We start from the raw sequence: 86,760 nt of genomic DNA on the forward strand, positions 1-86,760 counted from the left end.
TTGCATGTATTAGGCACGCCGCCAGCGTTCATCCTGAGCCAGGATCAAACTCTCCAATAAAGTTAGTTTGTCTAGCATCTAAAATAAAAATTGACGTTTCACGTTGTTTGTTTCGTTCAGTTTTCAAAGAACTAAAAGCGGGTGAAGAGAATCGAACTCTCGACCAGAGCTTGGAAGGCTCTTGTTTTACCACTAAACTACACCCGCGTGGTCGGGAAGACAGGATTTGAACCTGCGACCCCCTGGTCCCAAACCAGGTGCTCTACCAAGCTGAGCCACTTCCCGTAATTGGCGCGCCCGAGAGGAGTCGAACCCCTAACCTCTTGATCCGTAGTCAAACGCTCTATCCAATTGAGCTACGGGCGCTTATTCATGATGTTTTTTCGTCGTTGTAATTTGGCGACTCAATTATCTTATCATACTACATTTTCAAATGCAAGTACTTTTTTAAGATTTTTTTGATGCGGCCGAGAGGACTTGAACCTCCACGGGGTTTCCCCCACTAGGCCCTCAACCTAGCGCGTCTGCCGTTCCGCCACGACCGCGCGGAAAAAACAAAAGTGAGCCATGAAGGACTCGAACCTTCGACCCTCTGATTAAAAGTCAGATGCTCTACCAACTGAGCTAATGGCTCGTAAATGGCTGGGCTAGCTGGATTCGAACCAGCGCATGACGGAGTCAAAGTCCGTTGCCTTACCGCTTGGCTATAGCCCATCGAAATAATTATCTTCTTTTCAAAGACAAATGTTATTGTACCATAATGTCCAATAAAAAACAACTGCTATATAGCAGAAGTTAAAATGGCGGTCCCGACCGGGGTCGAACCGGCGATCTCCTGCGTGACAGGCAGGCATGTTAACCACTACACCACGGGACCATTTGGTTGCGGGGACAGGATTTGAACCTGCGACCTTCGGGTTATGAGCCCGACGAGCTACCGTGCTGCTCCACCCCGCGACAATACTATTCATATAAAATTATATGGTGGAGGATGACGGGATCGAACCGCCGACCCCCTGCTTGTAAGGCAGGTGCTCTCCCAGCTGAGCTAATCCTCCAAAAGTGGTGACCCGTACGGGATTCGAACCCGTGTTACCGCCGTGAAAGGGCGGTGTCTTAACCACTTGACCAACGGGCCAATATGTATGGCAGAGAAGAAGGGATTCGAACCCTCGCACCGCGTTAGCGATCTACTCCCTTAGCAGGGGAGCCCCTTGAGCCACTTGGGTACTTCTCTGTATGGCTCCGCAGGTAGGACTCGAACCTACGACCGATCGGTTAACAGCCGATAGCTCTACCACTGAGCTACTGCGGAATAATGAAGACAATTTGTATCTTATAAAATTTCTCTCTGTAAGTCAAGAAGTTTTTAACAACATCTTGTTCAAACGTGACATGTTTATAATATACTGGATTGCGTTTTTACTGTCAAGATGTTTTCGATATCGGTTTGAGTTTCCCTTTACACTTTCCACAGACATATCTTTTTGTATTTATTTGACGCCTTCTTACATATTGAAGTGAACACTCCATACATTCATACTTATAAATCTTTTTTTCCTTCTCTTCATTAATCATTTGTTTACAAAAACGTGGTGCATCAACTTTCTTTAACAACTCACGAAAATCCCTGTCCCTGTGCTTATACCCTCTTCCTGCAATATGTAAGTGATAATGACAAAGCTCATGTTTAATAATCCCGACTAACTCTTCTTCACCATACACTTCGTAATATCGATAATTCAGTTCGATATTATGACTCTTCAATAAATAACGCCCACCAGTTGTACGTAATCTATTATTAAACACTGCTTTATGTAAGAACGGTACCTCAAAGTATTGTAGTGACACTTCTTCCACTAGTCGCTGAATTTCTTGCTCATCCACTCTCATTCCTCCTAAACAAAAAAATATTTTTACACTTTTCTCCCTTCTTATACATATATTAAATAGTACATATACCCATCCTCATGTAAGAAGCGTGGTTTCTAAAAACAAAACATGAATAGAAATCCACTCACCAACCTCTCATCAATAGCATTTTAGATTTTTGAGAGCAGGATTAAACAAGGAGGGATTCCTATGCCTACGTGGCTAAAAAAACAAATGCAACGTGCATATTTCGAAAAAAACCGGTATCAAATTAAATTATTAAATGAATGCTGGTTTTATTATAGCAAAATACATCAAAGCTCATAATCCATTACACTTTTTATTCCATAAAAAAAGAGCAGTTTCATCTGCTCTCTTCTCTTACTATTCAATCGGCAACATAGATAGTGCAACGCGTCCTTTTTTTGTATCAATATCATCTACCCATACTTTTACAATTTGCCCTACTGATACAACATCTAACGGATGCTTTACAAACTGTTTGCTAAGTTTAGAAATATGTACTAAACCATCTTGCTTTACGCCAACATCAACAAAAGCACCAAAATCAACAACGTTACGAACTGTTCCTTCTAATTCCATACCACGTTTTAAATCTTCTAATTTCAAAATCCCTTTTTTCAGAAGTGGTTTAGGCAACTCATCCCTCATATCTCTTTCTGGACTAATAAGTGCATCTATAATATCAACTAACGTCGGCTCCCCAACTCCTGTTTCTTGAGATAACTTAGAAATCTCTACTTCTTCCAATCTCTTTTGTAATTGCGGTTGTCCTACGTCATCTATCGATAACCCTAGACTCTTCAATAACAATTCAACATTCTTATATTGCTCTGGATGAATACCTGTTCGATCTAATGGATTCGCTCCTTCTAGTATACGTAAGAAACCTATACATTGTTCATACGTCTTTGCACCTAAACGCGGGATTTTCTTTAATTCCGTGCGCTTCGTGAATTTCCCATCTTCTTCTCTCTTTGCCACAATATTTTTCGCAACAGTTTTCGATAAACCTGAAACATATTGTAACAATGCAACCGAAGCCGTATTTACATTAACCCCAACTTGGTTAACAGCTGTTTCTACTACAAATGTTAATGACTCATTCAGTCTCTTTTGAGATACATCATGTTGGTATTGTCCAACCCCAACTGATTTAGGATCAATTTTCACAAGTTCAGCAAGTGGATCTTGCAGACGTCTTCCAATAGAAACGGCACTTCTCTCTTCAACTTGTAAATTTGGGAATTCCTCACGAGCTAAATCAGAAGCTGAATATACACTAGCACCCGCTTCATTTACAATAATATAAAAGACATCTCGGTTCACACTTTGTAATACATCTACTATAAACTCTTCTGTTTCTCTAGATGCTGTCCCATTACCAATTGCAATCATTTCAACTTGATATTTATCTATAATAGAAAGAACTTTCGTTTTTGCATCATCATATTTACGAACAGGTGGATGCGGATAAATAACATCGATATGTAGTACTTTCCCCGTATCATCTACTACAGACAATTTACAACCAGTTCTATATGCCGGATCTACCGCTAGCACGACTTTCCCTTTCATCGGAGGTTGTAATAATAAGTTACGTAAGTTCTCAGAGAAAATATGTATCGCTTGTTCTTCAGCTGTTTCTGTTAATTCTTTACGAATTTCTCTTTCGATTGAAGATTGAATTAATCGTTTATAACCATCTTCAATCGCTAATTGTACATAATGTGCACTTTTCGAATCGTTATCACGAATTACTTTCTTATTTAAAAAAGTTACTATCTCATCTACTGGCGGAACAACAGCAACTCTCAATATATCTTCTTTCTCGCCACGATTCATTGCTAATACACGATGTGGCACTACTTTTTGCAATGGTTCTTCATAACTGTAATACATTTCATATATATTCTTTTCATCTTTTTCTTCATCTTTCACGGACGAAGACATAACACCTTTTCTAAAAGTAACATTTCGAATCCAACTACGATACGCAGCTTCATCTGAAACCATTTCTGCAATAATGTCTTGTGCACCTTGTAAAGCTTCTTCTGCAGATTGCACTTCTTTCTCTACATTAATAAATTCCACTGCCTTTTTAGCCGGATCTTCTTTCTTATATAACAATAACCATTCAGCTAATGGTTCTAATCCTTTTTCTTTAGCAATTGTCGCTTTCGTTCTTCTTTTCTCTTTATATGGACGATATAGATCTTCTACTTCTTGCAACTTTGTAGCTTTAACAATTTGCTGTCGTAGCTCTTCTGTCAGTTTCCCCTTCTCATCAATAAGACGAAGAACTTCTTCCTTCCTATCTTCAAGTTGCATCATATATTGCCATCTCTCTAAAATCGTACGAATTTGCACCTCATCTAAAGAGCCTGTCCATTCTTTTCGGTAACGAGCAATAAATGGAACTGTGTTACCTTCTTCTGTTAATTGAATAACATGACGAACTTGCTTTTCGGTAAAGCCTAATTCTTTCACTAACATTTTCATTAACGCTTGTCGATTATCTACCATTTCCATATACAACCGTAACCTCCTCTATAATAAAAAAAGTTGCCCTTCAAAGAGAGCAACTTAAACTGCCGATTTAAAAATCTATTAGTCCTAAACTAATTTGTAACGCTTCATCTACACGACTCATCATCACTTCATCCAAATGAGTGATTTTGTCCGTTAAGCGTTGCTTATCGATTGTTCGAATCTGCTCAAGTAAAATAACAGAATCTCTCTCAAAACCATACTTTTTCGCATCAATTTCCACATGAGTGGGTAATTTCGCTTTTTGAATCTGTGCAGTAATAGCCGCTACAATCACCGTTGGACTAAAACGATTTCCGATGTCATTTTGAATGACAAGAACCGGACGAACGCCTCCTTGCTCAGAACCAACAACTGGGGAAAGGTCTGCAAAATACACGTCGCCGCGTTTTACAATCAAAATATTACCCCCCGCTAACTAAGCGTTCTACTGTATGAGCTGCTTCATACTCTGCTAAGAAAGCTTCAGATGCAATACCAAGATTAATTTTTCCCATTTCAATGTACCCACGTCGCATTGATTCATGTTGGTAGCGTTTCTTCGTCTTATGTTGACGCAATAACAATTGTGTTGCCTGGCAAATTAGTTCATGGCGATTCTTATTCTCTTGTTTTCCAATTCCGTCCAATTCCGTTACCATTTGCTTTGGCAACCGAACCACGATTTCAGTAGTTACACTTGATTCGGACACAAAAATACACCTCCACCGTCAACTACACACCCAAATATATATATGACACCTATTGTAATAATACCATTGTATGGAGCCTGTTGCAAAGACTTCCTTATTCCTTGCTTATGTTTTCCAATTCACAAACAAAACATTCATCTTCTTAAATTTTTTATCTCATAACTAACTAAAAACAATAGAACTCCTCTTCAAAACTTACGTGCAACTTATATAAAAAATGATTATAAGTAAAAAGCTTCTCATCAAAAAGAGCTTATTATCCAGCAATGAACAGTCACTCCAATGACAAGAAGCAATCATACTACCTTCTATATATTGTTCAAGTAATTAATTATCTCTACAACCTTACCATTCCGTATAAATATTCTTGGCACACGGAAACTGATCGTTGCAATAATTTCATAATTAATAGTCCCTGAGTATTCCGCAACCTCTGTAGCGCTAATATACTCATCTCCTTGCCTTCCAATAAGCGTAACTTTCGTACCAAGTGGCACTTCACAAGGAAGATGAATCATGAACTGATCCATTGTTACTCGCCCTACAATCGGTACCCTTTTACCATTTATAAGCACTTCAAATCCTTGTAACCTTCTAAGCCACCCATCTGCATAGCCAATCGCTACAGTCGCAATCCATTCTTCAGTTTTCGTTCGATAGGTGACGTTATAACTAATTCCATCACCTTTAATTACCTGTTTAATATGAGCAACTTTCGTATGAAGTGATAGCGCCGGTTCTAATTCAAATGGTAAAAAAGGACGTATTTCTACAGAAGGAGATAATCCATACATTGCAATCCCAATTCGCACTGCATTAAATGTAATCCCTTGAAAACGTAACGTCGCAGCACTATTAGCTGTATGAACAAACTTAGGATCCACTCCGAATTCTTTCAACCAACTTAACTGCTCCAAGAACGTGTTATATTGCTTATCAAAATACGAAGTCTCAACCTCATCTGCCGTTGCAAAATGCGTGTATACTCCTTCTAACTCTAAAAACGGTGCACCCTCTAAACTCTTTAAAAATTCTTTTAGCTCTTTTCTTTCACGTATTCCAATTCTCCCCATACCACTATCAAAGTTAATATGGAATTTCATTACAGATGAACCATCCCAAAGTTTAATTGCTTCTTCCACCCATTCTTTTTGAAAAACAGTTAGCGCTACATCATTTTCAGCAGCTACATTTACATCACGCGGCGGCGAGGGACCTAACACTAAAATCGGTTCAGTAATACCAGCCCTCCGAAGCACTAAAGCTTCATCTAAAAAAGCAACAGCTAACCTTGTTGCACCTGCTTCTAATGCCGTTTTAGCCACCGGTACATAATCGTGCCCATATGCGTTTGCTTTAACTACAGCAAAAATCTCTACATTACTTGGGATGAACTCTTTAATATGTGTAACGTTGTTATAAATGGCATCTAAATCCACTTCCACCCAAGTGTCACGGTAAAATGGTGCTTCTTCCATAAATACACTTCCTTATACACGATATGCGAAGCTTATTCTTTTATATGCTTCTTTTATGAAATCCACCTTCAAACTAAGAAAAGACGTGGTGCACATATATCACCACGTCTAAGAAGTTTACTTCACCTGCTTCGCTGTAACTGAACGAGCAACCATTAACAGCTCCTTCGGCTCTAAACCTTTAGACACGAGCATATATTCTACTCCGTTATGCGACCACGTTACAGAGTCTTTCGTCAATGCACCAATCGTAAACCCAAGATCAACTGGTTCTCCACTTACACTTACCGCTGATGATGCCTCTGCAACTTTTGCCTTTTCTTGTATTAAAGTAAAGGATTTCTTATTTCCAGTGTATGTGAGTATCGCACGCTTGCCACTGTCTGTCTTCAACTCTTTTTCATCTTTCAGAGTCATACCTTGTGGTGTATCAAGTGGATACAAAATAGCAAACGGTTTGTCTTCTTTCGCTGTTGTTTGAACATCTACCTGTGCTCTAGACATATTTTGTTTCGTATCAAATGCACCTTTATCAAATTTCGCATCGAATTTCACTTTAGAGAAATCTACTTTCACAAGAACATTTTGATCATTATCCATTAACTTCACTGAAACTGGAGTCAAGTCGCTCTTATTCAATGTAATCTCTTGTCTCGGCAACATATTTTGATGTTGATAGTTTGTTTTTGTTTTAAAAATATAATACTTATCTGTTTTCTCAAAAGTAAGGTTTTTCTTGTCCTGCAAAATATCTCTTACAAGTGATTCATATAAATAAGCCTGGCTACTATTTTGCGGCCAATCACTTTGAAAACGGAAGCTCTTATTAAGTGCTGGCGTTAATACAAATACACCTTCTTCATTTCTCAAAATAATTTGGCTCTGATCTTTTTTTGCATTCTTTAAATTCACACGATAAAAAGACGGTTCCTTATGCCAAATCTCTACGTTATACTCTTGAGGCTCATTGCCTGTTTTAATAGATAATTTTGCCTCAGCTTGATAACTTTTCATCCCTTTTACTTTTGATTCTAAATCTCTCACGACATCATCTTGCTTCTTTTCCACACAACCCGCCAACACAAAAACGGTCAACAAACCGACAAGAACTAAAAACAGACGCCTTTTCATCAATTCAGCCCCTTTGCCCCTATAAATGAATGGAAGATGTACCTTCCTTATCGCTACCTCAAATATATGAGACAAAGATATAAAATATGCAGACTAGCGTGACGAGCTTTCTAAAACAACTTGAGCAACAGCAAATTCCTTACTATGACTAATTGATAAATGAACAATATACTCTGTACTTGTAATCAGAATTGGCTTACCTCTTTCATCATTTTTCACTTCAATATCTAAAAAACTCACTTCTTTTCCGATACCAGTACCTACAGCTTTTGAATACGCCTCTTTCGCTGCAAACCTTCCAGCTACAAACTCTGTAAGACGACTTCCTTTCAGCTCCATAGCAACATTACGTTCATTTTCCGTTAAAATACGTTCCATAAATTTAAGCTTTCCATCTAGCATTTTTTCAATACGATTTAATTCAATAATATCGATACCAATCCCTATAATCATTTCGAAATCCCCTTCTTCTATTTAACTTTCTTCTTTCATATTGATAAGAATAACAGAGAATCTTTCTGATGCAAAAGGGGTGAAAGTAACCGTATGCTAATAAGATCCACTCATATTTCTTTACAACCGACTATTCTTACCTTACTTCTTATTCATTTAGTCATGATGATATTAGGCGACTTTTTTCTCTTACCACTGGCAGCCTCTAATGAATATATCGCTAAAGGAGAATGGTGGCGTGTCATAACTTCTCTTCTCGTACACGTAGACTTACAACATTTTCTTTCTAATAGTATTTTTTTGTTTGCTCTTGGTTCTTCTATCGAAAAGCAACTCGGACACTTTTCTTTTTTTATTCTATTTTTTCTCTCTGGAATTTCTGGAAATATTTCTTCTTATATTATTATGCCGCTTGAATATATTCACGCAGGTGCATCAGGTGGTATTTTCGGACTATTAGGTGCACAGTTATTTTTATTGTACAATCGATACCGCTCTTCAAAACCAAAAGAAATTGCCATTTTCTCAATTATGATTCTTCTATTACTACTATTTACTTTCTTTAACCCTTCTGCCAATCCGATCAGTCATTTAACAGGTTTAATAACCGGTGGCATTTTAACCCCTTTTTTAACCCAAAAAAACGATGGTGCAAAGCTTATTTAATATAAAAGCTTGCACCATCGATAATTTCTACATCTACTTGTTCACTTAAATCTCTCATTAATTGAAATAAAGACTCATCCTTCATCTTCGCCTCAATCATACAATCAATTTGCGGAACACTTCCCTTTATCCTTCTTAAAAAAGATAAAAATGTCTCTACATTAATATAATCTGCATGAGCTCTTGGATCTTTTCCCTCTCTAGGGCTAGAGATATGCATTTTAACTGGCAACAAAGACGTTTCCCACGTATGAACGACACGTGCCCAATCTTCATACCAATCTTCTTGCTCATTATTCATCATATGGTGATGCAAGTCAAATACGACGGGAATATCTAATTTTTCTCCTAAATATAATGTTTCCTCTAACGTAAAGGTTGTATCATCATTTTCTAATATAATCATTTCTTGAATACCCCTTGGGACATTCGACCAATTCTCTATAAAGCGCTCTAATGCAAGTTCTTTATCTTTATATCCTCCTCCAACATGCAGTACACATCGTTGCTTATGTTCAATCCCCATGCCTTTTAATAATTTTTTGTGCATCTGCAATGTTTTTACAGATTGTTTAAAAACACTCTCCTCAGGTGAATTTAGTACAACAAAATGATCTGGATGGAAATCAATTCTCATATTCATATGAACTGCATATTCACCTAGTTTTTTTAAATTTTCTTTTAAAGGACGAATATAGTTCCACTCTAGCAATTCCTCATGATTCGCTAAAGGAATGAGCTTTGAACTGAGCCGAAAGAAAGATATGTCATGCCCTTTATTATGCTTTAATAAACGTAAACAATTTTCTAAATTGGAATTGGCAATTCTTTCAAGTTTACGAATTGCAGCAGCACGATCATCTAATTTCTGAAACTGTGCATACGTCATCGTTTGAGATGGAGATGCATTCTTCAAATGTACACTCATCGCAACGTAACCAAGCCTTACAAGCATATAACAGCCCCTTTTCTATCATAACTATTATGTAGTATGCACAATTATAGAAATAAAAAAAGAGAATGCCCGCAAAGGGCATTCTCTTTTTTTATTAAGCTTGTGGACGGCTATGATGTTTTCTTTCGCCGCGTCCATTTGAAGAACCAGGGCGACCTTGGCCTTCACCTCTACGACCACGACTACCACCATCACGATTACGATCGCGGTTACCATCACGATTGCGATCACGGTTTCCGTCACGATTACGTCCATCACGGTTACGGTCACGATTACGTCCATCGCCACCGCCGCGTGCATCACGACTACGATTACGGTTACCATCACGGTATCCGCCTCCGTTACCGCCGCGTTTTTTAGAACCGCCGCCTCTTGAAACAACAGGTGGTTCTGATGTTAAAGCGATCGGAGTTGTATCCGGCTCTTTAGTCATCATTTTTAAAGCAGCAGCTACTACTGTTACAGAGTCATTTTCTTCTAACATTTCTTCTGCAATACGCTTGTAGTATGCTAAGTTTTCATTTTCAATTGTGCTTTGAAGCTTTTCAGCGATTAAACGTTGTTGACCTTCTAATGCCTCGTCAAGTGTCGGTGCATCCATACGGTCCATTTTACGTTTTGTTGTACGCTCGATATTTTTTAATTGTCCTGATTCACGTGGTGTTACAAATAGCATTGCAATACCTTTTTTACCTGCACGACCAGTACGACCGATACGGTGAACGTATGATTCTGGATCTTGTGGAATATCGAAGTTATATACGTGCGTTACGCCTGAAATATCAAGACCACGTGCAGCAACGTCTGTTGCAACAAGAACTTCAATAGAACCTTCTTTAAATTTACGTAATACAGACATACGTTTCGCCTGAGTTAAATCACCATGAATACCTTCTGCAGCATAACCACGTAAGTTTAATGCTTCTGATAATTCATCAACACGGCGCTTTGTACGACCGAATACGATTGCAAGCTCTGGAGATTGAATATCTAATAAGCGTGTTAACACGTCAAACTTTTTCTTTTCTTGCACTTCTAAATAGAACTGCTGAATGTTTGGCATTGTTACTTCTTTTGCTTTTACTTTAATGTGTTGAGGCTCAGTCATGAAACGCTCAGCAATACGGCGGATTGGATCCGGCATTGTCGCTGAGAATAGTAATGTTTGATGTGTTTCTGGCACATCTGTTAAAATTGCTTCAATGTCTTCAATGAAGCCCATGTTTAACATTTCATCCGCTTCGTCAAGAACAACTGTCTCTACGTTTTGCAGGCGAAGTGTTTTACGGTTAATATGATCTAAAATACGACCCGGCGTACCAACAATAATGTGTGGGTGTTTTTTTAGAGCACGAATTTGGCGGTTAATATCTTGACCACCATAAATTGGTAAAATACGAACACGTTTATGCTTACCAATTTTGTATAATTCTTCTCCAACTTGAATTGCTAATTCACGCGTTGGCGCGATAACAATACCTTGAACCGATTCTTTATGTGTATCCACTTTATCTAATAGTGGTAATCCGAATGCTGCTGTTTTCCCTGTACCTGTTTGCGCTTGCCCAATAATATCTTTACCTTGCAATGCATGTGGAATTGTTTCAGCTTGAATTGGTGTAGCCTCTTCAAAGCCCATACTTTCAACAGATTGCAGTAAAGAATCACTTAATCCTAATTCTCGAAATGTTGTCAATGTTACTTCTCCTTTTCTATCCTATACTTATCATTTAAAAAAAGGCGTTTTCCGAATTTGCGGAAAAGCCCTTTTCCTGAATGCTCACGTATATAAACGGGCGTATATTCTTCACGAAAATACTTCTAAACGTTATTACACTTTATCAATTATAAGTTTTGTATGTGTAAAAAGCAAACCCAACTGTTACCTTATTTTCATATTCAGAGTTTTTTTCTTCACTTTTATTTTTTTATATTTACTGTAAGCGCTTATTATAAGTTTCTTCTATTTTCGTAACTATCATCCCTATTTATATACACCAATTATTTCAACATCGTAATTACTTCTTCTAATTTCATACCGCGAGATGCTTTTATTAATACAACATCTTTCACATCGACTACTGCTTGTAAATCTTTTACTAACTCTTCTTTATTATCATACGCCTTTACACGTTCATTAGGGAAATTAATTTTCGCTCCTTCAGCAATTTGAGCCCCTAATCTACCGTATGTGAATACATGCGAGATTTTTGCTGGATCGATTAATTTTCCTACCTCATAATGGAACTGTACTTCTTGATCTCCAAGTTCTAACATATCACCGAGCACAACGATTTTTTTAGCAAAACCATCTAAACCATTCATTAAATGGAATGCTGCTTCCATAGCCGTCGGACTTGCATTATAAGCATCGTTGATAATTGTTAAACCACTATTTGTTTTCACAATTTCCATACGCATGCCCGTCATTTGAAGTGTTACTAAACCTTCTTTCATCTCTTCCCACGTTACACCAAAATGTTTCGCAATTGCCATTGAAGCAAGTGTATTATACACATTATGTTTTCCTAACACAGGTAAGTAGAATGAAATATTTTCATCTCTATTCATTTTGAAATGTGTCCCAGTTGCTTGTAATGTTACAGTCGTTGGATAATAATCGTTTGCTCTTGCATCACCAAACGTAACCGTTTCTGCTGCTAAATTCATTTCAGGAACACGATTCGTTAATAAAGGCTCATCTCCGTTATATACGAACACGCCACCTTCTTGTAACCCTGTAACAATTTCTAATTTCGCTTCAGCAATTGCCTCACGGGACCCTAAATCCATTAAATGTGCCTCACCAATATTCGTAATGATAGCTGCATTAGGACGAGCTAACTTAGATAAGAATTCAATTTCGCCTCGGCTTGACATACCCATCTCTAATACTGCTACTTCTGTATTTTCTTCTAAGTTTAAAATGGTAAGAGGTAATCCAATATGGTTATTGAAGTTCCCTTCTGTTTTTTGCACTTTGAATTTAGTCGCAAGAAGACTTGTTACAATATCTTTCGTAGATGTTTTACCATTACTACCCGTTACACCTACAACTTTAACATCCAATTGATCGCGATAGTTTTTCGCTAACATTTGCAATGCGGATAGCGTGTCTTCCACAAAAATAACCGGAAGATTCTCAGGTGGATTCGCTACATCTTTCATCCATAATGTAGCCACAGCTCCATTTTCAACAGCTTTATCTACAAAAGCATGTCCATCGAAGCGCTCCCCTTGAATCGGAACATACAAGTTTCCTTTTTCAATTTTTCTTGTATCAATAGACACGCCTTGAATAGTAATTCCCTCATATTGCTCTGCTAATCCAGTACCATTTACCATCTGTTCCACTTGCTTTAACATTCGCTTTATCATATAGAAACGCTCCTTACATAGAGGAAGCACTATTCCTACGAATAGTGCTTCCTCCTTTTTTGTTAGATTGTATATTTAATTTTTTGTTTTTCTTCGTGACGTTCAATCGCTAAACGAATTAGCTCTTCGATTAATTCTGGATACGGTAACCCAGTATGTTGCCATAATAGAGGGAACATACTGAACGGTGTAAATCCTGGCATTGTGTTTACTTCGTTAATATACACTTCTCCATCTTTCGTTAAGAAGAAATCAGCTCGCGTTAAACCTGCACCGTCTAATGATTGGAATGCAATAATTGCATCACGCTTAATTACATTAGATTCTTCTTCTGTCATTTCAGCTGGAATAATTAGCGCCGTATCACCATCGATATATTTCGACTTATAATCATAGAAGTCCTTTTTCGGAACGATTTCACCTACAACTGAACATTTCGGCTCATCATTACCTAGTACCCCAACTTCTACTTCACGACCTACAATATTTTCTTCTACAATAATTTTGCGATCAAATTGGAATGCCTCTACAAATGCATCCTCAAGTTCTTCACGATTTTTACACTTATTAATACCAACACTTGAACCAAGGTTCGCTGGTTTTACGAAGCAAGGATATCCTAACTTATCTTCTACTGTAGAATAAGCTTCCTCACGATTTTTTTCCCATGCACTACGAATGAAGGATGCATATTTTGCTTGTTTTAAACCAGCCTCTGCAAAGATGTTTTTCATAACAACTTTATCCATACCAGCAGATGATGCTAGAACACCATTTCCTACATAAGGGATATTCATTAATTCTAATAGTCCTTGAACCGTTCCATCTTCACCGTTTGGTCCATGTAGTAATGGAAAAATAACGTCAATAGCATTCTCCTCAGAAGCTGCAGATGGGATAATTTCTGTACTTAATGATAACGGAGAAATCGCATTTTCTGCACCGCTCATTTTTAAAGCTTCAACATCTGTTACTTCGCCTTCAATACGCTCACCGCGTACCCATTGACCTTGTTCTGTAATATAAATTGGATGAATCTCGAATTTATCTTGATTTAACGCTTTAATAGCAGCAAGAGCCGTCTGTAGCGAAACTTGATGCTCAGCTGATTTTCCACCATATAATAAACCTAATTTAATTTTCGTCAATGAAATCACCCTAACCAATTGTTTTCATTTTTCTATTTTAGCACTTTTTATAAAAATAGGTAGTTCCTATTTGAAATAAAATGTAACTTCCATAAATAATTAAATAACATCACTTATTGGTTTTTCATTTCATTTTCTATATAGCTACACAAAATAAAATGGCAATCTAATCTAGTTATGTACCTAAAATATGTAGAAATCCCCTTTTTTGTGTATGTCACCTATTCACTAAGAAGATTGTTTGGTTAGTGTGTCTTTTTGCCTTTGCTCAACAAGGCGATCTAAAGAAACATATACAATACCTGCAACTACACATCCTACAGCTAAAATTGTAAATAGAAGGTGACCAAGTAACCGATCTAATAAAAAACCTCCCAAAAGTGGGCCAAATGCGCTTCCTGTAATCCACTGCAAACTTGCAGCTCCCATATAAGTCCCTCTCAAATGCTCAGGGGCCAAATTTGCTACAAATGTCATCTGTACAGGCGACATAATCATTTCACCTAACGTATATATAGCATAAACGAACAGTAGTGTTATTAAAATAATTGTAGCATTTGTATTAAATTCTCCAAACCACTTCGGTAACCACCCTATAAAAAATAATCCAATCCCGAATAAACATGCACCATATAACATCGTCTTCCCAACTGGTTTATCCGTAGCCCATTTTGAAATTTGAAACTGGAATAAAACAACTAATAGTCCGTTTAACGCCATTAAATATGGATATGGATTATTCGTTCCAAAAATACGCTTCATTTCATTATCAAAATGTAGTGGCAGCATGCCTTCCGTTTGAGAAAACCCCATCGAAATGATAATACCTGCTAATAAGTAAATTATTAATGCCTTATCTCGCATTACAATTTTCCAAACTGCCCCAGATTCCTTTTCTTTATGTTCTTCCTTATCTATACTCTTTGGCATCGTCTCTTGAATAAGAAGTAATACAAGTAACGCATAAAATAGCATTGTAGAAGAGGCAATAATAAACACAAGGTTCTTTGACAACACAACTACTGATGCTCCCATTATCGGACCAATCGCAGCACCTATATTGTGTCCCATTCGTAATAAACCATATGCCTCTGTTCTTTTTTCTGGTGCCGTTACATCCGCGACCATAGCTGATGCAGCTGGATGAAATAAAGAATTACTCAACCCTAAAAAAATAGATAAAATTGCATATGGAATAAATCCTTCTATAAATAGAAAACCGAGCATTAATAATGCATTATTTGCCATAGAAAATATCATAATAGGCTTTCTTCCATATATGTCAGCAATTCTCCCTCCTATAAGTGATCCAAAGCTTGCAGCAATTGGAGAAAGCGCCATAATAACCCCAACTCCCAACAACGAATCTACCTTATCTTTTAAATATAATGCAAAAAAAGGCATTAACATCATCATTGCAATTCCATTTAACGTCTCTCCAATAAATCGAATCCATACGTTACGGTCCATCTCCCTTAACTCACGCCACGTATTTTTCATCATTCCACCCCTTTAGTTAGCCAACAATTATCTTATAACAAGTTCAGAAAAATGTAAATTTTCAAATAAAAAAATCCATTCTAACAGAATTAGAATGGATTTTTTCGCTTATAAATTTGCAACATCTTCTTCTTTTTTACTATTATTTAAAGCACTATGTTTTCGGCTATATAAGAAGTAAACCGCTATACCAATAACCATCCATATCCCAAAACTAATCCACGCTGTCCCTGATAACTGAAGCATTAAGTATAAACAGAAAATCACTGTTAATGCTGGTAAAAATGGTACAAGCGGAGCCTTAAATGCCCTTGGTAAGTCTGGATGAGTTCTTCTCATTACGATTACTGCAACAGCTACAAGTGCAAATGCTGACAATGTCCCCATATTTACAAGATGTGCTAAAACATTTAAATCTATTAATCCTGAAATCAGTGCCGCAATAATCCCCGTTGTCCATGTATTTAAAAATGGCGTTTTAAATTTCGGATGAACTTTAGCAAGACGCTTCGGCAGTAAACCATCTCGGCTCATCGCATAAGAAACACGAACTTGCCCATACATCATAACTAGCATTACTGTTGTAATTCCTGTAATTGCTCCTACTGAAATTACCCCCGCTAAACCATCTTGTCCAATAAATTGAAGTGCAAAAGCAACTGGATCTGATATATTTAGCTGGCCGTATGGAACAATCCCTGTCAAAATAAGCGAAACAACGATATAAAGAACTGTACAAATTAATAACGATGCAATAATACCAATTGGTAAATCACGTTGCGGACGTTTCACTTCTTCTGCCGCTGTTGAAACTGCATCAAATCCTATAAATGCGAAGAATACTGTAGCCGCTCCAGCCATTACACCATCTAAACCAAATGGCATAAAGGGCGTCCAGTTTTCAGGTTTCACATAATTAAAACCAGCAAAGATAAAAATAAGAACAACTGCTATTTTAATAAATACCATAATGTTATTTACTCGTGCACTTTCACGAACACCCCTAGATAAAAGAACTGTCATCACTAAAATAATTAGAACTGCAGGTAGATCAATTATTCCACCCTTTCCTGTACCAGGAGCCGAGGAGAGAATAGTCGGAATGTGAATTCCAAACCCCTTTAATAAAGATTGAAAATATGCAGACCAACCGTTTGCTACAGCAGATGTAGCAAGTAAATATTCAAGCATTAAGTCCCAGCCAATTAAAAATGCGAACACTTCCCCCATCGTCGCGTATGTATACGTATACACACTGCCCGAGACAGGAACTGAAGAAGCAAATTCAGCATAACAAAATGCAGCAAAGGCACAAGCTAACGCGGCAATCGCAAATGATAATATAATAGCTGGCCCAGAATGTTTCGCTGCCACAACACCCGTTAGAACAAAAATACCAGTTCCAACAATTGCTCCGATTCCAAGCATAGTTAAATCTAGCGCACCCAATGTTCTTGCTAACGTTTTTTGCTTACTTTCATGCATTAACTTTGCAATTGGCTTCTTTTGAAAAATTTGCTTCATCTTTCACTCCTCCAAGTTTTAAATTTTCTGAAAATTTTTAATTCGCTTTTTTATTTTACTCATTACGCTTTTCCTAGTCAATACTTTTGTCGAAACAAGTAGAAATTCTTCTGAATATGCACGATCCTTATTATTCTTTCTATATATCTTTCCATTATTTTTTTGGTATTATTATACATGTCGATTCCGTGAAAAAGGCATGCCCCCTTATTGAGAGCATGCCTTTTTTACTTATTTCACAGTATATGAACCTTGTTCAATCCAACTATACATATACTTTTCATCTTCTGTTTCATGTGCTTGTTTTACAATACGAAGCGGACGGAATGTGTCTATCATAACAGCTAATTCAAGCGTCTCTTTCTTCCCTATACTTGCCTCTGTTTTCCCCGGATGCGGTCCATGGGGAATCCCGCTCGGATGAAGTGTAATAGAACCTTCTTCCACACCTTTGCGACTCATAAAGTTTCCTTCTACATAGTAAAGAACTTCATCACTATTAACATTACTATGATAATATGGTGCTGGAATTGACTCTGGATGATAATCGTATAAACGTGGTACGAAAGAGCAAATAACAAAATTATGCCCTTCAAATGTTTGATGTACTGGCGGTGGCTGATGAATGCGCCCTGTAATTGGTTCAAAATCCTCTACATTAAATACCCACGGATATAAATAGCCATCCCATCCAACAACATCTAACGGGTGGTGTCCTAAAACATGTTTATGCATATAGCCTCTTGATTTTGTCATTACGACAAACTCGCCTTTTTCATCATATGTCTCTAATTTTTCTGGACCACGAAGATCTCTTTCACAAAACGGACTATGCTCTAACAATTGTCCGTATTCATTTCGATAACGACGCGGCGTTGTAATTTGGCTATTTGCCTCTACAACAAGAAACTTAGTCTCTCCTTCATCTGGAATAACACGATAAATCGTTCCAATTGGAATCGTTACATAGTCGCCTTTTCTATAGTGAATCGTTCCAAACATCGTTTCAATTTTCCCTGTTCCATAATGAACAAATAACATTTCATCGCCATCACCATTACGATAGAAATAATCCATTTTTTCTGTTGGACTCACTACTCCAATTAACAAATCTTCATTTCCAAGTATGAAATTACGTCCACTTATTGCATCACCACTTTTTTTACTTTCTTTCGTTCGAAAGTGGCGATGAGAAAGAGCAACATCCTCTTCATACTGCAACTGACAAGAATGCGATAATGCAGAATGACCTACTTCTGTTGGCATATAATGATGATACAAAATAGACTGCGTACCAGAAAAACCTTTTGTTCCCATTACCTGTTCACGATAAAGCGACCCATCTTTTTTACGAAATTGTACATGTCGTTTATGAGGTAGTTCTCCCATGTGACGATAAAACATGCCCATCACCCGCTTCCTTTTCTTTTTTGATCGTATTACGTAGTGTACCTAAACCAGTAATCGACAGTTCTACAACATCTCCATCTTGTAGCCACTCTTCTGTACCCAGTTCTAAAATACATCCTGTTCCTACTGTCCCAGAACCAATCACATCTCCTGGATATAACGTAACGTCCTCTGAAGCACGTTCAATCATTTCAGCAAATGTATAGTAAATATCTTGGAAGTTTCCTTTTGATAATAGTTTTCCATTTACATGAGCAGTCATTTCTAAATTATATCGATCACCATTACGATAAACGTCTAATTCCTCTTTCGTAACGAGATGTGCTCCTAAAGAAGTTGCAAAGTCTTTTCCTTTCGCTGGACCGAGACCTACTTTCATTTCTGTTGCTTGTAAGTCTCTCGCACTCCAGTCGTTCATAATACAATAACCAAAAATATATTCCTCTGCTTGCTCACGAGAAATATTTCGCCCTTCTTTTCCTATTACGCAAGCAATCTCCAACTCATAATCAAGCTTTTTAGACTTTTTCGGACCAATTACAAAATCACCGGAACCAATTACAGCACGATGATTAGTAAAATAAAAAACCGGAATATCATACCATTCAGGCACAACATCTAATCCTCTTCGTCCACGAGCTGTTTTTACATGTTGTTCAAATGCGTAAAAATCTCGAATACTACTCGGATTAGGAAGAGCAGCTGTCAATTGTACTTCTTCTAAAGCATATATACCCTTATTTGGATTCTTAATATTCCGCACTACTTCTACATACTCATCCGCTTTCTCTAAAAAATCTATCATAGAAGAAGGGATTTTCCCTTCACTAGCAAGATTCATATCTATTACTTTGTCACCTTCAAGCCATCCAGCCCGTAGTTCTTTTGAAGGGAGACGAAATGTAACAAATTTCATCCTGATTCCTCCTTATAAAAATGAAATTTCCACCAGCAAAGGGACTTTTGCTGGTGGATACAAATCTTATAAGTTTCCGCGACGCTCTTGTTCTCTTTCAATTGATTCGAATAACGCTTTAAAGTTTCCTTCACCAAATCCACGAGAACCTTTACGTTGAATGATTTCAATAAATAAAGTCGGACGATCTACAATTGGTTTCGTAAAGATTTGTAGTAAGTAACCTTCATCATCACGATCTACTAAGATCTTTAATTCTTTTAACTTATCAATTTCTTCATCGATTTTTCCAACTCGTGCAGTTAGCTCATCGTAATAAGTATCAGGTGTATCTAAAAACTCCACCCCATTTGCACGAAGCGCTTCAACTGTTTTAACAATATCACTTGTTAATAAAGCAAGATGTTGTACACCAGCTCCATTATAGAATTCTAGATACTCTTGAATTTGTGACTTTCTCTTTCCGTCTGCTGGTTCGTTAATAGGAAACTTAATACGACTTCCATTCGTCATAACTTTTGACATTAACGCCGAATACTCTGTACTAATATCGTCATCATCAAAATGAATCATTTGTTTAAAGCCCATAACATTCTCGTAATAACTAACCCACTCTTCCATTTTTTCAACATTACCAACTACATGATCAACAGCAATTAAACCAGACTCCTCAAATGGAATATTAAATTCTACCTTTTGGAATCCTGGCATAAATGCCCCTTTATAATTTTTACGCTCTACCAGCGTATGAATTGTATCACCATACGTACCAATAACTGCTTTTTTCAATGTACCGTCCTCATCTGTTAATTCCTGCGGTGGAGCAATTGCGACGGCACCACGTTTCACTGCTTCTGAGTATGCTTTATCAACATCATCAACAAGTAGTGCCACATCCTTCACGCCATCACCATGAGTCTTTACAAACTCTGCAATACGATTTTCACTACTTAAAGCTCCAGACACAACGAAACGCATATTTTTTTGCACAAGAACATAAGATACCTTTTCACGGTTTCCAGTTTCTAATCCAGAGTAAGCTACAATTTTGAATCCGAACGCTCTCGCAAGATAATAACTCGATTGCTTTGCATTCCCTACGTAAAATTCCAAATGATCTACATCACGTACTGGAAAAAAGTCCTCCATTTGTGCAGCTAGCGTATCCATAGATTTTTGTTTCATAATATCTTCATCCCCCTGTAAATAGATTAAATGGTCCATACTTAAAACCAACCGAAAACGCTTCCAACATTAATTAATAGAAATTAGTTAGCAAGCTAACAAATTCTGACCTTTAAAATTTTCTATCTTTTCTGTCAAATTCCTCTTTTTTTCTTACATATAAAATTCGACTTTTTTCTCTTTGAAATAAAGCGGGATTTTATTCAGTGGCTTTTTGATTATTCGTTGAATCAAGTTTCAACCGCAGCGTTTAATTAGCCATGAATGCTGGATAATGAGGTAACTTTAATACTTGAGGGTATATAAGAAGAATATAAAAAAGACTCCAACATATTAACTACTTACTAATACGTTAGAGTCTTTATTTTTTTTGAATGATTGTATTTATATATCTCATACTAATACATTTGCAAGGAATAGAATAAATGATGTTAATATTACCGCTCCACCTAAGGATCCTAATAAATCTGTTTTTGTTACTTGAAACACTTGTTCACTGTTCATATCCCTCATTCTCCTTCCTTTTTTGTTTAATTTAAAACTTCTATTATACTAATACGCTTGATAGAAATACGATTAACGCTGTTAATACTACCGCTCCACTTGCTGATCCTACGAAGTCACCTTTTGTTACTTGTAATACTTGCTCTTTCATATCTTTCATTCTCCTCTCTTTTTCTTTTGTTACAAAGCTTCTATTATACTAATACGCTTGATAGAAATACGATTAACACTGTTAATACTACTGCTCCACTTGCTGATCCTACGAAGTCACCTTTTGTTACTTGTAATACTTGCTCTTTCATATCTTTCATTCTCCTCTCTTTTTCTTTTATTACAAAACTTCTATTATACTAATACGCTTGATAAAAATACGATTAATGCTGTTAATACTACCGCTCCACTTGCTGATCCTACGAAGTCACCTTTTGTTACTTGTAATACCTGCTCTTTCATATCTTTCATTCTCCCTTCTTTTTCTTTTGTTACAAAACTTCTATTATACTAATACGCTTGATAGAAATACGATTAACGCTGTTAATACTACTGCTCCACTTGCTGATCCTACAAAGTCACCTTTTGTTACTTGTAATACTTGCTCTTTCATATCATTTATCCTCCCTTTTTATAAGTTATCTATATGTAATTTCTAAGAAATGTTTATTTCATAGTTTTTATGTTAACGTTACATTAAATTCGATAACGTAACGTTTGTAACATTAATGTAACATAACTATTATTACGTTGCAATATAATTACGTAAAATTTATTACACTTTTTTTACATTTTTTTATAATAACCCTCAAAAACCTTTATTTAATGCATTTTTCACTAAGTTCACGTTTGTAACATTCGTGTAACATTACAGTCATAAAGTGAAATATAGTCATATTCCTCTCTATTTTTGTTACAAATTGTTTATTTAGTGCCACTAAACCTATCTAATCTTTACTTACTTTTAATATGAGATAAAATACCGTCTTTCCAAGATAAGTTTATATGTTTCCTCTATATAACTATGTATAATAAAAACAAAGAGGTGGTCATTTTGAAATTAATCGCATTAGATATGGATGGTACACTACTATCATCTAATCTTGAAATCTCCAAAGAAAACCTACAAGCAATCCAAACTGCACAAGAAGCCGGTCATATTGTAATGATCTGTTCTGGTCGTGCGAAAGAGGATGCTTTAAAGCTATTGGAAGAATATAAATTATCTCTTCCAGTCGGAGCAAGCAATGGGGCTATTGTTTATGTGGATGGAAAAGTAATTAACTCGCGTTGTATACAAAACGACAAAGTGTACAAACTTGCAAAATTACTAGAATCTGAAGGTTTCCCATATAAGCTATATACAAATAAAGGGGTTTATTCTCCATATACATGGCAAGATCAAGTGATGCAAGCATTCGAAGAAAATAAGCATGCGCTTGATGTTACATTAGAGGAACTTGAACGAATTACAGAAAAGCAAAAGAAATCGAACCTAATTACTGATTTCAAAAAAATAGAAGATGTTGTAAATAACCAAGAACTAGAAATATCTAAATTCTTCATTTTAACGTTTAATGCAGCGCATCGCGCACAGCTATTAAGTATATTACAAGAGGATGCTGATATTATGGTTACAGCATCGGCTCCTACTAACTTAGAAATTATGGATAAGAATGGACATAAAGGAAACGGGATACAGCAGATGGCAGCTCATTTTAATATCCCTATTGAAGATACAGTTGCTATTGGTGATAATTTTAATGATGTACCGATGTTAGAAGTAGCGGGCTTATCTGTTGCAATGGGCAACGCTGAAGAAGATGTAAAAAAGCTATGTGATGTTGTAACACTAACAAACAATGAACATGGTGTTGCTCACGCAATCGAACAATTTGTATTGAAACAAACTTCATCTAGTAAATAAAAAAAGGACTCTTTCAATTTGAAAGAGTCCTTTTTTATACGTGATGACAAGCAACAAAATGCTCTACACCAACATTACGGAATTCTGGTACTGTTTTTTTACAAACATCCGTTGCAAATGGGCAACGTGTATGAAAACGACAGCCCGAAGGTGGATTTGCTGGACTTGGAATATCCCCTTCTAGTATAATTCGTTCTCGCTTCACTGTTGGATCTGGTATTGGAACAGCTGATAACAATGCTTTCGTATAAGGATGTAGCGGATTGGTAAATAACTCATCACGCGGTGCTGTCTCCACAATCGTACCTAAATACATAATTCCGATTTTCGTACATAAATGTTCTACTACACTTAAATCATGCGAAATGAATAAATAAGATAATCCCTTTTTCTCCTGTAACTCACTAAATAAATTAATAATTTGTGCTTGGATAGATACATCTAGTGCCGCTACAGGTTCATCAGCTACAATGAATTCTGGATTTAATACCATAGCTCTTGCGATTACGATACGCTGACGTTGTCCACCAGAAAACTCATGGGGATACCGGTCAATATGATAAGGAGCTAATCCACATAACTCCAATACTTCAATTACCTTTTCACGCACATTTTCTTTCGTTGCTAATCCGTGGGCCAACATTGGCTCTCCAAGCGCTTCTCCAATTCTCATTCTCGGATTTAATGAGCTAAATGGATCTTGGAAAACGAGCTGCATATTAGGGCGATGTTTTCTTAATTCATCCTTGGATAAAGAATGAACATCTTTTCCTTTAAACTTCACTTCTCCCTCCGTTTTTTGAACGAGGCGTAAAATTGTTTTTCCTATTGTTGTTTTCCCGCTCCCTGATTCACCAACGAGACCAAACACTTCACCTTTATTAATAGTAAAACTTACTCCATCAACTGCTTTTACATGCCCAATTGTTCTACTAAATACGCCACCCTTAATTGGAAAATATGCCTTTAGGTTTTTCACCTCTAATAATGGTTCACTCATTGTTCCGCACGCTCCTCATATAACCAGCAAGCTACTTTATGATTTTCATCATTTACATTTAGATTTGGGGCTTCTTTTTCACATATTTCCATACAATGCTCACAACGCCCACTAAAGTAACAAAACTCACCTAAACCAACTAAATTCGGAACTTGCCCTGGAATAGAATATAGTTTATCTATTCGTTTTCCCATTACTGGTTTTGATTTCAATAATCCTTTCGTATAAGGATGTTTTGGATTTTGGAATATCTCTAGTACTGGGGCTTCTTCAATAACTTTCCCGCCATACATAACGACAACATAATCAGCCATTTCCGCTACGACACCTAAGTCATGTGTAATTAATAAAATCGACGTTTTAAATTCTTCTTTCACTTGTCTTAGTAGATCCAATATTTGAGCCTGAATGGTAACATCAAGAGCTGTTGTTGGTTCATCTGCAATTAATAACTTAGGATTACAACTAAGCGCAACAGCAATCATAATACGTTGTAACATCCCACCGCTCAGTTCATGCGGATAAGAATGGACGATTTCATCAGCGCGGGCTATGCCAACTTTACGAATTAACTCAATTGCCTTCTTATATGCTTCATTTTTACTAAGTAATTCATGCTCTCTTAACGTTTCTACAATTTGCTCCCCTACAGTGAAGACGGGGTTTAGCGATGTCATCGGTTCTTGGAAAATCATTGCAATATCATTGCCTCGTAAACTACGAAGTTCTTTCTCTTTCATTCCTAAAAGACTTTTTCCTTCATATAAAATGTCTCCACCCACTACACTACCAGATTCAGCAATAAGCCCCATAATAGATAAAGCTGTTACACTCTTTCCGCAACCTGATTCTCCTACTACACAAACTGTTTCCCCTTCTCGAACCGCAAAGCTAACATGGTTCACAGCCTTTACTGTCCCCTCGTCAGTTTGAAAATGTGTTTGTAAGTCTTTCAGCTCTACTACCGCTTTACTCATATCTTCTCACCTACCGTCTCATCTTTGGATCTAACGCATCACGAAGTGCATCACCAAGTAAATTAATTGATACAACTGTTATAAAGATTGCAAAACCGGGCGGAATCCATAACCATGGGCGCTTTTGGAAATCGATTAATGAGTTAGCTGCGCTAATCATGTTCCCCCATGATGGTGTAGGTGGAACGACTCCGAGGCCTAAGTAACTTAGTGCGGATTCTCCCAAAATAGAACCTGCAACACCTAATGTGGATACAACAATTAAAATGGGTAAAACATTAGGTATTAAGTGATATATAATTTTCCGGTAATCTTTTATTCCTAACACATCCGTAGCTTGCATAAATGCTTGCTCCCTAAGTGATAAAATTTGCCCTCTTACAAGGCGTGCAAGCCCTGGCCAACCTACTAGACTTAAAATAATCATAATGACATACAAACGATAATCAGACGGTACTTTCCACTCTGATAAAATCGCACCCATTATAATAAGTAGCGGTAATCCTGGCATTGACATTAAAATATCTGCAAGCCGCATAATAATATTGTCCACAATACCACGATAAAAACCTGCAATCGCTCCTAATAAAGCTCCAAGTATAACCGATAAAACCATTGAAGCTAAACCAATGGTTAATGAAATACGTCCCGCTTGCATAAGCCTTGTTAAAATATCTCTTCCTAATTGATCTGTACCAAGCCAATGAGAAACACTAGGTGGTTTGTTAATGAGCGCAACTTGTATTTTCCCTGATGCATATGGAGAAAAGAACGGACCGATAAAACAAAATAAAAACATAAAAATTAATGCATAAAACCCTACAAGTGCCATCTTATTTTTCTTTATCTTTTTAAAAGCTTGTCGCCATGGTGATGATTCGCTTCTGCTCTTTTTTTCTTTTTTTTCTGTAATTACTGTAACAGTCTCCATTTCTTTCCCCCCTTACTTCAACCGAATTCTTGGATCAACAACTGCATATACGATATCTGCTAAAAAGTTTGAAACGATTGTTAAACAAGAAAGAAACATCGTAAATGCCATCAATACTGTATAGTCACGGAAATTTAATGCTTCTAATTGAATATTACCAATCCCTGGCCAGTTAAAAATTTGTTCAATAATAATTGCCCCAGAAAACAATCCCGGTAATTCAAATGCTAATAACGTAATTGCTGGTAATATTGCATTTTTTAATGCATGCTTATAAATAACCGTCTTCTCCTTCAAACCTTTCGCTCTTGCTGTTCGTATGTAATCTTGTCTTACAACCTCTAACATACTTGTTCTAAAATACCGAGTTAGCGAGCCGACCCCAAGAAGTGTCAAAATAAATACTGGTAAAATCATATGTTTTGCAACTTCTATCACGTAAGCAAATCCTGTTGAATTACTGCCAACATCAATCATTCCACCTATCGGTAATAACTTAAAGTCAACCGCAAACACCTTAATTAAAAACAAGCCGATAAAGAATGAAGGAAATGACATTGCTGCAAAAACACCGATTGTTACAAGTTTATCGAATAAAGAATGTTGCTTCGTCGCCGAGAATACACCGATAATAAGTGCAATTAGCCAAATAAAAAACAATGCAATAATTGCTACACTAAAAGAATTCCAAATAAATTTATTTAATAATGACGTTACAGGCTCTTGATATTGAAGCGAGAAGCCAAAGTCCCCTTGCAATGCATTACCTAACCAATGAAAATAACGCTCAACAATCGGTTTGTTCAACCCATATAATTCCCTCAGTTCAGCTGCTCTTTCCGGTGTAATTTTCGGGTTTGAATCAATATAATCCCCAGGAAGAAGTGCGAACAGGACGAAGATAATAATTGATGTACCAAGCAGTGTAGGAATCATTTGTAACAACCTACGAACAATATATGTTTTCACCCTTTTTCTCTCCAATCTTATGCTTAAAATAGAAGAACATTTTTTCAAAGCGGCACATTACTAACCGAATGAAAAAATGTCTTCTACTTATACATTCTTATCGTTATTTTTCAAATGATAATACTGGTAAGTTTGCACTAATACTGTTGTACTTTTCAGGATCAATTCCTTTTATATTCCCGTTATAACCAGTAATTGTTCTACGGTAGTTTAATAGAATTACTGGTGGATCATCACTTAATTCTTTATACAATTCTTTATAAATAGGTTTACGCTTTTCGATATCTACAGTTTCAATACCTTTTTGAATTAGCTCATCTACTTTTGCATTCTTATAACCAAGACTAGTTTCATTTGCAGTAGACAAATATTCACCAGCTGTTTCACTCGGGTCACTTGTAATCGGTGTCGAAACAGAAGCTAAATCATAATCTCCTTTGTTTACCTTAGAAAGCATCGTATTAAAGTCCATAAATTCAGGATTAAACTCTACACCTATTTCTTTATAATTCTCTTTCGCAATCGGAATTAATAAATCACTATCTTTAGCCGAACTTGGACCGAAATAAGAAAGTTTTAATTTTTGACCATCTTTTTCACGAATTCCATCCGAACCAACTTTCCACCCTGCTTCATCTAATAATTTTTTCGCTTTTTCTTTATCGTATTCGTATTTATTAACTCCTTCTTCCGTATAAGCCCAAGAAGTTGGATGAATTGGTACATTGGCTACTGTACCGTATCCTTTTAACGCTGTATCAACATATTTTTTGCGGTCTAATCCGTAAATAAGTGCTTGGCGAACCTTTTTATCCTTTAAGTAAGGCTTATTATTATTCATATAAATATAACTAAATGACGGCGCTGTTTCGATTTGGATATTTGCGAATTCTAAAGCCTTAGCCTGTTCAAGAACCTCATCACCGGTACCTAAGCCAGTATGGTCAACTTCTCCTGTTTGGAATAACTGAAGCTTCGTATCACCAGAAGTAATTTTATAAATAAAGTTTTGAATTTTTGGTTTACCCGCATAATAATTTTCGTTAGCAACAAAACGAACTTCTTGACCTGGAATATACTTTTCAAATTTATATGGACCCGCAGCTAATGGCTTTCCATATAAATCTTTTAAGTAATCTAAGCTTGTATTTTGCTTATAATCTTTTCCATAATAAGCTTTTGATAGTACTGTACCTCCTAAAACAAATATAGCTTGTGAATTCACTTTTTCAGTTGTAATTTTAATTGTTTGTGGATCAACAACTTGAATACCTTCAATTGAAGTTGCTTTTCCTTCTTTATATTCTTTACCACCTTTAACGGCATATTGAGAGATATCTACTTCACCTTCATATGCCTTATCATGTAAAAGCGTCAATGTGAAAGCTACATCATCCGCCGTTAATGGCGATCCATCACTAAATTTCAAATTTTTACGTAAATGGAATGTATATGTTAACTGATCAGAAGAAACGTCCCACTTCTCAGCTAATTCTGGAATTGGTTTCCCTTGTTTATCGGTTGATACGAGAGATGCAAAAATAACTGAAGTTACGTTTCCATCCCAACCATTTTGTTGAAAGTATGGTAAAAATACGCCGCCTGGCTTACTAATACCAACTACTAACGTATCTTTTCTATTCTTCGCTTTGTCTGGCACTTTCGTTTTATCTGTCGCAGCAATCTTTTCAATTTTCACATTTTTTAAATCCTGCTGCTTAACCGGCTCTGTAGAAGCCGTATCCTCCTGTCCCCCACAAGCAGATAACACAAGCGAACTACTCAGTAATACTGAAAATACACCAGCCCATTTTTTTGTCTTTTTCTTCATTGTCCCCACCCTAACTGTTTAATAGTTATACCCTTTGAACTTATTAGCTTATGTATGCCTCCCACAGCACATTTATAGCCAATCGGAAAAGTCGGTTTTAATCAGAAAAAAATAGATGTTTTTGAGGGGTAACAATCTTATTCCGACCTTTCCGGTAGACTTTATGGTTATTAGCTTATATCGTTCATTATGTTTTGTCAATTCTTTCTAAATAAATATTTTTAGAATTTTTCCAAAATTATTACTCTACATTTATACTTTAAGAAAACTCAGCTATAATTCGTATTAAAACTTAAAAATCTACTTCTATTCCTTCAGCATGAAACATAGAATACTAATAACCAATTACCAAAAAGGGGGCGAAAATATGGACAACCTATTCCAATACGTCCTGCACTACGTATTATTAACAATTATGATAGTCGGAGCGCTATTACTATTCCCGTTCTTCCCAAAGTTCGTCCTCTTTTTAGCTTTTTTTATCATGCTCGGGATTGCTATTATAATTTCAACGAGAGAAGATGCCACGCAAAAAGAGAGCAGAGTTCAGCGCATAAAGCTGTAACTTTGCTCTCTTTTTGTTTTCATTCACTAGTCTCTGTTACACATATTTATCCCGCTATTTGCCGTGCAGTAAGACCCCCACCTCAAAATTCAGCGAAAGCAAAAGAAGTTAGGTCAGGGTCGGGGTGCCCGTAAAAGCCCTCACTTTATCTCTCGGGAAATAATTAGCCTTTGTTTTTGTAATTACTCCTATCGAAAAACCACTAATGACATTTATTTTTCACCTTATCATTTTCATATGTTTCACAAACTATGCAAATTGAGAAAAATGGATTTATCTAAGTTACTGTTTCACGTGAAACACATCGCTTCATTTAACCTTTAAAGCAAAATATCATTATGAAAAAAGCCACTTCCTCCAGCAAAACTGAAAGGAAGTGGCTTTCTACTCATTACTCCACCATATTCTCTAATTCATTATATAAATCTGCTCGTAACAACTCTTTCTTCGTTTTTTCCTCATATAATTTTTCAAGTTTTTCAACATCAGCTACATATTCCATTTCACTTTCTAATGCATATATATCTTCTTCTATATGCATTAACTCGTTTTCAATCTCCGCAAAACTTCTAGAATCTTTCTTTTTTATAGAGATTGCTTCAACACTTTTTCTTCCATGGTGCTTATGCTTTATTACTTCCTCCTCAAGCTTTTCTTCCCACTTTTGACGAGCCCATGCATAGTTTCCTGCAAACTCAAATAATTTGCATCTATCAATCCAGTACGTCTTTTCAAATAACTTATTTAAAAAATATCGATCGTGTGAAACAGCTAAAATCGTCCCGTTATATTGCTCAAGGGCTTCCTCTAAAACTTCCCTTGATTCAATATCAAGATGGTTTGTCGGCTCATCTAAAATTAGAAAATTGATGTCTTGATACATAAGTTGCGCAAGTCTTAATCTCATTTTTTCTCCACCACTAAGTTGCGTTACTTTCTTAAATACTGCTGGACCATAAAACAAAAACTTAGCTAATATATGTCTTGCTTCTCCTTCTGTTACAGCCACATTCTCTCTGAATGCTTCCAATACATTACTCTTCATATTTTCATATGCATGTTGTGATAAATAACCAATTTTGACACTACTACCAATTCGAATTTCACCAACGTCTGGATTTATTTCTTCTAATAGTAGTTTTAATAATGTAGTCTTCCCTGTACCATTACGACCAACGATAGCAGCACGCTCTTGAAAACGAACATGTAAATTCGCTTGTTCAAATAAAGATCGGCCAGCAAAACCTTTACTCACTTCTTTCATTACAACAACATCTTTTCCGCTTCTCTCTTGCCCTTCAAACTGAAGACCCATCTGTTTTCTTTCTAAAATTGGCCTCTTTAATTTCTCTATACGCTCTAACGCACGTTCCATATTCCTCGCTCTTTTATGCAATCCTTCATTCGGAGGATTCGCTTGATTTGCCCATTCACGTAGGCGCTTAATTGCTTCTTTCATTTTCTTTATTTTCTTTTGCTGCTCTTGATAAGCTTGAAACTCTTGAAGTAACCTTTCTTCCTTCTCCTCAACGAACTGAGAATAATTCGTATGGTACACGTGAATCTCTCCATCTTCCAAATCCAAAATTTTCGTTACAACTTCATCAAGGAAATAGCGATCGTGTGAAATAACCATAACTGTTCCATTATATTCTTTTAAAAATTTCTCTAACCATTCAACTGCAAACAAATCTAAATGATTTGTTGGTTCATCTAATAGAAGTAAATCTGGTTTCTGCAATAGCATATATGCAAGGCTTATTTTCGTCTGTTCTCCTCCACTTAATTCCGTAAATACTCTTGGAAATAAGTTTGTGACTTGTAAGCCATTTGCTACCTTCATTATATTTGCCTCTATTTCATAACCACCGAGAAATGCAAATTTTTCTTGAATTACTCCGTACCTCTCCATTAGCTTTTGCAAAGCAGATTGTTCCTGCTCCTCCGCCATATTTTTTTCTAGAGCATGCATTTCTTTTTCTAATTCCTTTTCTACTTTAAAAGCGGAACTTAATACATCATATACAGTCATGGCCTCATCAAACTTCGGAATTTGTGCGACATGACCAATACGTGTACCTTTCTTCATATGAATGGCTCCTGCATCCAAACTCTCCATTCCCGTTAGAAGCCCAAAGATTGTTGTCTTCCCACTACCGTTACGACCAACTAACCCAACACGTTCACCATTCTTTATTTCAAGCGATATATTTTCAAATATGATGTTTCCACCAAAAGATTTCGTTACATTATTTACACTACAAATAGTCATTTTCCGTACTCCTTTCAATATAAAAAACCATGAGAAAGAAACATTCCCCATGGTTTTCGGCATAGAAAAAGGAAGCCAAATAGCTCCCTTTTCACACGTTTATTAAAAATGGGTGAAGAGATTTCTATCGTTCAATAGTCACTATGCAATTGTTAAAAAAGGGCATACGTATCCCGTTAACAACTACATCATGAAAAATCGCACGACAAAAATAGATAAAATCTAAAAATTTGGCACGCGCAGCTAAAGAACGTTTCATCTCATTCACCCCTTTCGTACGGAATTTAATACTTACTTCTTTATTATACTTTCCAATTTCATGTTTGAATAGTCATTTTTCTGAAAATAATGAAGATAGACTAAACATTTCAATAAGTGACATCAAATCTTACAAAACTGTTATGTTCACGTAATGGAAAGCGATAGTACGAAAAGATGCCTCCCTATACAATAAAGATGTAAAACAAGAGAGACAAACACAAGGAGGAAACAAACATGATGAAAGAAATCGTAAAAGCAATCTTTGAGGTATTAGTGAACGGACAAGCAGTTGTAAAAGAACTAAATGAACTATAAAAAGGAGTGAAGAAATATGATGAACATGGTAAAAATGATTTTACACGCTTTAGTCGATGCAAAAGCAGTTAGCCAAGAATTAAACCAACAATAAAAAGGGGTATATGAATATGAAGAAAGCCATTATTATAATTGCAAGCACAGCAATTACTTTATACACAATAAAAAATAGAAAAAAGAAAAATAATGAAAATGTTCTATATTATCCATACACACTATTAGAGAAAAAATAAAAGACAAGGTACCCTATCGTAATGAGGATATCTTGTCTTTTATTTTTTCCATATTGTCTTTAGAGGATTTCCTTCTCCTTTTCCCGAATGTATTAAGCGGGATTTTTACACATATTTTAAAGGGGCATATATACAAATGGATACACAACAACTATATTTTTTAAACGATATCGGTAAACAAAAACCAGAAAGTATTCGGAATAGAAGCGCTGCATGTCCATTTTGCGATAAAGAACATTTAACGGATATTTTAGCAACTGATGGTTCTATTATTTGGTTAAAAAATAAATTTCCTACATTACAAGATACATTTCAAACGGTGCTGATTGAAACGGATAATTGCGAAGATCATATCGCAACATATACAGAAGAACATATGCGAAAATTAATGCAATTTTCTATTCAACATTGGTTACACTTACAGAAGAACGAAGAATTTGCATCTGTAATTTTATACAAAAATCACGGTCCATTTTCAGGTGGAAGTTTGCATCATGCACACATGCAAATTATCGGAATGAAATATGTAGATTATCTTGAAAATATTGAAGAAGAAAATTTTCAAGGGGTAATTGTTCAAAAAAATGAACGCATTGAGCTTAATATTTCAGAGCGTCCCATTATTGGCTTCACTGAATTCAATATAATCATTGATAATATTTCATATATAGATGAAATGGCAAATTACATTCAGCAAACTGTACGTTACATACTGATAGATTTCCATAAAGGATGCAGTAGTTATAACTTATTCTTCTATTACTTAAATGGAAAAATCATTTGTAAAGTTGTACCTAGATTTGTCGTTTCACCATTGTATGTAGGATATAAAATACCGCAAGTTTCTACAAAACTAGAAGAGGTGAAAATACAACTCACGCAGTATTTCACGAAAGAAAAGGATGAAATTATTCATAAAAAAACAGAGTAGGTATAGAAAACCTACTCTTTTACCCCGCATTAACGAGCAGTAAAACTTCCACCTCAAAATCCGGAAAACGCTAGAATTTAGGCGGAAGATTAACTGCTCGTAAAAGCCCGATTGGTGAAGACTAATAATCAGCGGGGGATGAACAGACTCCCCCACTGATTAAAGTTTCACTTTATTACACCTTTATTTCGATAGTACACATCTTCTAATCCGATGTTATACTTCATGTTATTATCCGTCCACTCTGGCCCTAAATTCCCTGGCCATCCAGATGTATTCGCTATATATTTCAGTAATGCAAAATCAGTCAAACCTTTTTGCACCCCACGCTTATATCCTTTCATTAAATGCGGCATTGCAATTTGCGCATTTGTACGTGGATCTTTCAGCTCATCATCAGTTAAATGTTCTGGTGCAAGCCCGCCGCCGCGGTGTAGTTGAAACAATCCAAATGAAGTTCCATTATCTCCAACACTTCTTGGATTTAATCGACTTTCATGCTCGGCAATTGCAAGAGGTATCCATTCCGGAAGATTTACTTTCTTCGCTTCCTCTATAATGATTTGTTTCATCTGTTTTGCTTCTTCTGAATCAACATAGCTTGTTCCATTCACTAGCTTATCCATTCCTTCAGACTTTCCTTGGAAATATAAATATACTCCAAGAACAACTAAAAATCCTACAAAGAATTTCTTCACTACCTCTACCTCTTTCTCCGCTGAAATTTGTCCCCTTTCAGCCTTCCCTTTACAATTACCTACATTCTATTACTCTTTTATCATAGCAAATAACTATACGTATTATCATCATGCTTTAGACCGATTTTGTGAAAAAACAGCTGGTAAATACGTGCAAAAATGTAACTTTCATAGACTATAACGCATTTTTTGTATATAATTGTAAACTGAACTCTATATATAGAATAGGAGCGTACAAAATGAAAAAATGCCTAACACTCTTGTTCAGCATTTTACTACTCATCCCTACCTACACCTCTGCACAAACATCATCAAAACCAAAAGTACTTGTTTTGTATAGTACACAAGACGATAAAGTTTCAAATAATGTCCAAATCCTTAATACTCAATTAGGACATTTTACAAATGATATAACCGTAAAAAACTTAAAAGAAGCAACTTCAATTAATAACGTATCCTCCTATACACATATTGTTTATATCGGTGAAACAAAAGAAGCGTTTTCTGATGAAACGAAACAATTTCTAGAAAACTTCTCCGGCCCTTTATTAGTATTAGGACAAAATGTTGAACAATTATCTAAGCGTTTTTCTTTCATTACATTGAAGAGTGACGATATACGAGTTAATAAAATTGAATATCCAGAAAAGAAGCTAAAAAATACCTTAGAAGAGGAACGATTAATTCAATCATTTGATACGAATGGAACTGTGCTTGCTAACGCTTTAAGCTCAAATAACACTAACCCACTAATCGTTCAGCATGAAATATCTTATTATGTCGCAACACCTAACCTCTTTGACTGGATGTCTCATTACGTCGGTGAAATGTTATTTTCTTATTTCAGCCAAAAACCAACGAAAAATAAAGTTGAAGCTTATTTACGTCTTGAGGATGTTCACCCAGCAGCAGATATAAATCAATTGAAAGAAATTGCTAAATTACTAAAAGAGAAAAAGATGCCTTACATGATTACTGTTATTCCGGTATATAAAGATCCAGATACAGGAAAGATAATACATTTAAAAGATAAACCAGAACTAGTTGATCTTTTACGCTCTATGCAAGATGATGGTGCAGCAATTATTATGCATGGTTATACTCACCAATTTTATGACAGTGAAACAGGTGAGGGCTTTGAATTTTGGGATGTCAAAAAAGATCAACCAATTCGCCAACCGAAGCATGAAAAACCGAAGCATGAAAAACCGAAGACAAAAGATGACTTTCCAAATATAGAGGCATATAACCAATATGTAAAAAAAGGGGAAGAATTCGAGGAAAAATATACGAAAAATCATATTGAAAAAGGAATTCAAGAACTTGTAGATGCTAAACTATATCCTGTTGCCTTTGAAGCACCTCATTACACGATGTCTCAAAAAGGATATGAAATATTATCAAGGTACTTTTCAACTTATGTAGGACAACTACAGTTAAATGATACAACTTGGAAATCCATGCACTCACCATATTATACAAGTACTCCGTCATTTTTACATGGAATGAAACTATTGCCTGAAACAGTCGGATTTATTGAAGAAGATACGCCACAAACTATTGCTAAAATGAAAGAACGTGCTCTATCTGTTTCTAAATTATCCGATGGGATTATTGGGGCATTTTATCATCCTTACTTAGGTGTGAAACCATTAAAAGAAGTGTTAAAAGATCTAGAAAGTATTCCAAATATAGAATGGATTGATTTACAAAAGGAAAAGAATGAAGTAAAAATGAAAGATATTCATATTACGACGAATAAAGACGGCATTCACGTTGAAAAACCAACCAGTGCGAATGACATAATTGATTATATAAAGCAATATGGCTTCTTCCTTATACTGGGGTTCGTTATCATTGTCTTTCTTTTATTATTAAAACGTGCGAGAAAATTAGAATCCTAATACAAAACCACCGAGCGGAACGCTTGGTGGTTTTTTGTCATATATCAAACCGTGGCATTTTATTAAATACATTCAATTTTCACTTTTTCCGTTACATGATTAAAACTATAATTCTCCTATCCTTTCAAATAAAATCGACTTGTATTTTCATATATTGTTTTTGCGACCTTATCAATGGATATGTTTTGTATAGAACTAATTTCCTTTAATACATCTCGAATCATTCTCGGGTGCGTCATAACATCGTCTTGAAATTCCCACGGTCCATCTGTTTCTACCATCATATATTCAAGCGGATAATACGAAACAATTTTTCTAATCTTCTCCTTATGTAAAACATCCGGTGTAATCGAAATATAATAACCATTCTTCATCATCCGTTTCATTGTTTCATCACTTCCTTTAAACCAATGGAAATGTGCACGTGAAACTTTATATTTCTCTAGCAAATCACATACAGTGTCAGCATCTTCATAAACTGCGTGTAATATAATCGGCAAATTATACTTACTAGCTAGTTCTATAAATTTTTTCAATACAGCTATGTATGGATCTACAGCAATGCTTTCATCTTCTTTCCTCAAATAATAGGGCAAACCTACTTCACCAATCGCAACAATTTCCTCTGCGTTCTGTTCAATAAGTTTATAAATCTGTTCACACTCTTCTTTATGAATCTGTTGCTCTGGATGAAACCCTATCGCTGGATATATAAAGGGATACTTCTTCGCTAAAGATAACGTTTCCTTACAAGATTGATAATTCATAGATACAGCAATAAGCCCCTTTATTTCATTACTATTTTCCACCTCTTTCAGTAATCTGTTCTTCTCTTCATCCTTATATTGATCAACATGTATATGACTATCAATCCATTTCATCTTTATGCCCCCATAAAAAAAACAAGAAAGGACTTCCTTTCTTGTTTTAGCATCTATATTATTTAACAATTAAGTTTGTTATGATATCAAATAATCCAATACACACTACGGCAACAGTAAAGTAGCTACAGAAATCTTTAATTGGTAACTTCACTACTTCTTCTTTACGCATCCCATTTTTCTCCCTTCTTACTAGATCCCTAATTATTTTTCTATCTGTATCTATTATGCAAAAAATATGACAAATTTACTATCGAATTAACTTACGTAAACCTTACAATGTTGTAAGGTTTAAAAAAGGATCCTCATCTTTATTCAGATGAGGATTATTAAAAATTAGTTGGTTTTTCATTCTTCATTACAAACAGAAAGTAATACATTAAGACTTTCTAGTTACACTATATGAAAATTACTATCTTTTAACTATCGAATTACATTACAGAAGACTTACATGTTTGTAAGTTATGTGTAATGTAATTCGATAGTTTCCCTTACTTATATTTCGTACAATAAAGTTAGAAAGTAAGCCAAATAAGAAGAACACTCAAATAACCAAATTGCATTGCTAGTAGCTACTCTTCTTATACCTTTCAACCATGCTACTACAATGTACCCCCTTCCCCTTTATATAATAAAAAAGCCTTAGTCTATATGGACTAAGGCTTTTTTATTAACCCCTAAAATACCCTTACCTGGTATTTTTATTTTCGACAAAAAATAGCTGGGGGTATATTTTACTATCTCATCGTTAAAAGTTTACTCTTCGCATTTATAGGAATATTTGCAACCTCAATCTCTTCAATCGATTCACCGTAACGTCCTTTTGCAAAAACCTTTAATGCTTCATCTCTCTTTAACATATGCTTAACCGTTTTCTTTATTTTCTGCTCTCTACCACGTTCATCGAATGCAATAAATTCATATTCATACCACTCATCACCAATATGCTGACCAATTGTATTCACAACCGTATAGTATTCTTTCGTCTTATAAAATGGATTATATTTATCGATAACCGGTCCAAGTTTCGTAGGCAGTAACATTACTACTATCACTATCATCGCTATTATAGTAGTGATCATTTTTTTCTTCATAATAAACATTCCTCCTCTGCAGGATATATATACATCCATTTTAAAAAGGGGGAATAAAATCTACTATTGAATCTCATTACATTACACTTACATTTTTGTAAGAATTAAAAAAGGTGAACGAATTTACTCGTTCACCTTTTAGCTTGCTTTAAAGCCACCGCCAAGTACATCACGTACATCATGTATAACAACGAAAGCATCTTCATCTACCCGGCTAATAACTTGTTTTAACTTAACAAGCTCTTGTTTATTAATAACAACATATAAAACTTCTTTATTTTTACCAGTATATCCGCCGCGCCCTTCTAATACAGTAACACCGCGTGTCATATTTTTCGTAATAGCTTCACGAATTAAATCTGGTTGATTCGAAATAATCGTAACAGCCGTTTTTGTGTCCATTCCTTCTACAATGAAATCAATCACCTTCGCTCCAATGAACACAGCCACAAGTGTATACATTGCCTTTTCTTGCCCTATTATAAATACAGAACCAGCAATTACAACAATATCAATAATTAGTACGCCTTTACCTACGCTCCAACCTAAATATTGATTTGCTAACCGAGCTAAGATTGCTGACCCTCCCGATGTACCTCCGGCTTTGAACATACAGCCTAATCCAATACCCACAAATAAACCAGCAAATAAAGCTGCTAATAATGTATCACTATTTACATGATACTCAATATGTTCTGTAACGTATAAAAACAAAGATGTTTCTACAATCCCTAAAATTGTATAAATCATTGTTTTCTTATCAAAAAATTTATAACCAACAGCTAGTAAAATTGCATTTATAGCAAAATTCACAATCCCTGGTGACCAATCAAATAAGTAGTACGTAACAACCGTTAAACCAATAATTCCACCTTCCGATAAACGGTTTGGAATTGCAAAGTAATTAATACCAATTGCGAATAATAATGAACCAATTGTAATTAGTGTTATTTCCTTTATACGTTGATTAACCATAGTTCATACCCTCCCCCCATTTGACATTGTATCACTATCTCCTAGAGGTTTAGAAGTGGTTTTTATTCCGCATTTTCCCTCTTAAAAATTGAAATATTATGTTTAAACAGAGGGTTGATTAATTATTCATATTTACTCTAACTGCACGGACAAATTGCTCCACATTCCCTTTCTGAATATACTTAGCGCGAATGGTTTCATGATTACAAGTAAACTCAAAGTACGGATGAAAATCTATGCTATCTATATGCACATATGAGTACTCTTTAAATGTTGAAGGATAGTAAGGAAATTTCCCGTAAAACAGGAGGCGTCTAGTAGTGGCAACAAAAATTCCATGTTGATAACATAACATGAAATTATCCTTCTCAAAGATCCCTACCACAAAAACCAAAATCTTTTCATCATCATCTACATACTTTTTCATACTCGATAAAAGTTCATTCATGCATATTCCTCCAAATTCTATTCACTGCTTTAACACTTGAAAAGAATCCATGGATATTACAGACCGGTTTAACTCCTTTATAAAGTATGAAACGCGTTTCCTGTCAAAGATATTTCAAAAAAATAATCCGTTATGCGATTATACACATAACGGATTAAGATTAAACTGTAGAGCGTTCCACAAGTTCGTATGGAATTTCCAGCTTTTCTTGTTTAGAACTCTCGTCATTCACTTTTCTATGCAACATTTCAAAAGCAGTTTTCCCTATCTCCTTTAAATTTTGATCAATAGTTGTCAATTGTAACACTTGCGAGATAGGTTGATTATCAAAGCCAATAATCGCTAAATCCTCAGGAACTTGAATCCCTAATTTTTCAACCTCTGTCATAACCCCAATCGCAACTTCATCACCTGCTACTATTAATGCTCCAGGAAGATCCTGCATCTCTTTTAACTTATGAGCCACTTTTACACCATCTTCTAGTGTAAAACATTCTGTAAAAATCCATTCTTCGTTAACCTCTTCATCTATAGATTGCAATTGCTGTTTATAAACATCAAAACGCTTTTGACTACTCGGCCCTAATTTTCTTCCCGTACAATAGCCAATTTTTTTATAACCTTTCTCAATCAAATAATCCATTCCTAATTGAAAGGCCGCTGAATGATTCGTATATACACTTGAGATGTTTGAAATATCATTATCTTCACAAGCAATTATTGTGCCGTAAGAAGCATACGGTTCTATCGTTTCCCAATCATTTGCACGTGAACAAATAATAAGACCATCCAATTGTTTTGTTTTTAACATATGTAAACTTTTCATTTCTTCTTTTTTATTATAATTCGTTTGGCAAAGTAACACTCTGTAATTATGAGTTAACGCAATCTCCATCATTCCGCTCACCATCGCATCAAAACACGGATGATTAATATACGGTAAAATCACACCAACAATATTCGTCTTTCCTTTTGATAAATGAACAGCATTTGCGTTTTGCGAGTAATTCAATTTCTCAACTATCTCTATAACCGCTTTCCTTTTTTCTTCACTTACATATGGGTGATCATTCAACACTCTCGAAACAGTCGTAACTGAAACTCCCGCCATCTTTGCGATATCTTTAATATTAGCCATGCACTCACCTCTATCTTTAAGTTAATGAATCTCATGAACATATGTCAAATCTTCTTATCATTACACCTTCATTTGTTTCTCTTACAAAAGTGTAATTTTTCTGTAAGCTAATTCGATAGTGACTTTCCGCAACATTTCATACAATTAAGTCAGAAACAAGGTAACAACTATTCGAAAAGGAGCGGATTAATATGATGAACAAAATGAAAACGAACAATTTCTTACATACAATGGGCATGGTATTTTCCGCTCTTATCGACGCAAAAGCTGTTGCTTCTACATTAAACAAGTAAGGAGAATATATTATGAATAACATCACTTTTAACAAATTAGATTTTTTAGGACTAGCTAGTGGCTCGCTTCTTCTTACTGCTTTTATTTACGCCGCTACGCTTGTATAACTTTGTGTCCCCTTTCCCCTTTATTATAAATAGTAATAGAAAAGACGACCGTCTATGCCCGGTCGTCTTTTCTTATTTTTGATTTGATTGCAAAGCTTCTTTTAACTCCTCAAACTTCTCATTTAATTGATCTGTCATCATTTTCATAGCGGTTTTTCGATCTATTTGTTCTCCAGCCTCAATTTGAATCGGATCTCCAAAAATCAATTTTGCCTTTTTCCCCTTTATTAATTCTTTTACACTTGATGGACCAACATAAGCTGCCGGCACTAAAGGTACATTAGAACGCATCGCAATTGTCACAGCACCCGCTTTTAATGAAACATCTTCCGCTGATCTCGTTCCACTCGGAAAAATCCCTACTACCTTTCCTTCTTTTAATAAACGTGATGGAATTTTAAGTGTACTCGGTCCCGGATTCGCGCGATCTACAGGGAATGCATTTACATTTTTAAAGAACCAATTTTTGAATTTCCCTTCAAATAATTCTTTTTTTGCCATGTAATGAATTTGAGTTGGGTACATCCCTGTAGCTAACATTAATACATCCATAAAACTTGTATGTGTACACGCAACAACATACGGACCACCTTCTGGTAGCTTTTCTCTTCCTTGCACTTCTACTTTCCCAGCTGTTTTAAATATATATTTCAACAAAAATGTAATTGGTTTATACATTTATTTCGTTCCTTTCTAAACATCCGAAGTATAATCATATTCTTACAACAATTATAACACTAAGTTTTAGGAGTTGGTAATAAAAATAAGTATGAATTGTTAAATTTCAATTCTTACAAAAGTGTAATTTTCTTGTAAGCTAATTCGATAGTTACTTCTTACTATATTTCATACAATTAAGTCAGAAACAGGGCAACAATTATTCGAAAAGGAGTCGATTAATATGATGAACAAAATGAAAACGAACAATTTCTTACATACAATGGGCATGGTATTATCGGCTCTTTTCGATGCAAAAGCTGTTGCTTCTACATTAAACAAGTAAGGAGAATGTATTATGAATAACATCACTTTTAACAAATTAGACTTTTTAGGATTAGCTAGCGGCTCTCTTCTTCTTACTGCTTTTATTTACGCTGCTACGCTTGTATAACTTTGTGTCCCCTTTCCCCTTTATATAGAAAAAGACGACCGTCTATGCCCGGTCGTCTTTTTAATTTTTTCTTTCTTTCAACTCTTTTAAAAGCTGTATCAGCTCAGCTTGTTGTTTTATCTTTTTACGACCATTTCGATTAATTGCTGCAAGCTCACAGGCAACTCCGACGGCGAAGAAAAACAATAAACTTTCTAACATGTGAAATCCTCCATTTGCCTATTAAACAGCTTGACGTAATTGTTCTTCTTGTAAAACTCTATTATTTATATTTTCTTCTTTTCTCTGGCAAACGTTATTGCGAATAAGTGCTGCAATAACAAGTACAGTCCCTATAATATCAAACATTGTGATTTGATACCCTTGCATCATCATAATAGCTAAAGTCGTAATTGGTACAAAATTAATAAATAAAATCCCATTAATGGATGATAAAATTTTCACACCGTAGTTCCAAGCAAGTAGCGCTACAATACCTGGCAATGTCATCATAAATAACAAATCATATTTTACAATAGAAATCGTTCCCATACTAGGAACTGAAACATATCCAAGCCACGTAATAATTACCGTTATAATTCCTGTAACAGTCGTACCGAATACACACGTCAACGTAGAATAACGTAATGTTGACCAATCACTACACGTTTGACCACCCATCGTATAAATAACCCAGCCTATAACACCAATAAATATAAATGCTAATGGGAACATATTATCTTTCAATGTTACAAAGAAACTCATGTCACCTTTTGTAATAACAAACACAGCTCCTACAAAAGCAATAACCATACTCGTTATCATATACTTCTTCGGTTTTATATGCTTATATCCCCATAAAATACAAATAGAAATCATCGGCATAAGTGCTTCCATAATGGAAGCTACCATTACACCCGACTTACCCATCAACATTTGCCCTAAAAATATGAGGACATTATATACTGTAAATGCCATCGTTCCAAAAAAGACGAGTAACTTTCCTCTTCCCTCTAAACGAAATGCCTGTTTTCCTTCTTTCACTAACAACAATACAATCAGCATTATCGCCACTGCTCCATAGCGAATAAGCGAAAAATAAAATGGATCTATGTATTCTAGCGCATGATCAGCAACTGGAAACATCGCTCCCCATGACATACTCGCAATTAAACACGCTACAGCCCCTATTATCATTTGACCTCTTCTCACCGCAATCCCCCGTTTCTTTCTATTTGCACAAAGAGAATTGTAAAAGAAAAAATATATCACGTAAAATGATTCAAAATGATGTTAACTATCATTTATAATGATAGTTAACATCAAGGGGGATTACAAAATGGAATTACGAGACTTACAAATCTTTAAAAGCGTTGCCGATCAGGGTAGTGTAAGTAGCGCAGCAAAGGAATTAAATTATGTACAATCAAATGTAACTACACGTATTAAACAACTAGAAAACGAATTAAAAACCCCACTCTTTTACCGCCATAAACGAGGAATGACTTTAACAGCTGAAGGAAGAAAAATGCTCGTTTATGTTAGTAAAATTTTGCAAGATGTCGACGAACTAAAACAAGTATTTTTAGATAGCGAAACACCCTCCGGTATATTGAAAATCGGTACAGTCGAAACAGTAAGTACACTGCCTACCATTTTATCTTCTTACTATAAAAGCTATCCAAATGTCGATTTATCATTACAAGCGGGTCTAACAGAAGAATTAATTAGAAAAGTACTTGATCATCAATTGGATGGCGCCTTTATATCAGGTCCTATTAAACATCCACTAATCGAACAATACGATGTTAGTACAGAGAAATTAATGCTTATAACACAAAATAAAGCCTTTCATATAGAAGAATTTACAACAACTCCTCTACTCGTTTTTAACCAAGGATGTGGATACCGCTCCAAACTAGAACGTTGGCTTAAAGATGAAGGTTTGCTACCAAAAAGAATTATGGAATTCAATATATTAGAGACAATATTAAACAGCGTTGCACTCGGCCTCGGAATTACACTCGTACCACAGTCTGCTGTCCATCATCTTTCTAAAGCAGGTAAGGTACATTGTCATGCAATCCCTGAAAAATACGGCAGTATTTCAACGGTTTTCATACGCCGTAAAGATAGCTATATGACGAATTCAATGCGTAGTTTTTTAAAAACAATTGAAGACCATCATCATATCAATATGCTGTGAAAGACATTCTTACATGAATGTCTTTTTTTCTTACAAAAGTGTAAGTCTTTCGTAAGCTAATTCGATAGTTGCAAGTAGCCATATTTCCTATAATTAAGACATAAGCAGGGCAACAACAATTCGAAAAGGAGCGGATACGCATGATGAACAATATGAAATCAAATAAATTTTTAAATACAATGGGCATGGTGCTATCCGCACTTGTCGATGCAAAAGCTGTTGCAACTACATTAAACAAATAAGGAGAGTTTATAATGAACAACATTACTTTCAACAAATCAGACTTTATCGTACTTGCAAGTGGAGCCACTCTTCTTACGGCTTTCATTTATACACTTGCTCAAGGTCTTGTTTAACACTTTGTTTCCCCAACCCCCTTTATATATAGAAAAAGCTGCTCGTCTTATAGACAAGCAGCTTTTTAGTTTGTTTCATATACAATTTGACCTGTTTTCGTAATATCATATCCGCCAATCGCATTTAATTCATTATGAAATTCTTCCGATTGCAGAATGTCTTTCACAACTTCAATCAACTCTTCATTTTCTTTATTCTTCAAAATTACTAAATCATACTGTTCTTTCATGATTGGAATAAAGTCCACATTTACAATTTGCGAAAACTTTTCTGAACCTACTCCTACATCAGCTTTTCCATTTGCAACTTGCGTGGCAACACCAAGATGATTCGATTCTTCCCATTCATATCCACTAATATCAGCTTTATTTAATTTTTGGATTCGTAATTGTTCATCGACTAACACTCTAATACCAGAACCCTTTTCTCGATTCACAAACTTTATAGTGGACCCGGATATGTCAGCCCATGCCTTTATTCTCTTCGGATTTCCTTTTCGGACATAAAATCCTACATTTCTGGACAATAAATTAATCATAATGCATGGCTGTCCTACTAAAATGCGTTTTACGTAAGGAACATTATATGTACCAGTTTCACCATCAAACAAATGCAAACTAACGATACTTCCTTCTCCTTGATACATTTTCACTAAACTCGTTAAGCTACCTTGATACGCCCTTAAAACATTAGAACTTGGCAAACGATTTTCTATACGTTTAGCTAACATATCTAACGTTAGTTCTTGACCACTAATAATACACGTGTTCAAGATACTACTACCATCGTTTTTTACAGGAGTAACTTGTACCTTTCCTGTTTTCATTTGTTTTATATATTGATCTAAATCTGTTGCATCAATGCGCATCTGTCTACCAACTCTATAAGAAGGAAGTTCTCCTTTTTTAATTAAGTCGTATACAGTTAATTTTGATACTTTTAATCGCTTTGCTACTTCTTCCGTTGTGTAGGAATGATGATCCATAGACGATTCCTCACTTTCTCCTTTCATTGTAACAAAGAAAAGAATATTTCTCCTATTTTTTAAAAATAGATATATGTTCAAATTACATTCAATTATAACTAGTTATATTTAGATATAATTAGTTATAATTAGATGTATCAAAACGAAAGGGGATTTTTTTATGAATAAATTTACATTACGTTCCATCGGGGCACTTATACTTTCTTTCCTTCTTATATTTAGTGCTGCTTGTACAAGTGGGGAAAAGCATACAAAGTCAGCTGCTAAAGAGGATAAAACAGTTGAACTGACTATCTCAGCTGCTGCAAGCTTACAAGATGCATTAAAAGAAATCGAAAAACAATATAAAGAAAAAGAGCCAAATATCAAACTTTCTTTTAACTTCGGTGCTTCTGGAGCACTTCAACAACAAATTGAACAAGGTGCACCTGCTGATTTATTCTTCTCTGCAGCAGAAGATAAATTCCAAACCCTTGTAAAAAAAGGATTCATTAGTGAAAAAGAAGGGAAAAATCTTCTTGGAAATGAACTAGTTCTAGTCATCCCTAAAGATAGTTCACTTACAAAATTTCAAGATTTAAAAGATGAGAAAATCAAAAAAATTGCACTTGGTACACCTGAATCTGTACCTGCTGGCAAATATGCAAAGGCTTCTCTAACACACGAAAACCTTTGGAATGATGTTCAAAATAAAGTCGTATTTACAAAAGATGTTCGCCAAGTGTTAACATATGTAGAAACAGGGAATGTCGATGCTGGCATCGTATACAAAACAGATGCTCTCATTTCGGATAAAGTAAAGATTGGTGAGACAGCAGCAGCTACTTCTCATGAGCCAATCCACTATCCTTTAGGTGTTATAAAGGAATCTAAACATAAGAAAGAGGCGACTTCATTTTATGAGTATTTGCAGTCAAAAGATGCACAATCTATCTTTAAGAAATATGGATTTACAGTTCTGTCGTAATTACTATGAGCATTGATGCTATTTTATCGCCTGTCTTTCTATCTTTAAGAGTAGCTGCGTGCGCCACTATTCTCGTTACAATTTTAGGGACAATTGTCGGGCGAGCACTAGCTCGCTCCTCATGGCGATATAAAGTACTATTAGAAACCATATTTTTATTACCAATGGTACTTCCACCAACTGTTATCGGCTTCTTTCTCATTATCATCTTTGGAAACAACAGCCCGATCGGAAAGTGGGTTGAATCATTATTTCAGCAGTCTATTATGTTCACATCTACTGCTGCGATTATCGCTTCTACAGTTGTTGCATTTCCGCTTATGTACCAATCAGCGAAAACGGGATTTTCTATCGCAAATGTACAAATTGAAGAAAGTGCTCGTGACCTTGGCGCAAGTGAATATCAAGTTTTTCTGCACGTTACACTTCCACTCGCATTTCCTGCCTTACTAAGCGGGATGATTTTGAGCTTTGTCCGCGCGCTCGGTGAGTTTGGTGCTACACTCATGTTTGCCGGGAACATTCCTGGTAAAACACAGACAATCCCAACTGCAATTTACATGGCTATTGATGCAAGTAATATGCAACTCGCCTGGACACTTGTAGTTATTACTATCGGTATGTCACTCGTATTTCTACTATGTATTCAACTTATTAATAAAAGAATCACTAACTCTTAAAGCAGCTTTTGTCGAAGCTGCTTCTTTATTTCTTAGGAAATAAAATATACCAATGGGAAATAACTGAATTTTACCTCTTATTTAAATATACATTTTATTTGAATTCACTTTCTAAAATAGGCAATTTCCTGTTATTATATGGAGGTGTTTCAAAAAATGAAGAAATGAAAACGCATTTATATTGTGAATTCTTCATCCTGTTTTAGCGATCGGTAATCTTCTACTCTATTAGTGGGGCATTACCGATCGTTAGAACGATATGTAACTATATTGGTATAGCAAACCGAAGGGAGTCTTGTAATGGACATTTTATTAGCGCTTCTTCCTGCAATTGCATGGGGAAACATCTTATTAGTAAGCGTAAAAATGGGCGGTGGTGCATATAGCCAAACGGTAGGTATGACAATCGGTGCTCTATTCTTCGCAACAATTATGTATGTATTTACTCAACCAGCTTTAACAATGACAATCTTAATTGTTGGTTTTATTTCAGGTTTATTCTGGGCTTTAGGACAAGTAAACCAATTAAAAACAGTTGAAAAACTAGGTGTTTCAACTACTGTAACGATTTCTACTGGTATGCAACTTGTTGCAACTTCTATCTTTGGGGTTATCGCTTTCCGTGAGTGGACTACTACTACAACGATCATTCTGGGAACGATTGCAATCCTATTAATTGTAGTTGGTGTTGTATTCACATCATTAGATGATAAAGAAAATGCTCAGCCACCTGGACAATTGAAAAAAGGACTTCTTACTTTAATTGTTTCTACTTTCGGCTATCTTGTATATGTAATTATTATTCGTTGGTATAATATTGATGGTTGGTCTGCTATTTTACCACAAGCAGTTGGTATGTTTGTTGGTGCGGTTGTACTGACGTCTAAACATAAACCATTTAACAAATATGCAATCCGTAATGCTTTGTCTGGTTTACTATGGGGAACTGGAAACTTATTCTTACTTCTTTCATTACCACGTGTTGGAGTAGCAACAAGCTTCCCATTATCTCAAACTGGAATCGTTATCTCAACATTTGGTGCGATTGTCTTCTTAGGTGAAAAGAAAACAAAACGTCAATTGATCTTTATTGCACTAGGTAGTGTTTTAATTATCGGCGGCGCTGTATTACTTGGTATGACAAAAGCATAATCTTATATTCTATTAGTAAACCCCTGAAGCATATATGCTTCAGGGGTTTTTCAATTCTAATTATTTTCTAGATATAATTATTTGTATGTTCTTGCCCCTTATAATTGCTCTTCCACTCTAGCAAACCAGCTACACATATAAAGAGATTAATAACAGTTAATATTAGCATGAATTTCCGCCTTCTCATTATCCATTCCATCTACGGTAAGTCTTTTCTTTTTACAACATTCTCTTAAAGATGATATCGTTTTTATAACATATCTCTACTAGAAAGGAATAAAGAATATGCTAACTAAACATCGAATTTTATTTATTGGTGCCGGTCGTATGGCAGAAGCTATATTTTCCGGATTACTTAAAACAAGCAAAGAGTACATCGAAGAAATTATCGTCTCTAATCGAAGCAACGTAGAAAAGCTAAAACAGTTACAACATCGATATAATGTGTCTACTGCAACAGATTGGAAACAGCATGTTACATCTGTTGATACGGTTGTTTTAGCAATGCCACCTTCTGCTCATGAAGAGTTATTAGCTGAGCTATCTCCGTTAATATCAAATCAACTAGTCGTAACAGTCGCAGCTGGCATTGGACCATCTTATTTAGAAGCTAGACTCCCAAAGGGCACGCCTGTTGCTTGGATTATGCCTAATACAGCTGCTGAAATTGGAAAATCTATCTCCTTATATACAATGGGACAATCAGTAAATGAGATGCATCAAGAAACCCTGCAACTGCTTTTAAAAGGTATTGGTACTTCGCAACTTTGTACTGAGGAAGAAGTTCATCAGCTTACTGCAGTTACTGGAAGTGCACCAGCCTTCCTTTATTACTTTGCTGAAAGCTTAATTGAAACAACAAAAAGTTATGGAGTCGATGAAGAAACCGCAAAACATCTTGTCATTCAAATGATTTCTGGCTCTGCTTCTATGCTCGAACAAACGCAAAATCCAGCTAACCTCCGCGAACAAGTAACAACGCCAGGTGGTTCCACAGCTGAGGGTCTCAAAACTTTATACGAATATAATTTTTCAGAGGCAATTCAAAAAGCAGTAGAAGCAACAAACAAAAAAGCTAGGGGGAAATAATATGATTTTAACAAGTTTAAAAGACTATACAACATTACATAACGGTGTAAAAATGCCTTGGTTTGGTTTAGGTGTTTTTAAAGTAGAAGATGGTTCAGAAGTAATTGATTCTGTAAAAGCAGCAATTAAAAATGGCTACCGCAGCATCGATACTGCAGCAATCTATCAAAATGAAGAAGGCGTTGGACAAGCGATTCGTGAATCCGGTGTTTCACGCGAAGAATTATTTATTACCTCAAAAGTATGGAATAGCGATCAAGGATATGAAACAACACTTCAAGCATTTGAAACTACATTAGAGAAATTAGGTCTAGAATATTTAGATTTATATTTAGTACATTGGCCTGTAAAAGGGAAATATACCGAATCATGGAAAGCATTAGAAAAACTTTATAAAGATGGCCGTGTTCGCGCTATCGGTGTGAGTAATTTCCACATTCACCACTTACAAGACGTATTTGAAATTGCTGAAATTAAGCCAATGGTCAACCAAGTGGAATACCACCCACGTTTAGCACAAGAAGAGTTACATGCATTCTGTAAAGAACATAATATTCAGCTTGAAGCTTGGTCACCATTAATGCAAGGACAACTACTAGATAATCCAACGTTACAAGAAATTGCGACAAAATATAATAAATCAACTGCGCAAATTATTTTACGCTGGGATTTACAAAACGAAGTTGTAACAATTCCCAAATCAATTAAAGAACATCGCATTATTGAAAATGCAAACATCTTCGACTTTGAATTAAGTGCTGATGATATGAAAGCAATTCAAGCTTTAAATGAAGATCGTCGCGTTGGTCCAGATCCAGATAACTTTAACTTCTAGTAGAAAAACCACTGCCCTATGCAGTGGTTTTTTCGTTTAATAAAACTGAAAATTTAAACTATATTTCATTTAGTTGACACTTCATTATTCAAGGTGTAAGATTTTGAATTATCAAAGAAACACAAAAATTAATAAAATTTATTCGTTTACTCATTGTATCAAGAGAGGTGGAGGGACTGGCCCTTTGAAACCTCGGCAACAGGTTCATTTTGAATACTGTGCCACTTCCTGCAAGCTTTATGCTTGAAAGATAGAATGAGGGACTTCGTTTATATACGGGTGCATAACTTGTACGTAAAAATCCCTCTTTCTCAATATGAAAAGAGGGATTTTTTATTTTTCATTTCCCTCATCATCATCCAAACTTAATTATTTAGGAGGAAAATCAAATGAAAAAGAAGTTTGTACCCGGTATTGCATCAGTTGTAGGAGTAAGTATTTTATTAACTGGTTGCGGTAGTTATAAAAACGAAGCAAGCGGAGCAAATGCAAAAGACGAGGCACCTAGTAAACAGGTTTTAAACTTATCTTCACCTACTGAAATACGAACAATGGATACGGCTCGTGCTACAGATACTGATTCTGGTCAAGTAATGAGAAACGTATTTGAAGGTTTGTATAATCTTGGTGAAGGTAACAAACCTGTTCCTGGTGTTGCAAAATCTCATGAAGTAAGTGGCGATAAAACGAAATACACATTCCATTTGCGAGATTCAAAATGGTCAAACGGCACTCCTGTTACAGCTAAAGATTTTGTGTTCGCTTGGCAAAGAGCCGTAGATCCAGCAACAGCCTCTGAATATGCATTTCTATTCTTTGATATTAAAAACGCAACAAAAATTAACAACAAAGAACTTCCAGCCGACCAACTTGGTGTAAAAGCAGTTGATGACCATACGTTTGAGGTAGAATTGGAGCGTCCTGTTCCGTATTTTATTAGCTTAACAGCGTTCCCAACATTTCTACCAATTAACGAGGAATTCTTTAAAGCACAAGGTGATAAGTACGCTTTAGAAGATAATACAATCTTGTACAACGGAGCTTTTACACTAAGCGATTGGAAGCACGAACAAAGCTTTAAATTCAAGAAAAACCCTACCTATTGGGATAAAGATACTGTCAAACTAGAAGAAATCAATTTTAACGTCGTAAAAGAAAAATCAACAGAAGTAAATTTATTCGAGTCAAAACAATTAGATCGTATAAAACTAACATCTGACTTCGTCGATAAATATAAAAAGGATGCTAACTTTAAAGAACGTCCAAACGTAGGCGTACAATTTTTACGTATGAATCAACAAAACAAAGTGCTTCAAAACGTTTCTGCACGCCAAGCAATTGATCAAACAATTGATAGAAAATCCTTTGTAAATACGTTATTAAATGATGGATCTACACCAACATTTGGTCTCGTTCCAAAAAACTTTGCAAAAGGACCTGAAGGAAAAGACTTCCGTACTGCAAATGGCGATTTAACAAAAGTTGATACAAAATCTGCACAAGAGTTATGGAAAAAAGCTAAACAAGAGCTTGGTTCTGAAAAGATAACATTAGAATTATTAACGAGTGATGCTGACCTTGATAAGAAAACTGGTGAATTCTTAAAAGGGCAACTAGAAAAGAATCTAGATGGATTAACAGTAAATATAAAACCGCAACCGCGTAAGCAACAAGTTTCGCTTTTATTAAAAGGTGACTACGAAATCGGAATTGATGGCTGGAGCCCTGACTTTGCGGATCCAATTACATTCCTTGAGCTATTTACAACGAATAACCCTTATAACTTAGATCATTACTCTAATAAGGAATTCGATGAAACAATAGCAAAAGTGAAAACAACTTTAGCTGGTGATGAAAAAGCTCGCTGGGAAGCATTACTAGCATCCGAGAAAATATTATTTAAAGACTCTGTTATCGCTCCTCTTTACCAAAAAGGCGAATCTTATTTAGAACGTTCTTATGTGAAAGGAATTGTGCAAGTAGACTTTGCAGGGCAATTAAACTTCAAGTGGGCAAAAATTGAAAAATAAAGTGAAATTTTAATAAGTGGGGGTTTCTTCATCCCCACTTATTATTAGCCCACACCAATTGTTTTTTTAGCAAAATATATTAAAAATAGGTTCTCTCACACATGAGAATCCGCTTTTTCAATATATTATTCTAAGAAATTAACAATCTATTTTTATTATTGACATATAGTTCTTTCCAGTGTTAATATTCTAAATAATCAAAGAAACGAAATATTTCACCATCAAAATATAATGTCTACTACGTTGAAACATATAACGATAGATTATAGATCAACATGTATATACATATAGAACACCTGATTACCTATAAACAAATATTTATAATAGGTTTTATCTCCTTCTATAACTACTTCAAGACATGGACATTATGACGTTACGAACAACACATTTAGGGAGGAACGAACAATGAAGAAAAAAGTTATACCTGTTGTTGCATCTGTTTTAGGGGCAAGTCTATTACTAACTGCTTGCGGGGGAAATAAGGATAATGCAAGCGGAGCGAAAGCAAACGATAAAGCACCTGATAAACAGGCAATTAACTTATCATTCGCTTCAGAAATTCCAACAATGGATGTTGCAAAAGCAACGGATGGGGAATCCATGAACGTAATGCGCAATGTTTTTGAAGGGTTATATGCAATGGGAGAAGATAATAAACCGGTTCCTGGTGTCGCTGAGTCGATTGACATTAGTCCCGATAAAACAAAATATACATTCCATCTGCGTGATTCAAAATGGTCAAACGGTACTCCTGTTACAGCAAAGGACTTTGCCTTCGCTTGGCAACGTGCCGTAAATCCTGATACAGCAGCTGAATACGCATTCTTATTCTTCGATATAAAGAATGCGAAACAAATAAACCAAAAACAATTGCCAATTGATCAACTAGGGGTCAAAGCTGTTGATGACAAAACGTTAGAAGTACAACTAGACCGTCCTGTTCCCTACTTCTTAAGCTTAACGACATTCTCAACATTCTTACCAATTAATGAAGAGTACTTAAAATCTCAAGGTGATAAATATGGTTTGGAAACAAATCATTTAATTTACAACGGTGCTTTCACATTAGAGAACTGGAAACATGAACAAAGCTTCCAATTGAAGAAAAACCTTAACTATTGGGATGCTAAAACGGTAAAATTAGAAGAAATCAACTTCAATGTCGTTAAAGATAAGTCTACAGAAGTGAACTTATATGATTCAGGACAAATTGATCGTGTTGCTTTAACTGCAGAGTTTGTTGATAAATATAAGAGCGATCCAAACTTCAAGGAACGCGCTGAAGTCGGCATTCAATTCTTACGATTAAATCAAAAAAATGAAACATTAAAAAATCAACATGCACGCCTTGCTATTAACGGCGCAATGAATAAAAAAGCTTACGTAGAAACAATCTTAAATAACGGCGCTGTTCCAGCTGAAGGAATGGTTCCTGCGAAATTCGCAAAGAGCCCAGAAGGCAACGACTTCCGTAAAGAAAATGGAAATCTAGTCAAGGATGATGTGAAAACAGCGAAAGAAAACTGGAAAAAAGCAAAACAAGAACTTGGTACTGACAAAGTAACAATCGAACTATTAACAAGTGACAATGCTTTAGCTAAAAAGACTGGTGAATATTTAAAAGGTGAATTAGAAAAGAACTTAGACGGATTAACAGTGAACTTAAAACCACAACCACGTAAACAACAGCTAAAACTACTATTAAGTGGTGACTATGAAATTGGCATTGACGGCTGGGGCCCTGACTTCGCTGATCCAATTACATTCTTAGATTTATTTACAACAGATAGTGCTTATAACTTCGATAAATACTCTAACAAAGAGTACGATGAGCTAATTCATAAAGTGAAAACAGATTTAGCTGGCGATGAAAAAGCACGCTTTGAAGCAATGAAGCAAGCTGAAAAAATTCTATTACAAGACGGCGCTGTCGCTCCTTTATACCAACAAGGTCGTTCTTACTTACAACGCTCTTTCATTAAAGGACTTGTAACAACTGACTTCGGTGGTGAGTTTAACTACAAGTGGACAGAAGTTGCAAAGTAACAAAAGTAAAAGGTATCCCATGAAGGATACCTTTTTACTTTTATACAACTTTAACTACAGAGCTCCCTCTTCCCTTTGCCATTCCTTTTATAGCTAAAATCATACCTGCTACTAATTGTATAACCAATACAATAACCAATACAATAACTAATAATGAAATAATATTTCTTTCTAAACTAACTCCTCCAAATATTATTGTATAATAGCCATTTCCTGCATATATTGCAGGAAATAATTCACTGGTTGTTTGGTATGCTTTAGAAAGCATTTCATGTGGTACAATTACACCCAAACTTACAAGTTGTAACGATAGTGAGATGATATTGAAAATCATACCTGCATCTCCAAAAACAGTTACAACCATTTGTGTTAATGAAAGAAAGGCGAAGAAGACTATTGTCAATAATCCTCTTTTCCTTCTTTTTGCATTGAACCAAAACTCATCATACATATAAACACAAACATCAAATATGTTCTCCACGTCAAAGAAGGTATATGCCCTGACCAAAGATAGCTAACTAAATAATTAACTCCCATAATACAAGACGATATTACTAAACTAATACTTATTAGTTTTACATATTTGAGCATATCTTTTCTCCTTGTTTTTTATTTTTCTACTTCTTCAAATTGTAGATTCACCGGCTCTTCTAAAAGTGTTTCATAAAAGTTCTCTGCCAAATCTGTTGAAGGAATTTTTTCATCTACTTCATCAAATCGAATACTATCTAGCCACACACAACCTTCTCCTGATAATAAAACACCAAATGCAATACCAAGTGCTTCTTCTTTTATATCTAATACAACCGAGTACGATTGCCAGTTATTCGTATTTTTAATGGGGCGATTTTGCATATTATCCATAGCGAGCGGTTCTGTATCTTTTCCATCTACTCGCATCCACAATCCTGCCCAATCTCTTACATTTTCACTCTTAATAAATGCTGTAAAACGTAATCTCTTTCCTACATATTTATCCGCTCGGAACATTTGCATTAATGTTGAAAATCCTCCGTGCGTAACATTCTCTTTTGCTTTTATGTATGCAGATACTTTCCCCTGATGGACAACTTCATAATCTAAACCCATCTCATATTCAGCAGGATGACTTCCACTTAAGATCCATCCTTTCGGTATACCTTTTTGCATTGAAACACCCTCTCTTTCTATATAAAATGACTGAAAGTACTTTCGATATTTCTTTGGTGGCAATTGAAACATTCTTTTAAAAGCTCTCGTAAATGCCTCTTGTGAGGAAAAACCGTATTGCACTGCAATATCAATAACAGCTCTCTCCGTTGACACTAAAACTTGCGCAGCATGAGTTAACCTTCTCTTTCGAATATAATCTGTTACACTCATCCCAACATATCTTTGAAAGATGCGATGAAAATGGTACATCGATACTGCACTGTGAGATGCCACTCTTTCTGTTGTAAGCTCCTCATGTAAGTGATTCTCTATATATTCAATTGATTTTTTTATTATCTCTTTATATTCTTCATGCATTTTAGCCCCTCCTCACAACTTCAATTTACCATATACATACAAATCTTTTTTGATTTAAATTGCGGATTAGCCCTTGCAACTACAGAATAATAATTTATTTTCAACACATACATAATTACATGTTTTTGGGAAAAACTTGTATAGAACGAATTTACATAAGGAGGAATTTATAATGAGAATTCTACTATCAGTTTTATTAGCTCTTATGCTAGTACCTGCATTAACAGGATGTAAAGCTCCTGCAAAAGAAGACACAACTTCTAATAAAAAGACGACTGAAGAAGCAAAAAATGAGGCTCCTGCAGATTTAAAACTAAACTTCAATGAATTCGATTTAAAGGCAGACTACCAAGATACAAAGAAAGACTACGAAGCAGACTATAAAAATGTAGCAGCTGATAAGAAAATGGAAGCAAAAATTGAAGATCATAAAGCAGATGTAAAATTAACAGGAGACGAGGCTATCACAAAATTAAGCCCACTCTTACAAGAATTAAAATTTGATAAAAATACTGCTGACCAAGAAGTAATCGATCAAGTAGTGAATGTGTTCAAACTTGATAAAGACTATCAAAAATTTGATTTAGAAGTTGTCTTCTCTGATGGAACGAAAAAAGAATACAAAAGAGAAATAAAATAAAGAAGTAGGCGGTTGCCTACTTCTTTATTTTTTAATTTTTGCGTATCTTAATTCTGGACTAGAACCAATAATGAATTGGACACCGGATACTGATGATTTTTGTAAATATGAGGAACTTGGGAAAATAATTGGGATTAATGGTGAATCTGTAAACATAATATCTTCCGCTTTATGTAATAATTCAAAGCGCTTATCCTCGTTTTGTTCAACTTTTGCTTCTTTTATTAAAGCGTCAAATTCTTTATTATGCCATTTTGCATAGTTATTCGGACCATCACCTGCATATAAATCTAGTTTAGTAATTGGATCTAATAAAGAGCCGCCCCATCCCATATAAGCTAATTGGAAATCACTTTGCTTGTATGTGTCGATGTAACTCTTCCACTCTTTATTTTCTAATTTAATATCTACGCCAAGATTTTTCTTAAACATTTCTTGCATTGCTTCTGCTACTTTTTTATGTTGTGTATCTGTAGTAAATTTTAATGTTACTTCAGGTAATGTAGACCAGCCTTGTTCTTTCATGCCTTCTTCTAATAACTTTTTCGCTTCTGCTGGATCAAATTTAACGTAATCACCTTTTTCTTTACGGAAATCACGGCCGCTTTGTGTTTTTGCTCCTTCTGGAACGAATGCATATGCTTCTTGCGCATTATTTTTATACAATTTTTCAACGATAAATTTACGATCAACCGCTAATGAAAATGCTTTACGTACCTTCGCATTTGTAAACGGCTCTTTTTCTACGTTAAACGAATAAATATACGAAGAGAAACCTGCAACACGCTTATATTCTTTATTTCCTTTTTCTTTTTCGATCATCTCTTGTGGTAAACCACTTAGTAAATCTAATTCTTTGGATTTAAATAATTGATACGCTGTTTTAGAGTCTGGAATAATACGAAACTCAATTTCTTTTAGAGTTACCTTTTTATCATAGAATTCTTTATTTTTTTGTACTGTAATAGCCTGGTTATGCTTCCACTCTTTTAACGTGAATGGCCCATTCGTAATTAACTCTTTTGGATCTGTTTTTAATTTATTATTATCATCAATCGACTTTTTAGCTAATGGAATAAATAGTGAGCTTGCTAGTTTTTGTTTAATAGAAGCAACTGGGTGTTCAAGGGTTACCTTTAATGTTTGAGGATCAACAACTTGAATACCAACTTGCCCCTCTTCACCTTTCCCAGTATTATACGCCTCTGCCCCTTTAATAAAATACATTTCTGTCGCATTCATAGAACCCGTTTTTGGATTTAATAATCGCTTCCATGCAAATTCAAAATCATTTGCTGTAATAGGCGAACCATCTGACCATTTAATATCTTTCTTCAAATGAATTGTATATTCAGTTCCATCAGCATTTACTTCTTCTTTCTCCGCTAATTCATTTTGATATTTCCCATCACTATCTTGCGTATATAAACTTGAAAACAACTGCCCAATTATATAACCTGACGTGCTATCTGTTGCAATAGCAGAATCAAGTGTATATGGATCACTACTAATATTCGTTACTAATCGATCGCCTTCTCCCTTACCAGCACTCGCCTTTGGCGTTTCTTTCTTACCGCAAGCAACAGAAGTAATTGCTAAAACAGTCATAATGACAAACAGTAAAAACTTCTTCATCCTACATTCTCCTTTAACCTGAAATTTTTGGTGTTGATGCTAATAATGTTTTTGTATAAGAATGTTGTGGATTACGGAATACCTCGTCCGTATTTCCAAATTCAACAAGTTCTCCTTTGTATAAGACAGCTACTTTTTCACATAAATAGTGAACCATCGGTAAATCGTGAGCGATGAATAAATATGTATAACCTTGTTCTTTTTGGATTTTTTGCAGCAGATGTACAATTTGAATTTGCAATGAAACGTCTAATGCTGAAATTGGTTCATCAAGAATCAATACTTCTGGCTCACACAATAACGCTCTTGCAATAGCGATACGTTGACGTTGTCCTCCGCTAAATTCATGCGGATATCGATCAATATATCTTCTATCTAATCCAACACGCTCCAGGGCATCACCCGCTACTTTATCCTTCAATCCTTTATCACCTAAACCGAATGAAATATAACCCTCCGTTACGCTATCGCGTATTTTCCAGCGCGGATTTAATGCAGCTGTAGAATCTTGAAAAATGAACTGTACTTTCTGTAAAAAATCTCGCTTATGAGCTGACTTCAGCATGTGAACAACTTGACCGTTATAATCAATTTCACCAAACGTTGGACTCTCAATCCCTGCTATGAGCTTTCCAAGTGTTGTTTTTCCTGAACCACTTTCACCAATAATGCCAAGTGTTGTTCCTTTCGGGATAGAAAGTGATATATCTTTTAACGCTGTGATTTCTTTACTTTTACTTCCATATGTTTTCGTTACTTGCTTTACAGTAATTAAATCTGTCGTCATGAGGCATTCACCTTCTCTTTTGATTTCGCTTTATTATGCTCCAGAACATGCTGCCAGCAATGTGAACTATGCTCCTTAGAATACGTTGTTCTCTCTGGGAAACGATGAATACATTCTTTTATGGCTACTGGACAACGATTTACAAAAGGACAACCAAAGCTATTTAATGTTTCAATGGAAGGTGTCGTTCCTTCTATAGCACGTAATACCTTTTCGGAAACATCCATATTCGGAATTGCTTGTAATAAGCTTTTCGTATATGGATGTTTAGGAGAACCTATTACCTCCTGTATCGTTCCTTTTTCAACAACACGTCCCCCGTACATAACAACTACTCGATCAGCTACCTCACGTACAAGTGCCAAATCATGTGTAATTAATAAAATACTCGTATTTTGTTTTTCTTTTCTTTCTTTTAATAGCCCCATAATTTGTTTCTGAATCGTTACATCTAACGCTGTTGTCGGCTCGTCTGCAATTACAAGCTTTGGATGACAAGCAAACGCAATTGCTAAACAAATACGCTGCCTCATCCCCCCGCTTAATTGATGTGGGTACTGTTCAAAGCGTTTCTCTGCTTCATGTATCCCTAAATCTGTTAACAAGTTAATCGCAATTCCCTTTGCCTCTCTTTTCGACTTTTTCCCATGTTGCAAAATTACTTCTGTAATTTGTTTGCCTACCTTCATCGTTGGGTTTAAAGATGAAAGCGGATCTTGAAATATAAAGGAAATATCTTTTCCGCGAATTTGATTCCATTCTGATTCTTGTAAATTCGTTAATTCCTTTGATTGGAAAGATACATTTCCATCATCGATATGAATTAATTCTTGATTCAAGCCGATAATGGATTGTGCTGTAACACTTTTTCCTGAACCACTTTCTCCTACAAGTGCAACTATTTCACCTTCGTTAATAGAAAAGGAAACATGTTTCACAATTGCTTGCTTACTATTCTCTTTTTCAACGGCTAACGTTACGTTTTCTAAAGATAAGATTTGTCCCATGTTTTTTCTCCTTTCGATTCCGTTTGACGATTTTTGGATCAATTGCATCTTGCAAACCATCACCAATTGCATTAAATGCGAACATAATGAGTGCAATCATGATTGCTGGGAAAAATAGCTGCCACCATTCTCCGCTCAATAATGTCCCGAGTGCATCATTCGTCATCGTCCCCCAACTTGCCGCTGGTGATTGTACCCCAAGTCCTATAAAGCTTAAAAATGATTCTGAAAAAATAGCTGCTGGAATTGTAAATGATAAATTGACGATAATAATCCCTGTTAAATTCGGAATTAAATGCCCATATATAATTTTCATATGTGATGTACCTAATCGCTCTGCTGCAATAACAAACTCTCGTTGTTTTAAAGACAATACTTGTGCTCGAATGAGACGAGCCATTCCAATCCATCCCGTTAATGCAAGGGCGATAATAATGGTGAAAAGACCTGGTTTCATAACAATTAATAGTAAAATAACAATTAATAAATATGGGATGCCGTATAATACTTCAATTCCTCTTATAATCCACTCATCAATTAACGTTCCAAGGCGATTACGCCCTCTCACATATCCACTAAATCCACCAATCAGTACACCGAGCCCTATATCGAGGGCAGCTGCTACTAATCCAACTGTTAGTGAAATCTTCCCACCAGCCCAAGTACGTGCCCAAATATCTCTCCCTAGATCATCTGTTCCAAACCAATGTTCACTACTCGGCGGTAAATTTGTTGCCTCTTTTACTTGTTCACTCGCAGTAAATGAAGTTAAACTTTCGCCAATAAGCGAGAAAACAATAATTAGCAATAACGTCACTGTTCCTAAAACTGCGATTGGATTCGATATAAACTTACGAAACACTTCTTTCTTTCTGCTAATCGTTTGCTGATTTTTATTTATCGTTAATTCTTTTTTCTCTTCATTTGTTAATAACTGGTCATTAATTTCATAAGCCCCCATCTAAACATCCCCCTCCTTACGTAATAGAACGAATACGTGGATCAACAATACGGTGAATAATATCTGTAATGAAAATACAAGTAATTAATAATGCACTATAGAAAATTGTTGTTCCCATAATCACCGGATAGTCTCGGTTAAAAATACTATCTACAAAATATTTTCCTAGGCCAGGAATTGAAAAGATTTTTTCAATAACGAAAGTCCCCGTTAAGAGTCCAGCCATTAACGGTCCAACAAATGTAAGTACTGGAACAATCGCATTTCGAAGAGCGTGTCTTATAATAATCTTCTTAATTGGTATGCCTTTTGCTCTTGCTAACTTAATATAATCACTCTGCAGTACTTCGATCATATTAGAACGAACAAACCTTGTAATCACTGCGATTGGCCCTAACGCTAACGCAAAGGATGGCAATACTGTATGTTCGAATGTTCCCCAAGAAGCTACTGGTAAAAGCTCGAATTGAATAGCGAATACTTGTATAAATAGTGGTGCTAAAATAAAACTTGGAATAGAAATACCTAGAATTGCGAGCAAACTCACACTATAGTCAATTACTTTCCCATGATATAGAGCAGCAAATGTACCTGCAGCAATTCCGACTAACAACGAAATAACAAGTGCTTGTAGACCAATAATTGCTGATGGACCAAAGCCAGTTGTTATAATTTCTGATACACCTTGCCCGGTTGATTGAACAGATTCACCAAAATCAAAATGAACTACACCGTCTAAATAAGCCACATATTGATTCCACAACGGTTCATCAAGGTGATACTTCGCTCTCATGTTTTGGATCACTTCTTCAGGAAAGATTTTTGCATCTGATGAAAATGGATCCCCCGGAATAATATGCATAATTAGAAATGTCACCGTCGTAATAACCCATAGCGTGAACACCATAACTGATAATTTTTTAATTACATACACTTCAATAACCCCCTAAACACATATATTTACTTAGTTTTATGAACGTACTTTTTCCATTACTCCCTTTTCTCTTTTTAGAATACAAAAAGCCTTGATCTTAAAAAATAAGATCAAGGCTTAATAAACAAAGGCCCATCACTTATCTTTCAAGACTTGCTTGCTGGAATTAGCACGGTGTTCCTACTACAGAACCCGCTGCTGAGGTGTCATAGGGCCAGTCCCTCTACCTCTCTGGATAAGTAAATTGCTATATTATTATTTGGTTCAAATTGTATATTTCGAATTATAATTCTGAAAAAATGAAAAGTCAATCAAATTGGGTATATTTAGAAAAATCAGTTTTTAATCCATTTATCGAAATTACATTTTTCAGCTTATAATAAAAAGAAATGATGTTAAAGGAGTTATAAGATGGACCCCTTACTTCTTGCTACTATAGGATTACCCTTAACAATCATTATACTTGTCATCATCGGCTTCTATAAACTCTTTATTAAAAAGAAACGTATTACTTTTTTTTATACTCCTTTCGATAATATTACCGGGCAAACTATTTCCGAATTTCACGAAGAGCAGAAGGTATTAGTATCCGAGGATGAAGACGGAGATGGTAATAAGAAAAAATAACCTTGCACAGGCAAGGTTATTTTTTCGTTTCTGCTTGAAAACGTTTATAGTATGTCGATGCTGTTGCAAAATTAATTTCTATATCACGAATCAACGATGAATCTTCTTCTTTAGCTAACTTCTGTAATTTTTTCATTGCTTGCTCCGATTCATTCAAGAAACCAACATATACTTCATGTTCTTGCTCTTTCGACTTCGGAACACGAATTTCTTTACGTATATGATCAATATCTTCTAACATGCTCGTTGTTACCTTTTGCACATCTTCTTTATATGTAGCAGTCGTTATTTCCTTACCGCCCTTTTCTTTTGCTACTTCAAATAACTGCAGTGCTTTATTAATTTCTTTATTCATTTTCATATCGTATTTTTCATGTACTGCACGGTATTCTTTCATCTCTTCTGTTTGTTCTGTAGATTGCTCTACCTTTTCTTTCGGTTCTTTCGTATCTTTATTTCCATTACATCCTGCTAGAAGGAGCATTCCTCCCATTACGGCAATACCCAAAACCTTCTTCATCTCTTCTTCTCCTTTTATCTACAACTATTACTCATTATAGTTTCTTTTATCTCCACTTGTTATTATACCGAGAACATCCTACTTTTTACACTTAAGACGACACCGTAATATATATACCAACATGTTTGTCACAGTATCGTCACTTTATACAAATAACTTTTGCAATGCTTTACTACATCACCTTACAAAACTGTATGAGGTATTTCAAAGAAATGAAAAAAGAACTGATTCAAATATTCCCTTTGAATCAGTTCTTTTTTGTTAAGCCTCTAGATTTTGTTTTTGCTGCAGTTCAAACTGCTTCTCACTTCTTCTGGCCATAAATAGATAACATAACACTGCTCCTACTTCACAAAGCGCAATAACAATACCCATCGGTAATGCTGTATTACTTCCACCGATACCTACTAGCGGAGCAACAAGAGCTCCTGAAATAAACTGTAATAAACCTAATAAAGCTGATGCTGTTCCTGCAGCTTGTTTCTGATTTCTCATCGCTAATGAAAACCCAGTTGTTGATACAACCCCGACACTTGATACGACAAGGAATAACGAACATAAAACACCAATTAAACCTATTCCTAGTACGATTGTCAGTAGTAAAGATAGGCCACCAACAGCTGCGATAATAATACCCGCAACAAATAATGTCTTCTCATTCACTTTCCCCGCTAAACGACCCGTTACCTGACTAGCAATAATAATACCGATGCCATTAATCGCAAAGAATAAACTAAATTGCTGTGGTGATGCTCCGTATATGTTCTGCAACACAAATGGTGAGCCCGAAATGTATGCAAACATTGCCGCTGTTACTAATCCTTGTGACAATGCATATCCCATAAACAGACGGTCCTTTAACAATTTTCCGTACGTCGCCAAAGTCCCTGACAAACCACCCGTTTCTCTTTCTTCAGGAGGTAATGTTTCACGCAATACAAAAGTAGCTGAGATTAACATGAATACGCTAATTGCTCCAAGAACGATGAAAACACCGCGCCACGTTGTAAACTGTAACAATTGACCCCCAATAATCGGTGCCAAAATAGGTGCTGCTCCGTTTACTAACATAAGCAGTGAGAAAAACTTCGTCATTTCAGAACCTGAGTACATATCTCTTACCATCGCACGTGATATAACAATCCCGGCTGATCCTGAAGCTCCTTGTAGGAAGCGCAATAATACTAATGTCCAAATAGATGGCGCAACAGCACAAAGTAAAGAAGAAGCAACATAAATAATAAGAGCAATAATAAGTGGTTTGCGTCTTCCGTAAATATCACTAATTGAGCCAACAAATAATTGCCCTACTGACAACCCAAGCAAACAAGCTGTTAATGTAAGCTGCGCTAGCGATGCACCTGTTTGCAAGTCATCCGTTAACTTCGGTAATGAAGGCAAATACATATCAATAGATAATGGCCCAATCGCCGTAAGTGTCCCTAATACAAGAATCATCCACAACCTGTTTGCCTTTACAGGTTTATATATTTCGTGATTAACTTCATTCACTTTTTCAATTCACCCTTTCCTATACACACTGAATCGTAACAATTATAGTTACATCATAAACATACGTCAAGTACAGTGCATTTTCCTCTTTCATAATGTAAAAAAAGCGATAGAAATTCTACCGCTTTATTTTTTCACATTGCTATTCGTAAATTTAGATACCGAGGCCATCGTCTCTCCCGTATCTAAATATGTAATTTGAATTGGATCTCCTACTTCTGTAAACATAGCATATGGGAATTTCTTCACTGGTATCATAAATACCTTTTGTTCATTCTCTAAAAGTACGTACACGATTGTATTTTCACCTGATTTTTCTTTATATACACGTTGTACAATACCTTCTTTTTGCGCTTCTTTTCCTGTTGAGGTTGGTCTAAATGCATCACCATTACCGCTCATTACGTTTTTATAATTCTCAAGCGCTTCTTTCTGCGAAGAACCTGTCGCAAATATTTTTGCATTAGCAGCATATACAACTGTATGCGCACGTACTAGGCCTCCGTCATCAACAACCGGAATAATCCAAGCTGGTTTGCCGTATACGTTATAAATGACAGGCATTGTCCCATGCCATTTCTCTCTCTTAAAGGAATTATCTACTACTTCTGTAGCTGCTGAACCATCCATAATTCCCTTTACTTCTTTTCCATTATAGTAATATAGCTTGCCTGTGCGTGCATCTACTAATGAATAGCCTAGAGCTGAATCTACTCCTTCTTTTGGAGAAGTAAAGTCTGTAAAATAATACAATGTTCCATCTTTACCAAAGATCGGGGTCACGCCTTCTTTCGTTCCCCACTCAGTCGGAATTTTCATATCTGTTTGCGAGAATTTCGTATTCCAAAATCCGTGAATATATTTGCCAAAGTATGTATTTAACGTAGATGCAGTCTCATGATTTAATACACCATCAACAAATTTAGGTGCCTTTCCTTTATCATATCTTTTCACTTCACCTGTTTGTGCATCTACTACGACAACACCTTCTACCTCAAATCCAGATCTTCCTGAAATAAATTCACCATACGTCATTGTATAATATGGTTTTCCTTTATCATCAACCTCAAATTTAGGTTTTCCTTTAAAGATTAAATTTGGTTCTGCTTGCCTTACCACACGCTCTAAATTATTACCAAAAAACATGCTTGGCACATATTTCATTTTATAACCGAGGTGCAGTTTCGCTTCCGCATCAGGATTCGTACCTGACATCGTTACATACCCTGGAATTGTCTCAGCTTTACGCGCTTTAAAAAATCCTGAAACTTCAATCGGCGCTACATATAAAGCCTCGCCGTTTACCATTTGTGGCGTTAATTCTCCTAGCTCAAAATAAGCTACTTTTGGAATATCACCAAATACTTTTTTCATCTTATTCTCCGCTGTCTTTGGCGGCACTGTAAACGGCTGGTCATTTTCAGTAAATGGCTCTGAAATATCTTTCTCTACCTTAACAACAGAATCATATTTCTTTTGCGAGATTACTATATCGTGCAAATAACCAAAGTAGCCGTAACTTGCGAGTAAAATAAACATTAGAAGTCCTTTTAATGTACCTTCTAATTTCCCTATTTGATCTTGTGAAAATAAAACAAGCCCAATTAAAATTGCTACTGCAACAGAATAATGAGTAAGAATCGAATCTACTCGATCATCAATTAGCCAAAAGTATTCATAGATTGCAATACCTATCCAAAATAAAACAGGAATAACTAAAATAGATGATTTCTTACCCTTTACAACCTTCTTATCTCCCTTCTTATCCACTGCTCGAAGCTTACTACTACTTCTTGTCCATGGAATCAAAAACAAAGTAAGAATAGCTAAAACTACAAATTTCATCAAAGGCACTGTCCCCTTTTCTTTTGTATTCCCTTTTAGTATAACAAATAAAGGTTATTAAGGTGAAAATAGGAATAGTTATATTTTTTTACTACTTAATACAATCCCGCTCACTACATATAGAATAGATGCAATATAAAAAATTGTACCAATCGTAAAGAAATCTACTAAATATCCCGTGGCAATAACCGCTACTGCTCCGCCAATGGATGTCCACACATGGTATTTTCCAATCTCATAACCAGCCTTTTCCTGCGCAACCTTTCGTGCTAACGAAGTCTTCTCAGTATTACGCTGCACAGCACCTAAAACGCCCATTACAATTTGAAGAATATACACATGCCAAACTTCCGTGGCAATTGGAAAGCAAAGCATTAAGATTGCCATGGACCAAGCGTATATGATTAATAATTTTTTATCCCCTACTTGATCAGATACCTTTCCCACTAGTGGATATACAAGTGCTGATGTTAAAGCAAATAAGCCATACGCCCAGCCAAATTGCGAGAAGCTATTTCCAACGTTTCGAAGCAATAATATATAAAAAGGAAATACCATACTTCCTGCCATCATGATGATACTTTGCGAAGCCACAAATCTTCTATATGTCATTTCGTATACTCCCTATAAAATAAATTCACAAATCTCTCTTCTGAATCTATTTCCTTCTTTTTCTTGAGAAATTCTTCAATGCGAGGATATGCCCTCTTTAACTGCTCTTTCGTTGGATAAGAATAATACGGCAAATAGTAACTACCATTATGCTTTAAAGTAACATCAATCATCTTTCGAATGACATCCTCTGTTTTCTTTATCTCACTCTCTGAGCGTCCCTGGTTAATCAAAAGAACCAGCGCAAACATATCATCTTTCGCATAGGACAAAACTGCATTTTCATTCTTTTCCACGTAACGAATCGTAATGTTGAGTAAATTAAACTCATCTTCATTTAATACGTTACGTAAATCATCTATATACTCTGTGAAAGCATCTATAGGTACAAAGTATTCTTGTAACACTTCGGTCCTATTTGGATTTTCATATTCCATAAAAGCACTATCTGATCTCATAACATTATTACGCGTCTCATACTTTCCATCTGTACGTTCAAAATAACCTCTTTGTATATCCCAAAATGTATTCTTTCCCCAATCACTATAACGTGATAACCCAAGTAAAAATTTCGGTGCAGCTATAATATTTTCTTCCTTTAATTCACTGTACTCTTCTCTCATATTTTGATTTTGTGCCAAAGTATAATCTGTCACATACATCTCTTTTAAAAATGAATTTGGAGCAACAGAAATACGCGCTAAGTGCATACGAACATTCTCATCTCTTTTCACTTTCTCTTTGAAATAAGATGCGTATTCTTTATAATCTATCATTCTCGTGTGCATTTCATATAATTCATCATCTGTTAACTTCAGCGTCACATCTAAAATAACTCCAAATAAACCGTAACCCCCAATGACATATGGAAATAACTCTGCATTTTCTTCTCTACTTACATTACGTACCGTGCCATCTGCCATTAACAATCTAAATGAATCTACTGTATCAATCAGTGCCTCATGACGAATATCACGCCCGTGTACATTTACACTTAATGAACCGCCAACAGTAAAAATATTTTGAGACTGCATGACCTGTACCGCAAGGCCATAAGGATTTATTTTCTTCTGAATATCATTCCAGGTGACACCACTTTGAACTGTAATCCGCTTCTTCTCTGGATCAAATTCTAATATTTTATTATATCCTTTCATATCGAGCATCGTGCCATTCGGATAATATGTCTGTCCTCCTTGGCTATGTTGCATGCCTGCGATGGAAATTTTCTCTCCTGAAACTTTTGCATCTCGCACTAATTTTATTAACGAGTGCTCTTCCGTAGCACTTTCAACACGTTTTATTTTTGTCGGAAGCAATTTACCTACATCACTCATAATAGGATGATCAATTTGTTTTTTATACGTATGTACAGACGTTGCAAGCAAAACCGTATATGCGACAATGACCACTGCTATCTTTCTTTTTTTCAAAGGACACTCTCCTTATTAGCAACAAAAAGAGATACCCTTTCTTTCAGGTACCTCTCTTGACAGTGATTACTTTGCTGCTGGCAATTGTATTGGATCAAATTTATCATACGATGTAAACTTTGCATCCGTAATAATGTGCGCTTTATCCTCACCATTGCTACTCATAACCATATCTATCTTTGCTGATTCATATTTAAAATCTTTTGTAATAATATATTCCCCATCTATTTCTTCTATCTTTGCATTTTGGCCTTGTAGCATTTTTTTCTGCTTTTCATCCATACTAGCTAGCATACTCTCTGTCTCTTGCCCTTTTAATGCAAACTTCAGCTTATAATTATCTCCACTTTTCTCCATCTTCACTTTATTTAAAATTTCCGATGGAATCTCTAAATTATCTACCATTCCTTGAGTCGCGTTCATTCCGTTAGCATTTAATTGTTCCTCTGGTACAGACATAACTTCACCTGTATTAGGATTTTTCAACTGACCAGCAATTTTGCCACCCACATCATAAACAACAACCTCTGTACCAGAAACATTCATTTCAGAACGAGAATTTTTTTTCTTCGGCTCTAGTTGCATTTTAGCCTTTATTACATTCATCTCTGTTCCTTCAGCCTTTATTCCCACATCATATGTCATCGTTACATTTTCTTCGTTTTTAAAAGCTTCATTCGCTTTATTGAAAACATCCTTCGCTATTAATTCCTTTTCTTTCTGCACAGCTTCTTTTTTCGGTTCATCAGTCTTTTTTGTTTTCTCATTACTACACCCTACTCCTAGACCGACTGCAAGTACTAAACTTGAAATTAAAATAAGTTTTTTCATAACGTCCCCTCCTTCCCCAAAATAATATCATCTCTTTTCCTATTAAATCTATATAATTCGTAATATTTATCTTTAAATTTATTTCCTATATAACAACATGTTTGAGAAAAAGTTTAAATATGATGTAAATAATAACAACTCATTTCAGGAGGTCATTATGAAAGCGATTATTTGTACAAAGTACGGACCACCTAATGTTCTCCAGCTTCAAAATATAGAAAAGCCTACACCTAAAAAAAATGAAGTATTAGTTAAAATTCACGCAACAAGTGTATCGACTGGAGATTGTAGAATACGTGGCTTTAATAGCCCCCTCTTATTTTGGATTCCTATGCGGATCATATTAGGTTTCAGAAAACCGAGAAAACCTATACTTGGCGTAGAGTTATCCGGTGAAATCGAAGACATTGGAACAGATGTAACACAATTTAAAAAAGGAGATCAAGTTTTTGCATTAACAGAACTAAACCTTGGTGGTTATGCGGAATACACATGCGTGCATGAAAGTGGATTAATAGCATTAAAACCTACCAATGTGACATATGAAGAAGCTGCTGTTATTCCTTTTGGCGGAACTTCAGCATTGCACTTCCTTAAAAAAGGACAGATAAAAAAAGGGCAAAGAGTACTTATATACGGCGCCTCTGGGTCAGTAGGGACAGCTGCCATACAACTTGCTAAATACTTCGGGGCGACTGTCACAGCCATTTGTAGTAGTTCGAATTTCGAATTAGTAACAGCTTTAGGGGCAGACAACGTAATTGATTATATGAAAGAAGATTTTACTAAGCAGGGCGAGCACTACGATATTATATTTGATGCAGTTGGAAAATATAAAAAGTCTCTATGTACAGATGCATTAATGCCTAATGGAAAATATGTATCTGTGAACGGAATGATGGCAAAGGTCAGTAAAGAAGATATGAACCTACTAAAACAACTAGCTGAAACAGAAAAGCTAAAACCTGTTATTGATAGAACTTACCGATTAGAAGAAATTGCTGAAGCTCATATATATGTAGAAAAAGGGCATAAAAAGGGGAATGTTTCGATTATCTTAAAATAAAATATATTCCGAAAATATCATTGACAATTCTTTTTGTACGATTTACTATTAGTACCATATTCAAAACTACATACACATACTCTTATCAAGAGTGGCGGAGGGACTGGCCCGATGATGCCCGGCAACCGAGCTTATGACGTATAAGCTAAGGTGCTAATTCCTGCAAAACGAGTTTTCGTTTTGGAAGATAAGAGAGGAATCTATTTCGTCTATTCGGCACCTCTCTTATTTTTGGGAGGTGCTTTTTATTTTGGAACGTATATGAAGGGGGATTTATAGATGAAAAAGGTATTATTAAGCATTGTAAGCGGAGCAGTATTATTATTAGGCGCATGTAGCGTGAGTTCAGATAAAGAGGTAAAAGCATTAGACGAGAAAAAGATTACTGTCGGTGTAACAGGTGGACCACATGAACAAATTTTTGAAAAGGTAAAAGAAGTTGCAGCAAAAGATGGTCTCGAAATTGATATAAAAGTATTTAATGATTATGTCGCGCCAAACGTATCTTTAGATGAAAAAAGCCTTGATGTAAATAGCTACCAAACGAAATCGTATTTAGATGTATTTAAAGCTGAACGCAATATGAAATTAGCTGAAGTATTTTCAACAGTAACATTCCCTATGGGCGTATATTCTAAAGATATAAAAGATGTAAAAGACTTAAAAGAGGGCGACGCAATTGCTGTACCAAATGACCCAACGAATGAACTTCGAGCTTTAAAATTATTTGAAAAAGCAGGGGTTTTAAAAGTTGATCCAAAGGCTACAGAAAAAGCGACTGCAAAAGATGTAATTGAAAATCCAAAAAAATTAAAGATTGTCGAATTAGAGGCATCTCAATTACCAACACAACTAAGTGAAGTGAAAGCAGCTGCAATTAACACAAACTTTGCATTAGGTGCAAAATTAAGTCCAGCGAAAGATTCTATCTTCCGCGAAGGAAAAGATTCACCATATGTGAACTGGGTCGTTGTTCGTACTGAAAATAAAGATGATGCCGTTGTAAACAAATTAAAGAAAGCTTATCAATCTAAAGAAGTAAAAGAGTTTATCGAGAAAAAATTTGATGGTTCAGTTTTACCATCTTGGTAGGAGCTGACGATAATGATTGAATTAAAAAACATATCCAAAGTATTTACAACAAAAAAAGGGAATGTTGAGGCTCTTAAGTCTACTTCCCTTAAAGTAGAAAAAGGCGAGGTATTTGGAATCATTGGGTATAGTGGCGCTGGTAAAAGTACATTGATTCGATGTGTAAATTTATTAGAAAAACCAACGACAGGAAATATCATTGTAAACGAACAAGACTTAACAACGTTATCGACAAAAGAACTAGCAAAATCGAGACAAAAAATCGGAATGATCTTCCAAGGATTCAATTTACTTAAAACTGTTACCGTTTATGAAAATATCGCATTACCGTTACGGCTTGCTGGCATTCCAAAAGCAGAAATTGAAAAAAGAGTAGAAAAGTATTTACGCATTGTCGATCTTTTTAATAGAAAAGATGCGTATCCAAGCGAACTTTCTGGTGGTCAAAAACAGCGTGTTGCAATTGCTCGTGCGCTATCACATGAACCTGAAGTGTTATTAAGTGATGAAGCAACGAGCGCATTAGATCCCGAAACAACCGATTCTATCCTTGATTTGTTATTAAAGATTAACGAAGAAATCGGAATTACGATTTTACTCATTACACATGAAATGAATGTCATCCAGCGTATATGTGACCGCGTTGCTGTTATGGAACACGGATCTGTAGTCGAAAGTGGGACTGTAAAAGATATTTTCACAAACCCACAACATGTAACCACGAAGAAATTTGTAAATAGCGCATTTGCAGCGAAAATTCCAAAAGAGGTACAGAAAGAACTACAAAGTACTGGAGAAATTGTAACACTTTCATTTATTGGCACTACTTCAGGGGAACCCGCCTTAGCCGTTGCCACAAAACGTTTCCAAGTGTATCCGAATATTTTATCCGGTAATATTATGCAGTTAAAACATGAAGCATATGGGAAACTAGTCGTTCATATGCAAGGGGAACAAAATGAAATCCACCGTGCTTTATCATTTTTACAAGAGCAAGGAATCATCGTAGAAGGAGGTAGAACAGATTATGGGAAACAAGTCCTTTTTGGATGAATGGGGTAAAGTCATATGGGAGGCCACAATCCAAACCTTTCAAATGACATCTATCTCATTACTCATCTCGATCCTTATTGCATTACCACTTGGCGTCACACTTGTTTTAACGAGACCTGGTGGGCAGCGTGAAAATAAAATCATCTATCCTATTCTTAATACAATTATTAATATCATTCGCTCTCTTCCATTTATCATTCTATTATTCTTTATTTTACCTTTTACAAAGTTTCTAATGGGAACGTCCATTGGTGTGCAAGGTGTTATCGTACCGCTTGTCGTCTTCACAGCCCCTTATATCGCACGTTTAATGGAGACAGCTTTACTAGAAGTCGATCGCGGTGTCATTGAAGCCTACCAAGCGATGGGAGTCTCTACTATAAAAATCATTTGGCACGTCATGGTGAAAGAAGCTCGTCCCTCCCTTGTACTCGGATTAACAATCGCAACGATCGGCTTAATCGGCGCAACAGCAATGGCTGGCCTTGTAGGTGCTGGCGGGCTAGGGGATTTAGCATACCGCTTCGGACATTTACGCTACGAGCCTGAAGTAATGTATGCAACCGTCTTTATTTTAATTATCCTCGTTCAAGGATTACAGTCTTTAGGGAATGGTGTTGCACGAAGATTGAAGAAAGATTAAAAAAGAAGGCATCTCACCCTGGTGAGATGCCTTCTTTTTTATCTTTTAAATCCACCTTCTGAATGAATAACTTGCCCAGTAATCCACTCGGCCTCTTCACTTACTAAAAATTTAATGAATCTAGCTGCATCCCTTGGCTCACCAATTCTGCCAAAAGGAAACATCGGCTTTAACCCTTGTTTTATCTCTTCAGTCATCCATCCTGTATCGGTTGGTCCTGGATTAATTGCATTCACTGTTATTCCTAAATGAGCTACCTCTGCTGACAACGTACTAGTAAGAGCATCAATAGCTCCCTTCGTTGTCGCATAAGCTAGTTCTCCTGCCATAGGACCTTGAAATTGCCCCGAAGTAATATTAACAATTCTACCACCAGATTTCTTATCAAATCCCCGGGAAAATTGACTACTGAGCAATGTAGTCGCACGAACATTTACCATATAATGCTTATCTAATTCTTCAGCAGTCAACGTAGAGAAATCATTATTCGTAGAATATGCTGCATTATTAATTAATATATGAGGGTACCCTAATTGTTCAGTAACTTTATTTATAAGCTCTTTTGGTGCATCATTCTGAGTTAAATCTAACTCCATACTTGATACTTTAACACCGTTTTTTAGTAACTCTTCTTTTAATTGTATTTGTTCATTTTTATCAACGCCCCAAGGCATCTCTTTATCGTAAGCTGTCCAATACGTAAAAAATATATCGTATCCTGATTCTGCTAATTCTTTACAAATCGCTGCCCCTATACCATCTAGACGACTTACCCCTGTAATAACTGCTACTTTATTTTTTAATTGGTTCATCATATACTCCTCCAAGTTTAAAGGACGCATATTTTATATAAGAGATATAAACTTTCCCACAAAAAAGACAGATACATAAAATAGGCACCTATCCTTATAAAAGGGATGTACAAGCCAAATATGCATTCCTTGAATGATTTACAGATAACTAAATAAACCCTCGCTTATGAGAGCAAAATTTATCTATCTAGTTTCTAATCATTACAAGTTCATCCACATATTGAGTCTTTGTCTCCTTTACATATATCTCTATTCTTAGTTTATCACAGCAGATAAAATGTTACAAAAAATAAAACAATTATTCACAACCTATCCTTGTTCACATTCTCTCTATTGTGAATCTTTTCACATTGGATATATAATAAACGTGTAAATACAATATTGGAGGGATTTCAATGGTTATCAATTTTTTAAGAACTGATAAACGTGCTACTTTCATATTATTACTTTTACGGCTTTACATAGGATATACATGGCTCGCTGCTGGGATAGGCAAAGTCTTCGGACAATCTTTTGACGCAAGCGGTTTTCTAAAGGGTGCTATTGCTCAAGCATCAGGTGACCATCCTGCAGTACAAAGTTGGTGGGCAGATTTTCTTCAACATTTTGTCCTTCCAAACGCAGACCTATTTAGCTTTTTAGTTCAATGGGGAGAAATTTTAGTAGGTCTAGGTTTGATTTTAGGCGGATTAACAAAAACAGCTGCATTTTTCGGAATCATAATGAATCTTTCATTTTTATTAAGCGGAACTGTTAGTGTAAACCCAAACCTGCTTATTTTGACTATGTTCATTTTAGTTGCAGGGCAGAACGCTGGACGTATTGGATTAGATGGCTATGTTTTCCCTAAACTTTTCCGTAAAAACAACCACAGAACATATAAATTAAGTAAAACTGCGTAGTAACAATTTACTTTTAAAATATAAATAAGAAAAAGAGCCTGAATATAGGCTCTTTTTCTTATTTATCCTAATTTAAACTTTTAATGAACCACGAAAACCTCTGGCAGCATAGTAAGAGTCTGCTCCATTGTGGTACACGAAAACATGTCCAAAGCGATAATCGCAAAATAGAGCACCACCAAGCTCTCTAATATCTGAAGGTGTTTGTACCCAACTCGATGATTTCATATCAAAATCTCCAAGTTGTTGTAACTCTCGATATTGTTCTTCCGTTAATAACTCAATACCCATAGCGGCCGCCACATCAATAGCGTTATTTTCTGGTTTATGCTTTTTTCTTGATTCTAACGCTTCAAGATCATAACAAAGACTTCTGCGGCCTTTAGGACTCTCCTTTGAACAATCATAGAAAGTATATTCGTCCTTTTCTTCATCATAACCGACAACATCCGGCTCACCGCCAGTTACTTCCATTTCGTTAAGTGACCATAATTTTTCAGTATTAGCTTCTATCTTCGCTTCAACTTTAGCCCATTCAAGACCTTCATGGCGGTTCATGTTTTTCTCAAAACGAGCTTGTAATACTTTCAATAGCTCTTCACTTTTTTCTACTAGTAAGTCATTTTTATTTCCTGTCATATTAGACCTCCCTGATGTGTGTACTGATAGTAGTTTCAGTATATATTTTATAATAAATCATCTCAATATGAAGAGCATTTCAACCTTATGCCTTGTACAAAAATCCATTATAAAGTCCTAAAACCCTCCATGCTCTCTCCAAGAATATAGTGTGAAAACCACATCAAGTTCTGCTTCATAATAGCCACACGAACTCCTGGTTGGTCAGAACTATATGCCATTCCTTTAAATATAATTAATTCTGTATCAACTTCCATATCCATTAATCCTTGATATAGATCATATGCATTTGTAATTGGAATTGGAATTCTTGCATCCTTTTCCCCATGTTGAATTAAGGTAGGCGTACAAGCTGATTTAATATACGTCATAGGTGATGTCTTCGTATATATATCTGGATCATTCCATGGAGTATTTCCTAAATACATTCTAATAAAGTAAGGTATATCTGTATTTACATAATGGGTACTCCAGTTAGTGATTCCACCGCCAACTGAAATAGCTTTAAACCTGCTACTAAATGTAGAACAGAAAGCTGATACATATCCACCGTTGCTCCATCCCATAACTCCTACTCTATCTTTATCTACTATCCCTTGATCAACTAGTTTATCAACTCCTGATATAACATCGTCGTAGTCAGCAATCCCCTGTTTTCTATAGTTAGCTTTTAAAAATTCATTACCATAACCTGAACTTCCTCTGTAATTTGGCTCTAAAACGATAAAGCCTTTTTCAACAAACTGTTCAATCGGATATTTCTCATTGAAACAGTCTGAAAATATCGGAAAAGATGCCCAAGCCGGACCACCGTGAATTACTACTAATAAAGGATATTTTTTATTAGTGTCAAACTCTACTGGCGTTGATAAAACACCTTCTATTTCAAGACCATCACTACTTTTCCATGAGATGATTTCCCTGTTACTTTTAAGTTTCCCTTTGAAAAAGCTATTTTCATCCGTTATTTTTTTATCGTCTAAATAGATTTCAAAGGTTTCATTTGTTATAGCCTTATTATAGGTTATATGATTTCCATCCTTTGTTATAGAGGCATCCATTATAAAGCCATCTATCTTGTCGCTTAATGCTTCCACAGTGCCATCTTCAGCTAGTAATCCAATACGATAATTCGTTTTATCCTGCCACCTAATTAAAATCCCTTTAGCCGTCCACTGTAATGGCATAATCGTACTATCAAAATCGGTTAAAGGTTGAATTACTTCTCCCGTATTCATATCATATATCTCTAATGTACTATCTTGTATATGATTTTTATAGTAATCCTTCTCTCTTATGCTTGCTGTGTAACATATTTTACTGCCGTCAGGAGAAAAGCAAACACTCCCTCCCAACAACTTATCCACATTCAGCTTTTGTAGCTCTCCAGCTTTAATATGGAGTATGTATAGATCTCCATTTATATAATCTGCCATATTTGAGCTTGGTGTCGTTATAAATACAACCTTTTTACCATCATTTGAAATATCAAATTCATGGATATGAAAGTCCTTACCATCCGTTAATTGATAAACAACTCTGTTCTCGTGTTCATCTGTATCACTTTGTATCACCTTTTCTATTTCAATGTAATATAAACAATCATTCTGGTGTTCCTTACCTATATGTTGAAAATCTCCATATAGCTCCTTACGTTTCTTTATCTCTTCACATTCTTTTGACTGCGTAACATAATAAAGCCCCTTGCCAGTAGGACCCCATTTGAATGTACTGACTCCTTCTTTCTCATCAGTAATTTGAACCTCTCTATAATCATCTAGTGACTTAACAAATATCTGATTTTCCCCGTCACCAACTGGACTAAGATATGCGATACACCTAGCATCTGGAGACCATAATGGGTGTGTACTATCTATATCACCATTTGATAATGGGTAACTCTGCTTCTTATCTTTTTCATATATCCATACATGATTCCTATATGTATTGTCTTTCCAATCAGCCGTCTTCTTAACAAATGCTACGTTTTTACCATCATCACTTATGTTTGTACTTGATACGGTTGGTAATGAAATAATCTCTTCTATACTTAAATATGTTTTTGCTTTCACTTTCATATAATAAGCCCCCTTGTAATGTCCATGAATCTACCGTCTCTTCTTGTCGTAATAAAGGAAATTGTTCACGGATACTTAAAATAGTAACGGAAAATTCAGATAAATAAAAGTGAATCCGATAAAGTAAAACTTTAATCTATAGGGCTCTTTCCGCTTATCAATTTTAGATGTTCTTTTTCGACACAAAAATACCCCTTTAGATAAAATATCTAAAGGGGTGCAAATTTGTAAATTTATTTTAAAGCTATAACTATATTTATTAACCTACCAATCTCCTACTCAACAGTAACAGACTTAGCTAAGTTACGTGGCTTATCAACGTCACACTCGCGGTGAAGTGCTGCGTAGTATGAGATAAGTTGTAATGGAATAACTGCTACTAGCGGTGCTAGCGCTTCGTGTACAGCTGGTAATACGAAGCTGTCACCTTCCATTTCTAAGCCTTTCATTGAGATGATACATGGGTTAGCCCCGCGTGCTACTACTTCTTTCACGTTACCACGAATTCCAAGGTTTACGTGCTCTTGTGTAGCAAGTGCGATAACTGGTGTACCATTTTCAATTAAAGCGATTGTACCGTGTTTTAACTCTCCTCCAGCGAATCCTTCTGCTTGGATGTAAGAGATTTCTTTTAGTTTTAACGCACCTTCTAATCCTACGTAGAAGTCTACGCTACGGCCGATGAAGAAACAGTTACGCGTTGTTGCTAAAAATTGTTTTGCTAATGCGTCCATTTCTTCTTTTTGATCACAAAGTTCTATCATTGCATTTGCTACAAGTCCTAGTTCGTGTGTTAAATCGAAATCAAGAACTTCACCTTTTGCTTTAGCAATATCAGCCGCTAAAATTGAAAGTACTGCAAGCTGTGCTGTGTAAGCTTTCGTTGATGCAACTGCAATTTCTGGTCCAGCGTATAACGGAAGTGTATAATCAGCTTCACGAGAAAGCGTAGAACCAGGCACGTTTGTAATTGTTAATGCTTTATGCCCCATTTCATTTGTTTGTACAAGTACTGCACGGCTATCAGCTGTTTCACCACTTTGTGAAATGTAAATGAAGAATGGTCTTTCTGTTAATAATGGCATGTTGTAAGAGAATTCACTTGCCACGTGTACTTCAACTGGCATTTTTGCAAACTTCTCGATAAATTGTTTTCCAACAAGACCTGCATGATAACTCGTTCCACATGCAATGATGTAAATGCGATCGCTATCTAAAATCGCATTGCGGATGTCTTGATTTAATTCAATTTCGCCATTTTCATCTTGATACTTTTGAATTATATTACGGATTACAAGTGGTTGCTCATCGATTTCTTTAAGCATGAAATGAGGATATGTTCCCTTTTCAATATCACTTGCGTCTAATTCCGCTGTAAATGGTGCACGTTCAATCGTTTCACCTTGTAAGTTTTTAATTGTAATACTTTCTTTCGTTACGATTACGATTTCTTTATCCATTAACTCAATGAATTGATCTGTAACTTGTAACATCGCCATAGCGTCGCTTGCCACAACATTAAAGTTGTCACCAACACCTACTAATAGCGGGCTTTTGTTTTTAGCAACATAAATCATGTTTGGATTTTCAGCATCAAGTAATCCGATTGCATAAGAGCCATGTAAAAGAGATAGCGTATTACGGAACGCTTCTTCTACACTTAATCCTGTGCTCACTTGTTGTTCCATAAGCTGCACGATAACCTCTGTATCTGTTTCACTTACGAACGTTACATCTTGTAAATATTCCTTTTTCACTAATTCATAGTTTTCAATTACACCGTTATGAACTAATGTAAAGCGTTTTGATGTACTTTGATGCGGATGCGCGTTTACTTTACTTGGAACACCGTGTGTAGCCCAGCGTGTGTGTCCGATACCTACGCTTGCTGCTACGTTCTCATCTACGATTTCACGAAGTTTTGCGATACGGCCTTTTTCTTTGTATACAACAACACCGTTCTCTGCTTGTACTGCAATACCTGCTGAATCATATCCACGATATTCTAGCTTTTCTAAACCTTTTAATAAAATTTCCTTTGCATCTTGCTCTCCAATAAATCCTACGATTCCACACATGTTTAGTCGCCGTTACAAATGCTTACACTGCTCTGCGAACATGTAACGACATAGTCCGATACCATTTTTATTTATACTAAAAAACGGATTACATATTGCTAGCCCTGTAAGCTTGTAACGGCTTTCACCTTCCTCTCGATTGGGTTTAAGTCCGTATATACTTATACAGCTAGTTTTCATCCGTTCCTCTTCTCTCATCACACTTTCACCTTTGTCCACTAAGTCACCTTAATGATTTAAGTAAAAGCTTGCGGTTGTGATGAACAACCGGGAGTCATCCGCCGAAATCTCGATAAACCCCACCTCGTCAACTACACTATTTGTAGTTCTGGCGCTTTTATAATTTACAATATTTCCTTTGAGAAAAAGAACAAGACCATCTTATAACAAACATGGATAAACCGTCAATGAAATTTTTTTCATCGTCTATAAAACATATGAAAAAGGAGCACTTTTTGTGCTCCTTTTTCATATAAATTCAGCTAATTATTCAGCGCCAACTTCGGCTTTCACAACTTCTACAATGCGATGTACATATGCATCACAAACTTCTTGTGTTGGTGCTTCTGCCATTACACGAATAAGTGGCTCTGTTCCAGATGGGCGAACAAGAATACGGCCATCACCGTTCATTTCTTCCTCTACAACACGAATAATTTCTTTAATTTTTTCATTTTCTAATGCTAATTTTTTATCTGTTACACGAACGTTTACTAGCAATTGTGGGAATTTCGTCATTTCCCCTGCAAGCTCAGATAATGGCTTTTTCGTCATTTTCATGATGTTTACAAGTTGAAGTGCACTTAACATTCCATCACCAGTTGTAATGTAATCAAGTAAGATAATATGGCCTGATTGTTCTCCACCTAGGTTGTAACCTCCGCGCTTCATTTCTTCCATTACGTAGCGGTCACCAACTGCTGTTTTATCACTTGTAATATTATTTGCTTCAAGTGCTTTGTAGAAACCTAAGTTACTCATAACAGTTGAAACAACTGTATTATGTTTTAATTGACCAGTTTCTTTCATGTACTTCGCACAAATGAACATAATTTGATCACCGTCAACGATGTTTCCTTTTTCGTCTACAGCAATTAAACGGTCGCCATCGCCATCAAAAGCAAGTCCGATATCCGCACCTTTTTCTTTTACCAATTCAGCTAAGCCTTCTGGATGTGTAGATCCTACACCCTCATTAATATTCATACCATTTGGAGAAGTTCCCATCGTTGAAATATCAGCTTCTAGGTCTGCAAATAAGTATGGAGCAAGAGAAGAAGTTGCACCATGTGCACAATCTAAAGCGATATGTAGGCCAGAGAAATCTTCTTCAACAGTTTGTTTAATGTACTGTAAATATTTTTGTCCACCTTCAAAGTAATCACTCACTTGTCCAAGATTAGTACCTGTCGGACGTGGTAGTTCATCAACTTCTTTGTCTAATAAAGCTTCAATCTCAGCTTCTTGCTCATCTGTTAATTTAAAGCCGTCTGAACCAAAGAATTTAATACCGTTATCTTGTACTGGATTATGAGATGCAGAAATCATAACACCCGCTTGTGCGTCTAGTGCTTTTGTTAAATAAGCAACGCCCGGTGTAGAAATAACGCCAAGGCGCATTACTTCTGCTCCAGTTGATAATAGCCCTGCTACTAAAGCTCCTTCTAACATATGGCCAGATACACGTGTATCACGACCAATAATTACTTTTGGACGATCTGTATCTTTTGTTAATACATAACCACCAAAACGTCCAATTTTGAAAGCTAATTCAGGTGTTAACTCCTTATTTGCAACTCCGCGTACTCCATCTGTACCAAAATATTTACCCATTATGATTCGCTCCTTTTTCTTGCTCTTTTTGATTGTGATTATCTACTGTTGGTTCTTGACTCGTTTCTTTATCTTTATCTTTATTTTGATTTTGGTTTTGATTCTTTTCCTGTTCTTTTTCTGAATCAGGTTCAGGATTTTTTGGTTTCTCATTTTGATTTTCTTGATCGGTGTTTGAATCCGGTTGTTGACCGTTACCCTGTACTTCTTTATCTGGTTTTTCTTTCTTCACAATAGTAACTTTAGCACTTTTTTGTTTTGGCTCTATTGAAATATTACCAGGACCACTCACTTGAATTGAAATATCTTTCGTTCCTGGAGATACATTTTGCAGATTAATTACCGCTGTTATTTGAGCAGCTGTTATTTTATCTACTATACTTGCTTCTCCTGAAATATCAACACTTATCTTTCCATCTTGCGGCGAAAGTAGCTGAGCAGTAACATCTTTAGAAAGTCCATTTTTCTGGATTGGGATACCATCAATCGTTTTTGTTTTCGTTTGTTTTGTTTTTTGCACTCCCACCGAAACCTTCACTTGATTCGGTTTGGCACTTGTTACACCCTTGGGTAATAAAACAGAGGCATCGAATGTTGTAGACTCTGTCAATTGACTAAGATCTACTTCGACCCCCTCTAGCGATTGTATATTATCCAAAATATCTTTTGGACCAGCTATCGTTACTTCTCTCGGTTCAACACTGATATTTGTAACCGCCAATCCTTCTGCTAAACTCCCCTTCTTCGTATACGTTACAGGAACAGTTTTTTCAGTATTATTGGCTGTATTTTGCGTTGCCACATTCAACGTTACACTAATCTTAGATGGACTTGTTCTTACATTTAAACGTTTTCCTTCTTTATTGTATAATGTAACTTCGGGCGTTTTTGTAACAGTTTTATTAACACCTTTTAAATCAACATACGCTTTGGCAGATGAAATGCTTTCAATTTCTTCTTTCGTCCCAACTACCTCAACAGTATCCGGTTTAAGGCTTGATTTTTCTAGAGTAGCCCCCGCTGGCATCTGATCCTCATTTGATAATTTCAGATCTACATGAACATATTTTCTCGCCTTTTCATGAAGAGTAACTTTAATTGTTGATGGCTGAACTGTTCCTTTCACATCATCTGGAAGCCCGTTCGTTTTTAAAGAAATCTCATAAGTTCCTTTTGGACTATCTCGCAAATCAACTGGTATGTCAAATTGTTTTTTTGCTTTTGCTGTAGCAACTGATGCTTTTGGGCCTTCTAATTTTACTTTAACGCCCTCTGCCGGAATACCACTTACAATATATTTCTCCTCATCATACTTAAGATTAATAGCATAATTAGTTAATGTTTCTTTCGTATCATTTGCAAAAGGTAATATACCTGATGTCGTATTTTTTTCAGTTAACGTCGCTGACATAAAAAGCATACACGCCAATAGTAATGAGATCCCTTTTAAAAACCAATGATTCTCCATTAACTTATCCATGACGCTTTCTCCTCCAATTCCATAAAGACGAAGAAGTCGTTTTTTCGTTTCCACTAAATTCAGCTAATAACATATCCTTCAGCTGTTCTGTCTTCAAATCACGATGCAACTTACCATTTTTCGTTAAAGAAATTTGACCAGTTTCTTCAGACACAACTACTGTAATACTATCAGTAACTTCACTAACTCCCATTGCAGCACGATGTCTAGTTCCTAATTCTTTAGAAATAAACGGACTTTCTGATAATGGAAGATAGCATGCTGCTGCTTTAATTGTACTTCCTTGCATAATTACCGCTCCGTCATGAAGAGGTGTATTTGGAATAAAAATATTAATAAGTAATTCCGATGATACGTTTGCATTCAGCGGAATACCCGTTTCCACATAATCACCCATACCGGTCTCTTTTGACAAAGTAATTAATGCACCAATTCTACGTTTCCCCATATATTCGGTTGCTTTTGCTATCGCTGTTGCAACCATTTCAGGTTCATCATCCTCATGCGTTCCAACACGCGAAAATAAACTTCCGCGCCCTAGCTGCTCAAGTGCTCTTCGCAATTCTGGCTGAAAGATAATAATAACGGCTAAAAATCCCCACGTTAATACTTGTTCAGTTAGCCAAGATAGCGTACGCAATTCAAGGAAAATACTGATCATCTTAACGACGATAATAACTGTAATCCCTTTTAAAAGTTGAACAGCTTTTGTCCCTCGGATTATAAGAATTAGCTTATATATAATAAACCATACAATGGCAATATCTAATGCCGTACTAAGATATTTCAAAATGGTCGTATCTTCAAAAGGCATGCTATCCCTTCCTCCTACTTACGAGCAATTCTATCCATATATTGAAATATTGTTTTATGCTCTATCTGTATGTATTTCCAACAACTAGTTAATTATACCATACATGAAACAAACGACAATTACAAACAACCCCCTTTAGCTCAAATTGGTAAGATGTCAAACATTTTTATTGTACAGTATAATATAAATCATTATTATACGCCTATTTTCAAATAAAAAAAGCAACTTCTCAGTTGCTTTTCTTACATTTATTTTAGTTTTTCACCGAATAAAGAACCCATTAAAGCAACTGCTGTTGTTGCCGTTCTATTTCTCTCATCTAAAATCGTATTTACCTCAACAAATTCAGCAGATGTGATAATATCAGCTTCTGCTAACATTTCCATCGCCAAATGACTTTCACGATAAGATAGACCGCCAATTACAGGCGTTCCAACACCTGGTGCATCATGAGGATCAAGACCGTCTAAATCTAATGATAAGTGTACACCATCAGTATGAGATAAATATGCGATTGTTTCTTCCATAACAGCCGTCATCCCCATACGATCAATTTCATGCATTGAGAACACTTTAATACCTTCATTGCGAATGAAATCTTTTTCTCCTTCATCCAATGCACGCGCACCGATAATTACGACATTCTCTTTTTTCACCTTTGGATATGCTCCGTATAAATCTACAAGTGAAGAATGTCCATAACCTAAACTTGCTGCAAGTGACATACCATGAATATTTCCAGATGGTGAAGTTTCCTCTGTATTTAAATCACCGTGTGCATCATACCAAATAACGCCTAAGTTTTTATAATGTTTTGCTACACCAGCTAATGTACCGATAGCAATACTATGGTCACCACCTAATACAAGTGGAAAACGACCTTCTTCTATAATATGATCCACCTTACTTGCTAATTCATTACATACAGTTGCAACTTGTGTAAGGTTTCTTAATTTTGTATTTTCATCTATCTCTTTTTCTCTCTCTATACATATATCTCCCATATCTTTAACGTCATATCCAATTTCTTCAATTCTTTCAATTACCCCTGCATAACGGATCGCGCTCGGTCCCATATCAACTCCACGACGCATCTGTCCTAAATCCATTGGAACTCCAATAACTGAGATTTCTTTTTTCATAGATAGTATCCCCCTTTTATGCCTTCACTAAATATTTTAAATCTTTTATATAGTCTGACTCAACTCGACATTTTTCTGTATGGATATACAATTTATTCACTTATATTCATACTGAAAACCAAATTTCAAGACTATTCTATGTATAAAGTTAACTTAATGAAACAATCGCAATCACTATTATTAAATAATAATAATAAAACACTCCTACATTTAGAAGTGTTTTTCTGATGCTATTTTCCATACTATTGCAATATTTTTTGTTGTCATTTCAATATTTTCTTCTGCTACTTTATATGCTTCTTCTAGTGTCATCGGTCTCGTTGTAATACTAAATACCGCATCTATTCCTTTCTCGTACACAGCTGAATAATCAGATGATACAGACCCTCCAATAGCAATTACAGGCACAGAAAAACGTTTTGCACGCCCCGCAACACCCACAGGAGCCTTTCCATATGCAGTTTGTTTATCTATTCTACCTTCACCAGTTATAATGAGATTTGCATCTTCTATATGTTTATCGAAATTTGTATAATCTAATACAATTTCAATGCCCCTCCGCAAGTCTCCCTTTAACACTGAAATAACAGCCGCTCCCATTCCTCCCGCTGCCCCTGCACCAGGTATTTCAGATACATCAAAAGATACATATCGTTTAAGCATATTCGCATAATGTTGTAAATTCTCATCTAGCTCTTTCATCATCTCTACATTTGCACCCTTTTGTCTCCCAAATATGAAAGATGCTCCCTGCATTCCGACTAATGGATTATCCACATCACATGCCGCTTCTATCTTTACCCCCTTTAAGCGGGGGTCCATTTGTGAAAAATCAATAGCAACAATCGAATGTAATGTGCCTCCAGATGGATCTATTACTTCACCCTTGTCATTTATAAATCTTACTCCTAAAGCTGCTAACATACCTGCCCCACCATCATTTGTAGCACTTCCTCCAAGTCCTAAAATTATGTACTCCACTCCTTGATCTAGTGCATGTAATATAAGTTCTCCTGTTCCTTTTGTCGTTGTAATAAGTGGGTTGCGCTTTTCAACTGGAACGTGCTGTAATCCTGATGCTGCTGCCATTTCAATAAACGCTGTCTTTTTATCTTTAGAAATGCCATAAAAAGCTTGTATACCTTCTCTAAGCGGTCCTGTCACACTAATTGATATAATTCTCCCCCCTGTAGCATCAACAAGTGATTCAACCGTCCCTTCTCCTCCATCTCCAATTGGTATTTTCACATACTCTGCATTAGGAAAAATTGCTCTAAAACCTCTTTCAATAGCTCCACATACTTCTATAGCTTTTAGGCTTTCTTTATATGAATCAGATGCAATAACAACTTTCACAATTATCTCCCCATCCCTTATTTTTACGTTTTCTTCATTTTAAACGACAAGTATAAAAGTTGTCTTTTTAAACACAAAAAAAGCTTACATCATATGATGTAAGCTTTTTTATTTAGATGGAGCCTAGCGGGATCGAACCGCTGACCTCCTGCGTGCAAGGCAGGCGCTCTCCCAGCTGAGCTAAGGCCCCTTATTAATTAAGCGGAAGACGGGATTCGAACCCGCGACCCCAACCTTGGCAAGGTTGTATTCTACCACTGAACTACTTCCGCAAAAATGATGAGCCATGAAGGACTCGAACCTTCGACCCTCTGATTAAAAGTCAGATGCTCTACCAACTGAGCTAATGGCTCGTAA

At 35.8% G+C, this 86,760-nt stretch carries 87 protein-coding genes, 15 tRNA genes, 1 rRNA gene and 3 riboswitches; of the genes, 25 read left to right on the forward strand and 78 right to left on the reverse strand.

Going from position 1 to position 86,760, the window contains the following annotated elements:
* The 14 genes from ES895_RS24155 to ES895_RS24220 all read right to left on the reverse strand — a co-directional run.
* Positions 1-60: ribosomal RNA gene (locus tag ES895_RS24155) — 16S ribosomal RNA — on the reverse strand; the annotation flags it as partial.
* A 76-nt stretch (positions 61-136) separates the two neighbouring features.
* Positions 137-207 (reverse strand) — tRNA-Gly (locus ES895_RS24160).
* A gap of 1 nt (position 208) precedes the next feature.
* A tRNA-Pro gene (locus ES895_RS24165) sits at positions 209-285 on the reverse strand.
* Positions 286-289: 4 nt separating this feature from the next.
* Positions 290-366, reverse strand: a tRNA-Arg gene (locus ES895_RS24170).
* A gap of 96 nt (positions 367-462) precedes the next feature.
* Positions 463-545 (reverse strand) — tRNA-Leu (locus ES895_RS24175).
* A 16-nt stretch (positions 546-561) separates the two neighbouring features.
* Positions 562-634: transfer RNA gene (locus ES895_RS24180), tRNA-Lys, on the reverse strand.
* Between the two features lie 5 nt (positions 635-639).
* Positions 640-714: transfer RNA gene (locus ES895_RS24185), tRNA-Gln, on the reverse strand.
* Positions 715-801: 87 nt separating this feature from the next.
* Positions 802-877, reverse strand: a tRNA-Asp gene (locus tag ES895_RS24190).
* Between the two features lie 3 nt (positions 878-880).
* Positions 881-957, reverse strand: a tRNA-Met gene (locus ES895_RS24195).
* Positions 958-982: 25 nt separating this feature from the next.
* Positions 983-1,058 (reverse strand) — tRNA-Val (locus ES895_RS24200).
* Positions 1,059-1,063: 5 nt separating this feature from the next.
* A tRNA-Glu gene (locus ES895_RS24205) sits at positions 1,064-1,138 on the reverse strand.
* A gap of 8 nt (positions 1,139-1,146) precedes the next feature.
* Positions 1,147-1,237: transfer RNA gene (locus ES895_RS24210), tRNA-Ser, on the reverse strand.
* Positions 1,238-1,240: 3 nt separating this feature from the next.
* Positions 1,241-1,315, reverse strand: a tRNA-Asn gene (locus ES895_RS24215).
* 113 nt (positions 1,316-1,428) lie between these two features.
* Complete coding sequence (locus ES895_RS24220; protein WP_000344241.1) at positions 1,429-1,887, reverse strand: SprT family protein; 459 nt, start codon at positions 1,885-1,887, stop codon at positions 1,429-1,431.
* 195 nt (positions 1,888-2,082) lie between these two features.
* Between ES895_RS24220 and cmpA the strand changes: the two genes are divergently transcribed.
* Positions 2,083-2,199, forward strand: a complete 117-nt coding sequence (gene cmpA, locus ES895_RS24225) for a cortex morphogenetic protein CmpA (protein WP_001143642.1) — start codon at positions 2,083-2,085, stop codon at positions 2,197-2,199.
* Positions 2,200-2,256: 57 nt separating this feature from the next.
* Here the strand turns inward: cmpA and ES895_RS24230 are convergent, their stop codons facing one another.
* The 6 genes from ES895_RS24230 to acpS all read right to left on the reverse strand — a co-directional run bounded on the left by ES895_RS24230 (position 2,257) and on the right by acpS (position 8,197).
* Positions 2,257-4,425, reverse strand: a complete 2,169-nt coding sequence (locus ES895_RS24230; protein ID WP_000426236.1) for a Tex family protein — start codon at positions 4,423-4,425, stop codon at positions 2,257-2,259.
* 67 nt (positions 4,426-4,492) lie between these two features.
* Positions 4,493-4,843 carry a type II toxin-antitoxin system endoribonuclease NdoA gene (gene ndoA, locus ES895_RS24235; RefSeq protein ID WP_000635965.1) on the reverse strand — a complete coding sequence of 117 codons (351 nt, stop codon included), beginning with the start codon at positions 4,841-4,843 and terminating at the stop codon, positions 4,493-4,495.
* A gap of 4 nt (positions 4,844-4,847) precedes the next feature.
* A complete protein-coding gene (locus ES895_RS24240) occupies positions 4,848-5,135 on the reverse strand; it encodes an antitoxin EndoAI (protein ID WP_000004570.1) in 288 nt (95 codons plus the stop codon).
* Positions 5,136-5,443: 308 nt separating this feature from the next.
* Entirely contained in the window at positions 5,444-6,613 is a 1,170-nt protein-coding gene (gene alr / locus ES895_RS24245; protein WP_000390617.1) for an alanine racemase, read from the reverse strand.
* Positions 6,614-6,730: 117 nt separating this feature from the next.
* On the reverse strand, positions 6,731-7,681 hold the full coding sequence (locus tag ES895_RS24250) for a LolA family protein (RefSeq protein ID WP_002060618.1): 951 nt from the start codon (positions 7,679-7,681) through the stop codon (positions 6,731-6,733).
* Between the two features lie 156 nt (positions 7,682-7,837).
* Positions 7,838-8,197 (reverse strand): holo-ACP synthase, encoded by a 360-nt coding sequence (acpS, locus tag ES895_RS24255; protein ID WP_000583417.1) that lies wholly within the window; start codon positions 8,195-8,197, stop codon positions 7,838-7,840.
* Between the two features lie 93 nt (positions 8,198-8,290).
* Between acpS and ES895_RS24260 the strand changes: the two genes are divergently transcribed.
* On the forward strand, positions 8,291-8,863 hold the full coding sequence (locus tag ES895_RS24260; protein ID WP_000908524.1) for a rhomboid family intramembrane serine protease: 573 nt from the start codon (positions 8,291-8,293) through the stop codon (positions 8,861-8,863).
* Here the strand turns inward: ES895_RS24260 and uvsE are convergent.
* The 14 genes from uvsE to ES895_RS24330 form a co-directional block, all read right to left on the reverse strand.
* Entirely contained in the window at positions 8,856-9,818 is a 963-nt protein-coding gene (uvsE, locus tag ES895_RS24265) for a UV DNA damage repair endonuclease UvsE (protein ID WP_098570640.1), read from the reverse strand. The two genes, ES895_RS24260 and uvsE, sit on opposite strands and share 8 nt — an antisense overlap.
* Positions 9,819-9,912: 94 nt before the next feature.
* On the reverse strand, positions 9,913-11,514 hold the full coding sequence (cshA, locus tag ES895_RS24270) for a degradosome RNA helicase CshA (protein WP_000206585.1): 1,602 nt from the start codon (positions 11,512-11,514) through the stop codon (positions 9,913-9,915).
* A gap of 305 nt (positions 11,515-11,819) precedes the next feature.
* Positions 11,820-13,196, reverse strand: a complete 1,377-nt coding sequence (gene murF / locus ES895_RS24275; RefSeq protein WP_000595961.1) for a UDP-N-acetylmuramoyl-tripeptide--D-alanyl-D-alanine ligase — start codon at positions 13,194-13,196, stop codon at positions 11,820-11,822.
* A 62-nt stretch (positions 13,197-13,258) separates the two neighbouring features.
* Complete coding sequence (locus ES895_RS24280) at positions 13,259-14,344, reverse strand: D-alanine--D-alanine ligase (protein ID WP_135238708.1); 1,086 nt, start codon at positions 14,342-14,344, stop codon at positions 13,259-13,261.
* A gap of 228 nt (positions 14,345-14,572) precedes the next feature.
* Positions 14,573-15,844 carry an MDR family MFS transporter gene (locus ES895_RS24285; RefSeq protein ID WP_135238709.1) on the reverse strand — a complete coding sequence of 424 codons (1,272 nt, stop codon included), beginning with the start codon at positions 15,842-15,844 and terminating at the stop codon, positions 14,573-14,575.
* Positions 15,845-15,952: 108 nt separating this feature from the next.
* Positions 15,953-17,368 (reverse strand): branched-chain amino acid transporter BcaP, encoded by a 1,416-nt coding sequence (gene bcaP, locus ES895_RS24290; protein ID WP_000809349.1) that lies wholly within the window; start codon positions 17,366-17,368, stop codon positions 15,953-15,955.
* Positions 17,369-17,599: 231 nt separating this feature from the next.
* Positions 17,600-18,772, reverse strand: coding sequence for a homogentisate 1,2-dioxygenase (locus tag ES895_RS24295; RefSeq protein WP_013141710.1), 1,173 nt, complete (start codon positions 18,770-18,772; stop codon positions 17,600-17,602).
* Positions 18,738-19,694, reverse strand: a complete 957-nt coding sequence (locus tag ES895_RS24300; RefSeq protein WP_000674006.1) for a fumarylacetoacetate hydrolase family protein — start codon at positions 19,692-19,694, stop codon at positions 18,738-18,740. Before ES895_RS24300 ends, ES895_RS24295 begins: the two co-directional genes overlap by 35 nt.
* 66 nt (positions 19,695-19,760) lie before the next feature.
* A complete protein-coding gene (hppD, locus tag ES895_RS24305) occupies positions 19,761-20,879 on the reverse strand; it encodes a 4-hydroxyphenylpyruvate dioxygenase (protein WP_000810922.1) in 1,119 nt (372 codons plus the stop codon).
* Between the two features lie 393 nt (positions 20,880-21,272).
* Complete coding sequence (locus ES895_RS24310) at positions 21,273-21,383, reverse strand: DUF3948 family protein (protein ID WP_001083690.1); 111 nt, start codon at positions 21,381-21,383, stop codon at positions 21,273-21,275.
* A gap of 43 nt (positions 21,384-21,426) precedes the next feature.
* On the reverse strand, positions 21,427-21,543 hold the full coding sequence (locus ES895_RS24315) for a DUF3948 family protein (RefSeq protein WP_000654250.1): 117 nt from the start codon (positions 21,541-21,543) through the stop codon (positions 21,427-21,429).
* A 34-nt stretch (positions 21,544-21,577) separates the two neighbouring features.
* Positions 21,578-21,685 (reverse strand): DUF3948 family protein, encoded by a 108-nt coding sequence (locus tag ES895_RS24320; protein WP_098255511.1) that lies wholly within the window; start codon positions 21,683-21,685, stop codon positions 21,578-21,580.
* 43 nt (positions 21,686-21,728) lie between these two features.
* The gene (locus tag ES895_RS24325; RefSeq protein WP_000654250.1) at positions 21,729-21,845 is read right to left on the reverse strand and encodes a DUF3948 family protein; all 117 of its coding nucleotides are present in this window, start codon (positions 21,843-21,845) and stop codon (positions 21,729-21,731) included.
* Between the two features lie 34 nt (positions 21,846-21,879).
* Positions 21,880-21,987, reverse strand: coding sequence for a DUF3948 family protein (locus ES895_RS24330; RefSeq protein WP_000664237.1), 108 nt, complete (start codon positions 21,985-21,987; stop codon positions 21,880-21,882).
* Positions 21,988-22,428: 441 nt separating this feature from the next.
* Here ES895_RS24330 and ES895_RS24335 point away from each other — a divergent pair, with 441 nt between their 5' ends.
* Positions 22,429-23,301, forward strand: a complete 873-nt coding sequence (locus ES895_RS24335; protein ID WP_000766421.1) for a Cof-type HAD-IIB family hydrolase — start codon at positions 22,429-22,431, stop codon at positions 23,299-23,301.
* Between the two features lie 34 nt (positions 23,302-23,335).
* On the opposite strand, the gene ES895_RS24340 is transcribed toward ES895_RS24335, so the two are convergent.
* From ES895_RS24340 to ES895_RS24360, 5 genes are all read right to left on the reverse strand, one after another.
* Positions 23,336-24,301 (reverse strand): ABC transporter ATP-binding protein, encoded by a 966-nt coding sequence (locus tag ES895_RS24340; RefSeq protein WP_001294485.1) that lies wholly within the window; start codon positions 24,299-24,301, stop codon positions 23,336-23,338.
* Positions 24,298-25,278: an ABC transporter ATP-binding protein gene (locus ES895_RS24345; protein ID WP_000030767.1), complete on the reverse strand. Its 981-nt coding sequence runs from the start codon at positions 25,276-25,278 to the stop codon at positions 24,298-24,300. The genes ES895_RS24340 and ES895_RS24345 overlap by 4 nt, the downstream gene beginning before the upstream one ends.
* A gap of 10 nt (positions 25,279-25,288) precedes the next feature.
* Positions 25,289-26,209, reverse strand: a complete 921-nt coding sequence (gene opp4C, locus ES895_RS24350) for an oligopeptide ABC transporter permease (RefSeq protein ID WP_135238710.1) — start codon at positions 26,207-26,209, stop codon at positions 25,289-25,291.
* 12 nt (positions 26,210-26,221) lie between these two features.
* Positions 26,222-27,178 carry an ABC transporter permease gene (locus tag ES895_RS24355; RefSeq protein WP_000860748.1) on the reverse strand — a complete coding sequence of 319 codons (957 nt, stop codon included), beginning with the start codon at positions 27,176-27,178 and terminating at the stop codon, positions 26,222-26,224.
* A gap of 103 nt (positions 27,179-27,281) precedes the next feature.
* Entirely contained in the window at positions 27,282-29,009 is a 1,728-nt protein-coding gene (locus ES895_RS24360; protein WP_000730688.1) for an ABC transporter substrate-binding protein, read from the reverse strand.
* Positions 29,010-29,376: 367 nt separating this feature from the next.
* Between ES895_RS24360 and ES895_RS24365 the strand changes: the two genes are divergently transcribed.
* A complete protein-coding gene (locus tag ES895_RS24365; protein ID WP_000369253.1) occupies positions 29,377-29,574 on the forward strand; it encodes a hypothetical protein in 198 nt (65 codons plus the stop codon).
* A gap of 391 nt (positions 29,575-29,965) precedes the next feature.
* Here ES895_RS24365 and abc-f read toward each other — a convergent pair whose 3' ends face one another.
* Positions 29,966-31,846, reverse strand: a complete 1,881-nt coding sequence (gene abc-f, locus ES895_RS24375; protein WP_000150883.1) for a ribosomal protection-like ABC-F family protein — start codon at positions 31,844-31,846, stop codon at positions 29,966-29,968.
* A 124-nt stretch (positions 31,847-31,970) separates the two neighbouring features.
* A complete protein-coding gene (locus ES895_RS29900) occupies positions 31,971-32,105 on the reverse strand; it encodes an RAxF-45 family protein (RefSeq protein WP_000830643.1) in 135 nt (44 codons plus the stop codon).
* 421 nt (positions 32,106-32,526) lie between these two features.
* On the opposite strand from ES895_RS29900, the gene ES895_RS24380 reads away from it, so the two are divergent.
* Positions 32,527-32,655, forward strand: coding sequence for a hypothetical protein (locus tag ES895_RS24380; RefSeq protein ID WP_001998915.1), 129 nt, complete (start codon positions 32,527-32,529; stop codon positions 32,653-32,655).
* A gap of 136 nt (positions 32,656-32,791) precedes the next feature.
* Positions 32,792-33,586 (forward strand): DUF4931 domain-containing protein, encoded by a 795-nt coding sequence (locus ES895_RS24385; RefSeq protein WP_002004289.1) that lies wholly within the window; start codon positions 32,792-32,794, stop codon positions 33,584-33,586.
* A gap of 167 nt (positions 33,587-33,753) precedes the next feature.
* On the opposite strand, the gene ES895_RS24390 is transcribed toward ES895_RS24385, so the two are convergent.
* The gene (locus ES895_RS24390; protein WP_000713248.1) at positions 33,754-34,284 is read right to left on the reverse strand and encodes a transglycosylase SLT domain-containing protein; all 531 of its coding nucleotides are present in this window, start codon (positions 34,282-34,284) and stop codon (positions 33,754-33,756) included.
* 239 nt (positions 34,285-34,523) lie between these two features.
* Between ES895_RS24390 and ES895_RS24395 the strand changes: the two genes are divergently transcribed.
* Positions 34,524-36,188: a DUF2334 domain-containing protein gene (locus ES895_RS24395; protein ID WP_135238711.1), complete on the forward strand. Its 1,665-nt coding sequence runs from the start codon at positions 34,524-34,526 to the stop codon at positions 36,186-36,188.
* Positions 36,189-36,304: 116 nt separating this feature from the next.
* Here the strand turns inward: ES895_RS24395 and ES895_RS24400 are convergent, their stop codons facing one another.
* From ES895_RS24400 to ES895_RS24420, 5 genes are all read right to left on the reverse strand, one after another.
* The gene (locus ES895_RS24400; protein ID WP_000871063.1) at positions 36,305-37,069 is read right to left on the reverse strand and encodes a TatD family hydrolase; all 765 of its coding nucleotides are present in this window, start codon (positions 37,067-37,069) and stop codon (positions 36,305-36,307) included.
* Positions 37,070-37,806: 737 nt separating this feature from the next.
* Positions 37,807-38,163, reverse strand: a complete 357-nt coding sequence (locus tag ES895_RS24405; protein WP_000728422.1) for a YxeA family protein — start codon at positions 38,161-38,163, stop codon at positions 37,807-37,809.
* A gap of 138 nt (positions 38,164-38,301) precedes the next feature.
* Positions 38,302-39,138, reverse strand: coding sequence for a YitT family protein (locus ES895_RS24410; RefSeq protein ID WP_000248046.1), 837 nt, complete (start codon positions 39,136-39,138; stop codon positions 38,302-38,304).
* A 118-nt stretch (positions 39,139-39,256) separates the two neighbouring features.
* The gene (locus ES895_RS24415) at positions 39,257-39,586 is read right to left on the reverse strand and encodes a PH domain-containing protein (protein WP_135238712.1); all 330 of its coding nucleotides are present in this window, start codon (positions 39,584-39,586) and stop codon (positions 39,257-39,259) included.
* A gap of 160 nt (positions 39,587-39,746) precedes the next feature.
* The gene (locus tag ES895_RS24420; RefSeq protein ID WP_001273899.1) at positions 39,747-40,724 is read right to left on the reverse strand and encodes a LacI family DNA-binding transcriptional regulator; all 978 of its coding nucleotides are present in this window, start codon (positions 40,722-40,724) and stop codon (positions 39,747-39,749) included.
* Between the two features lie 305 nt (positions 40,725-41,029).
* Here ES895_RS24420 and ES895_RS24425 point away from each other — a divergent pair, with 305 nt between their 5' ends.
* On the forward strand, positions 41,030-41,125 hold the full coding sequence (locus ES895_RS24425) for a DUF3948 family protein (RefSeq protein WP_001060007.1): 96 nt from the start codon (positions 41,030-41,032) through the stop codon (positions 41,123-41,125).
* A 72-nt stretch (positions 41,126-41,197) separates the two neighbouring features.
* Here the strand turns inward: ES895_RS24425 and ES895_RS24430 are convergent, their stop codons facing one another.
* The gene (locus ES895_RS24430; RefSeq protein ID WP_000277777.1) at positions 41,198-41,803 is read right to left on the reverse strand and encodes a lysophospholipid acyltransferase family protein; all 606 of its coding nucleotides are present in this window, start codon (positions 41,801-41,803) and stop codon (positions 41,198-41,200) included.
* 337 nt (positions 41,804-42,140) lie between these two features.
* Between ES895_RS24430 and ES895_RS24435 the strand changes: the two genes are divergently transcribed.
* Positions 42,141-42,236, forward strand: a complete 96-nt coding sequence (locus ES895_RS24435) for a DUF3948 family protein (protein ID WP_001060007.1) — start codon at positions 42,141-42,143, stop codon at positions 42,234-42,236.
* Between the two features lie 60 nt (positions 42,237-42,296).
* On the opposite strand, the gene ES895_RS24440 is transcribed toward ES895_RS24435, so the two are convergent.
* A complete protein-coding gene (locus ES895_RS24440) occupies positions 42,297-42,437 on the reverse strand; it encodes a YrzO family protein (protein ID WP_000894065.1) in 141 nt (46 codons plus the stop codon).
* A 21-nt stretch (positions 42,438-42,458) separates the two neighbouring features.
* Positions 42,459-43,427, reverse strand: coding sequence for a DMT family transporter (locus tag ES895_RS24445; RefSeq protein WP_002100652.1), 969 nt, complete (start codon positions 43,425-43,427; stop codon positions 42,459-42,461).
* A 127-nt stretch (positions 43,428-43,554) separates the two neighbouring features.
* Here ES895_RS24445 and ES895_RS24450 point away from each other — a divergent pair, with 127 nt between their 5' ends.
* Complete coding sequence (locus ES895_RS24450; RefSeq protein WP_135238713.1) at positions 43,555-44,421, forward strand: LysR family transcriptional regulator; 867 nt, start codon at positions 43,555-43,557, stop codon at positions 44,419-44,421.
* A 254-nt stretch (positions 44,422-44,675) separates the two neighbouring features.
* Positions 44,676-44,777: a DUF3948 family protein gene (locus tag ES895_RS24455; protein WP_001060022.1), complete on the forward strand. Its 102-nt coding sequence runs from the start codon at positions 44,676-44,678 to the stop codon at positions 44,775-44,777.
* A 65-nt stretch (positions 44,778-44,842) separates the two neighbouring features.
* Here ES895_RS24455 and ES895_RS24460 read toward each other — a convergent pair whose 3' ends face one another.
* Positions 44,843-45,763, reverse strand: coding sequence for a substrate-binding domain-containing protein (locus tag ES895_RS24460; RefSeq protein ID WP_001987638.1), 921 nt, complete (start codon positions 45,761-45,763; stop codon positions 44,843-44,845).
* A gap of 160 nt (positions 45,764-45,923) precedes the next feature.
* Between ES895_RS24460 and modA the strand changes: the two genes are divergently transcribed.
* The 7 genes from modA to ES895_RS24500 all read left to right on the forward strand — a co-directional run bounded on the left by modA (position 45,924) and on the right by ES895_RS24500 (position 54,562).
* The gene (gene modA / locus ES895_RS24465; RefSeq protein WP_001032229.1) at positions 45,924-46,730 is read left to right on the forward strand and encodes a molybdate ABC transporter substrate-binding protein; all 807 of its coding nucleotides are present in this window, start codon (positions 45,924-45,926) and stop codon (positions 46,728-46,730) included.
* A 5-nt stretch (positions 46,731-46,735) separates the two neighbouring features.
* Complete coding sequence (gene modB / locus ES895_RS24470) at positions 46,736-47,410, forward strand: molybdate ABC transporter permease subunit (protein ID WP_000020526.1); 675 nt, start codon at positions 46,736-46,738, stop codon at positions 47,408-47,410.
* Positions 47,411-47,710: 300 nt separating this feature from the next.
* Entirely contained in the window at positions 47,711-48,562 is an 852-nt protein-coding gene (locus ES895_RS24480) for a GRP family sugar transporter (protein WP_000353544.1), read from the forward strand.
* Between the two features lie 285 nt (positions 48,563-48,847).
* Complete coding sequence (gene proC, locus ES895_RS24485; protein WP_000956278.1) at positions 48,848-49,651, forward strand: pyrroline-5-carboxylate reductase; 804 nt, start codon at positions 48,848-48,850, stop codon at positions 49,649-49,651.
* 1 nt (position 49,652) lies between these two features.
* Positions 49,653-50,486, forward strand: coding sequence for an aldo/keto reductase (locus ES895_RS24490; protein WP_000604196.1), 834 nt, complete (start codon positions 49,653-49,655; stop codon positions 50,484-50,486).
* Positions 50,487-50,638: 152 nt separating this feature from the next.
* A riboswitch (SAM riboswitch) is annotated at positions 50,639-50,743 on the forward strand.
* 132 nt (positions 50,744-50,875) lie between these two features.
* Positions 50,876-52,516, forward strand: a complete 1,641-nt coding sequence (locus ES895_RS24495) for a peptide ABC transporter substrate-binding protein (protein ID WP_000726474.1) — start codon at positions 50,876-50,878, stop codon at positions 52,514-52,516.
* A gap of 405 nt (positions 52,517-52,921) precedes the next feature.
* Positions 52,922-54,562, forward strand: coding sequence for a peptide ABC transporter substrate-binding protein (locus ES895_RS24500; protein WP_098570631.1), 1,641 nt, complete (start codon positions 52,922-52,924; stop codon positions 54,560-54,562).
* A gap of 40 nt (positions 54,563-54,602) precedes the next feature.
* Here the strand turns inward: ES895_RS24500 and ES895_RS24505 are convergent, their stop codons facing one another.
* From ES895_RS24505 to ES895_RS24515, 3 genes are read right to left on the reverse strand one after another with little or no spacing between them, the layout of a single operon-like run.
* Complete coding sequence (locus ES895_RS24505; protein WP_135238714.1) at positions 54,603-54,965, reverse strand: ABC-2 transporter permease; 363 nt, start codon at positions 54,963-54,965, stop codon at positions 54,603-54,605.
* Positions 54,962-55,153, reverse strand: a complete 192-nt coding sequence (locus tag ES895_RS24510; RefSeq protein ID WP_000922552.1) for a hypothetical protein — start codon at positions 55,151-55,153, stop codon at positions 54,962-54,964. The genes ES895_RS24505 and ES895_RS24510 overlap by 4 nt, the downstream gene beginning before the upstream one ends.
* An 18-nt stretch (positions 55,154-55,171) precedes the next feature.
* The gene (locus ES895_RS24515) at positions 55,172-56,071 is read right to left on the reverse strand and encodes a helix-turn-helix transcriptional regulator (RefSeq protein ID WP_000544203.1); all 900 of its coding nucleotides are present in this window, start codon (positions 56,069-56,071) and stop codon (positions 55,172-55,174) included.
* 172 nt (positions 56,072-56,243) lie between these two features.
* On the opposite strand from ES895_RS24515, the gene ES895_RS24520 reads away from it, so the two are divergent.
* Positions 56,244-56,711, forward strand: coding sequence for a YusW family protein (locus tag ES895_RS24520; protein WP_001221553.1), 468 nt, complete (start codon positions 56,244-56,246; stop codon positions 56,709-56,711).
* 24 nt (positions 56,712-56,735) lie between these two features.
* Here ES895_RS24520 and ES895_RS24525 read toward each other — a convergent pair whose 3' ends face one another.
* From ES895_RS24525 to ES895_RS24545, 5 genes are read right to left on the reverse strand one after another with little or no spacing between them, the layout of a single operon-like run.
* Positions 56,736-58,346, reverse strand: coding sequence for a peptide ABC transporter substrate-binding protein (locus ES895_RS24525; RefSeq protein ID WP_000714100.1), 1,611 nt, complete (start codon positions 58,344-58,346; stop codon positions 56,736-56,738).
* Between the two features lie 13 nt (positions 58,347-58,359).
* Positions 58,360-59,133, reverse strand: a complete 774-nt coding sequence (locus tag ES895_RS24530; protein ID WP_000205679.1) for an ABC transporter ATP-binding protein — start codon at positions 59,131-59,133, stop codon at positions 58,360-58,362.
* Positions 59,130-60,140 carry an ABC transporter ATP-binding protein gene (locus ES895_RS24535; protein ID WP_000529797.1) on the reverse strand — a complete coding sequence of 337 codons (1,011 nt, stop codon included), beginning with the start codon at positions 60,138-60,140 and terminating at the stop codon, positions 59,130-59,132. Before ES895_RS24535 ends, ES895_RS24530 begins: the two co-directional genes overlap by 4 nt.
* The gene (locus ES895_RS24540; protein ID WP_000501529.1) at positions 60,097-61,101 is read right to left on the reverse strand and encodes an ABC transporter permease; all 1,005 of its coding nucleotides are present in this window, start codon (positions 61,099-61,101) and stop codon (positions 60,097-60,099) included. The genes ES895_RS24535 and ES895_RS24540 overlap by 44 nt, the downstream gene beginning before the upstream one ends.
* Before the next feature lie 16 nt (positions 61,102-61,117).
* Positions 61,118-62,035: an ABC transporter permease gene (locus ES895_RS24545; protein WP_000289322.1), complete on the reverse strand. Its 918-nt coding sequence runs from the start codon at positions 62,033-62,035 to the stop codon at positions 61,118-61,120.
* 136 nt (positions 62,036-62,171) lie between these two features.
* A riboswitch (SAM riboswitch) is annotated at positions 62,172-62,277 on the reverse strand.
* Positions 62,278-62,446: 169 nt separating this feature from the next.
* Here ES895_RS24545 and ES895_RS24550 point away from each other — a divergent pair.
* The gene (locus ES895_RS24550) at positions 62,447-62,662 is read left to right on the forward strand and encodes a DUF3951 domain-containing protein (protein WP_098570630.1); all 216 of its coding nucleotides are present in this window, start codon (positions 62,447-62,449) and stop codon (positions 62,660-62,662) included.
* Positions 62,663-62,678: 16 nt separating this feature from the next.
* Here ES895_RS24550 and ES895_RS24555 read toward each other — a convergent pair whose 3' ends face one another.
* The 6 genes from ES895_RS24555 to ES895_RS24580 all read right to left on the reverse strand — a co-directional run bounded on the left by ES895_RS24555 (position 62,679) and on the right by ES895_RS24580 (position 69,415).
* On the reverse strand, positions 62,679-63,182 hold the full coding sequence (locus ES895_RS24555) for a hypothetical protein (protein ID WP_000756517.1): 504 nt from the start codon (positions 63,180-63,182) through the stop codon (positions 62,679-62,681).
* A 261-nt stretch (positions 63,183-63,443) separates the two neighbouring features.
* Entirely contained in the window at positions 63,444-64,703 is a 1,260-nt protein-coding gene (locus tag ES895_RS24560; protein WP_223153447.1) for a multidrug effflux MFS transporter, read from the reverse strand.
* Between the two features lie 117 nt (positions 64,704-64,820).
* Positions 64,821-66,539 (reverse strand): DUF3981 domain-containing protein, encoded by a 1,719-nt coding sequence (locus tag ES895_RS24565; protein WP_058839664.1) that lies wholly within the window; start codon positions 66,537-66,539, stop codon positions 64,821-64,823.
* Positions 66,540-66,617: 78 nt separating this feature from the next.
* Positions 66,618-67,151, reverse strand: coding sequence for an MFS transporter (locus ES895_RS24570; protein ID WP_000222367.1), 534 nt, complete (start codon positions 67,149-67,151; stop codon positions 66,618-66,620).
* On the reverse strand, positions 67,148-68,584 hold the full coding sequence (locus ES895_RS24575; protein WP_000746286.1) for an FAD-binding oxidoreductase: 1,437 nt from the start codon (positions 68,582-68,584) through the stop codon (positions 67,148-67,150). The genes ES895_RS24570 and ES895_RS24575 overlap by 4 nt, the downstream gene beginning before the upstream one ends.
* Before the next feature lie 66 nt (positions 68,585-68,650).
* Positions 68,651-69,415, reverse strand: coding sequence for a hypothetical protein (locus ES895_RS24580; protein ID WP_135238715.1), 765 nt, complete (start codon positions 69,413-69,415; stop codon positions 68,651-68,653).
* Between the two features lie 157 nt (positions 69,416-69,572).
* Here ES895_RS24580 and ES895_RS24585 point away from each other — a divergent pair, with 157 nt between their 5' ends.
* The 4 genes from ES895_RS24585 to ES895_RS24600 all read left to right on the forward strand — a co-directional run bounded on the left by ES895_RS24585 (position 69,573) and on the right by ES895_RS24600 (position 73,269).
* On the forward strand, positions 69,573-70,481 hold the full coding sequence (locus ES895_RS24585; RefSeq protein ID WP_135238716.1) for an NAD(P)-dependent alcohol dehydrogenase: 909 nt from the start codon (positions 69,573-69,575) through the stop codon (positions 70,479-70,481).
* 79 nt (positions 70,482-70,560) lie between these two features.
* A riboswitch (SAM riboswitch) is annotated at positions 70,561-70,675 on the forward strand.
* Between the two features lie 85 nt (positions 70,676-70,760).
* A complete protein-coding gene (locus ES895_RS24590; RefSeq protein ID WP_000756992.1) occupies positions 70,761-71,573 on the forward strand; it encodes a MetQ/NlpA family ABC transporter substrate-binding protein in 813 nt (270 codons plus the stop codon).
* A gap of 12 nt (positions 71,574-71,585) precedes the next feature.
* Positions 71,586-72,626 (forward strand): methionine ABC transporter ATP-binding protein, encoded by a 1,041-nt coding sequence (locus ES895_RS24595; RefSeq protein ID WP_098365509.1) that lies wholly within the window; start codon positions 71,586-71,588, stop codon positions 72,624-72,626.
* Positions 72,601-73,269: a methionine ABC transporter permease gene (locus ES895_RS24600; RefSeq protein ID WP_000527151.1), complete on the forward strand. Its 669-nt coding sequence runs from the start codon at positions 72,601-72,603 to the stop codon at positions 73,267-73,269. Before ES895_RS24595 ends, ES895_RS24600 begins: the two co-directional genes overlap by 26 nt.
* A gap of 38 nt (positions 73,270-73,307) precedes the next feature.
* Here the strand turns inward: ES895_RS24600 and ES895_RS24605 are convergent, their stop codons facing one another.
* Positions 73,308-74,084 carry an SDR family oxidoreductase gene (locus ES895_RS24605; protein ID WP_135238717.1) on the reverse strand — a complete coding sequence of 259 codons (777 nt, stop codon included), beginning with the start codon at positions 74,082-74,084 and terminating at the stop codon, positions 73,308-73,310.
* 392 nt (positions 74,085-74,476) lie between these two features.
* On the opposite strand from ES895_RS24605, the gene ES895_RS24610 reads away from it, so the two are divergent.
* Positions 74,477-74,983 carry a DoxX family membrane protein gene (locus ES895_RS24610; RefSeq protein ID WP_000236368.1) on the forward strand — a complete coding sequence of 169 codons (507 nt, stop codon included), beginning with the start codon at positions 74,477-74,479 and terminating at the stop codon, positions 74,981-74,983.
* A gap of 72 nt (positions 74,984-75,055) precedes the next feature.
* Here ES895_RS24610 and ES895_RS24615 read toward each other — a convergent pair whose 3' ends face one another.
* The 12 genes from ES895_RS24615 to ES895_RS24670 form a co-directional block, all read right to left on the reverse strand.
* The gene (locus ES895_RS24615; protein ID WP_098207612.1) at positions 75,056-75,622 is read right to left on the reverse strand and encodes a DUF4256 domain-containing protein; all 567 of its coding nucleotides are present in this window, start codon (positions 75,620-75,622) and stop codon (positions 75,056-75,058) included.
* 107 nt (positions 75,623-75,729) lie between these two features.
* Positions 75,730-77,700 carry a S9 family peptidase gene (locus ES895_RS24620; protein WP_135238718.1) on the reverse strand — a complete coding sequence of 657 codons (1,971 nt, stop codon included), beginning with the start codon at positions 77,698-77,700 and terminating at the stop codon, positions 75,730-75,732.
* A gap of 275 nt (positions 77,701-77,975) precedes the next feature.
* Positions 77,976-79,778 carry a glutamine--fructose-6-phosphate transaminase (isomerizing) gene (gene glmS, locus ES895_RS24625; protein ID WP_000334163.1) on the reverse strand — a complete coding sequence of 601 codons (1,803 nt, stop codon included), beginning with the start codon at positions 79,776-79,778 and terminating at the stop codon, positions 77,976-77,978.
* Positions 79,779-79,790: 12 nt separating this feature from the next.
* Positions 79,791-79,976 (reverse strand): hypothetical protein, encoded by a 186-nt coding sequence (locus ES895_RS24630; protein WP_001206405.1) that lies wholly within the window; start codon positions 79,974-79,976, stop codon positions 79,791-79,793.
* A 288-nt stretch (positions 79,977-80,264) separates the two neighbouring features.
* The gene (gene glmM / locus ES895_RS24635; RefSeq protein WP_000521476.1) at positions 80,265-81,611 is read right to left on the reverse strand and encodes a phosphoglucosamine mutase; all 1,347 of its coding nucleotides are present in this window, start codon (positions 81,609-81,611) and stop codon (positions 80,265-80,267) included.
* On the reverse strand, positions 81,604-83,091 hold the full coding sequence (locus ES895_RS24640) for a CdaR family protein (protein WP_016111280.1): 1,488 nt from the start codon (positions 83,089-83,091) through the stop codon (positions 81,604-81,606). Before ES895_RS24640 ends, glmM begins: the two co-directional genes overlap by 8 nt.
* The gene (gene cdaA, locus ES895_RS24645) at positions 83,084-83,905 is read right to left on the reverse strand and encodes a diadenylate cyclase CdaA (protein WP_001115697.1); all 822 of its coding nucleotides are present in this window, start codon (positions 83,903-83,905) and stop codon (positions 83,084-83,086) included. Before cdaA ends, ES895_RS24640 begins: the two co-directional genes overlap by 8 nt.
* A 248-nt stretch (positions 83,906-84,153) precedes the next feature.
* Complete coding sequence (gene rocF / locus ES895_RS24650) at positions 84,154-85,047, reverse strand: arginase (RefSeq protein ID WP_000711563.1); 894 nt, start codon at positions 85,045-85,047, stop codon at positions 84,154-84,156.
* Positions 85,048-85,257: 210 nt separating this feature from the next.
* A complete protein-coding gene (locus tag ES895_RS24655) occupies positions 85,258-86,403 on the reverse strand; it encodes a glycerate kinase (RefSeq protein ID WP_000869581.1) in 1,146 nt (381 codons plus the stop codon).
* Positions 86,404-86,520: 117 nt separating this feature from the next.
* Positions 86,521-86,593 (reverse strand) — tRNA-Ala (locus tag ES895_RS24660).
* Between the two features lie 10 nt (positions 86,594-86,603).
* Positions 86,604-86,675, reverse strand: a tRNA-Gly gene (locus tag ES895_RS24665).
* 8 nt (positions 86,676-86,683) lie between these two features.
* Positions 86,684-86,756, reverse strand: a tRNA-Lys gene (locus tag ES895_RS24670).
* Positions 86,757-86,760 lie beyond the last annotated feature (4 nt).

Origin of the sequence: Bacillus sp. 007/AIA-02/001 (assembly GCF_004634455.1) — a bacterium.
GTDB lineage: Bacteria > Bacillota > Bacilli > Bacillales > Bacillaceae_G > Bacillus_A > Bacillus_A cereus.

Excerpts from the sequence above, each read along its gene's own strand:
- cmpA (WP_001143642.1), top strand. The coding sequence starts at position 2,083 with ATGCCTACGTGGCTAAAAAAACAAATGCAACGTGCATATTTCGAAAAA.
- ES895_RS24230 (WP_000426236.1), bottom strand. The coding sequence starts at position 4,425 with ATGGAAATGGTAGATAATCGACAAGCGTTAATGAAAATGTTAGTGAAA.
- alr (WP_000390617.1), bottom strand. The coding sequence starts at position 6,613 with ATGGAAGAAGCACCATTTTACCGTGACACTTGGGTGGAAGTGGATTTA.
- acpS (WP_000583417.1), bottom strand. The coding sequence starts at position 8,197 with ATGATTATAGGGATTGGTATCGATATTATTGAATTAAATCGTATTGAA.
- ES895_RS24260 (WP_000908524.1), top strand. The coding sequence starts at position 8,291 with ATGCTAATAAGATCCACTCATATTTCTTTACAACCGACTATTCTTACC.
- uvsE (WP_098570640.1), bottom strand. The coding sequence starts at position 9,818 with ATGCTTGTAAGGCTTGGTTACGTTGCGATGAGTGTACATTTGAAGAAT.
- murF (WP_000595961.1), bottom strand. The coding sequence starts at position 13,196 with ATGATAAAGCGAATGTTAAAGCAAGTGGAACAGATGGTAAATGGTACT.
- ES895_RS24285 (WP_135238709.1), bottom strand. The coding sequence starts at position 15,844 with ATGAAAAATACGTGGCGTGAGTTAAGGGAGATGGACCGTAACGTATGG.
- bcaP (WP_000809349.1), bottom strand. The coding sequence starts at position 17,368 with ATGAAGCAAATTTTTCAAAAGAAGCCAATTGCAAAGTTAATGCATGAA.
- ES895_RS24295 (WP_013141710.1), bottom strand. The coding sequence starts at position 18,772 with ATGTTTTATCGTCACATGGGAGAACTACCTCATAAACGACATGTACAA.
- ES895_RS24300 (WP_000674006.1), bottom strand. The coding sequence starts at position 19,694 with ATGAAATTTGTTACATTTCGTCTCCCTTCAAAAGAACTACGGGCTGGA.
- hppD (WP_000810922.1), bottom strand. The coding sequence starts at position 20,879 with ATGAAACAAAAATCTATGGATACGCTAGCTGCACAAATGGAGGACTTT.
- ES895_RS24310 (WP_001083690.1), bottom strand. The coding sequence starts at position 21,383 with ATGAACAGTGAACAAGTGTTTCAAGTAACAAAAACAGATTTATTAGGA.
- ES895_RS24315 (WP_000654250.1), bottom strand. The coding sequence starts at position 21,543 with ATGAAAGATATGAAAGAGCAAGTATTACAAGTAACAAAAGGTGACTTC.
- ES895_RS24320 (WP_098255511.1), bottom strand. The coding sequence starts at position 21,685 with ATGAAAGAGCAAGTATTACAAGTAACAAAAGGTGACTTCGTAGGATCA.
- ES895_RS24325 (WP_000654250.1), bottom strand. The coding sequence starts at position 21,845 with ATGAAAGATATGAAAGAGCAGGTATTACAAGTAACAAAAGGTGACTTC.
- ES895_RS24330 (WP_000664237.1), bottom strand. The coding sequence starts at position 21,987 with ATGAAAGAGCAAGTATTACAAGTAACAAAAGGTGACTTTGTAGGATCA.
- ES895_RS24340 (WP_001294485.1), bottom strand. The coding sequence starts at position 24,301 with ATGAGTGAACCATTATTAGAGGTGAAAAACCTAAAGGCATATTTTCCA.
- ES895_RS24345 (WP_000030767.1), bottom strand. The coding sequence starts at position 25,278 with ATGAGTAAAGCGGTAGTAGAGCTGAAAGACTTACAAACACATTTTCAA.
- opp4C (WP_135238710.1), bottom strand. The coding sequence starts at position 26,209 with ATGGAGACTGTTACAGTAATTACAGAAAAAAAAGAAAAAAAGAGCAGA.
- ES895_RS24360 (WP_000730688.1), bottom strand. The coding sequence starts at position 29,009 with ATGAAGAAAAAGACAAAAAAATGGGCTGGTGTATTTTCAGTATTACTG.
- ES895_RS24365 (WP_000369253.1), top strand. The coding sequence starts at position 29,377 with ATGGACAACCTATTCCAATACGTCCTGCACTACGTATTATTAACAATT.
- abc-f (WP_000150883.1), bottom strand. The coding sequence starts at position 31,846 with ATGACTATTTGTAGTGTAAATAATGTAACGAAATCTTTTGGTGGAAAC.
- ES895_RS29900 (WP_000830643.1), bottom strand. The coding sequence starts at position 32,105 with ATGAAACGTTCTTTAGCTGCGCGTGCCAAATTTTTAGATTTTATCTAT.
- ES895_RS24380 (WP_001998915.1), top strand. The coding sequence starts at position 32,527 with ATGAATATGAAGAAAGCCATTATTATAATTGCAAGCACAGCAATTACT.
- ES895_RS24385 (WP_002004289.1), top strand. The coding sequence starts at position 32,792 with ATGGATACACAACAACTATATTTTTTAAACGATATCGGTAAACAAAAA.
- ES895_RS24395 (WP_135238711.1), top strand. The coding sequence starts at position 34,524 with ATGAAAAAATGCCTAACACTCTTGTTCAGCATTTTACTACTCATCCCT.
- ES895_RS24400 (WP_000871063.1), bottom strand. The coding sequence starts at position 37,069 with ATGAAATGGATTGATAGTCATATACATGTTGATCAATATAAGGATGAA.
- ES895_RS24405 (WP_000728422.1), bottom strand. The coding sequence starts at position 38,163 with ATGAAGAAAAAAATGATCACTACTATAATAGCGATGATAGTGATAGTA.
- ES895_RS24410 (WP_000248046.1), bottom strand. The coding sequence starts at position 39,138 with ATGGTTAATCAACGTATAAAGGAAATAACACTAATTACAATTGGTTCA.
- ES895_RS24415 (WP_135238712.1), bottom strand. The coding sequence starts at position 39,586 with ATGAATGAACTTTTATCGAGTATGAAAAAGTATGTAGATGATGATGAA.
- ES895_RS24420 (WP_001273899.1), bottom strand. The coding sequence starts at position 40,724 with ATGGCTAATATTAAAGATATCGCAAAGATGGCGGGAGTTTCAGTTACG.
- ES895_RS24425 (WP_001060007.1), top strand. The coding sequence starts at position 41,030 with ATGAATAACATCACTTTTAACAAATTAGATTTTTTAGGACTAGCTAGT.
- ES895_RS24430 (WP_000277777.1), bottom strand. The coding sequence starts at position 41,803 with ATGTATAAACCAATTACATTTTTGTTGAAATATATATTTAAAACAGCT.
- ES895_RS24435 (WP_001060007.1), top strand. The coding sequence starts at position 42,141 with ATGAATAACATCACTTTTAACAAATTAGACTTTTTAGGATTAGCTAGC.
- ES895_RS24440 (WP_000894065.1), bottom strand. The coding sequence starts at position 42,437 with ATGTTAGAAAGTTTATTGTTTTTCTTCGCCGTCGGAGTTGCCTGTGAG.
- ES895_RS24450 (WP_135238713.1), top strand. The coding sequence starts at position 43,555 with ATGGAATTACGAGACTTACAAATCTTTAAAAGCGTTGCCGATCAGGGT.
- ES895_RS24455 (WP_001060022.1), top strand. The coding sequence starts at position 44,676 with ATGAACAACATTACTTTCAACAAATCAGACTTTATCGTACTTGCAAGT.
- ES895_RS24460 (WP_001987638.1), bottom strand. The coding sequence starts at position 45,763 with ATGGATCATCATTCCTACACAACGGAAGAAGTAGCAAAGCGATTAAAA.
- modA (WP_001032229.1), top strand. The coding sequence starts at position 45,924 with ATGAATAAATTTACATTACGTTCCATCGGGGCACTTATACTTTCTTTC.
- modB (WP_000020526.1), top strand. The coding sequence starts at position 46,736 with ATGAGCATTGATGCTATTTTATCGCCTGTCTTTCTATCTTTAAGAGTA.
- ES895_RS24480 (WP_000353544.1), top strand. The coding sequence starts at position 47,711 with ATGGACATTTTATTAGCGCTTCTTCCTGCAATTGCATGGGGAAACATC.
- proC (WP_000956278.1), top strand. The coding sequence starts at position 48,848 with ATGCTAACTAAACATCGAATTTTATTTATTGGTGCCGGTCGTATGGCA.
- ES895_RS24490 (WP_000604196.1), top strand. The coding sequence starts at position 49,653 with ATGATTTTAACAAGTTTAAAAGACTATACAACATTACATAACGGTGTA.
- ES895_RS24495 (WP_000726474.1), top strand. The coding sequence starts at position 50,876 with ATGAAAAAGAAGTTTGTACCCGGTATTGCATCAGTTGTAGGAGTAAGT.
- ES895_RS24500 (WP_098570631.1), top strand. The coding sequence starts at position 52,922 with ATGAAGAAAAAAGTTATACCTGTTGTTGCATCTGTTTTAGGGGCAAGT.
- ES895_RS24510 (WP_000922552.1), bottom strand. The coding sequence starts at position 55,153 with ATGCTCAAATATGTAAAACTAATAAGTATTAGTTTAGTAATATCGTCT.
- ES895_RS24515 (WP_000544203.1), bottom strand. The coding sequence starts at position 56,071 with ATGCATGAAGAATATAAAGAGATAATAAAAAAATCAATTGAATATATA.
- ES895_RS24520 (WP_001221553.1), top strand. The coding sequence starts at position 56,244 with ATGAGAATTCTACTATCAGTTTTATTAGCTCTTATGCTAGTACCTGCA.
- ES895_RS24525 (WP_000714100.1), bottom strand. The coding sequence starts at position 58,346 with ATGAAGAAGTTTTTACTGTTTGTCATTATGACTGTTTTAGCAATTACT.
- ES895_RS24530 (WP_000205679.1), bottom strand. The coding sequence starts at position 59,133 with ATGACGACAGATTTAATTACTGTAAAGCAAGTAACGAAAACATATGGA.
- ES895_RS24535 (WP_000529797.1), bottom strand. The coding sequence starts at position 60,140 with ATGGGACAAATCTTATCTTTAGAAAACGTAACGTTAGCCGTTGAAAAA.
- ES895_RS24540 (WP_000501529.1), bottom strand. The coding sequence starts at position 61,101 with ATGGGGGCTTATGAAATTAATGACCAGTTATTAACAAATGAAGAGAAA.
- ES895_RS24550 (WP_098570630.1), top strand. The coding sequence starts at position 62,447 with ATGGACCCCTTACTTCTTGCTACTATAGGATTACCCTTAACAATCATT.
- ES895_RS24555 (WP_000756517.1), bottom strand. The coding sequence starts at position 63,182 with ATGAAGAAGGTTTTGGGTATTGCCGTAATGGGAGGAATGCTCCTTCTA.
- ES895_RS24565 (WP_058839664.1), bottom strand. The coding sequence starts at position 66,539 with ATGAAATTTGTAGTTTTAGCTATTCTTACTTTGTTTTTGATTCCATGG.
- ES895_RS24570 (WP_000222367.1), bottom strand. The coding sequence starts at position 67,151 with ATGACATATAGAAGATTTGTGGCTTCGCAAAGTATCATCATGATGGCA.
- ES895_RS24580 (WP_135238715.1), bottom strand. The coding sequence starts at position 69,415 with ATGAAAAAACTTATTTTAATTTCAAGTTTAGTACTTGCAGTCGGTCTA.
- ES895_RS24585 (WP_135238716.1), top strand. The coding sequence starts at position 69,573 with ATGAAAGCGATTATTTGTACAAAGTACGGACCACCTAATGTTCTCCAG.
- ES895_RS24590 (WP_000756992.1), top strand. The coding sequence starts at position 70,761 with ATGAAAAAGGTATTATTAAGCATTGTAAGCGGAGCAGTATTATTATTA.
- ES895_RS24595 (WP_098365509.1), top strand. The coding sequence starts at position 71,586 with ATGATTGAATTAAAAAACATATCCAAAGTATTTACAACAAAAAAAGGG.
- ES895_RS24600 (WP_000527151.1), top strand. The coding sequence starts at position 72,601 with ATGGGAAACAAGTCCTTTTTGGATGAATGGGGTAAAGTCATATGGGAG.
- ES895_RS24605 (WP_135238717.1), bottom strand. The coding sequence starts at position 74,084 with ATGATGAACCAATTAAAAAATAAAGTAGCAGTTATTACAGGGGTAAGT.
- ES895_RS24610 (WP_000236368.1), top strand. The coding sequence starts at position 74,477 with ATGGTTATCAATTTTTTAAGAACTGATAAACGTGCTACTTTCATATTA.
- ES895_RS24615 (WP_098207612.1), bottom strand. The coding sequence starts at position 75,622 with ATGACAGGAAATAAAAATGACTTACTAGTAGAAAAAAGTGAAGAGCTA.
- ES895_RS24620 (WP_135238718.1), bottom strand. The coding sequence starts at position 77,700 with ATGAAAGTGAAAGCAAAAACATATTTAAGTATAGAAGAGATTATTTCA.
- glmS (WP_000334163.1), bottom strand. The coding sequence starts at position 79,778 with ATGTGTGGAATCGTAGGATTTATTGGAGAGCAAGATGCAAAGGAAATT.
- ES895_RS24630 (WP_001206405.1), bottom strand. The coding sequence starts at position 79,976 with ATGAGAGAAGAGGAACGGATGAAAACTAGCTGTATAAGTATATACGGA.
- glmM (WP_000521476.1), bottom strand. The coding sequence starts at position 81,611 with ATGGGTAAATATTTTGGTACAGATGGAGTACGCGGAGTTGCAAATAAG.
- ES895_RS24640 (WP_016111280.1), bottom strand. The coding sequence starts at position 83,091 with ATGGATAAGTTAATGGAGAATCATTGGTTTTTAAAAGGGATCTCATTA.
- cdaA (WP_001115697.1), bottom strand. The coding sequence starts at position 83,905 with ATGCCTTTTGAAGATACGACCATTTTGAAATATCTTAGTACGGCATTA.
- rocF (WP_000711563.1), bottom strand. The coding sequence starts at position 85,047 with ATGAAAAAAGAAATCTCAGTTATTGGAGTTCCAATGGATTTAGGACAG.